A 114491-nucleotide genomic window follows, 5' to 3' on the forward strand; every position below is an offset into this window, starting at 1 on the left:
TTACACGAAGAAGAACTGGCCGGTATCCGTGCTTCTGACGTTCTGCTTGCAAAAGATCAGGATTGCCTGAAGTGGATCGCTAAATACCGCGAGCCAGCCCCAGAAGGTCAGGTTAGTGCACGTGGAGAACGCCGCAACAGGCGCAAACGGGCCTAACGAGTTCCAGCGAACAGTTGGTATTTATTAAAAGGCTCTCTTCATTTTATTTACGAAGGGGGCCTTTTTACTTAAAAACAATTCGCTTTAGTCTCGGTTATAGTTTCCCTATTTCCAACAAAGATCCTAAAGTTAAACACAAAGCCCCACGCGTCATACGCCAACACGGATAAGAACGCTAACAAGGGGCAAAGGAACAAGGAGAGATCCGTGGCAAAGAATGTACATATCGTATTTACCCCTTCTGGTCGACGTGGTGATTTTCCGATCGGAACGCCTGTCTTAACAGCGGCGCGTAGCTTGGGTGTTGATATTGATTCTGTCTGTGGTGGTCGCGGAATTTGTGGACGCTGTCAGGTTCAAGCCGGCGAAGGGGAATTTGCAAAACACAAAATTGTAAGCTCTTGTTCCAACATGACCGGCTTTTCCAGTGTCGAAGAACGCTATGCCAGTAAAAAGGGAATGAAAGAAGGACGCCGCTTATCATGCCAAGCTATGATCGAAGGCGATCTTCTGATTGATGTTCCGGCTGAAAGCCAAGTCCATAAACAAGTCGTACGTAAACGTGCTGATGTTCGTGAAATAGAAATCGATCCCCCCATTCGCCTGCATTATGTCGAAGTTGCAGAACCAGATATGCACCATCCGTCAGGCGACTTGGAACGCTTAGAGGATGCACTTGAAGCGCAATGGGGTCTAAAGGAATTACACTGTGAGCTTCGCACACTACAAACACTACAACCTGCGTTAAGAAAAGGGAAATGGCAGGTAACTGTTGCGGTTGAGAACGAAAAAGCAATCATCGCCGTTTGGCCCGGCTATAAAGAAAATGCATTTGGCATTGCCGTTGATTTGGGGTCAACCACTATTGCGGCTCATCTGTGTGATTTACAAACAGGTAAAGTAACAGCGTCTTCCGGCATCATGAACCCTCAAATTCGTTTCGGGGAAGACCTTATGAGCCGTGTCTCATACGTCATGATGAACCCGGGCGGCGATAGGGAAATGACTGTAGCCGTTCGAGAGGCACTTGATATTATCATCGGTGTAGTTGCAGAAGAAGGTAAAATTGAACGGACCGATATTCTCAGTATGACTTTTGTGGGCAATCCCGTCATGCATCACCTTTTGCTCGGCATTGATCCAACCGAGCTTGGCGGAGCCCCCTTCGCCCTTACATTGAATTCATCCATTAATCTCTATGCCAAGGAACTTGGGTTGAACATCAGCCCGGATGGCCGTGTTTACATTCTTCCCTGTATCGCAGGCCATGTTGGTGCCGATACAGCGGGCGTTATTCTCTCCGAAGGCCCTCACCTTCAGGAAGAGGTTACATTGATCTGCGATGTCGGCACCAATGCCGAGATTGTTCTTGGTAATAAAGACAGGTTGCTTGCTTGTTCTTCACCAACAGGCCCAGCCTTCGAAGGCGCGCAAATTACAAGCGGACAACGGGCAGCTCCCGGTGCCATAGAGCGCATAAGAATTAACCCTGAAACGCTGGAGCCAAGATACAGAGTAATTGGCTGTGATCTCTGGTCGGATGAGGACGGCTTTGCCGAGCAAACAAAATCAACTGGCGTTACCGGTATCTGTGGATCAGGTATTATCGAAGCGATCGGCGAAATGTTCCTCGCAGGGATTATCCAGACGGACGGTATCATTGATGGATCACTGTCTGAAAAATCCCCACGAGTTAAGTCTAACGGCAAAACTTATGACTATGTCATCAGTAAGAACGAACCTTTGATCACAGTAACCCAGACAGATGTTAGGGCCATCCAATTAGCAAAATCAGCCCTTTATGCCGGGGTCAAATTGCTAATGGAGAAACTAGGCGTCGAAAGCATTGACCGCATTCAACTTGCCGGTGCTTTTGGTAGCCACATTGACGTTAAGTACGCCATGGTAATCGGTCTGATACCTGATTGTGATCTTGAACGGGTTAAATCAGCTGGAAATGCAGCAGGAACGGGTGCACGTATTGCCCTGCTCAATAAGGCGGCACGCAAAGAAATCGAAGATGTTGTTCGACGTGTTGAAAAAATTGAAACAGCGGTCGAGCCAAAATTCCAGGAACACTTTGTTAATGCCATGGGGCTGCCCAATACAATTGACGAATTTGTTAATCTAGCAAAAGTGGTTAACCTTCCAGAGAGAAAAGTCGGCACACCTTCGGCTGAGGGATCAGGAGAAGGTGGACGAAGAAGAAGGCGCAGACGCTAAAAGACAAGACTAATACTTCTTGCTGACAAGTAAACCAAAAGAACTGAGTACAATAAAAGGGCGAATTAAATTCGCCCTTTTTGGTATCCATAACCAGACTTTTCAAAAAATGGTAATTAAAAAGAAATATCGCTTTAAAGTTTCCGCCTAAAATGATCGCTCAAACACATTTTAGACACAAGAATTAATAAACATTAACAAATTAACTTTTCATTAACTATTAAATACTGTATACTGAACGTATGAGTTAGAGAATGTCACAGGCAAGGCATCTATGATTTTCGTCTTGAGTTATCTATATCCACGACGAAAGAAGGGAGGCAAAGATATGCCATCAACAGAACAACTTGAAAACCGTCTTGCTGAGGATAACATCACACACCAGACTTTTGGGATAAGCAAACGTGCCTATGGTGGTGTTATTGCCTATCAGCTTGAAAAGCACGGATTTAAAGGCGCTCTAAAGATAATTAAAGAGCAAGTCCAGACGCTACAAACAACACACTAAGATCTGTTCTTAATATTATATTAGCATCGCTAATATTACTGAACTAGGGAAACAAGTTTTTACGCTTTACCGTGTCACGCGTAAAAACAAACTCTGATGTACTCGAAAGATCAGACCGATAAGAATACCCGCCAGCCGTAAAATCTTTCAACCCTTCCACTTTGTCTATTCGCTCCTGAATCATGTATCGGGCCATCATTCCACGCGCACGTTTAGCAGAAAAACTAATTATTTTGGCCACACCATCCTTAATTTCTTTAAAGACAGGGGTAATGACGGTTCCCTCTAAGTTTTTGACCCGAACAGCTTTAAAATATTCATTGGAAGCAACATTAACCAAGACTTTATCATCTTGTTCAGCAAGCTGTTTACTCAGTTCTTTGGTAATTTTATCACCCCAAAAATCATACAGGTCTTCACCATGGGGATTACGAAGTTTTGTTCCCATTTCCAAACGATAGGGCTGCATAAGATCCAAAGGACGAAGTAGTCCGTAAAGCCCCGAAAGAATACGCAGGTGGTTCTGAGCATACTTTAATTCATCATTACTAAGGCTTGCCGCGTCCAGGCCAACATAGGTATCTCCCTTAAAGGTATCTACCGCTACTTTTGCGTTATCCAAGCTAAAAGGAAAAGAAAACTGACGGTAGCGCTGATAATTTAGATCTGCCAGATTTTCACTAATACCCATCAGATTTCTAAGGTCTGCACGGGTTAAATCTTTCGTCACAGAAAGAAGATCTTGTATCTGGTCCTCAAAGACAGGCTGAGAAGTCAAAAAATCTGTCTTAGCTGCACTCTCGTCTAGTTTTTTGGCAGGAGAAACAACAGCTAACATGAGAACCTCGGCATTCAAATAAAAAAGTTGATTTGGTTTTATAACGTAAGAACTAAAGCATCAACAAACAAGAACCATATCCCCCTTTTAGCTATTTTTTTCGGCCTTATTCTGATCACAATTACTCACCAAAAGCTTACAATCAAAAATGCTCATCGCATGATACTCTGCTGGATATGATAGTATACTGGGTATGATAGTATACTGGGCTTGGCAAATACTGGGCTTGGCTTGTTTAATTAATCTACAAACGTTCGACGGATGACCTCATGCAGCGGCTTAAGCTTACATTTGAAAACTCTCAAGGTAATGCTCTTTCAGGAGCTCTTGAATTGCCAGATCAGAAACCACTGGGTTATGCTCTCTTTGCACATTGCTTTTCTTGTGGGAAAGACATTCCTGCAGCCACAAGAATTAGCCGTAGTCTTGTCGAAAAAGGATTTGCCGTGTTCCGGTTTGACTTCACCGGTCTAGGCGGTAGCAACGGTGACTTTGGCAACACTAACTTTTCATCCAACGTTTCAGATTTAATTTCGGCATCTGAATTACTCAAAGAACAATACCAGACCCCAAGCCTTTTAATAGGTCATAGTCTGGGTGGTGCTGCTGTTCTTGCTGCTGCGGGCCATATACCCGAAGCCCAAGCCGTAATCACGATCGGCGCACCAAGTGATCCTGAACATGTAAGTCATCTTTTCTCAGATCAGGTAGAAACGATTGAAAAGAAAGGCGTAGCCCCCGTTAAGCTCGGGGCCAGAACATTTAACATAACCAAGCAGTTCCTGACCGATATCTCTAACCACAATATGAAAGAGCACATCAGTAACCTGGGTAAAGCCCTGTTGGTTTTTCATTCACCCCGCGATACGACTGTCAGCATTGATGAAGCGAGTAAGATTTTTACGGCAGCCAAACATCCCAGAAGCTTTATTTCGCTTGATCAGGCCGATCATCTACTAACCAATGCTGCCGATGCGACCTATGTTGGTCATACAATCGCCGCTTGGGTAGAACGTTATGTATCACCCCCCCCTTCCCATAAAGAAAGCCTGCCGTCACCAGAAAAAGGACACGTCATTATTAAAGAAGAAAACAAAAATTTTTTAAGACACATAAAAACAGACCATCACAACTGGCTCGCAGATGAGCCCCTGGCAATGGGCGGTGGCAATCTGGGACCAGATCCATATGAAATGTTATTGGCAGCACTGGGCACCTGTACTTCTATGACAATTAGAATGTACGCCAACCATAAAAAATGGCCTCTGGAAGATCTCGACGTAGAGCTTTCTCACTCTCGGGAACATTGCCAAGACAGCGCTGAGTGCGAACAATCAGGACAGCAAATAGATCTCATTACCCGTAACATAACGTTAATAGGTGAAGAACTTACAGACGAGCAACGTCAGCGTTTGTTACAAATAGCCGGAAAATGTCCCGTTCATAAGACACTTGAGAATAAGATTGTTGTACAGGATAACCTTACGCACAAAGAGTGAGTTGACTGATTAAACAACGATGTCGCTTGAAAGCTTTCACCCCACATTGTATGCATTTCATATATAAAACATATATGGATTCGTTAAATGGGAATTGTGAAGGTATCCAGCGAAATACACGAAAACATTCGTGTCGCGAGCAAAGCTATGACCAGATCAATCAATGCTCAGGCAGAACATTGGATGAAAGTTGGTATGCTTGCGGAAAGAAACCCGGGGCTTAATTACGGTGAAATTCTGTCACTGCTCCTCAAAGAAGCGGAACAATCCACTCAACCGGAAAATCAGAACACACCTACGCGAAAAGCCCCGAATAGCCGGGTAACGGGAACTGACAAATAATGCAACAACCCGTCATTAAAACCGCAACTGAGATTAATAAAATGCGTGTTTCTGGCGCACTTACGGCCAAAGTCCTAGAAGAAGTCGAAAGCATCATCACACCAGGGATCTCAACGATGGAGATCAATGATTTTTGTGACGATTTCATCCAAAATCAAATCAATGCTACTCTGGGAAGCAAAGGGCAATACGACTATCCTTTTGCCGTTAATACATCCGTTAATCATGTTATATGCCACGGCATACCATCAAAAACTGCAAAGCTGAAAAAAGGCGATATCATCAACGTCGATTTAACCGTTCTTAAAAATGGTTACTACGGTGATAGCAGTAAGATGTTTGCTGTTGGTAAAATCCAGCCTCATGCACAAAAGCTAATTGATATCACGCGAGAATGCTTATATCAGGCGATACGCATTGTTAAACCCGGAAAAACTTTTGGCGATATAGGATTTACAATCCAAACCCTAGCTGAAAAGAACGGTTACTCGGTTGTACAAGAATTTTGTGGCCACGGTATCGGCGCAGAGATGCATGAACCGCCAGAAGTCAGACATTACGGGAATGCAGGTGAAGGTATTGTTCTCAAAGAAGGTATGACCTTTACGATTGAGCCCATGATCAATCAGGGTAAGGCGGCCATACGGCAGCACCCTGATGGTTGGACAGTGTCAACAAAAGATCGACGCTTATCAGCCCAATGCGAACACACAGTACTGGTCACATCAACCGGATGTGAGATCTTGACCTATCGCGATGAAGAGAAAGAGTTTATCCCAAAGACAACGTCATAAATAATGTTGATGGCGATGCCATAAATAACAACTTAATCACCTAACCTCTTCCCCATACTAACGCGAGGTTCAATGCTGTAGCCAAGGCTTTGATATAGCTTAACAGCCCCTTTATTGCCATCGCGTACTTGTAAATTCAATTTCGTACACCCGAGAGAAGCAAGTGCTTTTTCGGCAAGAGCAAGTAACTTACTGGCAATACCTTTTCGTCGATGGCTCGGCGTGACAACAACACTATATATCCAGCCTCGACGGCCGTCATACCCGGCCATAGTCGTACCGACAATCGTATCGCCGTCTGCTGCAACAAAGAGTAAGCCGGGTTGATAGCTTTCTTTACTATCCAAAATATCCGTCGCTTTATTCCAAAGCGACGGATTGGGATCATCTTCTTCCCATAAACGGATTACCCCTGCCCTGTCTTCTGGGCGATAAGACCTGATATCCATAATTTCCTCTTTATTGGACAGCTCAAGCGAATGCTTGCTTTCACAAGTCGCATATTTTGTCAAAGTTGGCGGTTTCCGACTTGCCTAGATCAAAGATATTGGTCTAGGGTTACCATACTTGAAAGAAGATTCTTTTAAGTATGTGCAATTAGGCGCTTGTTCTCAGGGCAGGGTGAAATTCCCGACCGGCGGTAACTTTTGAACGCAATACGCAGAAGAAAGAAGCCCGCGAGCGCCCTTGGCTTTAAGATCTTTCGGGATCGAAAACCAAGGGGTCAGCAGATCTGGTGAAACTCCAGAGCCGACGGTAACAGTCCGGATGGGAGAGGATAGGCAGGAATAAACATGGTGGTAAGCCTGTTTGTTCTGCGTGTGCGGATGAGTTGTGTCGAGCTGTGTATCTCGCAGATATTAATCATTCGCCCTTTCTGAACACGCCCTGATTCTGGTTACGCCGCTTATTAGGAGTGACAACCATGAATCAGATCGCAAATGATCATAATAATAGCCACCAGTCTCTGCTGGCGCAGTTCGGTACGCCGTATGAAAGAGTTGAAAAAGCTCTTACTTTCATGCGTGCTGGTAAAGGTGTCCTTGTCGTTGATGACGAAGATAGAGAAAATGAAGGCGATCTCATTTTCGCTGCTGAGACACTGACGAATGAACAGATGGCAATGCTTATTCGCGAATGTAGCGGTATCGTATGCCTTTGTATGACGGACGAAAAACTTCGTAGTCTTGATTTGCCGCAAATGGTACAGGACAACAACTCGTCAATGGGAACTGGCTTTACGGTTACCATCGAAGCAAAGGTTGGGGTTACCACCGGTGTATCCGCAGCCGACCGTGTTACAACAGTCAAAACCGCAATTGCTGACGACTGTAAACCTGACGATTTGGCCCGTCCTGGTCATGTCTTCCCGTTGCGCGCCATGGCTGGCGGGGTTCTCACACGTCAAGGACATACAGAAGCTACCTGTGACCTATCAGCTATGGCGGGGTGGAAGCCAGCCGGGGTTCTATGTGAAGTGACCAACCCCGATGGCACAATGGCCCGCCTACCTGAAATTATTGAGTTCGGGCAAAAACACAATCTACCTGTTGTCTCTATTGACGATATTATCTTGTATCGCAAGAAAACAGAAACAGCTGCAATGGCTGTGTAAATAACAGTAATTCATGCTTATCACGACAAGGAGGTCTCTTATTTTTAAGGGGCCTCTTTCTTTTCTGGGTTATCTTTATTGAATTACCCCTCTATTGAATTACCCCTTTATTGAATTACAGGGCAAGAATCAGATATTCTGAACGAGCCTTTATCCGTTACCCCATCCCTGTATCAATTTATGGAGGTAACAATGTCAGAGAAACCAACAAACATTCAGTTTATTGCAATACCAACAGAACATGCACGACATCTTCAATCCGGTGGCAAGGATGAAAATGGACACGTGCCAGAGACAATGGTTTCAGATGGCAACGGGTTTCCTTGTCGCCATTGCTTGAAAGGCATAGATAAGAATGAAGAAGTTCTGGTGGTTGCCTATCGTCCCTTTCCTGACAAACAACCTTATGCAGAATCCGGCCCTATTTTCCTACACAAGAAAGCTTGTGCCTCTCAACAGAGCAACGGGAAAATACCAGATAATATAAAATCGCAGGGAATCACTCTTATTCGGGGATACAACAGCGAAAACAGGATTGTTTATGGCACAGGAAAAACCATCAAATCATTAGATATTGAAGAAGAAGCATTGAGGATGTTCGAAGCAGATAATGTTGCCTACATACATGCACGATCAGCGACAAACAATTGTTTTACATGTCGCATTGAACGTGCCTAATTTTCATGTCGATCTGATCATCCTGAAATATTAAAAGCCCTGTGTTAACACAGGGCTTTAGTTTTTGAGCGAACAGACCTTGCTATTGAACGAGCACCCATCCGCCATTGGTTTTCTTAGGTAGCATAGATGCTATATCAGCATCTTTTTCAATTCGGAAATCGGTTGCAGATAGGACGCGGCCATCCCCGGCGCGAAGTAAGCGCAGATTAACAAAAACACTATGTTCGCTGATAGAGTAAGTTCCGGTTAAAACAGCCTGAGCATTTTGACGACCAGCCAAAAATGCAAGATCCCGGGAAAGCATCAACTCACCTTGTCTTGGACGAACGGCCAGCGAGTCCCGCATTTTAACCTCTGAAACACTATAGCCTAATTGTGCAATACGTCCGGAAAGCTGCTCACCAACTGTACGTCCAAATGTTGAACTGGTCTCCAGCGCATCAATATCAACAATCGACGAGACAAGAACAGACGCATTCTGATCCAACACTTGGTTAGATGTCATTACCAAGGTATCAGCAGCCCTATAAACCTCTGGCAACAATTCAACAGTTGTCTTCGGTTTTTCAACGGGTTCGCTATACACATTAAGAGATTGCGGTGAACAACCAGCTAATCCAATTATCAGCGCAGTCGACAGAAAAAAATGTTTCATAATCATAACTCCCTACTGCGTCACAATGGCGATGGTTTGCACAGGTAATTTTTCTTCCGGCCCTGTGAGCGTAGCTCGTGTTGGGCGATCTGCTGGTAAACTTGTCATATACAAAGAAAGCTCTTCCGGACGAATATAAAGGACTTCTGATTTCTGGTGAACCAATTCTGCGCCATGAGAAACTGATGTCGTCAACACCAATTCAGCATCTGTAACGGCGCCATAATCAATTAATCCACGAACGAGTTCCGTTGCAACCAATCCAGCACCAATTGTACTCAAAGATCCCCAAGTCCCGTACTCTCGAATACCAATAGCAGTGGCCAGACCAAAAACAGATTCAGGCGATGCAGGCAAACGATACCCCTTATCATCATAGAAAAAGCTTTGTACTTGATAATTTACGATGATCGCATCTTTGGGAGAGGAAACAACAGGAACGCCTTTTGCCAGAAGTTCATTTTCAAGAATGCGTTTAAATGCGCGACTAAAGGGCATATCAAACGGGCCAGGTTGAACATAGAAAGGTTTAGGCGATGAATAGCTTGACGACGTCTTCTCTTTCCCACCAGACGACGCGGCCTCTATAACAGGCGAAACCCCAAAGTCAGGCATTGCAGATAAATCGGACACAATGCGTGTTGAAGATCTCTGTCCCAGAAGATTCCAGTCATTCCAGGTAAGAACTTTGTATTGGCTGTGGGTCGTTTGAGGCTCTTGATCACGCTTCACCCAAGGCTTTCCACAAGCAGACAAAGTAAAGCTGGCAATAACCAAAAGTATCACGGCTGGCTTCAACATGAAGCATCTCCAATACAGATTCAACACACGGCAATGTTAGACATTCATACTTATGCCTAACACCTGTTTACCGATAAACTCTTTCTGTACCGTTAATTTTCAGATGAAACTTAATTCAATTATGCATCAAATTGAAAGTTCAACGAAAATCAGTTCACGCCGCCCTCTGGCACCCAGCCAGTTTGCCACTGTTCTAGTGGGGATACAGTTGCTTTTTCACCGTTCTTAAAAAAGGAACTATCGACAGACCACATATTGGATACAGCATTATTATTCCCTGCGACTTGTTCTAGCACTGCCGTCGCATGAAGTATATTACCGTTAACCCAGCTTCGTAACATCGGCTCTCTCAATGCATGATATTTCAATAGGCCATCTCTCTCTATCAGAGAGATAAAATTAGAGGCATTCACGGCTTCATCAATGCAATCCAGTTGCTGATCACCAACGTCCCCCATAAAGGTGCCAGCTTTATCTTTATCAGTACCGTTTTGCTGACCTGCAATTGCTTCTATACGTCCGATGGCAACTGTTATCGCCTGCCGTTCTTCGGCAGGTGAAAGTTCTTTCGCTTTAAATAATTTCTGTATCTCAAGCCACTGACCTTCATTCAATGAAACCAGGCCCTTGTGCTGACACCCATGACCGTAACAGTAACCGACTTCATCAACATCATAAGAGGTCGACAGGTGAGACAAAGCTTTCTCTGATGGTTTTGTAACATTGCAACCCGTGATTGCTAGCAACAAGAACATTCCAGAAATCAATAAGCTTTTGGACACAGAAAACTCCATCAAGGTAAAAATATCAGCCGCAGAAATGCCACTAGGCACCATCGATTGCAACAAGATATCGACACAGAAAGGTTGAACGAGATAATTTTATGACGATATTTCCTAAGAGATCCGCAGTTATCCATGTAAAATTCTAGACAGTGCAAGACAGATAAGCTACCAGCTTCATCTTGTAGAGACTGATAACGATATATCAGAGCTATAATTGACAGCTCACCCAAGGAGAAACCAATGAGCCAGCTGCAAATTCCAACAGAAATTCCTGTTCACGACGACAATCGTGATTTGATGAATGCGCTGCTCATGATTGCTCAACGGGCGGGTGAGATCATTATGGAAATTTACAACAGGCCTTCCGGAATTGAGGTAGAGGAAAAGGATGACTCCTCCCCCGTCACCGAAGCCGATAAAGCTGCGGAAGCATTTATTCTCGGTGCATTGAATACTGTAACACCAGATATTCCCGTCGTTTCAGAAGAAGCTGCCTCCGCAGGCGAAACGCCTGAAATTGACAATGGGTTATTTTGGCTGGTTGATCCTGTTGATGGCACAAAAGAATTTATCAACAAAAACGGTGAATTCACCGTTAACATCGGCCTGATCGAAAACGGCATCCCCGTTGCAGGCGTTGTCCATGCTCCTGCAAAAGGATTAACCTGGGTATCTGCGGATATCTGTGTTTTCTTTGAAGAAGGATACGAGCCAGTTGTCGCTCAGGTACGTTCAATTCCTGCCGAAGGAGCCACCGTTGTCGCTAGCCGACGCCATGGTGATAACGACGACTTAAATGCCTTCTTAAAAACCCGTAAAATCCACGAACAAATTAGTGCTGGTTCTTCCCTTAAAATTTGTTTAATCGCAGCTGGCAGAGCAGATCTTTATCCACGTTTTGGTCCCACAATGGAATGGGATACGGCCGCAGCGCATGCTGTTCTTCTTGCTGCCGGAGGACATCTGAGTGATGCAGATGGAGATCCTTTGACCTATGGAAAATTCAATTTCCGAAATCCGTATTTTGTTGCCGAAGGCGAACATCTGGATGCCGGTTTTGATTTATCTGACGAAGACCTTTCCACAGAAGAAACGTAAACAGATTTAATCCGATGGAATCAGTTTCCGAAAACAGATATCCAAATATCTTTAATGCAGACCAAGCAGGGTTAGTGAATGCTTGCAACTTGCTGCGTTCGGGTGAACTGGTCGCATTCCCAACAGAGACTGTTTATGGGCTTGGGGCTGATGCAACAAACCCAAAAGCCTGTGCATCTATATATGAAGCAAAGGGCAGACCAAGCTTCAATCCTTTGATCGTTCATTTCCATGATTTATCAGAGGCCCAAAAACGGGTCGTCTTTAATACAAAGGCGGAAAAGCTTGCCCAAGTCTTCTGGCCGGGTCCTTTAACGCTGGTTTTACCCAGAACAGAAAACTGCGATATTGCTGAACTTTGTTCTGCTGGTTTACCCAGCCTTGCTGTGCGTGTACCAGGCCACTCAATCGCCCATGCTTTACTCAAGCAATCAGGCCTTCCGCTGGCAGCCCCCAGCGCTAATGCATCCGGCAAGATAAGTCCGACAAAATCGGAACATGTCGCCTATTCATTAGGAAACAAAGTATCCTGTATCCTAGATGGCAAAGACACAGCTTGCGCAGTTGGACTTGAATCAACAGTCATTGATTTAACAGGAGACATTCCCGTGCTTCTTCGCCCGGGGAATATTACCAAGGAAGAGATAGAAACTGTTATAGGCTCCATCCAACTTGGCAAATCCTTAATGGAAAGCAAAGCAGAGCAACAAGTTTCATCTGAGACACCAACAACAGAAGATACATGCCAAACACAGAATCCGCTTAAATCCCCCGGCCTTTTGAAAAGCCATTACGCCCCCACACTCCCGTTACGGTTAAACGCTACAGAAGTAGCAGGAGATGAAGCCCTACTCGCCTTTGGCAACAAACCATTGTTAGGTTCATCATGTTGCCTAAACCTAAGTGAAGAAGGCGATTTGTTAGAGGCAGCAGCCAATCTTTTTGCAGCCCTTCATGAACTAGATCAAAATCAAGGAATAAGTGGTATTGCCGTCATGCCAATCCCCGATACGGGTTTGGGCCTTGCAATTAATGATCGACTAAAACGCGCGGCTGCCCCCAAGTAGATACACCCTTTAAATCTATCTAGCCTTTTAAAACCCCGAACTCTTGCAACGCTTTATTCATGAGTGCTGGTTCTGTGAAATGGATAGCTTTGAACCCCAAATCCTTGGCAACCATAATATTATCTTCACGGTCATCAATAAAAACGCACTCTTCCGCTTTTAAAGAAAAATCAGATAACAAACGGTGATAAATCCTTGGGTCCGGTTTTGCCAGTTTAACAGTGCCAGAGACCGTTATGCCTTTGAAATACTGTAAAAAGGGAAAGCGTTTTTGAGCGTAAGGAAATGTCTCTTCCGACCAGTTTGTTAAACCATAAAGCGGCGTCTGTTGGACATGAAGTTTTTCAAGTGTTTCAACCGTTCCTGTGATTTCATCCCCAAGTGTATCGGGCCATCTTGTCAATAACAGGGCGAGCGCATCTTTATATTCCGGAAATTTCCCCTGCAACTCACCAATGACACTGGAAAAGCGTTCCCCGGCATCCAACCTGTGATTTGCCTCAAATGTAAAGACGTTGCGTAAGAAACGCTCCATTTCTTCTATGCTGGAAAATTCTGACTGGTAAAGATAACGCAAATTCCAATCAATAAGCACACCACCAAAATCGAAAACGACATTTTTCATCATGAATCTCTCGAAAAAAATATGTTAGAACAAACGGGTAAAAGAATATTTCTGGCCCCCCAGAGAAAAGAGATTTAGGCTTAAGCAATCCCTTATCAATCAACCTTGCAAGAAATCCTGTCAAAATAATGACCGACAAAAATATTTCTCCGAAGCTTCCAAAAAAATTCCTGTCTGATCTGGAAACAGCTATCGGCGCCAAGGCGATGATTAGCAACCTTGATGACATTGCCCCGTATATGGTTGAACAACGGGGGCGTTTTGTCGGGGAAACATCTTTGGTTGTAACCCCCAAAACAGCAGGGGAAGTATCAGACATAGTCAAACTATGTGCAGAACATAATATCGGAATAGTTCCTCAAGGCGGCCATACCGGGCTTGTAAGTGGCGGCATACCCTTTGTTGGTGATAATGCCATTGTACTTAACACCACCCGCCTGAATAAAATACGGGCTATTGATCCGGTAAATAACACCATGATTGTCGAAGCCGGCTGTATTTTACAGACAATACAAGAATATGCAGCAAAACATGATCGCCTGTTTCCTTTATCCCTAGGTGCAGAAGGCAGCTGTCAGATTGGCGGGAATATTGCGACGAATGCCGGCGGCATTAATGTCATCCGCTACGGGAATACACGACAACTTGTACTGGGCCTAGAAGTCGTTACACCGACAGGTGAAATATGGAATGGCCTTAGGGCCTTGCAAAAGGATAATACAGGCTATGACCTGAAACAGCTCTACATTGGATCAGAAGGCACACTCGGGATTATCACAGCAGCCGTTCTTCAACTGTTTCCAAAACCAAAAGAGCAACAAACTGCTGTTTTAGCTCTTAAAGAACTAGAAGACGCCCTGCGCTTACTTAATCTGGCTCAATCAATGCTCGGTGATGCGTTGACCTCTTTCGAGCTATTGCCACGGATTGGTATAGATTTCTCTCTTAAACATGGTCAAGGTGTTGTTGATCCTATTGCGGGGCGATATGATTGGTACATTCTGATGGAAGCTTCTGTTGCGATCACCCATTCCAACCTACAAGAGCTTTTCGAAAGTTATCTGGAAACAGCCTTTGAAAGAAATTGGGTACAGGATGGTGTCTTGGCACAAAACAAAGCACAGTCCGATAGCTTTTGGTTACTTCGGGAAAACATCACACTCTGCCAAAGACCAGAAGGTGGTTCCATAAAACACGATATTTCCGTACCTGTTTCATCCGTACCAGCCTTTATCAAGACTGCCAATGAAACCGTTCAGAAAATGATCCCCGGCATCAGACCTCACCCCTTTGGACATTTAGGTGACGGCAACATTCACTACAATCTGTCCCAACCTTTGGAAATGGATAAACAGGATTATTTGAATCGCTGGGAAGAAGTAAACAGGGTTGTTCACGACATCGTACATAGCTTTAACGGATCAATTTCAGCTGAACATGGCATAGGTCGCGTTAAACGTGATGAAAACCAGCATTACAAATCACCTGTGGAAATCCAGTTAATGAAAAACATAAAAACAACGTTAGATCCCAAGGGCATTATGAATCCGGGAAAGTTAATATCAGAAAATTAGTACCCAAAAATCAAGTCCGTAGACAAATACCCATAAGTAAAATTTACTCAAAAAAGTGTACTCAGTTATGATTATTAGATCCCATAAAGAGGAAGATGCAGCCGTGATGTTGCAACTGTTCCACGATACAGTCCACAACGTAAATATTCAGGACTATAGTCAAGAACAAATAAATGCGTGGGCACCGGAAAATTTTGACTTCAATCGTTGGCAGGAAAGAACAAAAGGTTATTTTATTTTCGTTGCAGAGGACGATAGCGGCATCGTTGGTTTTGCAGAACTTGAAACCACAGGACACATCGATTGCTTTTATGTCCACTATCAAAAACAGGGTCTTGGTATCGGACACAAACTACTTGAAGAAATAGAGCGCAAAGCCAAAGCTCTCAACCTGAATGAAATCTTCGCCGAAGTCAGCATTACAGCACGACCATTTTTTGAGAGAAAAGGTTTCAGAGTTCTAGAGGAACAAGAAGTTTCTATCAGGGGACAAACCCTTAAAAACTATAAAATGAATAGACTTCTTGTATAACCAATAGCGGGCATCACTCTGCCTAATCATACCTGATTCAACAGATAAAAAAAGCCCCGGACGATTGAGCGTTCCGGGGCTTCTATATAATACGAATGAAACTTATTTCATTGTTGGCATCATAAATTCGGCACCACTACGAATGCCCGTTGGCCAACGAGTTGTGACCGTCTTCAAACGTGTATAGAAACGAATACCTTCGGGGCCGTGCATGGAATGATCACCAAACAGAGATCTTTTCCAGCCGCCAAATGAATGAAATGCCATTGGTACCGGAATTGGCACATTTACACCAACCATACCGATTTGGATTTTGTGCGAAAATTCGCGCGCGGAATCTCCGTCACGGGTAAAGATAGCGGTACCATTTCCGTATTCATGATCGTTGACCAACTTAACAGCTTCATCAAAGGTATCGACACGAACAACGGCCAACACTGGACCAAAGATCTCTTCTTTGTAGATGGTCATATCCGATGTGACGTTATCGAACAAACATCCTCCGATGAAATAACCGTTTTCAAGGCCTTCCGGTTTTTTACCACGACCATCAACAACCAGTTTCGCACCTTCATTCACGCCAGCATCAACAAAGCCAGTGACCTTTGCCAGATGCTCCGCAGAGATCAATGCCCCCATTTCGGCGTCAGCAACCTCGTAATGTGCAATTTTAAGAGCTTCAACTTTAGGTGCCAGCTTCTCAATAAGAGTGTCTGCAGCATCATCACCAACAGCAACAGCAACTGAAATCGCCATACAACGTTCGCCCGCGGAACCGTAAGCAGCCCCCATGAGCGCATCAACAGCTTGATCCATGTCGGCATCCGGCATCACAACCATATGGTTCTTTGCACCACCAAGAGCCTGAACCCGTTTACCATTCGCTGTACCTGTCTTATATACATATTCAGCAATCGGAGTTGATCCAACAAAGCTAATCGCTTTAACACGCTCGTCTTCCAACAGAGTATCAACAGCTTCCTTGTCACCGTTAACAACATTGAGAACACCATCAGGCAAACCAGCCTCTTTCAGAAGCTCTGCAAGTCGCAAGGGGCAAGATGGATCTTTCTCAGAAGGCTTAAGAATAAAGGTGTTACCGCAAGCGATTGCGATAGGGAACATCCACATGGGTACCATTGCCGGAAAGTTGAACGGCGTAATACCCGCACAAACACCAACGGGTTGACGCGCAGAGTGACTATCGACACCAGTGCCAACATTTTCGCTGTGCTCGCCTTTCAGAAGATGTGGAATACCACAGGCAAATTCGACAACCTCGAGACCACGAGTGATTGACCCCACAGCATCGCTAATCACTTTACCATGCTCAGCGCTAACCATGGCCGCTAACTCATCCATGTTCTGTTCAATAAGTTCTTTGAACTTGAACATGACCCGCGCGCGGCGCAAAGGTGGTGTTGCCGCCCACCCCGGCAACGCGGCTTCAGCTACAGCAATCGCGTCCCGAACTTCTTCAGCAGACGCCAGTGCCACTTCACCAGTAACCTGCCCCAAAGCAGGATTATGAATCTTGGCTGATCGACCGCCTTTTCCAGCGATCTTTTGCCCATTAATAAAGTGTCCAATTTTTTGGCTCATTGACCTGCTCCCACATTACTAGTTGCAGCGATTTACACGCTGTAACAAGGTTTTCAATTTCATATTCATCATTTTGAGTTTTAGTATTTTCGCTTGATGACATTCGCAAAAATGACTTCTTTTCTAGGCTAATACTTAAGAGTTAGAGCACTCTTGCTCATATATCCAGTTTCTCTTATTCTCTATATCCAGATAAAAATTCACGCCTTCTTCGTCTATATTTTCTGCGGATAGGTTCCATACCAAATATACTAAGGAAATTTTCAATTTAACAGCCAACACAAAAAATAGAACATATAACTCAAGACCATACATATATGGAATATATATTCCATATCGAGTAATTATCAGGCGCGCTCCCTGAATTCAAGAGAAAGACAAAGGACTCCACATAATGTCAGAAAGCCTTTTCATTCTGGACAAGGAAAGCGATGAATCTCTCCAATTACAGATCAGAAAAAAGTTTGTTTCTGCGATTTTAGGAGGAAGCTTACCAGCTGGAGAACCTGTCCCCTCAAGTCGAAAACTAGCAGGACAACTAGATGTGTCTCGTATCACGGTCACACAGGCTTATAATTCTCTGATCGATGACGGATATCTGACATCCAGAGAACGCAGTGGTATCTATGTCAGCGATCGTCTAACCCTTCCGTTAACCCGAGACCAGCGTCAACAGACAAAGAAATCCCCTTTACCTAGCCCTGTTTTTCAGCAAATGAAACATCGGCCTAGTCACCAACAAAACATTGAAAAACCAGCAAACTGGCGGGATTACCCTTATCCTTTTGTGACAGCTCAGGTTGATAAGTCACTCTTCCCTATTGCCGCGTGGAGAGAGTGCTCTAGACAGGCTTTAAGCCTAAATGCGATGGCCGATTGGACTGAAGACCGCCTAGGAACTGACGATCCCTTTCTCGTTGAACAGATCAGAACGCGGCTACTTCCCACACGTGGCATTCATGCAGGTGAAGAAGAAATCTTGGTAACAGCTGGTGCTCAAAACAGCCTTTATATACTTTGCCGCCTTTTCCTTAACAACAATACCTTGTTTGGTATGGAAAACCCGGGTTATCCGGACCTACGGAACATTATTCAGTGTATCGGTTCACGTATACGGTACCTAAAACTGGACAACCATGGACTAATCCCAGATCAACAAATAGACTCCTGCAATGTCCTCGCCGTCACGCCAAGCCACCAATTTCCAACAACCGTCACCATGCCCCTACAAAGAAGAAAGGAATTGCTTGAACGTGCTGAAACCAACAACACATTAATCATTGAAGATGATTATGAGCCTGAACTGAATTTTGAAAACTCTCCAACCCCTGCCCTAAAATCCCTCGATAATAACGGACGTGTCGTTTATGTGGGCAGTCTTTCCAAATCTTTCTTTCCCGGATTACGACTTGGGTACCTCGTTGCTTCAAAAGAAATTATCCAAGAGGCACGAGCACTTGGCAGGCTTATGCATCGACATACCCCAACCAACAATCAACGGACGATGGCACTGTTCCTTGCTCTTGGGCATCACGATGCTTTGCGCAAAAAGCTAAGAAAAATTTATAAGAACAGATGGCTCGAGATGAGAAAAGGATTGGAAATAATCGGTCTTAATTTTCAAAAATCTTCTGGAGGATCAAGCTTTTGGGTCAACGGTTCCAAAGACCTGGACAGCAAAGAGTTATTGCAAGAAGTTCTAAAGAAAGGTGTTGTTCTGGAACCCGGTGCAATTTACTACTTTGACGCAATTCCACCAAAAAATAATTTCCGTCTTGGATACACAGCAATCGAACATCCATCAATCAAGAACGGCTTAGGGCAGCTTCGTCTTGCATTGAACGGGATAAATAAAACTTAATGAAGTGTCAGCCCAACAGTTGGAACCAAATCAAACTCTTCATCATCAATTAATTCCGGCATAGCCACCATTACATCCTCTTGTTGCGAATCATCAGAATGCATATAAAAAGAAAGCATTCCCTGATCGAGGAAGGGTGTAGGACGATAACAGTGGTCAGTATCTGTTGCTACAATATCAATCTCAGTAAGGGCCTCACCAACATCGTCCAAAAATAAATCCGACATTTTGGACGAAATCGTTTCAATAGATCGAAGAGATTGATTTAAATCACCAGAATCGGGCTGTGCATGGTTTTCAAAGGCAATTGAATTCGCCAACATATCCTGCAAAGCATGTACTCCTTGCTCTGAACCAGCTGGAATACTCAAAAGGCCTCTCTCTGCCTTTACCAGATGTTCTTCCCTGAATGTGTCAGCATAACTTTCGCTCAATTGTGCAACAGCAACCATAATACCCTCCTACAAGCAGGACTATTTTAGAAAATTAAATCTAAAATTTGCGTTAAATATTCATTGACAGAAATTAACCATAAATTGTGATTTGCATTCTTTTGCCCCGTAGCTACAAACTGCTTAAAGTTTTTTTAATCACAATCAGTTATCGATAATTTCAAATCAAATGCTGTAAGGGAGATCTAGACGGTGAATAAATCAGTTGAAGACCGCAGGGTATTTCCAAGGGCAGAAGTGATTTTGGCAGGGCGCGTTGATGGTAACCTGCGGAAAAAAGACTGCGCTGTCATGGATATCTCTTTAACCGGGGCAAAGCTCGAGTTTGATCAGCCTTTAACAGGCGAAACGATCGAAACTCTTCGCTTTTCAAAATCGGCAGCTCTCAATGTTTCTGTTGCTTGGGATCATGGCACAAATGTCGGCGTTAACTTCACCGATGCGCCCCATGACATCGCCAACGTTCTTGAGCCTCTTTTACCCAAAAGCTGCTTTGAGCCTTTTGATAACAAAAAATAAAGCCCTGCTATTTATAAAAACTATAAAAACAAAAAAATCCTGCGAAACGATTTCGCAGGATTTTTTTTAATACATAAATTGTTTCATCAGAAGACTAAACGTCTTCTTCTTCCCCTGGAAGCCCCGGAAGGCCCCGCTCTTTTCTTGGTGTTCTGCCAAAGAAATCGCGATAACATTTAGAAAAGTGGGACGCCGATACAAAACCACACGCCAAAGCCACATCAATAACAGACATATTTGTTTGCAGTAGGAGAAGGCGAGCTTTGTTTAATCTCAGTTCCAAATAATATCGCGCAGGAGAACGCCCAAGATATTTACGGAAGAGCCGCTCTAACTGCCGGGTAGAGAGCCCCGCATCTTTGGCCAACTGAATCCGGGTCAGAGGTTCTTCTAAGTTGTCTTCCATCAGTTTGATAACTGCCAACAGTTTTGGATGCCGCACACCCAATCGAACTGGCATCGACATGCGCTGTTGATCATGTTCATCACGAATACGATCATGCATAAACTGGTTTGCGACTTCCCCTGCCAGCTCATGTCCATATTGGGACGAAATAATATTGAGCATCATATCAAGCGAGGCAGTACCACCAGCACAGGTAAAGCGGTTTCGATCGATTTCGAACAGTTCTGGGGTAACTTCGATTTCGGGAAAATCTTCTAAAAATCCAGCTAAATTTTCCCAATGAATTGTACAGCTGTAATCATCAAGTAACCCAGCTTTTGCCAAAATATGGGCTCCGGTACAAAGAGCTCCAATATCAACGCCTTTTCTCTCAATACGGCGTAACCAGGAATGAATACGCCTATCTTCTATCTTATGCGCATCTTCCCCGCTGCAAATAATTGCCGCATGAAAATTATCCAGCTCATCAAGATTAATATCCGGAGCAATAGGAATACCACAAGAAGACAATACAGGCTGATCATCTACGCTGACCAAATTCCAGCTATAGAGTTTTTTTCCTGCCTCTCTGTTCGCAAGCCTTAACGGCTCTACAGCAGATGTAAAAGCGATAAGAGAGAACTTTGGGACAAGGAAAAAAACGATGCGCTGTGGCAATTCTTGCGGGGCTTTTCTAATCATCTCTAAACTTTCACCTGACACGCATGTTAGCAATATGAAGATACATTTATTAGTAAGTGCGTATAAAGTATCACAAGAATGAAGGATAACATCATTCTCTTGCCCTAACCTTAAAAAGTACACTTATTTTATCTTGAGCTTTTTACTCTTTAAAATGCCAATTATCAGAAAGTTTAAAAGTAAACAAGAACCGAATACTACTTTTATTATCCGCGCATAAGAAAAGGCGACAAACGTCGCCTTTCCTCTACAAATAAGATCTAAGTAGGAGACTTAAGTAAAGGCATCCGGCATAGACTCTTTTTTCTTGGTGATGAATTCATTCAAGGCTTCATCAATCGATACATCAAGATCAGGCGCGACATATTGCTCCAAGGTCTTTTTTACAACGGCATTAGCACGTTGATAGGCATCAAGGGAACCTTCAGATTCCCACTGTTCGAAAGAATTGTTATCCGCAATATTAGAACGGTAGAAAGCAGTCTCAAAGTTTGCCTGAGTATGAGCACAGCCAAGAAAATGGTTACCCGGTCCAACTTCACGAAGGGCGTCCATAGCTTGCCCATTCTCTGTTAGGTCATATCCTTCAAGCATACGCTGCATCATACCCAATTGGTCTGCATCCATCACGAGTTTCTCATAAGATGAAATCAGACCACCTTCGAGCCACCCGGCAGAGTGAAGGGTAAAGTTCACACCAGCAAGCGACGTTGGCAGGATTGTATTTGCTGACTCGTATGCTGCTTGAGCATCAGGAACTTTGGAGCCACAAAGAGATCCACCAGAACGGAATGGCACGCCAAGTCGACGCGCGAGTTGTGCCATTCCATAAAGAACCAATGCAGGTTCTGGTGTTCCGAAAGTCGGCGCGCCAGACTGCATTGAAATCGAACTCGCGAATGATCCCAGAACAACCGGTGCTCCTTTGCGAACCATCTGTGCGAAAGCAATCCCGGCCATCCCTTCAGCAAGGGATTGTGCCATCACACCAGCTGCGGTCACAGGCGCCATAGCACCGGCCAAAATAAATGGCGTGACAATACAAGCCTGCATATGACGGGCATATACCTTCAAGGCACCAAGCATGGTATCATCAAAGGTCATCGGTGAGTTCGCGTTGATCAGACTGATCATTACCGTATTGTTTTCGACGAATTCATCGCCAAAAACCAATTTAGACATCGCAATAGAATCTTCAGCGCGTTCCGGTGCGGTAACTGATCCCATATAGGGTTTGTCTGAATAACGTATATGGGAATACAGCATATCCAGGTGACGTTTGTTCACCGGAATATCAACAGGCTCACAAACCGTACCACCAGAATGGTGAAGCGCAGGCATAGAATATGTCAACTTCACAAAGTTCCGGAAATCTTCAATCGTTGCATAGCGACGACCACCGTCGAGATCACGGACAAAGGGAGGTCCATATACAGGGGCAAAAACGGTATTCTTACCACCAATAATCACAGACCGTTCAGTGTTACGGGCGTGTTGGGTAAACTCACTTGGTGCATGGGAACACCATTGGCGTGCAAGACCGCGCGGGAAACGAACGCGCTCGCCCTGTACATCACAGCCATTGTCTTTAAGAATTTGAAGGGCTTCGGGATCGTCACGGAATTCAATCCCGATTTCTTCCAGAACAGTTTCAGCATTGTGTTCAATTATTTCAAGCGCTTCTGCATTCAGTGTCTCGAAATAAGGAATATTACGTGTAATGTATTTTAGTTGCTCTGCTGAACCACTTGATCTGGCAGCACGTCGAGAAGCAGCACCACCGCCACTACGACCTCGACCGGCGCGACCAGCGCGACCTGATCTTGTTTCTGTATCACTCATTAAATGCCCTCCTGTAGAGACCTCGAATATTCCCTTCTGGCGGATAAGGCTCTGTCTAGATTGCGACCGACAAAAAACCAAATGCGGCAAGGAGGGTTAACAAGCTTATTTCCCTAATAAAAACCGTGAGAACAGATTTAAATTTCTCCTCATTAAATCACACTTTTGAGAAATATTTAAATTGAAGGCCATCTTCTTCAACCGCAACACATACGAGTCGTTTTCAATAAACATGAGATAAAACGACTTTCTTTGTCCCTAAAAGGTCAAAATCTGCTAACGTCGAAAATGTCGTAAAAGATCACTAATGTCGTAAACTGCGAGTGTGGTGACGCAAACCGATAGGACGTTCAGCGGACTGTTCCCCATCATCATAGCAGGATGTAATCGGTGGCTGCTACTGTACAAAAATTACCAAAACTTTTTGTCGTGTCGCAAAAAATACCGAAACATAACATACAACTTTGACCCTGTGCATAAGCACGTTTAGTCGCATTAATTTGGAGTCAGGCGATGAAATCTCACTACAAAGCCGTCGTTATCGGTGGTGGTGCTGTTGGTGTTGGTACACTTTACCACTTGGCAAAAAAAGGTTGGTCAGATGTTGCGCTTTTAGAGCGCCACGATCTGACATCTGGTTCCACTTGGCACGCTGCTGGCCTGCTGCCTCTGTTCAACATGAGCTACTCTGTTGGAAAAATCCACCAGTACTCTGTCGATCTTTATGCCCGCCTAGAAGAAGAAACCGGCCTAAATTCAGGACTTAAACAGGTTTCAAACATTCGTTTGGCCCGTACACAAGACCGCATGGACGAGTACAGATACTACGTTGGTGTGGCTAAAACACTTGGTATCGACGTTAAATGGCTTTCCATTGAAGAACTTAAGGAAATTTGGCCGCTTTGTAACACAGACGGTATTCTTGGTGCGATCCAACACGTAGATGACGGGTATGTACAGCCGGCTGAATTGACACAAGCGCTTGCAAAAGGTGCCCGTAATAACGGCGCCGAAATTCATCAGCACACAACTGTTCTCGGTATGGAACAGCAAGATGATGACAGCTGGATCGTTCAGACTGACAAGGGTGATATCTCTTGTGAGCACGTTATCTCTTGTACTGGTAACTTTGCCCGCAAGACGGGTGAAATGGTTGGTCTCGATATTCCAGTCATCCCGGTTGAGCACCAGTTCATCGTCACTGAACCACACCCGGACATTAAAGCACGTCACGCCGCAGGACTTCCAGAAATGGGGGTTTTGCGTGAATCAGATTCTTCTTGGTACATGCGTGAAGAAGCTGGTGGCCTGTTGCTTGGCCCTTACGAAGTTGGCGCACCTTGCTGTTATGTTGACGGCCCAGCGCCAGACGCAAAATACGAGCTGTTCAACGGTGAACTAGAGCGTCTGATGCCATACATCGAGACTGCTTTTGAACGTGTACCAGCCTTTGCAGAAGTTGGTATCAAAGAAGTTTACAACGGCGCGATTGCCTACACGCCTGATGGATCACCAATTATTGGTCCAGCCTGGGGCCTAAAGAACTTCTGGCTTAACGAAGGTCACTCCTTCGGTATTACAGCAACCGGTGGTGCTGGTTGGCAGCTGGCAGAGTGGATCGTAGACGGCGAGCCAACAATCGATATGTCTGGCGTTGACCCACGTCGTTTTGGCCCTTACGCAGGTCGTGGTTTCTTGAAAGAAAAGAACGAAGAAGCCTACGCAAATGTCTTTACGGTTCACTATCCGGATGAATCTCGCCCGGCAGCCCGTGGTCTAAAGCGCTCCCCTTCTTATGATCGCATGAAAGAACACGGTGCAGTTATGGGCACAATCTTTGGCTGGGAACGTCCAAACTGGTTCGCGCCAGAAGGCTATGGCTTGACCGAAGAAGATCTAAACCAAGACAACACAATCACACGTGAAAACCACGCACCTGCTGACGAAGGAAAACTTCCTGTTGAGAAATGGTCCTTCCGTCGCTCGAACTATTTCGAGCACGTTGGCAACGAATGTAAGAACGTTATGGAAAACGTTGGCCTGCTTGACATGTCAGCCTTCTCTAAGTTCATCGTTAAAGGTCGTGGTGCAGAAGCTTGGTTGAGCAGCCTGGTTGCCAACAAAATTCCGAAAAAGATCGGGCGTATGGCGTTGACACATATGTTGACCCTGCACGGCGGTGTTCGCGCTGAATTCACCATTCTGAAAACAGGTAAGCAGAGCTACTACCTCGTATCTGCTGGTGCTCAGGAACGTCACGACTGGGATTACCTTACGAAGCTAAAACCAACAGACGGTTCAGTTGAACTAGAGAAGATTACAACTCAGCAAGGTGTTTTCATTATTGCCGGACCAAAATCCCGCCTCTTGATGGAAAAACTGTCTGACGCTGATTTCTCTAACAAAGCCTTCCCATGGTTGACCGCACAACAGATCTCTGTTGGCATTGCACCAGTCACTGCTGCACGCGTTAACTTTGTCGGTGAGTACGGTTGGGAACTTCATCACCCAATTGAAATGCAGAACTATCTTTTTGATATTCTCATGGAAGCTGGTGCTGAATTCGGCCTGAAACCATTTGGTATTCGCGCAATGGATTCCATGCGTCTGGAAAAATCCTACCGTTTGATCCCAACAGAAATGTCCATCGAATACGCTGCGCTTGAGACAGGCCTTGATCGTTTTGTGCGCCTCGATAAAGAAGATGATTTCATTGGGAAACAGGCATTGGCTGATTGGAAAGAGCGTGGTTTTGACAACCAGTTCGTTACGATGGAAGTCCATGGTGTGACCGATTGTGATGCCCGTGGATCCGAACCAATTTATCTCAACGATGAAATGGTTGGCCGCGTAACATCTGGTGGATACGGTTTCCGTACTCAGAAATCTATTGCCCTCGCTATGGTACGCCCGGATTTGGCCGAAATTGGCACAGAGCTGGAAGTCTATATCCTTGGAAATCTTTTCAAAGCAACGGTTGTTGAAGAATCACCGTATGATCCAGAAAACAAAATTCTGCGTAACGTCGAATAACATCGACTTACGTTAAAAATAAAAAGCCGCAGAGTTATCCCAACTCTGCGGCTTTTTTATTTTGCACACTATACTAAAGACAATTAACGTCCCGCAGCATACCCTTGCATTGAGCGAGGATTTGCAGCTGCTTTCAACAAACCATTTTCTTTGGTTGCTGCAGCCATGCGTCCCAGTGACCAATCTGGCTCAACCACGACTTTATGACCTCGGCGTTTTAATTCTTCAATGGTTACCGAAGGAAACCGTCCTTCCAGCGAAAGATTGCCAGGATCACATTCACGCGGATAAAACGAGCTAGGAAAATGCGCCGTTTGGAAAGCAGGCGCATCAATAGATTCTTGTAGGTTCAGGCCAAAATGAACATGACGCAGGAAGAAATGGAGCGACCATTGATCCTGTTGATCTCCCCCCGGTGTTCCAAAGGCCATGTATGGCACACCATTTTTCAAGGCAAGTGAAGGTGTTAACGTTGTTCTTGGTAGTTTTCCGGGGGCGATGCAGGCCGGAGAAGTTTCATCAAGCCAGAACATCTGCGCCCGATTTGTCAGACAAAAACCAAGTCCTGGAATGACCGGTGAAGACTGTAACCATCCACCACTTGGTGTCGCTGAAACCATATTTCCCCAACGATCAATAATATCGAGATGACAGGTATCCCCTTTCACACCACCTTTATCATCTGGTGTCGGTTCATCATTAAAACGCGCAACTGTTGGCTCACCAAGATCGGTATTATCTTTGCCTTCGTCTGAGGTCCCCTTAATTCGGACAACAACATTACCGCCCTTACCGGGGACAGTCCCTGGTCTGATTTCCAGAGATGCTTTGTCCGTGATGAGTTTACGGCGTTCATCGTTATAAGCTTCGGACAGCAAGACATCCATCGGCACATCAACAAAATCTGGATCGCCATAGAAAGCTTCCCGATCCGCAAAAGCTAACTTTGCACTTTCCGTGACAAGATGTACAAAATCTGGAGACTTTTCATCCAGACTATCCAAATCGAAACCTTTCAACAACGCCAGTTGTTGCAAGAAAACGGGCCCCTGCCCCCATGCCGCAGTCTTACAAACGGTATAACCATGATAATCGAATGTAAGAGGTTCTTCGTAAGAAGCGGACCACGCAGTGAAATCACTTTTATCCAATAAGGCCTTGTGACGTCGTCCTGTCGTATCCATAACCTCTGCGGTTTCACAGAAATCCAAAATTGCCTGCGCGACAAAACCTTCTGACCAAATTTTTCTGGCAGCCTTGATTTGCTCTTCCCGACTATCCGATACAGCTTCCGCTTCAGAAACAATCCGGTCGTACATATCAGCCAGTTCAGGATTTTTAAAAAGATCACCAGCTTCCGGTACTTTACGGTCTTTCAGGTAAATATCAGCCGAAGAAGTCCATTCGGTCTCAAAGAGGTCCTTAACCCGGTTTATTGTATGCGAGATATTGGGAACCAAAGGATAACCATCACGCGCAAAATTAATCGCATAGGATAGAACGTCCCGCAAAGACATCGTGCCATAATCCAACAGCATCAACATCCATGCATCAAAGGCACCGGGAACTACGGCAGAAAGCATACCCGACCCCGGTACAATAGATAAATCCAAGGCCTGATAAGCTTCCAATGTCGCTTTCTTCGGCGCAGGTCCTTGCCCATTAATAACTTTAACGGGCCCATCTTCCGGAGCCACAATGATCGGCACTTCACCACCAGGACCGTTAAGATGTGGTTCGACAACTTGCAATACAAAACCCGTTGCAACGGCAGCGTCATAGGCGTTTCCACCTCGTTCCAGAATGCCCATACCCGCTGCTGTAGCCAGCCAGTGGGTTGAGGTCACAACACCAAAAGTGCCTGTAATTTCCGGGCGCGTGGTGAAATCGCTCATACTCTACTCTCCTGATCGAATAAGATTCCCCGAATGCGGATATCTAGGAACAACAAGTGACTAGACCCGTAAAAAGGTATCAAAACAACATAACTTGACAGGTAAGATAGATCATGACGATAATTGGTACAACCAATATAACTTGGTAAAACCAAAAAATTATTGAGACCATACGAAAGACAACTTGATCATCGGAGAGTTTCCCAACCAAGCATCAAGGCATCAAAACCCTTCACACTATATGGCATCAAGGTAATAGGTGATGTAAAATTCAGTAAAAATAAATCTAAGCCGAGATACCACTCATTCTCTAACTTAAAAAATTACTTAGTCAGGCTTTACATAGATGGACGCACTCCTTTCCACAGATCTGCTTATTCTAGCAGCTATCCTACTGGCCACAGGCGTTGTTGCCGGGCTGATTGCCGGCCTTTTAGGCGTCGGCGGCGGCATTGTTATTGTCCCCGTACTGTATCATCTTTTCAGTTTAATCGGTGTCGACGAGTCCGTTCGCATGCACACCGCGGTTGGTACATCATTGGCAACTATTCTTGTCACTGGCTTTGCTTCTGCCCGTTCTCATTATGCCAAAGGAGCTGTAGACACAAACCTCTTGAAAAACTGGGGTCCTGCCATTGCGATTGGCGTCTTGATCGGGGTTGTTGTCGGCGGAAATATTGGGTCGGAAGCTTTGATTGCAGTCTTTGCAGTCATAGCGCTAGTCGTCGCTATGAATATGGCTTTCCGTCCTGAAGGTGCACATATTTCAGATCAGCTCCCCCGCTCTCCCTTTAAACAACTAATCGGGGTTTTCATAGGCGGAATATCGGTGTTAATGGGGATCGGCGGCGGAACCTTGTCTGTACCTATTCTCACCCTTTTTAACTACCCTATTCGTAAAGCTGTTGCGACGGCTTCTGCCATCGGTCTTATCATCGCGGTTCCCGGCTTTCTTGGTTATATTTATTACGGTTTGGGACTACCCGGAAGACCAGACTTCTCACTCGGCTATGTAAACCTGATTGGCTTTGCTCTGATTATCCCTACATCAGGGTTCTTTGCCCCAATCGGCGCGAAGATTGCCCATGCGATCCCGCCAAAACTTCTTAGATTGTCTTTTGCCTTTTTCCTCTTTATCACGAGCTTGCGCATGATACATGACTTGCTAACATAAGAACGCTGCCTTAGAAGGCAGTTAAGGGAGAGCAAGTATGACAGAGCAAAGTCAATCCACGACGCTAGAGCAAGAAACTGAAACGAACGATAATTCAGTTTCAACAGCGCGTGCCTATGAAGACGTTATCGCCAAGATCAGAAAGCTGATCAGCGATGAAGACATGGGCCCTGGGGACGCGCTTCCTTCCGAACGACGTCTATCTGACTTGTTTTCTGTCTCACGCCACTCTGTCCGTGAAGCCATTCGTGTCTTACAAGAACAAGGAGTCCTAGCGCCGAAACGTGGAAGTGGCAACTACATCCGATCTTCAACAAGGGAAGAGCTAACCCGCGCTTTGTCCTCTTTGGTTTCCGGCGACGCAAGACGTCTTTTTGAAGTCTTCCAACTACGTGAATTAATCGAGCCGCAGATTACAGCTCTTGCCGCTGAAATGATCCTTCCCGAACAGTTAGCTGAAATGGATCAGCTTCTGAGAACTCAGATGACGACGGAAGATCTAAGTGAACTTCAAAAGATCGACAGGAGCTTTCACGCACTCATCGCCAAGGCAACTGGGAATACGCTCCTATCTGATCTCATGGACAAGATCAGCGCATCTATAGACCCATCCCGTACCGAGGGGCATCAAAGTGAAGAACGTCGTGTTGCTTCCATCACCGGTCACTGCCGGATCTTAGCTGCGCTTCAGGCCCATGAACCCGATGCCGCAGCCGAAGCAATGCGGGACCATATCAACGATATAAAACACGCAGTTACACCCGATACCCCATAAAACTTTATTCAGCAGCGAGTACTGTTGGATAAGGATAAAGCTCGTCCATCGCGACACTACGCCCTGTATCAAGAACGATCCGCGCGTGATAACGCTTCAAGGCCCGTGCATCTGCCGCGCCACAACTATGGGCGATGATTCCCACTTCTTTCCGCATATTTTCGGCATAGCTCGCAACCCGAACTGACTTCGTTTCAGGGTCCAGACCAAATTGTAGTTTTTTATTGTGAGTAGTGATCCCTGTCGGGCATGTATTCTTATTGCATTGCAACGCCTGAATACACCCAAGCGCGAACATAAATCCACGCGCCGAGTTGACAAAATCTGCCCCTGCGCAATAGGCCCACGCCACATCAGACGGGTTAATCATCTTACCACTGGCACAAACTTTAATACGATCACGCAGCCCATGCCTGATCAGGGTATCGACCATATGAGGCAAGCTTTCCCGCAGAGGCACCCCCATGTTATCAATCAAGCTCATCGGGGCTGCTCCAGTTCCCCCATCAGCACTATCAATCGTGATAAAATCAGGGGCGCTTTCAATGCCTCGTTTTTTAATTTCCTCACACAGGTTATCAAAAAAACCATCCGCCCCGACAACCATTTTAAATCCAACAGGTTTCCCCGTTGTATCACGGATATAAGCAAGCATATCCAGAAGTTCGCTCTCGGATTTCACTTCTGGATGACGATTTGGACTGATGGCAGATTGCCCTATAGGAATACCACGGATTTTGGAGATTTCTTCGGTGACCTTTTCCCCGGGTAAAATGCCTCCTTTCCCCGGTTTAGCCCCCTGTGAAAGCTTTAGCTCAAACATTATAACCTGGTCATGCGCCGCAATTTCCCTGAGCTTATCTTCGTCAAAACCACCTTCGGGCTTGCGAACACCAAACTTGGCGGTTCCAATCTGAAATACAATATCTGCCCCCCCTTCCAAGTGATAAGGTGACAAGCCGCCCTCGCCTGTATTCAACCAGATACCAGCCTTCTTGGCCCCTTTTGATAAAGCCCGCACAGCCGGAATAGAAATCGCGCCGTAACTCATCCCTGAAATGTTAAAAATACTATCTGTTTCATATGGTTGCTGACAATAAGGGCCAATGATCACGTTACCGGGTTCAATAGCGTCTTCCGCCTGTGTCGGGAAAGGACAGTTCACAAAGAAAACCGTTCCCGCAGGCCTGAGATCACGGGTAGACCCAAAGGCCACGGTGGAATCAACATTCTTAGCCGCACGATAAACCCAGGATCTTTCAGCACGATTAAAGGGCATTTCTTCGCGGTCCAATGCAAAGAAATACTGGCGAAAGAACTCCCCCAGATGCTCAAAGAAATAGCGAAAACGTGCTATGACAGGATAGTTTCGACGCAGTGTACTCTCTGTCTGTGTTACATCAGTGATGTAGGCATAAATCAACCACAGAAACCCGGCCCCGACAGCCGTTATAAAAAGAAAAGAGAGAAGTTCCAGAAAGGTGACAACAAAATCAGGTATCTGTTCCATTAAAATCTCTCCCCATTATAATTTTCATTACAAAACTATAATAGGAAAACTCTCTTAAAAGCCAGTCACAAGAAAAGTAGACGTTTGTGACAGCATAAATCTTATGCCTCTCCTATCACATACATAGCGAGTTACCCAAAAATAAAAGCGCTGGAAAACCAACGCTTTTATTTTGAGTATTTCTTCTAAATGCCTTTTGAACATAGACGCATTCATATCATGACTAAATATGTAATGCATGTCCCAAGGTTTTAAGGGCGGCCTCTTGAAAGGCCTCGTTTTGTGTTGGGTGGGCGTGGATTGTTCCGGCGATATCTTCCAGACGCGCGCCCATTTCAAGGGCTAGCGCAAAACCTGCCGACATTTCGGAAACACCTGCACCGACGGCCTGAATACCAAGAATCAGATGATTATCTGCCCGGGCAACGATACGGACAAACCCTTCTTCGCGTTCGGCAGACATGGCACGACCATTGGCCTGAAACGGGAAGAGATCCTCTTTAATCTCATGTCCCAACTTCTTGGCCTCTACCGGGGACAGACCCGCTGTTACAATTTCCGGGTCGGTAAAGCAAACCGCAGGAATACAAACTTTATCCCAAACGCGTTTTTCCCCGGCAATGATTTCAGCAACCATTTCTCCTTGCGCCATGGCACGATGGGCAAGCATTGGTTCCCCGGTAACATCACCAATCGCAAAAGTTCCACGCATAGAGGTTTCGCATTTATCGTTGATATGAATGAAAGATCCATCCATACGCAAATCGATCTCTTCCAAACCCCAGCCTTCAGTTACAGGCTTTCGTCCGACCGTAACTAGAATTTTATCTGCCGTAACCTTAACGTCAGTGCCTGCACTGTTCTCAACAAGCAAGGAATTTCCTTTTGTGGAAAGTCCCTTTGCTTTGGCATTGGTCATGACCTTGATACCAAGACTGCTTAAACGCTTGTTTATTGGGCGCACCAAATCTTTGTCATACTGTGGCAAAACAGATTTTGCGGCCTCAACAACCGTAACCTTCGCCCCCAACTTTGCATAGGCAATACCAAGTTCAAGCCCGATATACCCGCCACCAACAACAGCCAACTTTTCTGGCACTTCGGTTAACGACAGGGCCTCCGTTGAAGAAATAACCTTATCCCCGAAAGGTAGAAAAGGCAGCTCCACAGGTTTGGAACCTGTCGCAATCACAACATATTCAGCACGTATAATCTGCAGCCCTGTCGGCGTGGCGACCTCAACTGTTTTACCGTCCCGAAACTTTGCCCAACCTTCAACAGTCTTAACACCATGCTTTTTTAAAAGTCCGGCAACACCAGAATTCAGGCGGCTGACAATGCCATCTTTCCATTCCATTGTCTGTGCAAGATCAATAGAGGGTTTTGTCGTCGAAATTCCGAGCGCGTTTTCACCCGATAAATGAGCGACTTTGTCGAACTCTTCAGCTGCATGGATCAGGGCTTTTGATGGAATACAACCAACATTAAGGCAAGTGCCGCCGGGTTTTCCTACTTCGATAACAACGGTATCTATCCCCAGCTGCCCCGCACGAATGGCACAAATATACCCACCAGGGCCAGCACCGATAACAAGAAGCTTTGTTTTAATTTCCTTCACGGCTTAGCCCTCCATAAAAATCATTGCTGGGGTTTCAAGCAGGGATTTAATCCGTTGCACAAAAACGGCAGCATCCCAGCCATCAATAACCCTGTGGTCAAAGCTGGAAGAAATATTCATCATCTTACGTGGAACAAAATCGTTCCCATCCCACATAGGACGTACAGCCATTTTGTTAACCCCAAGAATGGCGACTTCCGGATGATTAATAACAGGTGTAGTTGCAATAGCTCCCAAAGGCCCAAGCGATGTAATGGTAATGGTCGATCCACTTAACTCTTCGCGTGTTGCGGTCCCTGCTTTGGATGCAGCTGCTAGACGATTGACTTCTGCCGCACAGCCCCAGACATCCCTTGCCTCGGCGTGCTTAATAACTGGCACCACCAGGCCGTTCGGTGTTTGTGCAGCCATGCCAATATGGACACCACCGTATTGATGAACAACACCGGCCTCGTCATCAAAAATTGCGTTGAGGTTAGGTTGTTCAGCGACAGCCTTGACCAATGCCCGCATCAAGAACGGTAAAAGTGTCAGCTTTGGATGATCTTCAGATCTGCTCTTGTTCAATGTCGCACGCAATTCTTCCAACGCCGTCATATCGACTTCTTCGACAATCGTAATATGCGGTATACGCGATTTGGAAATCGACATCTTTTCCGCAATTTTACGACGTAAACCTACGATCTTGACTTCCGAGACCGACGCATTGGGGACAAGCCCCCCTTTTGGATGAATCGCAACACTGCTGCCATCAAAATAAATATCCAGATCTTCGTGGGTAATGCGTCCGGCTGGCCCCGTTCCCGTGACTTGCCGAAGATCAACACCACCGTCCTGTGCACGTTTTCGAATGGCCGGAGATGCAATAGGCTTCTCCCCTTCTGCTCTGGCAGGACCAATAGACTGTTTACGGACTTGAGATGCCGATGGCTTTTCTATCTCCACCTTTGTCTTTGGCGGCTCAACAACAAAAACTTGTTCTTGTTTTGGAGACGCCTTCTTCTCTACTTTTCCCGACTTAGGAGTTTCAGGTTCAGCAGATAGAGGTTTTGACGTGGTATTCTCTGTAGTGTTCCCCTCACCATCAACTTCTAGTTTGATAATCGGAGCGCCAACTGACATTACATCCCCAGGCTCGGCTCCAAGCCAAATAACACGGCCATCCACAGGGGATGGAATTTCGACCGTTGCCTTGTCAGTCATCACAGCGGCAAGGACAGCATCCTCCTGAACCACATCGCCAACTGAGACTTCCCACTCGACGATCTCGGCTTCGGCAACACCTTCGCCAACATCAGGAAGCTTGATTACATATTCACCCATTGATCAGGCCTCCATCACTTGTTTTAACGCACGGCTTACTCTGTCCGGCCCGGGGAAATAAGCCCATTCCTGCGCATGAGGATAAGGTGTGTCCCAGCCTGTCACCCGTTGGATTGGTGCTTCCAGATGATAGAAACAGGTTTCCTGGACACGAGAGAGAAGTTCAGCACCAAAACCAGATGTCAGCGTAGCTTCGTGAACAACAACACAACGTCCCGTCTTTTTAACCGACGCGATGATTGTCTCTTCATCCAGAGGTAACAGACACCGAAGATCAATTATCTCCGCATCAATTCCGGTTTCTTTGGCCGCAGCTTCAGCCACATAAACCATGGTGCCATAAGCAATAATTGTAACATCCTCTCCCTCACGGGTCACTTTGGCTTTGCCCAATGGAACATTATAGTACCCATCCGGCACTTCACCCTTCTCATGTTTTGACCAAGGAGTTACCGGCTGATCATGGTGACCATCAAAAGGTCCGTTATAAAGGCGTTTTGGTTCCAGATAGATAACGGGGTCATCATCCTCTATCGCCGAAATCAGAAGACCTTTGGCATCTGCAGGGTTGGAAGGCACAACAACCTTTAGGCCCGATACTTGGGTAAAGACCGCTTCAGGGCTTTGACTGTGTGTTTGTCCGCCAAAGATACCACCGCCCGTCGGCATTCTGATTGTTATCGGTGCCGTAAAATCACCCGCGGAGCGATAGCGCAACCGCGCAGCTTCCGAGACAATCTGGTCATAAGCCGGATAAACATAGTCAGCAAATTGCACTTCGACACATGGGCGTAAACCGTAAGCAGCCATACCAATTGCCGCACCGACAATCCCGGATTCGTTGATCGGAGCATCAAAGCAGCGGTTCTTACCGTATTTTTCCTGTAACCCATGGGTGCAGCGGAAGACCCCCCCGAAGTAACCAACGTCTTCACCAAAGACAACCACGTCATCATTTTTGCCCATCATGACATCCATTGCATCACGAATGGCTTCAATCATCGTCATTCTGCTCATGAATTAAATCCCCGCTTCCTGACGTTGACGCCGTAAATGCGGCGGCATTTCTTTATATACATCTTCAAACATTTCACGCGCTGAAGGCGATCCCCCGGAATGGAGCGTGCCGTGACTTTCTGCTTCTTTTTGAGCTGACAGTACGGTGTCTTTAATTTCAGCTTGTGTCTGTAATTGGCGCTCTTCCGACCAAACTCCCTTGCTGATCAGATGAAGTTTCAGACGCTCAATCGGATCGCCTAAGGGCCAGGCATCAGACTCTTCTTTGGGACGGTAAGCAGCGGGGTCATCCGAAGTCGAATGCCCACCAGCACGATAGGTCACGTATTCAATCATGGTTGGGCCAAGGTTCAAACGTGCGCGCTCAGCAGCCCACTTCGCAACGGCATAAACAGCGAGATAATCGTTCCCATCAACCCGAAGTGCTGGAATACCAAAACCGTGCCCACGTGCAGCAAAAGTCCCGGATCCGCCCTTCGCAATTCCTTGAAAAGTTGAAATCGCCCACTGATTATTCACCACGTTAAGAATAACAGGTGCTTTGTAGGTGGACGCAAAAACCAACGCTGCGTGGAAATCTGATTCAGCCGTTGATCCATCACCGATCCAGCCCGCAGCGATCTTGGTATCATTTTTAATGGCCGAGGCCATCGCCCAGCCTACAGCCTGAATATACTGCGTGCCCAAGTTACCGGAAATGGAGAAAAATCCGTACTCTTTCTCAGAATACATAATCGGAAGCTGACGACCTTTTAACGGATCTTCTTCGTTAGAGTAGATCTGGTTCATCATCTTGACCATCGGATAGTCCTGTGCCAACAAAAGACCCGCCTGACGGTAAGTCGGGAAATTCATATCCCCTTTTTCCAGCGCACATTGAAAAGCAGTTGAAACAGCTTCTTCACCAAGATGTTGCATGTAAAAGGATGTTTTTCCCTGTCTTTGCGCCATCATCATACGCGCATCAAAGGCCCGAAGCGTCATCATGTGACGCAGACCCTTGATTAATTCATCATCACTCAACAGATCAGCCCAGGGGCCAACAGCATTCCCATCACGATTCAATACGCGGATAATAGAATAGGCAAGATCTCTGATTTCTTCTGGTGAAACATCAACATCAGGACGCCGAACAGAGCCTGCCTTGGGTATCGTGACGTTAGAGAAGTCCGGTTTATCTCCCGGACGAAATTCGGGCTCTGGCACATGAAGATGGAGCCGTTTTTTTTCACTCATCAATTTTCTCCGACAATATATTTTCCAATATATTTTTCTTTCGCATTTGTCGCTCCCTAGGTTCCGCCCTCTTCTGCCAATTACAGCTTATTTTTAAGTAGATTTGAAACTTGGGGCATTATCTCTGTCAGTAATTATGACATATTATCACTGGTGATTATTCCCAAAATCATTATTATATCTGCTTAATTGTGCAATTTATCTCTAAAATTTACAGCACGAGTAGTGATTAATGGAACTTGACGCGATTGATATAAAGATTTTGCGAATCCTTCAAACAGAAGGGCGCATCCGTTCTATCGAACTAGCTGAGCGTGTAGGTTTGTCGCCAACCCCCTGTGCTAGACGCGTAAAAATGCTTGAAGATGAAGGCGTTATCACTGGTTATGCCGCCCGGGTCGACCAAACCAAACTGGGGTATATGATCAACATCTTTGTTTCGGTAGAATTGGAAAAACAGGCTTCGGAGAACTTGAAAAAATTTGAAGAGGAAATAGATAAGTTTGAAGAAGTTGTAGAGTGTTACCTGATGACAGGCAGCCAAGATTTTTTGCTTAAAGTCGTCGCGACCGATCTTATGGCCTTTGAAAAATTTCTGCAGGAAAAGCTGACCCGCATTCCAACAATCCGAGCAGTAAGGTCTCGTTTTGCCCTGCGCAGCATTGTAGAGAGAAACGCGCTGCCCAGCCCTCAACGAGCGTCCTAGAAATGCAAATACCCAACCAAAGTTAAGCACTCTGTACATTGTTGCTCCTGTAGCAATGCCCCAAGAACCTATCGATCACCCGTTATACACAACTACCGTATAAGTTGATCATGAAAGTTATAGTACCATCGCTTGAACAAAAGAGATACGAAAATGGCCACCACAAAATTGTGATGGCCATTTTAATTCTCGCAGATTGTATCTCTTATATTTTTATTCAGCAGCTTCTGGCAAAGCATTACGGTTGCGGATCAACAAATCACCGATACTATTAGCCTTGTGTTCCACCAACGTGTCCGGACCACCCCAAATCGGAACGGCACGGCCAAGTCTGGCCATGATGTCATAGATAATGAACTTAGCGACACCATTCCCACCACGTGTACCCTCATACAGCAATTGCAAGGGATAAGCAGCATTCCCGATAACGGGAATAAACCCAAGTAGTAATGCAAACCATGGGCGACTTGTTCCACGAGCTGTAGAGGCAATAATACGACACGTCGTATAGATGGTGCGGACAATCACACCACCGCTTAAATAACCAATAACCCCGCCCAGAAGTCCTATAACATCAAAAGCCCCCAGACCGAAGACAATCGCTAGGGTCAAAACCTTCACAAATGGTTTCAGCGCCATCAAAACACCGAAATCAGTGATGTAGAGGCTGCTCTCGCTGTTTTCCATTTCATGCTTCAAAACATCGGCTTCACGCTCGGTAAGTTGGCGGCGTTTTTGCCAATCTTCGATACTGCGGCCAACCAGCAATCTACTCAATTGCGTTCTGTAGGACGGCAGGAATATAAATGCTTTAACTTTAGGCAACAAGTTACCAAGTTGTTTGATCAATTTGCTCTCTTTAAAGAACGAACTGATTTTATCAGCAACCTTTTTCAAGCCCTCTTTAGCTTGTCGTCCGTACCAACGTAACGGATGCTTTTTGTAATAATGAGTCTCTTCGTCAGAGATTTTCCCACGGGCAAACCTTGACTGGATGCTACGTTGTAAGCGTGACATAAAGCGCCAATCATCAGGTTTATGAATAAGACCGGATACATCAACACAAAGGGCCTCGTATTCCTGTTCGTTCATCACCTCAAGAAGTGCGTTTTTATTTACAACAATGTAATCACGAAGTTTTGCAACATCCACATCATCATAAAGCGGACGACCATTCACAACAGTGCGCTGTAAGTAATACGTAAAGAGGAGCTTAGGATTTGCAGGGAACAGGGCTGGCACACCGGATTCCAGATCAACCCAGACCCAACGTGTTTCCCCCGTTTCAGTCGTTTCCAACAGAAAATTACTGGTCGCAACCGGATTGCCATAACCTGCCTGCCAGGCAAGTCCATCAAACCCAGCGTCAAGAAGTAATCCCTGTAGAGGTTTCATTACGTTCTCAACCAGATCCTGAATTTCAGTCTCTTTTTGCGAAGAATACGGATGGTGCAATGATGGCGCCCGCCCATCAATAAATTCCATGGTAATTTCATTGGCTCGGAACTCTTCGTTCCATGACACAGAAATAATCTCTGCTATACGAAGTTTACCGGGTAGCCAGAGTTTCATCAGGGCAGAAAGAACACGACGCCGACAGGCAGCTTCAAGGATTGATCCCTGATGCCAAATATAGGGATTGTTCGCGCCAAAGATCACATTGTGAACGAGGCCAGCCAAAGTGGAGCCTACAAATATCTTACGTGCTGTCGCCCGACCATCAGGAAGATGGTCCAGATAGACAGTAGCAGATCGGCCAGCGCCAATCTTTCGATCTTTTAAACTCGACATTTAATTATTTTCCAAGCCTTGTACGGTGCCCGTATTCGCCCCTTCGGTTCACAAAATACCGAAAATAGAAATCAAAGCTGCGGGGAAATTTTTCGCGAGCAGCATATATCTATACTTTTTTTGTGGAAAAAACCAGCCATAGCGAAATAAAAATGTCACTTTTATGCCTCAAACGATTCATGAACGATCTATCTTGTTGTGAAATCAACACTAAGTGCGCACAAAATCCATATAAAGAAATCCTGATATAGCTTGCGTCATGCAAAAAAAGAGCATAGTTTCCCCAATAGATACTAATCTCAATTTTGTGCGGCGAGTTGACCATGGCCAATAAATTTCTAGATCTCTTAAAAACACGCGACTGGCTTCTTGCCGATGGCGCAACAGGTACCAACCTTTTCGAAGTAGGCTTGGAAACCGGCGATGCCCCCGAACTTTGGAACATCGACGAGCCAGAAAAAATTTACAATCTTCAGAAATCTTTTGTTGATGCCGGGTCAGACATTATTCTCACCAATACCTTTGGCGGCACGCGAAACCGTATGAAACTTCACAAAGCAGAAGACCGCGTTGCAGAAATAAACACTGCCGCCGTAAAGATCACCAAGCGCGTTGCCGACGAAGCGGGCCGTCCTGTGGTTGTCGCCGGATCTATGGGCCCCACAGGTGATATCTTTGAACCCGTGGGATCATTGACCCGCGAAGAAGGTATTGCTGCATTTCGTGAACAAGCTATCGCCCTTGCCGAAGCTGGTGCAGATGTTCTTTGGTTGGAAACAATCTCTGCACCGGAAGAACTGGAAGCAGCGGTCACCGCATGTAGTGAAACTGGCTTACCTATTGTGACAACGTTAAGCTTTGACACCAATGGCCGCACGATGATGGGCCTAACCCCCGGTGATTTTGCCGGACGCGTCAAAGAGCTTTCAACAGTACCTGTCGCCTATGGCGCTAACTGTGGTGTCGGAGCATCTGAAATGGTTACCGCACTTCAAAACATGGCAATGTGCGCGAAAGAAGGCGATGTTTTGGTGTCAAAGAGCAACTGTGGTATTCCAGAATATGTTGATGGTGCTATCCGTTACACAGGTACACCAGAATTAATGGCTGACTACGCAAGAATTGCCGTCGATTCAGGCATTAAAATCATCGGCGGGTGCTGTGGAACATCCCCCAATCATGTCAGACACATGCGTGACGCCCTTGATAACCATACACGCGGTCCGAAGCCAAGTCTTGATGAAATCGTCTCACGCCTCGGCGAGATTTCCAACGGCGCACGTGAAATGAACGAAGCCGGACCACTTGGGGCGAAACCAAAAGAGCAAACCGGTGGTGGTCGCCGGCGTCGCGGTCGCGACCCAAAACGTAAAGCTGCAGATGATGGAAAAATGCCAGGTCAGGAATAAACGGACCAAGCATTAACCACAACTTGATAACCGGTTAAACATACGAAAAGGGGCTTCATTTGAGGCCCCTTTTGCTTTATCAGCTTAGTAACTAGCATTCAGTAAGATTTACAGAGCAATTAACTTAATACGCTTTCAAGTTCTTCAATCGACAAGAGAACATGATCCGCCAGGGTTGAAAGCTCTTCACGTCCGGTTGTGCCTGTCAGAACACCCACCTTCAAACCAGCCCCGGCATTCATTCCCATTTCCATATCATGCAAGTTATCGCCAACAACAACAACATTTTCTGGGGCCACGTCCATTGCCTTACAAAAGCCCTGAACCATACCCGCGGTTGGTTTCAGCCCATGCCCAGAATCATAACCAGCAATAAAGTCGAGCTTATCGATACAATCAAACCGTGACAAAGAACGCCTCGCCCCTTGTTCACTATCGCTTGTTGCAACACCAAGTTTAAGCCCTCGCTCTTTCAAGCGGATAAACAAAGCAGATAGATCAGTCACAGCAACCGCGGCAGCTTCTCCCTCGTCCTGAAAAATTTTCTCAACCGTACCAATAAGAACGTCATAATTCGCATCAGGCAAAAACTCACACCATTTCGCAACGATTTCACCATTGCTACTGGCTGCCAGCATAGATCCTGATAAAACACGCCCCAGTTCAGCATCATACCCCGTTGCAGCCAACAACTGTGCAGCAAGCCCCACATCCCCTTTGGCAGCCATTAAAGCCGCTCTTTGGTTAAGGGGCGTCCAGCTTTGTTCGTAATCAAGAAGGGTTCCATCTTTGTCGAACAGGATCGCCTTAATCGTCATTAGATCAAAACCCTTTATTCTGCCGCATCGGCAATTGAGCTCTGACGAAGAATACCTTGATAGATCTCTTCATCGCCAACAACGCCGACAAGCACACCATCTTCTGCAAGTAATACAGGATTGCCTGTTGATTGGCGAAGTTCAATTGCGCGCTTCATCGTTATGTCAGGCGAAGCGGCCACAATATTACAATCGGGAATATCATCTAGCGAATGCTCAGGTCCAAAACTAAAGACAGGCAGCTCTTCTTTATCTTCAAAAGTTACTTTCTGCACAGCTCCCTTACCATCCATAGCCAGCTTAAAAGCGTCGTACTTATCAAGAATAACACGGGCACCATCTTTACGAAGTTCGCTTACAGGCGTCATCAGCGACGCGCAACGCAGAACATTCAGCGGGTTCATATGAGCCACGAATTCAGCAACATATTCATTCGCAGGATTCAAGACGATCTCTTCCGGTTCGCCATATTGAACAATACGACCACCTTCCATAATCGCGATATGCGTACCGATTTTTAATGCTTCATCAAGATCATGGCTCACAAAGACAATCGTCTTTTTCAGGTTTCTCTGTAATTCAAGTAGCTCATCCTGTAAGTGATCCCTAATCAAAGGATCCAAAGCCGAGAAAGGCTCATCCATCAATAGAATATCTGCATCCGTCGCAAATGCTCGCGCAAGTCCCACGCGCTGCTGCATACCCCCAGACAATTCATGCGCGTATTTATCTTTCCACTGATCAAGACTAACCATCTTGAGTTTTTCTTCGACGATAGCCTCACGCTCGGCTTTTGGCATGCCTTTAAGTTCCAGCCCCAAACCAACGTTCTCGGACACCGTCCGCCATGGCAGAAGCGCAAACTGCTGAAAGACCATGGAAACCCGTTCCATGCGCATATGGCGGAGCGTTTTCGCATCGCAGGACGCGACATCAACGAGGTCAACGCCATCACGAACAAGAACTTCACCGCGCGTAACTTTATTCAAGCCATTCACCGCGCGTAACAGTGTTGATTTACCTGAACCGGAAAGCCCCATTAGAACACAGATTTCGCCTTCTTCAATTTTGATGGAACCATCAGCGACCCCCAGAACACACCCAGTTTTCTCAAGAATTTCTTCTCGTGTTTTGCCCGCATCAACCATTGGGATGGCTTCTTGCTGATTGTCACCAAAAACAATATCGACGTTTTTAAATTCTACAGCTGTCATTTTATTGCTCCATCCCTACCTTAAGCGCCATCAACCGGGGCATTACGCTGCTTACACAGACGGTCCAACAAAATCGCAACAATTACAATTGCGAGGCCAGCTTCAATGCCCATATCAAATTGACGTGAATTCAGAGCACGTACAACCGGCTTACCGAGTCCATTTGCGCCAACTAAAGCCCCAATCACCACCATTGAAAGCGAGAGCATAATACACTGCGTTACACCGGCTCTAATAGTTGGTAAAGCATATGGAATTTCAACCTTCCAAAGTAGCTGTTTCTTTGTTGCTCCAAATGCTTCTGCGGCCTCTACTAAAGGCTTTGGAACAGATGATATACCCAAATGTGTTAAACGTACTGGTGCAGCAACGGCAAAAACCACCGTTGCAACAAGTGCAGGTACCACTCCAAGACCAAAGAGCGTCATTGCAGGAATAAGATAAACAAACGTCGGAATTGTTTGGAGAAGATCAAGAACAGGCCTTAAAAGCGAAAAGAGCCATGGACGGTGAGCCGCAGCAATACCTAGCGGAACGCCTGTGATTATGCAGACAATCGTCGCATAAACGACAAGAACCAGAGACTCAACCGTTTCAGTCCAATAGCCAAGATTTACGATAAACAGCAAAGACAGGAACACAAACATGGAAAGTTTCCATGTGCGCTGTAAATACTGTGCAAGTCCAGTGATCATAATGATCACAACAATCGATGGTAAGAAAAGAAGTAAATCCACGGTTCCATCAATCAGGAAAGTGCCGCCATCAGTTATTGCGTCAAAAAAGCCTGCAAAGTTATCGATAAGAAAGTCGAAAAAACTTTCCCCCCATTTCCCGACGGGAATTTTATGATCAACCAACCATTGCTCGATGCCGGACATTGCTAATCCCTCTGCTCCAAAGCGAACCCATAAAACGATTGTTTATGTGTTCTTTTTTATCTGTTTTTTTCGTTACCACCAGATTCCAAGATAAATAGGCTTTAATAATAACCTGTATTTCCATCACTGGTTTTATTTTTATCTAACATACAAGAGGGCCGACAGAATGCCAGCCCTCTGTAAAAATTTCTCATGCGTTAAGACTTAAAGGCCGAGATGACCTTTTACTGCAGCAAGACCGTCACCACCATCAAATGTGGTTACACCTGCAAGCCATGCATCCAATGCACCTGGGTTTGCTTTTAACCATTCAGTTGCAGCAACCGGACCTTCTTTACCATCATCCAGGATAGCACCCATGATTTCATTTTCCATGGCAAGTGTGAAGCCCAGATTACCAAGAAGCTTACCCATGTTCGGGCATTCACTCGCATAGCCTTTTCTAACGTTTGTATGCACATTCGCACCACCAAAGTTAGGCCCAAAAATGTCATCACCACCTGTTAGGTAGGTCAGCTCGAAGTTTGCGTTCATTGGATGAGGAGCCCAACCGAGGAAGACAACGCCTTTATCGCGACGCGTAGAGCGCGCAACCTGAGACAACATGCCAGCTTCGGATGATTCAACAACTTCAAAATCTTTGAGGCCAAAGGTATCTTTGTCGATCATATCCTGGATAAGACGGTTACCATCGTTACCTGGCTCGATACCGTAAATTTTGCCGTCAAGATCGTCTTTGAATTTTGCGATATCCGCAAAATCTTTCAGGCCTTTGTCAGCAAGGTAAGTCGGAACGGCAAGGGTATATTTAGCCCCTTCGAGATTAACACGAACGGTCTCAACAGAACCTTCATCACGATAAGGTGCGATATCAGCTTCCATCGTTGGCATCCAGTTACCAAGGAAAACATCAACGTCACCGTTCTTTAGTCCTGCATAAGTTACAGGAACAGAAAGGATTTGAGTTTCTGGCTTATAGCCAAGGCCTTCCAGAACAACAGATGTTACAGCAGTTGTTGCTGTGATATCAGTCCACCCAACATCGGAAAAAGTAACAGATTGACAGCTAGCTGGGTCAGCAGCATGCGCCCCAGTTGTAAGACCAGCTGCAGCGATGGCCAGTGTACTAGCCGAAATCAAGTGTTTGAGGTTCATTCACTTGTCTCCATTTTTACGCCACAAGAGGACCCTGTGGCTCTAATTTGATTTTAGCAAGATACCCGCAAGTTCATTTTTATTCTAGCAGGATCTTTGCCTGATTAACTCCCTCGTACGCTCGAAACTATCGTCGTAACTTCATTATCAATAATTTATTTTGATTGAACGTTCAATCAAAATAAATTATTGATAGATATAACGCAGTCTTCAAACCAAGAACCAGTGCTATGATTTTTCGAATTAGATCAAAAGCTAAGTTCAAAAAATTGCGTAACAAAAACAAGAAATAAACGTATAGATTTTTTGTTTCAATGCCTCTCCTAGAAGAGCTGAAGCATTAAATAAATAAGGAAACTAAGGCCTTGCCAAAAGTCGGAATGGAAGAGATTCGGAAAACCCAGTTGATCGAAGCAACAATTGCAATGATCCACGAGGAAGGGTTTACCAATGCCAGCATTTCGAAAATAAGCAAACGTGCAGGCCTGTCGTCGGGAATTGTCGCCCATTACTTTGATGATAAATCAGGGCTCTTAACCGCGACACTCCAATATCTAATGCGCAAACTTGGCGAAGAAACAAAAAAACAACTGGAACACGCCAACACACCGATAGAACGCCTGCTTGCCGTCGTGAATTCAAATTTTTCAGATGAACAGTTCAAACCAGGCGTGGTTGATGTCTGGTTGGCCTTCTGGGCTTTGGTTCCAACATCCGGAAAATTGGGACGCCTGCACAAAATCAATGAACGCCGCATGCAGAGCAATTTTCAACACGCATTAAAACCTTTGCTTCCCGAACAGATGGTCGCCAGTACAGCCACAGGCTTAGCCGCCATGGTCGAAGGCCTTTGGATACGCTGTGCCCTGACAGAAGGCGGGGTCACGCCAAAAGAAGCCATAACAATTATGGAAAGTTACATTAGCAGCCAGATATTGGCCCATCAAAAGTAACTTAAACATTAGATTTAAACAATTCAGATACATTTGAACAAGATATTAGAACTTTAGGGATCAAGATAATGGCAAAGCTTCCTACTCAACAGCTTTACATCAACGGTAAGTATACAAACGCCACATCAGGTGAAACATTTGAAACTATTAACCCGGCGACTGGTGACGTTATTTGTGATGTCCAAATTGCTTCAAAAGCAGATGTTAATAAAGCCGTTGAAGCCGCCAAAGCAGGTTTTAAGATCTGGTCCAAGATGAGTGGTACAGAAAGAAGCCGCATTCTTTTAAAAGCCGTTGCCTTGCTCCGCGAACGAAATGACGAGCTTGCCATTCTTGAAGTCATGGACACAGGTAAACCGATGCAGGAAGCAAACTGCGTTGACGTAGAATCAGGTGCTGAGTGCATAGAGTATTTCGCAGGGCTCGCGGCCTCTATTAATGGCGAACATATTCAACTCGCAAACGGTAACTTTGCCTATACGCGCAAAGAGCCGCTCGGGGTCTGTGCTGCCATCGGCGCATGGAACTATCCAATTCAGATTGCTTGCTGGAAATCTGCCCCTGCTCTCGCATGCGGAAATGCGGTGATCTTTAAAGCATCAGAAATTACGCCGCTTACCGCACTAAAACTCGCAGAAATTTATACAGAAGCTGGCCTACCCGATGGTGTTTTCAATGTTGTATCCGGGTTGGGCTCCGTTGGCCAAATGCTCGCTGAACACGAGGGTATCGAAAAGATCTCACTGACCGGTTCAGTCCCTACCGGGAAACGGGTAATGGAATCAGCTTCAAAAACGCTCAAACATGTGACACTCGAACTCGGCGGCAAATCACCTCTCATTGTTTTTGATGATGCAAATCTGGATAACGCTGTATCAGCTGCCATGCTTGCAAACTTTTATACTCAAGGTGAAATTTGTTCCAACGGAACCCGTGTATATGTTCACAAAAATATCAAAGACGCCTTCTTGGAAAAGCTCATTGAGCGCACTTCCAAGATGATTATTGGCGATCCTATGGATCTGGAAACACATGTCGGTTCACTTATCCATAAAGACCACATGGAAAAGGTTCTGAACTACATCGAAATTGGTAAAAACGAAGGGGCAACCCTCGCTTATGGCGGAAACCAAGTCACCGTTGAAGGTTTCGAAAAAGGCTGTTTTATTGAGCCGGCAATCTTCACAGATGTAAAAGCCGACATGCGCATTGCACGCGAAGAAATCTTTGGCGCTGTTATGTCTGTTATTACCTTCGATAGTGAAGATGAAGTCGTAGAAGCCGCCAATGATACACAGTTTGGTCTGGCTGCGGGCGTCTTTACACAGGACATCAATCGTGCCCATCGCGTGATTGAAAACCTGGAAGCCGGAACCTGCTGGATTAACAATTATAATATAACGCCAATCGAAATGCCTTTTGGTGGCTATAAACAATCTGGTATTGGTCGTGAAAATGGTACAACGGCAATCAATCACTTCACCCAACTAAAATCAGTTTATGTTGAGATGGGTGATGTGGATTGTCCTTACTAGGATAAGGACTAAATCATCATGGAATTTGCACTTCACGAACGTCTTCAAGCAGATACGGTAACCATAACAGAACTCTCGCATTGTCGGGTTCTGCTTATGAACGACAGCCAATATCCCTGGTTGATTCTGGTACCGCGTTACAACGACCTTCGTGATTTGCATGACCTGCCAAAAGATCTCTTTTCGGCCGTAATGGAAGAGATCAGGTATACATCAGAAATACTCACAGAAGAATGTAACGCCTTTAAGATCAATGTCGCTGCACTAGGAAATATGGTTCCACAGCTTCACATCCATGTCATTGCACGCTTTGAAAATGACGCAGCCTGGCCAGGCCCGGTCTGGGGTGTAAAAGAACCACAGCCCTATAGGCCAGATGATCTAGAGACAATAAAAGTTAAACTTGGAACCGCAATCGAAAGTGGGCGCAAATTACCTGAGTAAAACGTCCTCCCTGAGCCATGCTCAAGTTGTTTTCCTCAGGCCTCCTGCCTTACCATACCACCAATCGATTGCGGTTTCCTTTTTCGGTCAATCATCTGTCTGTGAAGAATTCCCATCCCATACAGATTATTTAACGAAGCCATGAGCTAACAAATAAAACACACTTATTTCTTAGCCAAACAAGACACCAAATTGTCACCTAGGCTCGTCATTAGGTTTTTATAAGCTTGAGGCCCCTTCGCAAGGCTTGCCCCCAAAGGATCTAGCTCACCGATATTCGTATCAAGATTTTCCGCTAAGACATCAACCACAGCTGGTTTGAACTGTGGCTCCTTAAATATACAAGCTGCCTTTCTTTCCCGAATAACCTCACGTAACTCTGTAATCCTCTTGGCACCTGGCTTTCTTTCAGCATCAATGGTTACTGACCCAACTGCAGAAAGGGAAAATTCTTTTTCAAAATACTGATAGGCATCATGGAAGACCAGATAAGGCTTGTCCTGTACAACAGATAGCTGAACATCCAAATCCTGCTTTAACACCCCAAGATCAGCGGTAACCTTTTTTACATTGGCTTGATAGATGGCCGCATGATCAGGATCAATTTTGGCGAGCTCATCACCAACTCTCTCTACAATTGCCTTAGCATTGTTGATAGAAAGCCAAATGTGCGGATTAAATTGTCCGTGATCATGATCGTGATCTTCTTCATGGGCATGATCACCATGATCTTCTTCATCACGATGTTCATTCGCATGCTCTTCATCATGAGCGTGCTCATCATGGGCATGGTCATCATGATCATGTTCCGCCCCATGCTCTTCTTCGTGATCATGAGCACTATGTTCATGTTCATCATGCTCATCATGCTCATCATGCTCATCATGCTCATCATGCTCATCATCGCCATGGTGATGGTCATGTTCCCACTGTCCAGAGCTACGATTTTCAAGAAGAGTGATACCTTTAATGTCCATCAACTCCAGGACTATTTTTTTTCCTTCTTGCTGGGAAAGAGGCTTCTTCAGAAATGTTTCGAGACCTTCTCCAACCCAAACAACCATGTCAGCATCATTCAACATACGAACTTGGGAAGGACGCATACTATAGCCATGTGGAGAAGCACTCTTATCCATAATAAGTTCAGGCTCACCAACCCCTTCCATTATTGACTGCACAAGGGAATGAACTGGCAGGATCGATACAGCAACTTTGGGTACCTCGCCCGCAGCAGCATTCATACTAAGTCCAGAAATGATAGAACTGGCCAGTAAAGAAACACGGAGAGGATTTAGTAACCCTGATTTTCTAGAGAACATCATAGTGAACCTTATAATTACACCTAAATCGGTGATGAAAAGTAAGATAATGGAGTAAATTTAAATAATGATATGTTATAACATTTACAGCAATGTCAAGACAGGATATCTATAGGGCATGAAAAACTTTGATACTGTTTCTCTCTCTTTTAGTGGCGGATCTCACGATCATAAACACTGCGTAAAAACAGCTTTAAACGATGCGGAAGCGCTATGCTCGGCTCGTGGTGCCCGCTTGACTGATGCTCGTAAACGCGTGTTGGAATTGGTGTGGGAAAGCCACCACCCCGTTGGTGCTTACGATGTACTTTCCAAACTTTCTCAGGAAAGCGGAAAAACAGCCCCACCGACAGTTTATAGAGCTTTGGATTTTCTATTGGAACAAGGCCTTATACATAGAATTGAATCTTTAAACGCCTATGTCGGCTGTTCTCATCCATCAGAAGAACATTCTGGTGTTTTCCTTATTTGCAATAACTGTGGTTGCGCAGCTGAAGTTCACGATTCAACAATTGATCAAGCCATTTTAAAGAAAACAGATAGTCTTGGCTTTAAGACCGATCAGCGAATGCTGGAAGTTCGGGGAACTTGCCCGGATTGTCATTCAACACAGTAAGACAAAGAGCCCTTGGCTAAGAGTTAGCGACACATACCATGGAAGATATCCTTAGCGATAAAACCCCTAATTTCAGTGACCCGAGTTGTGGTTGCGGACATGACCATAACGCACCCGAGCCAAGTGGAGAGCCTCTCATCCAAGCCGAGAACCTGACAATTAATTTTGGTGGGAAAACAGCTATTCACGACGTCAGCTTAACAGTTCACAAGAATGAAATTGTTACTCTGATCGGGCCAAACGGTGCTGGAAAATCAACACTCCTTCGCGCACTACTACAGGCTATAAAACCAACAAAGGGTGAAATTTGGCGTAGACACGGCCTCGTCATTGGCTACGTCCCCCAAAAACTGAATATCGACCCAATTATGCCCATGACTGTCGAACGCTTTTTGTCCATACCGGACAAGCGTCCGCTTTCTGAACGAGAAACAGCCCTCAAAGATGTTGGCGCTCACCACACTCTAAAGCAAGCTGTGCAAAGCTTGTCAGGTGGTGAATTCCAACGTGTTCTTCTTGCCCGCGCAATTCTTAGAAAACCCGACCTTCTGGTTTTGGATGAGCCAGTTCAAGGGGTTGATTTTCAAGGCCAGACCGAACTCTACAAGTTGATTTCCCACCTTAAAGAACAATCAGGTTTTGGCATATTGATGGTCTCTCATGACCTGCACATTGTCATGGCCGAAGCAGATCGAGTTGTCTGCATTAACGGACATGTCTGCTGTTCTGGCGCTCCGACACAAGTCAGCGACAGCCCGGAATATCTCGCGCTATTTGGCGGACAAACAAAACCCGGACTTGCCGTCTACCATCACCTTCATGATCACTCTCATGATACTAGCCATAATCACTCGCATACGACGTCGGACCAAGCATGATATTTGAAGATTTCTTTCTGCGCGCACTTGTTGCTGGAATTGGTGTTGCCTTAATTTCCGGCCCCTTGGGCTGCTTTGTCGTCTGGCGTAGAATGGCCTATTTCGGTGATACACTTGCGCACTCTGCACTACTCGGTGTCGCCCTTGGATTACTGCTGGGTTTTAATCTAACTGTTGGCATTATTGGAACTGCCATCATGATCGCTTTAACAGTTACGCTATTCCAACATCAAAAAAGAATCGCAAGCGATACATTACTGGGGATCATGGCCCATTCAAGCCTTGCGATCAGCCTTGTTGTCCTTGGACTATTACAAGGCTATAGGGTTGATTTGCTTTCCTATCTTTTCGGGGATGTTCTTGCTGTGAATTATGAAGATATTTACTGGATTTATGGTGGAGGTGCTGTTGCCCTGTCTCTCCTTGCCTATATCTGGAAAGACCTCCTTGCCCTCACGCTCCATGAAGAGCTCGCACGGGCAGAAGGCATAAATGTCATGCTTATTCAGACCCTTTTTATGATAACAGTCGCTATCGTTATAGCCATTGCAATGAAGGTGGTTGGCGTTCTTCTCATCACTTCTTTGCTCATTATTCCCGCAGCTGCTGCAAGAAGGTTTGCCAAAACACCAGAACAAATGGCCGTTATTGCATCCTTGATAGGTAGCCTTTCAATTATCATTGGTCTCTTCGGTTCTTTGGAATGGGATACACCATCAGGTCCATCCATTGTTGTCGCCGAAGTTATACTTTTTCTAAGTGGATTAATTTTTGGTGGCTTGCTAATGAGTAAAAGCCGCCGTCTTTCTTAATCGATAAGTTTTGCTAAAAACATCTCATGAGCAGCCCTTTTATTAATTACAGTGCTCTTTAACTTCATTCAGCAACCAATCTCTAAATTTTTTGATCTTTGGCATATTTCTACGAGCTTTAGGATACACAAGCCAATACCCTCGCCCTTCATCATGACAAACATCATCAAACGGTTGAATTAAACTGCCTCTTTTTAGAGAATCTCGGTAAAAATCTGGCGTTAAAATGGCGACCCCTTGCCCTGCCTCCGCCGCCCTTGCTTCTAACATCTGAATCCCCATTCGACTTCGCTTATTACCGCGAAGCCCTTCTGATTGTACCCCCATAGAATCAAACCAGAGTTTCCACCACGGATCAGAGGCATCAACTAATGGCAACTTCAAGAGATCTGAAGGCTTTTTAATACCACCAACTGATTGAGCTAAATCAGGACTTAACATCGGAGAAAACTTAGCTGGTATCAGTAAGTGAGTCTCGGCTCCTTGCCATTGCCCATCACCAGATCGAATGCCCAAATCAAAATCTTCACGCGAAAAATCTACGACGGACATAGAGGTATCCAGGCGAACGGCGAGATCGTCATGTAAAATTTGAAAATTACCTAATCTTTCAGCCAGAAAATTAGTCGCGAAAGTCGTAACGGTTGTTATAGACAAAAGGTTATGGCTTGCATCTTCAGCCATAACAAATGCGGCACGCAACAGTTCAAATGCCTCTGTTACAACTGGCGCAATACGTTCACCCGTCTCAGTCAGACTCACCTGCCGAGGCTTACGTAAAAAAAGTGGTGTACCCACTCTCTCTTCAAGGATCTTCATTTGATAACTAACTGCAGCTTGGGTCATCCCCAGTTCTTTTGATGCACGCGTAAAGCTACCATGACGCGCCGCGGCTTCAAATACACGAAGAGACGAAAGGGGCGGTAATTTTGAAGGCATAATACATAAAATCTCCTTATGTATAGTAATCAGAATTTAGTTGGATATTCAAGTCGACATTACGCACATTGGAAACAAGAGACAAAGAAATCATCAGGAGTAAAAGAAAATGACCATCGCTAATAATCCATGTAATTCACATTATGACGCAACACCAATCAAAAATAAAAATAGCTTATGGATTATCCGTAACCTGCTCAAAAAATTATTTAAATTAAATAAAAAGAAGAAAGTTATATCCCTAAAAGATATGCAGAACCTTCCCGTGCATATAAAAGAAGATATTGGCTTTTGGAACATAAAATCTGCTGAACGACACCGTTTACCGACCGACCACTAATAATAAACCTAGATTGAGCACAGTGAGCCCGACAACACATTGCACTCAACCACCTTATCAATTGCATGGCTAAGAAGTGATCGACTTTCAGGGGCAGTCAAACAGATACGGATATGATTAGTCGGCTGAGGGACGGTCGAAAATACATCCCCAGAAACCACATCAATACCAGCGTCATGAAGCCTGTCAACAACGTCACTCATCTTACCTGAAACCGCGAGCCAAAGATGAGGACATGGTGTTTTCTCCCAATTCACAGATCCCATCTCTTTAAATCGCGATTTCGCAAGGCTCCACCGAACCTCAACTTCGTGCCTTTGCCAGTCAGCCCTGGCAAAGGCACGTCCTTCTAAGATCCACATGTTTGCTAATTCAATCATAAAGGGGCTCATAGCCCAGTTTGTTGCATGAACTTCTGCATCAATTGGCTTGATCAGACGCTGACACCCACTGACAAACCCATATCGTAGACCCGGGGCCACTGACTTGGATAGACTCGAAATCAAAACAGCATGATCTGGCAGAAGGACAGATAGCGGCTTATTACCACTTAAAGGCCCGTACACATCATCCTCAATAACAACGATGTTGTAACGTTTGATGATTCCAACGATATCAGAGCGCCTTTGCTCTGAAGTCGTAAAGCCTGTGGGGTTGTTCAAATTTGGGTTAAGGACAAGAATTTTCGCACCACTTGAAGTTAAGGTCTTTTCCAAACTCTCTAGCTCTATACCATCGTCATCACAGTCAACCCCGACCAACTTAAGTCTTAACTGGCGGGCAACCGCCTTCATCCCGGGAAAGGTATATTTTTCAACAATGACTTTATCTCCGGGCTCACATAGAGCGAGCAGGGATGCCAAGAGTGCCTGCTGTCCCCCGGCACAAGGAACAATATCACTTGGTTTCACTTCATAGCCGCGCCAAGACAACCACTGGCTCGCAGCAAATCTAGTCCGCATAAGTAGATCAGATGAATGATACGAAAAAGCCTCTCTTCCTGCTCCCCTATCAACCGCCTCAAACAGCAACTCTTGCGTGTTCTGATCATCCGGATGTATGGCAGGAATGTTGGTAGATAAATCAAAATTCCTGTTCCCGAATGAATTTTTCCCATAATCCTTAAGGGCAAAAAGCTCTGCTTCTCGGCTTGTTGCAAGAACATAGGTTCCCCGCCCAACTTCCCCACCAATCAAATGTCGTCTTGTCGCTTCCTTATAGGCCTGACTAACCGTACTGACATTTAGCTTCAACTCCCAAGCAAGATCACGATGGGTCGGCAAACGTTCTCCAGGCAATAGTTCACCTTGCTGGATCGCCGTTGAGATAGCCTCAACAATTGCCAAATATTTAGTTTTGATTTTCGGATTTAATTCAGGTTTCCACATACCATCTACTTTATTGTGTGCCATACAATATTAATATTGAACCATACAATCAAGCTGCTACTCTTAAAAAAATACAGCGAGGAATAGTCAATTCTCATCATCAGCAAAATAACCCCACTGCTGACAGAGCATTCAGAAAGAGACGACCATGTTTACAAAGCAACAGCTTGAAAGTGCTGCGCAATATATCTACCGACACATGTCTGCGACCCCGCAATACATCTGGCCGCAGATCAATACCAAAACAGGCTGTACAGTCGTTGTTAAGCATGAAAACCACACACCAATTGGCGCCTTCAAAGCACGTGGTGGACTGACCTTCATAAGTTGGTTACGTGCCAACCATCCCACAACAAAAGGGATCATCACTGCAACACGAGGTAATCACGGACAGGCACAAGCTTTTGCAGCGACAATGGCCGGGATCAAATCTGTTATTGTTGTTCCTCACGGAAATTCATCAGAAAAAAACAATGCCATGCGTGCTTTTGGTGCCGAGCTAATTGAATATGGGACCGACTTCAACGAAGCCCTTGTCGAAGTTGCCCGGTTAGCAAAAGAAAGAGACCTATTTGTCGTCCCTCCTTTTCACGAACAAATAATGTTGGGCGTTGCAACATATGGACTTGAACTCATGACAGCTCATCCAGATTTGGACTACATATATGTTCCGATTGGCTGCGGATCTGGTATTTGCGGCACCATAACCGCTAGAAATGCCTTGAACTTGAACACAAAAATAATTGGTGTCGTTTCTGACAAGTTTCCAGCAGCAAAAAAATCTCTTGAAGGTGGTCAGATCGTAGATACAGAATCAGCTCAATCATTCGCTGACGGTATGGCCGTTCGTGCACCAGTCGCAGATGCCTATAGTATCTATTCGAAAGGCGCAGAACGTATTGTAGAAGTCAGCGACGATGAAATTGCCGAAGCGACCAGAATATATTTCAGCGATACTCATAATACCGCAGAAGGAGCAGGTGCAGCTTCACTAGCAGCAGTATTGAAAGAGAAAACCCAACTCAGAAATCAAAAAGTGGGCGTGGTTCTCACGGGTGGAAATATAGACACAAACCTGTTTAAAGATATCTTAGATAGGAAAACCCCGCTCTGACCCAATTGATCCCTAGCAAACGGGGACTTGTTCACAAAGTCCCCGTCAACAGGGTCTTCTAATTCAGAAAATACAGAATGAGTAGATATATAAGCGGAAAAACGATTCATAAAGGGCGTAAACTGAGTTCGAAGATAATGATAGAGTTCCGCTGTATTAATTTTCTCTATCCGAACAGGTATAATCTTAAATCCATATTATTCTTTATGATAAGAAACCGAAAAATCTATGGATAGAAAAGAGTCTATTTCCCCGTTATCAAAAGCCTGAAAAACTTCTTCTACACTGCTGAATATGCGTCCTCTTCTCTTATTCATATATTTTTCCTGTCAAAAAATACCGCGCACATATCCAATCAGCAACTCAGACACCATATTTTGATTCGCATGCCCCCAAAGAGAATTCGTAATTGAAAATATTGGCGTTTCAGATCGAACAAACGGTTCTTGATATTTATTTTCAACAATTTTCAGACAATAAAGCTCACCGTCGACAGAAGCATTATTAAAAGCAGCAAGAGCTCGTCGCCCAGGTAGCGCCTCTACTACAATATCACAGCCTAATGTTTTATAAATTTTTTTGAGAAATCTCTCCCTCGTATCGGATAAGACGTTCTCACTGATACTTGCCAACATTTTAGGACAGTCGTCACTTATCTCCTCAGCAAAAGTAGCTGAAGAGTAGCTTAGTACTATGAGAATAAATATCCAGCGTATCATAATACTGAATCACCGTAATTAAACGACAAGCACAGCGGTTTGCTGATATTAAGAAAAGGATATTAACTTTCGATTACTCTTTTCCAACCTTTATTTACAAAGGATGACCAACAGTATTTCGTCATTTATCTGATCGTATTACAGCAAGGCTCAAGAAAAAAGGGCTGTAGCAAATGCCACAGCCCAAGTTTAGCTAACCTGACACAAACACCTAAAATGTCAAGCCGCCTTCCAATTCCTCTAATACCTCAATTTGCAGTATTATGGCAACGTATAAGTTGTTTTCTTATAGGAGAAAATAACTTATACAAAACCCCCATCACGATGTAACATACCGCATTAGTGGCTTTACACAGGATCACTTCCATTTTTATCTTTATCCAAGAAAGATAATACCTAGACTTCCAATGCCTCTTTTCTCTCTGGCGACGAATGTCTTAGCCATAACATAATTCTAAGCCTCAATAAGTTTGCTTCAATCAATTACTTGGTACGATTTAAAACTTCTTCTTTTTCAAGATAACAAATCAATTTAACGGCAAAAAAAGTCAATATAGTATCCAAATCCGCCCTAAACGTTACAACTCCACATAGATTTCATTAACAGACTATTATACCAATAAAAAATCACGATTTTTTTCGACACCAGAACTGATACATACCTAAGAAAATATAGGGATTATTTTTTTCAAATTCATGCCAGCATTGTAAAGATCGAACATCATCTTTATTTGGGTAGTCTCTTTTAAACCTTTTTATAATTGAAGGTTCAGGTATTTCAAAACCAAGGAATTCTAGATGCAACTTTTCTAACATTAATTCAATTTCTGTTAAATCAAATCGAATTTCCTGTACATGATACAGTAAATCTCGGCAGGTACTTAAGCTATAAAAATCTATAGATTTACATACCCGTTCCATATCCTTCTGCCCACTTTTAGCCAAAGAAATAATATTTTCCCGGCTTTTTTGAATTGCTTGCAGAGGTGAACAATCTTTTTCTATCGGAATGATACTAGTAATATTTGAAAGATGCTCGCGAGCAAACTTACTATATAGTCCAATATTCATTAAGCCTTTCGGTTTCAACAAATTAACCAAATTCTCCCACCCTGCGTCCGGGCTCTCTAAATGATGAAGAACACCTGAGCTTTCGATAAGATCAAACTTACGATTCAAACAAGACAACTCCATAATATCTGCCTGATAGTAATCGATCCCTTTCACCCCATACTCTTTTGTTTTACGTATTGCATAAGAAAGACTACTCAAGCTCAAATCTATTGCCAATACTTTTGAATTTTCAAATCTATTTTTCGTAGCTAAAGCTTGTTGCCCAGTACCACACCCAGCAATTAAAATGTCAGGTGTATCAGTAAGCTCATTATCAACTACATCAATATCCATACTTACTTGTTTCAAAACATCTTGTATTCGCATCCCCTTATCGCTCAAGCCAACCTTCGTCCATCGAGGATATGGGCTTTCTTCATATTGCTGCCGAACGGCTAAAGAAACACTGTTTTCTACTGGTGTGACAGAAGAAATCTGAGACCTTATTTCCCTCTCCTCTAGAGGTTCCGAAATTTGTTGACAAAGAACATCCGCAATCCATTGATTTTCAACAGATCCAATATATTTTTTTGCCCAAGGGTATAAAAACAAAGGACGATATGCTGATAAAATAACTACTTTTTGTATGGATATTAGGCCATTATGATCAATTATGTCATTAATCTCTAATTCCAACGTATCAAGAAGTTCATTTTCGTGCTCAGTTACACTAAAAATATACTCGTTATGAAAACATTGGATAGCTAATACACTAACAAATGGAATAATCGCCTCAATAACATCACCTTCTGAAATAACTTTTAATAGATCACGCCTAACCCGGGTTAACATATCTTCTATTTGTAAATCACTCATGAGACATTGCTTCATTAAGCTAAGAAATAGAGGTATGCCTGATAGTATTTCAGAAATTTTTACGGCATTAAAATTTTGAATCTTTTCTTCTACAACAGCTATTTGTAAGGCGTCACTAAATGTTTCATCTAACTTCAAAGCACTCAAAATAGGATTAAACAAAACAGTAGGGTTCACAGTTGAGCATTGTAATAATTCACATAAATCATCCAACAAAGAGTCATCAATAGAAGTAAAGCTCATTTGCTTTAAAGGCTTTTCCATCCCCGACCAATACAGGCTGGTCTCTGGAGAAAGCTTAACAGCAACTCTTAAATACATGAGAGATTCAACAAATTTTTCCTGCAAAAGAAATACGTTAGCAAGGTTAAAATATGCTTCAGAATAATTAGGATCAAGAACCAACGCTTTCTCAAAACATTCAATAGCTAAACTATATTGATGAAGTTCTTTATAACAAACCCCAAGATTGGTAGTGGCTGGTAAGGATTTTGGATTTAAGGTAAGAGATTTTTGAAAATATAATATTGCCTGCTCAAAATTCTTTAGTTCATAGTACACTACCCCAAGATTGTAATAACCATCTTCAAAATTTGGGTTTATATTTACAGCAGCTTGATAGTTCTTAATAGCAGCACCAAAATCTCCCAAAGTATTACAGATCTTACCCATAAGGTTTTTAGCCTCGGCATATTCAGGTATGATTAGAAGAGCCATCATGCAGCTATCGACAGCATCACTCATTCGTCCTAGTTCCATTAGCACTAAAGCATGATTATAATGAGCTTCAGCGTAATCTGGAATAATCGTCAAAGCATTCTCTATCAAAGAAAGAGCAACATCGTTTTGCCCCATTTGATGAGCAAGAACACCAAGTAGATTCAACGGGACAGCTTGATCTGGATCTTCAGTGAGAATTCTTTTATAACTATCTTCTGCTTCCGATAAATATCCCGTATTATGAAAGTCAATACCTTGTCGTAATGCATTCTCATGTTCAGCAGAAAGAGGATGTTCAAGCCCCAACCTCCTCGAATTTTCAATTTTTGAAATTAATTTCTCTCGAAGTTTGTCCTGTGTATCCACTTACTTGATATCCTTCACTTCACAATTATTAAGAAATTTGATATTTATTTCAAATAGTAACTTAAATATAAAATGACAATATTTTCATCCTTACATTGCCGCATTGGGAACTCCCCCATGAAAAATCGGCAAAGGCACTCAATACAACCCTGAGATGGCAATCACTACCCCTCTTACACTAATAATATCTATATCTTAATAATAGTGATGCTCAACAACTTAAATTAAACGTAAAAAAAATTACAAATTTATATATATATCTCTTAGCAAACGTATACTCATAAAAAAAGGGAGAGCGAATGCTCTCCCTGTCAGTGAATTCATCAGGCCGTTATAAACCCCTCATTTCTTCTAAAATGAGCCGTAAGTAAACCAACCAAAGACTTACGAGATAAAACTTTCAAAAAAATTCTCTTTGCTACAAAGTCAATTACGATACCTCAAAGCCAAGGCAATGAATAGGTTTTTACGTTTGTATAGCTCTTCATAGCTTCAATAACGCCCTCTTTATACCCAAGTCCGGAATCTTTGATACCGCCAAACGGTGACATTTCAATACGATATCCTGGAACTTCCCAAACGTTTACCGTCCCGGTACGGAGCTCTTTAATGAAGCGCTGAATGTATTTGAAGTTATCCGTACAAACGCCAGATGAAAGACCGAAAGCCGTTGAGTTCGACACCCGGATCGCGTCATCGATATCTTTCACACGAATAATCGGAATAGCAGGCCCAAAAGTCTCTTCACGTACCAACTCACAATCGAATGGAACATGATCAACAACAGTTGGCGAATAAAGTGCGCCTTCGCGGTTATTACCGTAAAGGAGCTTTGCTCCCACATTGACAGCATCATTCACACGGCGTTCAAACATAGACGCAGATTCAGCGTCAATAACACAACCAAGATCTGTTTCCGGATCCATCGGGTCGCCGTATTTGATTTTTTGTGCTTTTTCGAGAACAAGCTTGGAAAATTCGTCCGCAATTTCTTCAACAACAAGAATACGCTTCACAGCTGTACAGCGCTGGCCAGAGTTCTTGGTAGCCCCAGAGACAGCAAGTTCTGCGGCCTTATCAAGGTCGGCATCTTCCATCACAATAAGCGGCGCATTCCCCCCAAGTTCAAGAACTGTACGGCGATATCCTGCATTTTCAGCGATGTATTTGCCAACGGGTACACCACCCGTGAAAGTCACAAGTTCAATATTCTCATTTCTGATGAACTCATTACCAAGATCCTCTGGAAGCCCTGTGATAATAGTCAGCATTTCTTTTGGCAAACCAGCTTCATAAATGATGTCGGCCAAGATCAATGCCGTAAGAGGTGTTTTCTCGGTTGGCTTACAAACAATGCAATTGTTTGTTGCGATTGCTGGCGCAATCTTGTGCGAGATCATATTCAGTGGGTGGTTGAACGGTGTGATCGCAGAAATTGCTTTTAAAGGCTCACGCTCTGTGAAGATTTTACGTGACTTACCATGAGGTGTGATATCGCAAGAGAAAATCTCCCCATCGTCCAGAATACACATCTGACCAGCAAGTGTATAAACATCATAGGCACGACCAACTTCGTATAGTGAATCTTTCTTACAAAGACCCGATTCAGCAGTGATGATGTCTGAAATCTCTTCTTTACGATCGTTCAAAATCTCTGCCACGCGGAAGAGAATTTGTTGACGCTCATAACGTGTCAATTTTGATTCGTAGTTTGCCGCGATTTCAAAAGCTTCTTTTGCATGCGCGGCAGTACCGCGAGGCACAGACCCGATCACTTCATTTGTGTAGGGGTAATGCACATCAATACGGCCTTCGGTATCAACCTTCTTACCAGCGATACGCATTGGTTCGTGACCAACAATCTTTACAGACATTCTTCTATCCTTATTTCCTGCCCTTATTTAAGGCCAATTACTCAGCGTAGTTTACAGAGCAATAGAACGCGTCAAAGTTACGGAGACGCATATCTGATGGAATACCCGACATTGGGCGATTACTGATAAACGGTACTTTCTGTTCAGTGATACCACCGTGTGTCCGCAATGGGCGATCCAGCGCAGAAAGATCATGACGCTCTTCGGAGGTTCCCAAAGCCAAATGACGTTCGGAAATAATGATAATGTCACCCATGCGATCTTCGGGTAGTTCCAACATAGCGCAACCAGCGGGACCAGATATAGCCAACTCGACACCATCAACCTGTGACAAACGCTTAATCGCTTCATCCACACTCTGTCCTTTTGGTAAATAAGCGGTCGCAAAAGATCCCAGCGCACCATGGTGAACAACATATGGATCAGTAATCGGCAGGATAACACGAGCTTCATCTTTGCCGTACCATCCGTCAAATAGATCCTGTAAATACAGAACATTCGGTTTGCCGTCTGCATCATGTTTCGGGTTCATACCGTGATCAGCTGTTAGGGTCAGGACAGCGCCCAACTCATCAAGTTGCGCCCAGTATTTATCCATCATTTCATAGAAAGCCAATGCGCCCTCTTCTTCGGGAGCATATTTGTGTTGAATAAAATCAGTTGTGGAAAGATACATGATCTCTGGACGAACAGTTTCCAATAGTTTGACACCAGCAGCGAAAACAAATTCAGAAAGATCTGCGCTGTAAACGGAAGGAACAGGCATTCCGACAAAATCATTGACGTTTTCAATGCCGTTGTCCGACATATTGGCAAGGTCAGACTTTTCAGCAGAGAAGCAAATCGCATTGCCTTTGCTGTAATCCAGACCGTGCCCGAGAAGCAAACGAAGTTTGTCTTTCGCGGTGACAACAGCAACCTTGGCACCAGCATCCTGATAAGAAGAAAAGATGGTTTTTGCGCGGTAGTAACTTGGCGCGTTCATTAATTCTTCTTCACCAGTTTCCTGATTATAGAAGTAGTTACCACAAATACCGTGATAGCGTGGCGGACAGCCACTGACGATAGAAAGGTTATTTGGGTTCGTGAACGAAGGCACAACAGATTCAGCAATGCGATTTGTATTCACGCCGCTATCTAGTAAGTTTTTCAGCCATGGCATACGCCCGGCCTTCATCGCGACTTCCATATAATCAGGTTCGCTGCCATCAACACAGACGACCACAACCGGGCGGTCAGATCTTTTATACAAACGGCCATTGGCCTGAACGAGTTTACCAGTACTCATAGGGTATCTCCCACTATAACAAATTCCCAATCAAGGAACGAATATCGAATTAGGCAGCAGCCGGCGCGCAATTTTTCACGCCCATTTCATTTAATGTTTCTTCGATGACAACCAATGCATTGCGAATGTCATCATTACCCATGCGCCCAATGCAGCCAACACGGAACGAGTCTGCAACAGTCAACTTACCCGGGTAGATCAAATAGCCACGTTCAGCAAGACGATCATAAAAGCTCTGGAAATCAAACTTAGGATCCGTCGGCTTGTGGAAAGTGACAATAATCGGCGCCTGCAGGTGATCAGGCAACAGAGTTTCAAAGCCCAGAGCACGCATACCATCGACAAGAATTTTGCAGTTGGAAGCATAACGACCTCCGCGCCCCTCGACACCACCTTCAGCTTCGTATTCACGAATAGCCTGTTCAAAGGCAACAATACAATGTGTCGGCGGCGTAAACCGCCATTGGTCCGTTTTTTCCATCTGTACCCACTGATCATAAAGATCCAGAACCAGTGAAGGCGCATTGCCTTTTGTTTTTTCCAAAACAGTTCTACGAACAAGAACGAACCCCATTCCAGGAACGCCTTCAAGGCACTTGTTTGAAGAAGCAGCAACAGCATCATATTTGATTTTTGACGCATCGACAGGAAGTGCCCCAAAAGCAGACATCGAATCAATCAGAAGAGAACGCCCATGCTTTTCAACCACCTCGGAGATACCTGCAATAGGATTGAGAACACCAGACGTTGTTTCACAATGGATAACAGCGACATGAGTTACCGCCTTATCTTCTCCCAAGCGAGTATCAAGATCTGAAATACTTACGGGTTGATCTTCCGGATATTCCATAATCTCATGTGCACGTCCGTAATAGCTACAGATTTTCGCCATACGATGACCATAGGCGCCGTTGACAAGGATTAGCAGTTTACCATCCTGCGGTACCAGCGTCCCCAACATGGCTTCGACAGAAAAAGTTCCGCTGCCCTGCATGGGAACACAAACAAAATCATCTTGCCCATTAATTATGCTTAAGAGACTACTGCGAACACGTCGGTTAATTTCGATAAACTTTTTATCACGAGAACCAAAATCATGAAGCATTGCTTCCTTAGTAGAAACTGACGTAGTCAAGGGACCTGGTGTTAAAAGCCAGGGGTCACCAGACGGGGAAGCAGCAACTGCAGATGTCTTATCAGACATATGGGATCTCCTCATTTGATCCAAGAACAAAAGCGATGGATTAACCTCACATCACCTGATTAACTTCATCTGTTCATCCACCTATTTATAAACTTTTATTTTAAGTGTTATGAACGTCTTGCTCTATATATATCGAATCTCTATCATAAATCAAATCGATACTTTTTATATTACAAATTGGTTTTACCTATGAATTATGCTCAAATCCGCGCATTCCATGCCGTTGCTAGTGAAGGTAGCTTTACCAAGGCTGCAGATGTTCTTAATGTTACACAGCCAACTCTTTCTGGTCAGGTCGCAGCTCTGGAAGAGATTTATGGTGTGAAACTGTTTGAGCGCCGAGGACGCGGTATCGAAATCACCGAAATCGGTCGTCGCCTACATGCTGTAACCCTCCGTCAGTTTGCCGTTGAATTGGAAGCAGAACAGGTCTTGCTTTCGGCCCGCGGCCTTATGTCAGGACAGCTCCGCGTGGCAGCAGATGCCCCCTATCATGTTGTCCCCTTACTTGCTACTTTCAGCCGACTGTACCCCGGGATTAACTTTTCAATGAGCTTTGGTAACTCTCAACAGGTTCTACAGGGGCTTTATGAACGAAAGTCTGATGTTGTGGTTATGCCCAACATTCATGAAGACCGACGCCTTCACGCTGCCCCCTTAAAACGGGAACCACTGATTGTTTTTGTCGACAGAAACCATCCTTGGGCTGCTAGACGCAGTATAAGCATTACCGAACTATCTCATCATCGTATTATTTTGAGAGAAAAGGGTTCTGTCACCCGTAAAATCTTTGAAACAGCCCTTGAGAGTGCCGGGGTTAAATTAACCGATATCCTCGAAATCGGAAGCCGTGAAGCCGTCAGAGAGGCTGTTGCATCAGGCCTCGGGATCGGGGTGGTTTTTGAAAGCGAATTTGGCAACGACACTCGCCTTCATGGGTTAACGGTCAGAGATGTTCAACTCGAAGGTCTTGAATATGTCGCCTGTCTTAAAGACCAAAAAGACTCACCGGTGATACGCGCATTCTTTGATCAAATACAAAGCTCAACAGCAAGCAATCTGGCTTAGGACTTTGGTATGAAAAAAATATATTAACCGCTTTCAGAGCCTGTATGTGGTATAGTTCTACCAAGCTTTTCCTGTTTAGACGTAGAGAGGCCAAGTGATGCTCATCAGAATATCCATTATATTTCTTGCTCTTTTCAGCTTCTTTACCATTAGTTTCAGCGCTAACTCCCAGGATCAACCATCAAATAGCTGCAAATCATTTAGCGGCAATGGCATTAATAATTGGTATCCTTTTGTCTATCGAAAAAACGATGGACAGCTAACCGGTATCGTTGTTGATGGAACACAAGAAGCTCTCAAAAGAATTGGTCTGGAACTTGAGATTGATAACGATAAACCCTGGAAACGTATTCTCTATGACTTGGAACAGGGAAATGTTGATATGGTGCTCGGTGCTCGGTGCTTATTGGAATAAAGAGCGCGCGGCACAATACCATTATTCAGAACAACTCGGGACTGATGAACTCAGAGTATTTGTCAAAGACGGTAAACAATTTTCCCTCAAATCTCCTCAGGACCTTATTGGCCACTCAGGTATGAGATTACTCGGCGGTTCACTCGGTGACGAATTCGACATCTTTGCGAGTAATCATCTAGATTTCATTCAAGTCCCGAAAAGCGATAGCATTGTTATTATGCTCCAAAACAATAGGGCTGATTATGGGATATTGGGATATGTAGAAGGCCTGCAACACATACATGCCCTTGGTCTGGAAAAAACCATTGTTCCCTTGAATATGCCAATCCTATCGAATGCGATGCATGTCATGATAAACAAAAATGCTAATTGTGCTCATCGAGTTGATGATATGAACAAGGCCATTTTAGACATGAGAAATGATGGTACTTTACAAAATATTATTGATGACCATCTCAGCTTAATAAGAAAGTGATCCCCCACCTGAAGCTTCTAACAAACCAACATTATTTCCATTAAGGTACACAAGAAAATCTTTTCTATTGGTGTATTCTAATTTACTCACCGCTTTTGCACATCTATAAGATTTCTAGTTAAATACTAAGATTACTCTTTGCATTGTTTTAAACGCAATAAACGGCAAAGACATTGTCTAATTTTATCGACGTTTTGAAGGTACAGTAAGAATGACAGATGATATTAAAGCAAAGCTTGGTGAATACCGGGATAGTATTGATAATATTGACGCTGCTTTAATCTATATGCTGTCAGAGCGTTTTAAAGTCACAGAAAAAGTCGGGCTGTTCAAAAAAGAGTACGACTTGCCCCCCGCAGATCCGTCAAGAGAGCAAAAACAAATTGAACGCCTGCGTGAACTTGCAAAATCGGCAAAATTAGATCCTGATTTTTCAGAAAAATTTATCAATTTTGTTATCGAAGAAGTTATCCGTAATCACAAAAAAATCCGTAAGGGATAATTCTAAGTCAGATCACGAGCAAACTAGGTCTGCAAAATAGTTACTCATAGTTTTCCTAAATATATCTACCCTCAAGAAGGCCACTCTGCTTGAGGCATTTTGTCGTATTGCCAACCTAGTCTCATCAATAAAGGATAAACACCCTAAAAGAGAGATCCTAGGCGATACCATGCATCCACCAGATAAAGATAGTGATTTCTACGAGGTATACTTAAAAGAAATCAGGACTGAGAAAAATGAAGAAGGGATAGCTCCCGATTTTTCCCGGAAAAATGTTGATACGACCAAAAACAGTCAAAGTGCTTGGGGCCCTTTAGACGCACTTCCAGGTAATCCCATGATGTGGATCTTGATTATCAGTGAACTCATGGTTTTTGGCCTATTACTTGCGGGGTATTGTGTAAAATTTATAGAAAGCCCAGAACTCTTTACCAATTCACAAGCTCAACTCAATCGCTTGATTGGGGGTCTCAACACTTTAATTCTCATTACCAGCGGCTTATTCGCTGCTCTAGCAAACGAGACAAGTAAAGAAAACAAAACATCTTTGACCCGCGTTTTCTTATCCGTGACAGCGGCCCTTGGGTTTCTTTTTCTCGCATTAAAGTTTTACGAGTACAGCGAAAAAAGCGATTTGGGGATTTCAATAGAAACCAACAGCTTTTATACCCTGTTTTATCTCATGACTGGTTTTCATGCCGCACATGTAATCTTTGGCTTATTACTTCTTGGATTGGTCAGTTTTTACAATCGGCACGAAAATATTCAGACTGCTTGCGCCTTTTGGCATATGGTAGATCTTATTTGGCTGATCCTATACCCAATTCTCTATTTGGTGAGGTAACCTATGAGCAATCCCCTCAATAATACCCCCTTTAAAAAGCCTGTCCCCGTATTTCGACTCATCATCACCTGGGCGCTCATGTTTGGATTAACAATAATCAGCATGTTCAGCGGTAATGTATTTGAATCGCACGAGATAGCGGCACCAATTGGTTTTATTCCTGTTGTTATATTAATGTTAACAACTCTATTCAAATGCCGCTTGCTTTTACTTGATTTTCTAGAGCTTCGTCACGTAGCACCACAATGGAAACGTGGCTTCTTTTTTGCAATTCTCATCATCACCGGAATGGTTTTAGCGGCTTATGCTCTGGCATTTGGTATATAGAAACACGCTTTGAACCAAAATTTTTCATCACCATAAACCCCACCCTTATTCTGAGAGGGCTTTAACATAATACCACTGGCGACCTTTTTTACGAAACAGGCTTTTTTCTCTCTGCTCATGGGCAACCCCATCAACAACAGATCTAGCAACAAATACGACCGATCCCTCTTTATCAGTTACCTGCCCACGATCACTTGCTATAATCTCTAGCCCAAGCCATCGGCTATCTTGCGCTCTAAGTAATGTGCCGAGCTCATTAAATGATTTCTGATACTGCGGCCACAAAGTTGCTCTTAGATAACTGACATCCTGTTTAACATAGGCCGAATAGCGAGATCGCATTAACAGTTCAGCAGTTTCTGGACGAACCAACCCCGAATGAAACCGCCAACAACAAACATCATAGGGGTCACCTGCTCCGCAGGGACACAATTCAGTCTCAACCATAAACGATTTGAACCTTCGTAATTTACGCCAACTGGCGACTTAGTTGACTAAGTCCTTGTTCCTGCGCTTCGCTCATTTGGCCGCCCTCAATTGTGGAGATATAGGTAACCATTGTTAAAAGCTGTTTTTTCTCTTCCACGTCTAAAGCTCGCCTTAGCACTCGACTCAATCGCCTGATAGCTTCATCGACATTAGCAGTCTGTTCCATCAACCAACGACTTTGGCCCGTAATTTCAACGGCCTCTTCTTCGGATGTATTGAACACCCGCTTACACTCCTCTTTAATCGCAACCAACTGTTCTCTTGTATAGTCCCCATCCATACGAGCAAAAGCTGCCAAAATTGTCGCCGCAGCAACTCTGTTGTCTTCAACATTTTCAAGCGGATTAGCTTTGGTTTTACGGCCATGATTATAACGTCGTGCCGTCGCTCTGATATCATCTACAGCTTCAACAACATCTCTTGCAGCTTCCGCAGTTGACCGTACACGCCAAATGAAAAAAGCAATTCCGCCCAAAACAGCAACAATACCTAGTAAAATATGCATAGTTTATATCCGAACCCCCATGATCGTAGATTAAACTATTTCGACTAATAATTTGTGATCTTTCTTTTAATATAGGGTTATAGCGCAACACAAGAACGATTAAATCACATTTAACTTAAAACCATGAGATGCACCCCCAACATGCGTTCTATTTATTCGTTACTCGTTCAAAGCGGATTTTATTTATAAGCCCATGAACTACTTCATAGATTGCCAACACATGAAGGACACCCCCCAAGGCCTGTCACCTCTTCTTCATCAATGACAACACGCCCCACTGCAATGCGATTAAGTAACTTGGCGTGTAAATTTTGATGAGAAAAACGATCTGCATAGACTTTACGAAAAGCAGCCATTCCCCGAAAAAGAACTCCACCATCGATAAGAAGTTCAACTTCGACATCATCACTAAAGCAGGAACAGAACAGATCGAGATCGTGACTGTTATAGGCAGCAAGCTGTTTTTCAACGACTTGAACAGCCGAAAGGATCATTACAGATTTCCTTTGTTTCATCAGACAATAAGATAACAAAAGGGGCAGAAGATATCTGCCCCTTTTCTTTTACTAAATACTGCCTATTAAACAACGATAAGCATTAGCGTTGTCGCCAAGCCTGCGTTTTCTTTTCCATATATTTAGACACAACAGCATGAAGAAGGCGCGCCGCCGCGTTCGTATAGAAAATCATCATTCCCATCGCTGCTGCCGGGGCGATATCCCCCGCATCATCCATGTTCAAAACCGCTACCGATGCCAGCTGTGTGTGGTACGAATAGATGAAAACCACCGCAGATACTGTCGTCATTGCATTCACAAAGAGATAGATCGCAATTTCCAAAATAGCTGGCGAGCAAACCGGTACCGTGACCTTCAGGAACATTTTGTAAAAAGGCTGCTGAAGAGATTGCGAAACGGATTCAAACTCTTTATCCATCTGCTTTAATGCTGTCATCGCCGTTAGATGCGCCACAGTATAAAAGTGTGTCACGGTTGAAACGACAAGGATTGCCATTGTACCATAGATAAAGTTGAAAGGATTATCCGGGTTATTAAAGAAGAAAATGTAGGATAAGCCCAACACCATACCCGGCACAGCCATCGGCATCATCGCCAGGAATTGGAACAGTGTTCTTCCTTGTTGGAAACCACGCCCCTTTTCCACCATGTAAGCCCCGGTGAACACAACTGTCGTCCCCACAGCCGCTGTCCAAAGAGCCATCTGGATAGAATTATAATAAGAATCCCATCCGCCACCATCCATCAGATCAAAGTTATAATGCTGAAACCCAAGGGAAAGATTGTAGGGCCAGAACTTCACCAAAGCAGCAAACTGACAGGTTGCCAAAATTGTAACAATTATCAGCACAATAAAGCCAGAATAGCTCATCATAAGTGCGTCAAATTTACTATCTGGTTTTGGCTCGAAAGGAACAGCCCGTGCAGAAAGTTGTGCAACCTGTTTTTTCTGCACCTGACGATCGATAAAGAAAGCAAAAATCGCAGGAATCAAAAGCACCACGGAAACCACAGCACCCATGGAAAAGTTTTGCTGCCCGATAACCTGTTTATAAATATCAACTGCGAGAACGTTATACTGTCCACCAATCACCTTTGGCACACCAAAGTCGGTAATCACCAATGTGAACACAACAAAAGCAGCCGAAATTAAACCGTAACGCGCGCTTGGTAATGTAACAGTCCAGAAAATCTTCCACTTAGGTGCGCGTAAAACAGTTGCCGCTTCATACAAACGTGCGTCAGAGATTGACAGAGCAGTCATTATGATCAGAAGCGCATGGGGAAAGGTAAAGAAAACCTCTGCAATCACGATCCCCAACGGACCATATATCGTCTCCCCAAACAGAAGCCACTTCATATAACCCTGTTTTCCAAACATATAGATAAGCCCAATCCCCGGTAACAAAGATGGAACCAGAATGGGGATCATTGCCATAATCTTGAAAAAACCCTTGAACCGCATACAAGATCGGGTCAAGGCATAGGCATAAATAAAGGCCAGTGTAACAGTTATCACCATCGTGATAATTGAAATCGTTACCGAGTTTTCAATGGAATTAAACAGAGCTGGCGTAGAAAAATACTTAATATAGTTTTCAACGCCAATGAAAATACCATCTTTATTCTCAAACGATTTTGAGAGCATGATGTATAACGGGAAAGCCAGTGCAATCAGCAGATAGGCCCCAATCATCACCATAAAGGCGCGCATGGTCCAGTCATCACGACTGGCCTTTGGTTTTACCACTTTCAATGGCGTAGAATTTGTTACCTCCGCCATATCAATTTACTCCAGGAAATACCGTCAAACGGTCATGGGGAATAGAAACCGTAATAGTGTCGCCTTCTTTAACACCAGTACGTCGCACCATATTGATAGAAAAATCCCCCTTAATATGGGCATCACTATTGGTTTGCTTACTCAACAGGTCGACCCGGAAAAAGGAACCCATAAATTCCATATACTTCACTTCAGCTTCAAAGGCGTTTGGAAGTTTTTTATCGCCCTCTTGAACCAAAAGATTTTCAGGACGGAAGGCCACTGTAATATTACCACGTTCTGTGATTTTTTCTGGGTCGCATTTAAGCTCAACACTACCCATTTTAAGGGTATCACGGCCATTCACCTGACCCGGAACAAAATTCATCGTACCAATAAAATCAGCAACAAAGGCTGACGCCGGATAACGATAAATTTCAAGTGGTGATCCCACCTGCTCAATGACCCCATCATTCATAACAACGATACGGTCTGCCATTGTCAGGGCTTCTTCCTGATCATGTGTGACCATAATCGTCGTAACGCCAAGTGTACGCTGTAATTCTTTGATTTCATGGCGGAGATGGGCACGTACCTTTGCATCCAGCGCAGATAGAGGTTCATCAAGCAATAGCAAACCAGGGTTTGTCGCAATCGCTCGCGCCAATGCAATACGCTGTTGTTGGCCACCAGATAACTGTGCAGGGTACTTGTCAGCTTGTGAGTTAAGACCAACAAGTTCGAGAAGTTCATTAACTCGTTTATCTATGTCAGCCCTAGGCAGCTTTCTGTTTTCCAAACCAAAGGCAATGTTTTTGTGGATCGTCAGATTTGGGAATAAAGCATAGGATTGGAACACAATACCAAAATCACGCTCACTAGGCGGAAGAGATGACACATCTTCTCCCCCTTGTGTCACTGTGCCAAAGGTTTGAATATCCAGACCTGCGATAGCACGTAACAGTGTCGTCTTCCCACAGCCGGATGGCCCCAAGAAACACACGAACTCGCCTTCGTAAATCTCTAACGAAATATCGGATAACGCCGTAAAGTTACCGAACTGTTTTGTTAAATTAGATGCTGTTAAATAGGGCTTTTGCCCATTTCCTGTTTCGACCCGGATATCAGCAGTATTTGCGCTCATTGCCATTCCTCTCAAGCGGCAAAACGGCACAGTTTATCCTGTGCTCTTTTGCAACAGCTTAATTGCATCAGCATCAACAACTCTCGATATTTTGCACAGACTTTGCACATTTCAAAATCTGGCTCAAACATCAAAACAATAGAATTACGTTTGATTACTGACGTTTTATTTAACTGTAAATTATTGTGTAGAACGTTAAGTGAAAATGTATCACCGTTCTAACACTTGTATTTTGATATTCCGCTCTCTGGCTCACCAAAGAGCGGAATATCTAACGTATCTTATGATTTTGGTCTGATTAGTTTTTAGGCTCAGACTTGGAATCATAACGATCTGTCCATTCAGCCAGAATCGCATCACGATTGTTCGCAGACCATTCAAAGTCCATTGCGATCATGCTGTCTGTAATGTTTGCTGGGTAATTTTCAATTGGTTTTGAAATACCTGGCATAGCAACAACAGCGTAACCTTGATTGTAATGCTCCATAGCTGGTTTTGAGACAATGAAGTCCATCAATTTTTTGGCTGCATCAAGCTTCTTGGTGCCCTTAACAATAGCAGCGGCTTCCATTTCCCAACCGACACCCTCTGATGGCATCACGATTTCCAATGGCGCACCTTGGTTTTTAGATTTTGCGGCACGGAAAGCAAAAGAAATCCCGATGGACACTTCACCAGCAGCAGCCTGTTTACAAGGTTTAGAACCAGAGTGTGTATAATGGCTGATGTTTTCGTGGAGGTCATCCATGAACGCCCAACCATCTTCTTCACCAAACATTTGCAACCAGCTAGCAACATCTAGGAAACCTGTACCAGAAGACCCAGGGTTTGGCATTGCAACATGGCCTTTATATTCAGGCTTCGTCAGATCCGCCCAAGATGTTGGCATTGGAAGGTTGTTCGCTTCTGCCTCAACTGTGTTCACACAAACAGCAGCAACCCAAGCGTCCATACCAGCCCAAACTGGGGTATCGGAATTATCACGGAAGCGACTATCCAGTTGATCAACGCCAGCAGGAGCATAAGTTTCAAACATGTCTTCTTTTTTCATAAGAAGAAGACTGGACCCAGCCAAACCCCAGACAACATCAGCTTGCGGGTTGTCTTTTTCAGCCAATAATTTAGCAGTAACAACACCTGTGGAATCGCGTACCCAATTGACCGTAATGTCGGGATGCACTTCGTTAAATGCAGCAGCATAACGCTTCAGATCTTCAGCTTCCACAGCAGTATAAACAGTTAGATCTTCAGCAGATACACTGCCGGTAAGAAAGCCAATAGCGGCCAAAGTTGTGGCTACGCCACCTAGCAGTTTGGTTGAAAATGCTTTTTTCATTACTTTCATGCTCCTCGTTGTGATCGTCAAAGGGCTTTCCCTTCAACATCCCTATTCAGTTTTATGTACTGTGCCGTCTATAGCGGCACTTTGTTACATTTATGCTAAGTCTTTGTTACGCAAAAACTTTAACTTGAACACCCGTCCAAACTTAATTCCTCCAAAAAGGAATCAAGGCCCTTTCAAACTGAGAGTATCCTGCCAAAAGCACTCTCAGTTTACCGGCTACGCCGGATTACGTGTTCGCCTTCGCAGACCTTCTCTCAGAATGAGGCCGTACCCGAAGACGACTTTCATGCAATTCACCACTCGCATCCAAAATCGGATAAGCAACAGATGTCAAATGTGAATTTATTCGCTTTAAATCCCTGATCATGTCGATATGCAAGGCTGAGGATTCAATTGATTCAATGCGTCCTTCTCTCAGCCGATCGAGGTGCTTGTCTCCACCACGTTGTTCCATATCCCTAAACTTCTCTTTACCAGCAATAAGCTGTCTAGCGATATCCACATCACCAGATACAAAAGCCGTCATCGCCAGCTGCATCTGATCCAATGCCATGCGATGTAGCTCGACCAATTCAATCCAACCTTGCTCGGAGAATTCAATCCTTTTCTTAATTTTTGTATTCGCTATCTCAAGCAAATTCTTATCAATGATATCCCCAATGTGTTCTAGATTGGTCGTAAATGAAATCAGTTCGACACAACGTGCACTTGTGTCTTCATCCAACTCACGAACGCTCACCTTGGTAAGGTACAGTTTGATCGCTTCATGAAGTTCATCTACTTGATCATCAGCTTTGCTAACTTCCTGAAGAAGTACCGGATCATTTGTTTCAAAGACGCCAATACTCTTACGTAACATTTCTTCGACAACATCCGCTAAACGAAGCACCTCACGGGTAGCGCATGCCACAGCAACTGTTGGAGTATTGATCACACTCTGATCTAAATATTTAGGTTTAAGGTCATCTTCGGCACCAGCACCTTCAGGCAAAGCGCGCTCCATTAAGCTCGACATCACCCCGACAAGCGGTAAGAAGACAATCGCAAGGCCAATATTAAATATGGTATGGAAATTCGCCACTTGGCGTCCTACACCTGCACCACTCAATTCTGCAACATAAGGCGTGATAATTTCCATCAATGGTAAAAGGATAAGAACACCCGCAAATCGAAAGAGCATATTCCCCATGGGTATACGTCGGGCTTTTGGCGTTTCTGACATTGTTAAGGCCATAGGAACAATACCAGCACCGACATTTGCCCCTAAGACCAGAACCAGAGCCAAATCAGCGGAAACGACCCCAGCGACACTCAACGACATTATCAATAAAACCATTGCCACCGACGAATGCGTGATCCAGGTAATTAAAGCAGCCAAAATAACGGCAAACAACGGGGCTTCGGACAAAGCAGCCAGAATGTTTTGCAACACCACACTATCACGCATTGGCTCAGAAGCACCAACCACCAGCTTCAGTGAAAGCAGCATCAAGCCAAGCCCAATAAACACGCGCCCCAAGTGGCGAAGTGTCATTGTTGGTCTTGTGGTGAAACAAACAAATCCTATTAAAATCAATACTGGTGATAACCAGGAAATATCCAGAGAAAGTACTTGTACGACAAGCGTAGAACCGACATCTGCCCCCAGCATCACTGCCAAAGCAGGCCCAATCGCGATTAATCCTTTTCCTGCAAAAGCAACTGTAAGTAATGCCGTTGCCGTGGAACTTTGCAGGATACCGGCCATACCGATGCCCATACCAAATGAAGAAAGCGTGTTTTTAGTGGCCGATCCTAAAAAACGACGAAGCTGACTGCCATATGCACGCAACACACCCGTGCGCACCATTCTTGTCGCCCACAATAAAAGAGCAACACCACCAGCTATTTTTAACAAAAGGTCAAAACCAGACACGCTTATACTTACCTCATTCAATGATTTTTTGGTTACAGAATACTACCCGCGAATAACGCAGCACCACACCTACCCTGTGGCAGATCATTCCAGAATTAGTATTTGTAGCTTTAAGCTCCTCCTGCAGACAAGGCTAATTTCACAAAAGTGTCACAATATAGAAATATTTTCATAACAATAAAATGTGGTATTAACAACAAAATATCAACAAAAATATATCTATATACACCATTTTTCTAACATTCGCACATTTATAGTTGAACTTAAAACTATATTTACGTCAAAATAAGAGAATTATTTATATAGTGGCGTGACAATCCACATACATCAAATCGATATTTTGTATGATTATTATAGTCCTGCCCTATGGATTGAATTATCATCTAATAGCAATAATAATCGCCCCCCATAAAAGCTACTTCATAAAAAACAGGCCCCTTCTATGAAGAGGCCTGTAAACAATCTTTCAACTCAACTGCATCTCAGAGCATTGGTCCGGGGGATTCCAACGCATGTTCTAACAATCCTTTGGTGACATACTCGAAAGCCTCATCCTTAGAATCCGTAACCAGATAGAGATCAAGATCTTCTTCGCTTATGGTACCGAACTCGCAAAGCGCTTCAAAATTCACCACCTTATTCCAATAATCAGACCCAAAGAGAACTATTGGCATCTTCTTTTTTATTTTTTGGGTTTGGATAAGTGTTAGCAATTCGCAGAATTCATCAAGCGTACCAAAACCGCCTGGCATCACCAGAACCGCTTTGGCCAGATAGATAAACCAAAACTTACGCATAAAGAAGTAATGAAATTCCAGAGCCAACTCTCGGGTAATGTAAGGATTTTCACTTTGCTCAAAAGGCAATGAAATGTTTAAACCTACATTAATCCCCTTGCCTTCCGAGGCTCCTCTGTTAGCTGCCTCCATAATCCCAGGGCCACCACCTGTGCACACAACGAAACGGCGCTCATCATTTGTTAAGGTCTTAGACCACTCTGTAAAACGCCGTGCTAATTCACGCGTCTCTTCGTAGTACCTAGAGACCTTCATCATTTGCTCGGCCTTACGTAAACCATTCCCGGTACGTTTAGCCTCAGCCATCGCAGCCAGAGCCTCTTCCTCTGACTTAATACGGGCAGAACCAAAAAAAACGATCGTGTCTTCTACGTTAAATTTTTCAAATCGATTTTGCGGACCAAAATACTCAGAAAGAATTCTTAATGGCCGAGCATCCCCAGAGTCCATAAAATCATCATCGTGATAAAATTTCGGAATATCATATGTCTTATCGTCCATGTAATACCTTTCAATAACACTCTATAAATATCGCCTCATAAATATATGAGAACAAAGTCATTTTAATAAAAATAACATCACCATTTTATAGATCAGCTTATTAAGCAAAAATTTAAATCACGAATATTTACGAAAAAAAATTTTCTGAAAATTTTCGATAGCAACCTACTGCTGATCTTTTTTCCAAGCCTCGTGTAGCTTGCGTCCAACCTTTCTCAATGCGCTATTAACCTGAACCTGATGACTGTCATTTACAGAGCTATATAATCCACCAGCCCGCCACACTTCTACACGTCCAGAAAGCTCCTGCTGGGTAGCCGGATTGTAATAGCGCGTATTTGCGTACAACGTGACCTCAACGTTACTGACGCAATTGGTCTTTTCAAAAATGACTGTCGTTACCCGAGTATGCAGCCAATAAGACGATGAATTACTCAGACGAATACCGCCTTCGGGAATTCCCCCCAATAAAGCACGCTCAAACGCTTCTCTACTCAACCCACACTGCTTGCTATAATGCCCCAGGGGTGAAATATTTAATTTAATATCCTGCACCCCGGTTAAGGGTCTTGCATTCGCGGACAAAGAGAAACCTGCAATCAACACGCCCAAGAAAAAAACAATTTTACTTACGAACTTTACCATCTCAATCCCCTTCATTATTACACAACAACAAACATAACACACCACAGTGCCTGCAATGATAGTATATTGATGACTATCGATAAAAATGTGACCCTAACAAGGCCAAAGTCTTGTCGGGTCGCTTAGCCCTACGAAAACGTATTTGCATTACCGTTTAGCGAAGTATTTTCTATCAGAAAGACAATTACTTACCTGTCATTAACCATTTATCGCTACCTTAAGGATAGAGACCTTCCATTAAGAAGGTTATCCGTTTAGCAATTTAGATGAGGGTCGTGATTATCACTCGCCCGCTGGAGTATTTATGCCTTACGTATCACGATCACACGATGGAAAAATTACCGGCATCCATCAGGAAGAAACAAGTACAGCGAATGAGTTTCTGGAAACTGACAACCCTGAACTTACGGCCTTCCTGGTACTAATGGGCCAACAACAAGACAGCAAAGAAGGCGAAATACACCAAGAGCTCGTAGCTTCCGACTTCGAAATGATCCGCGTTTTGGAAGATCTGATCACAACTCTAATCGACAAACGTGTACTCATGATGACGGATCTACCGAAAGCCGCCCAACGGAAGCTTTCTCAACGGTACTCGTTAAGAAGCAAGCTTACAGATCTTGGCGGAATCGTAGGACAAAACGACGACATAATGCTTCCCTAATACTTTTCACGCCAGTTTATACCAATATTGAATTACAATGTTTGTGCAACATCCTGTATCTTACCCCTCTTACAAGAGGTATATAACTGGCTTTATTTAGATAAGGGAACATGCCGAAACCCATTCTTCCAGTTAACTTTGCAGACCAAGCCCCAAAAGCAAGGATCGTGCAATACAATAAGAAGCGCTATTCCATCAGGTTAGAGCCTGTTTTCTGGCGCGCGCTCGAAGCCGTTGCCAGTGAGCATGAGCTCAAAGTTGGTAAATTCATTGGTAAACTAGAAACCATTTACGAAGGTCCAAATTTTTCATCGTTTTTAAGAGTGTTCTGCATGGTATCAGCTGAACGTCAATTAGCGTCGGCTGGAGTAGATACTCATAAAGACACCCTCGTATCCGTCATCAATGCAAGCCCCAGCCCAGCAGCGCTTATCGCTCAAGATATGACAATAGTATCCAGCAACAATGCATTTTACAGCTGGCTAGGTGAAGACAAACATGCCTTGGAAGGCACAACCATAAACAAATTATTCCAGTTAAGAACAAAAGGCTTACTGAAGGACAGCTTAAGCGAACTCTTATCCCTTCAGATAAACCATGTAGATGCCAGAATAATAAGAATGATCCCAGGTAAAGTGATAACCGCACAGGCAAGAATGGTCCGTGCCAGCCTATTTAATCACAAGAAACAATATCTCGTTATCTGGATCGCAAGCGCACCAAGAATAGCTGCCCCCAAACAAGCATGACTGCGGACAGCCTTATAAAAATTATGGCGTATAAGATCAGCGAAAGGCACCTTGAAATAAGCCGCACTTACTGGATAAAAATCACATCCCGGTTTGGATTGTAATTTCACCTTCGCTATAGAGGGTCAGCCCGCTGGCAAAGCTATACACATTAAGCCCAGTTACATCGACACCAGAAGCAGTAACATGTGAACTGGCGACACCACATGACACCAAAAGCTCTCCTGCTTCTAAAAATATCTCGTTACATTCACCAGCAAAAAGAACAACGGCACCAGATTCATCAGGCAAAAGATCATCGAGATGAAGGGAAACAATATCCACCTTATCATCGAAAGAGGTCTCAAAAGCAGAATAGAAAAAATCATCAGAAACCAAAGGCCTCTGATTATTTTTCACGGCACCAACAGCCGTAGTATCTTTTACGTTGGCACTCATCTCTACTCGCAAACTCTAAAAAAATAATTTTACATAACGTTTCTGCTATATATAGCATTTATTGTAAATAACAACTCACATTCTCACATACCATTCAAAAAACAAACAATAGCTTTTAATTTGTGGCGTTCTCATAAGGAAAATGATAACGCCACACACAACGATATGAACAACACAAAAAAAGGGCGCCCGATCAGGCGCCCTTTAATTACCAACAATCTCTCAGAAGAGATTATTCGATCAGACCATCAGCCCATGACTTGTGATCAACACGTGCCTGCTCTGGCGCTTGCACACCTAGATTAGTCATCAACTGACCGCTAAGAGCAAGAATCCGGTATGAAGCAAGCTGCTCATTGGTCATTGCAGAGATCAACTGTCCACGAGAAGTGAAGAGTTCATTTTCTGCATCAAGAACGTCAAGCAATGTACGCTGCGCTACATCAAATTGGTCACGATAAGAATCACGTGTTTCCGTGTTGTACTGAACAGAAGAAGCAAGATCAGTTACAGACTGACGATTTGATTCAAGCGCGAACCAAGACTGACGCATTTCACGTTGCGCATCAACAACAGAGCTGTAGCGCTGGTTTTTGCTTTCAGACAAACGAGCCAATGCTTCTTGCCTTGCAGCACGATCAATACCACCGCGGAAAAGGTTCCAACGCAAGCGAAGCATTACTGAATTGTTTTGCTCGTATGAACCCGGCGTAGCATCGAACTCATCGCGATGTTCTGTTGAGGCTTCAAGATTTACTGAAGGGTAGAAAGGAACTTCAGAGAGCTCAACTTCCGCCTCAGCAGTACGAACATCAGCTTCAAAGATACGGATTGTAGGGTTGCTGTTCACAGCCAAATCTACTGCTTCATCCAAACCACCAGGCAGCTCAGATGAAAACGCTTCAGGCGCATCTAGATCTTCGGGGAAGTGACCAACGATACGCGTGTAGTTAGCTTCCGCATCACGCAAATCGTTATAAGTTGTTGTCAGTGTATTTCTTGCACGGGCAGCACGCGCTTCTGATTGAGAAACATCTGCACGGCTACCGCCACCGCCAGCAAGACGTTCTTGCAGGTTAGCAACGATATCAATGTGAATCTGTAGGTTATTTTTAGCCAAATCAAGCAGTTCACGCTGTCTCAAAACTTCAAGATACGCGCCAATTGCATCAAGAGCGAGGAATTCAGCATTTTCTTGAACGCGGTTAGCGGCAGATTCGACTCTAGCTTTCTCACGCTCAACTGTAGCACCAGCTTCAAAACCATCAAAGATACGCTGCTGAAGGGTAATTGAAGCATCAGTAGGATTAATCACATCGTGCTTACCAGTACCACCGCCAGCACGAGATGTTGAATCATCGTTGCTTTCAATTCCTGCACCAGCAGAAAGATCAATCTGCGGGAGGTAAAGGCCACGTGCCTGACGAAGCTCTTCGTCTACAGCCTCACGATTGTGAGCAACAACCCCGATATCCGGGTTCGTTGCAAGAGCTTGTGTAATTGCTTCTTGCAGTGTGACTGCCTGAGCAGAAGACATAGCTGGCACAGCTAACGCACTTGCTAGAAGTACGGATTTAAAGCTAACTGCCAATGTTTTACCCAACTGGCGCATTGGTATTTTTCCCCCGATGCTTCCCCGTGTTCATTGACGAATCACAGGCAAATAAAATGACTAATTCATAACCTACAAATAGAATACTGTGGTTCTTTTACAATCCAGCGGCCTCCAATGTCAAGAATCCAATAGACATCACGGCCATTTAAGCAAGCATGTTGCAAAAAAACCACACCCGAGTTTTCTCCATACGATCCAGCGACAACCAGTTACTTTCGACGACCGAAACAATTTATGGATAAAATCTGTTGTTCGTCGCAGAACCTATACTAAAAACCAAATACCTTCAAGTTTCAATTGTGGTTTTTCATGAATTTTTCACACCTTATTGGCGTTTTCCTTTTGCATCAAATCCCTTAAAAGATGCACTCTCTACACCTCCTTGGCATTTTGAGACCACCAACAAGGAGTTAGGGAGACTATAAACCAGCCAGTAAATATACTTAGATTTGGAGTTATGTAGAATAACTCTAAAGCCTGCGCATAGCTAATAGAACACTAGAGGTTAACTTTTAACCAAGCATACGAGACACAGAATGAACGAATTAATTTTGATCATGAAGATTGCAATCAAAGATTATCTTTGAAAAAGCTCTGCCTTAGCCTTGAGAACAATCGATGGAGATTAAGGCGTAGACTAACAAATCAACAGAAAATCAATATTGATAAATACGACGTAAAAATGTTTGAGAGAATTAAAGTGGTGCCCAGAGGTGGATTTGAACCACCGACACGCGGATTTTCAGTCCGCTGCTCTACCAACTGAGCTATCTGGGCACCGGGGGCTTGCCAAACTCGTTGGCCGCCGATGAAGGGCTTATAGAAAATGATTCAGGCTCTGTCCAGCCCTATTACAAAGAAAATGTAAAAAAAGAGAATTTTCTTATATTTTCAAACGTTTAATTACAATATTTCATCATCATCAACATTGCCTATCGGCCGTTCTTCTGTAGGAATCCGGTAGCCGCCATCAAGCCAGCGATTCAAATCAACATCAGCACAACGTTTTGAGCAAAACGGCTTGTATTTATCAGCCACCTCGCCTCGGCACACTGGACACAACAATTTACTTAGACTTTTCTTTGGCATTATCTTTCACACAAGGTTCTATTCAAACACAACACGATCATCAGCACTCAATTCAGGGTCGACAGACAGACTGATCTTTTTCCCGATTTTTTCTTCAATATACGGCAAAGCATCACAGCCACTCAATGATTGCACTACTTTACGAGAAGCCACAATTGATGATCCAATTTGCCTGTTCCGCATACTTTCTGCCCAAAACCTCCTCATTCCTTCCAGACCGACGATAGCAGGATCCTTTTCGTGCCCCAACCCACCGATACCAACAGGCCTAAGCAGTAAATCCTGCAAGCTCAATCCCGCCCTCTTTCTGGTTAACTCCTGTAAGCCAGTCATATAAAGCGGCAGTAACTTATGCCCAACTCTATCAGCTTTGAGCAGGGACTTAAAAGTTGCCTGCAGTTTTTTCCTATGTTCAGGGGACTTCATGTAAGGAAAGTCGATGACAATACGTCCTGCGATATTTCTGAGCTTCAATTGTCGAGCGATTTCATCTGCGGCCTCAAGATTAAGCTGATAATGAAGCGCTTCAGCCCCACCATTATGCTGCATTGATCCTTTGTTAACATCAATCGCGGTTAACGTCCGACCTTGTTCAATGAGCAAATTTCCTCCAGAAGGAAGCGGGATTTCAGTTTCAAGTAAATGCTCTATCTGTTCCTCGATTCCAACAACGTCGAAAAGATCTGGTCGCTCGGCTGAATGCTTAATACTAATCAGGTCAGATCCCCTCTTACCAAGATAGCATTTGATCTTTTGGGCAATCCCAGCATCAGTTACCTCTATAAACTCAATCGGTTCTTTCTGTTGCAAGATCCATTCGCCAAGCCTATCAAGCGTCTTTAAAACTTGTACTTTTGCAGGAATATTTTCGTGTAACCGAGCTTTTAAGCGCACACCTTTACCGTCAAAAGCCTCTCTTACACCTTCAACACACAGAAACGTTCCCTCACTAAGCGACTGGCCACCAAGCGATTTAGGGATATCTTGAAGAGGTAAAAACCCTGACTGCGACAACCCAATATCAACAAAAGCAGCCCCCACCCCCTTATCTATTCCAACAATACGACCGACATATTGATTTCCAACGACTTGAGGCTTATCAGACCGTATAACAAGGACATCTTCCAGCTTTTCATCCACCAAGCGTGCAGCACGAATTAATCCCGGAAGATAATCTATGTAGATTTCATTTGTCATACAGCTTTAAAAACCATTTCCAACCAACATGTTTACGACTTCTGGTAACGATAGCCCAACAACATTTGTGTACGACCCGCCTATCCAAGGAATAAATACAGCTGCCCCCCCCTGGATAGCGTAACCACCCGCCTTCCCTTTCCAATCTTGGGAATCTATATATGCATCAATTTCGTTCTGGTGAAGACGCTTGAACTTTACAGCCGTTGTCACAACTTTTTTTATTACATCACCATTCGGCAGTACAAGAACATGGCCAGTCAAGACACGGTGACGACGCCCAGAAAGTAAGGACAAACAATCACGCGCATCGTGCTCATCTTCTGCTTTGGGTAAAATACGCCGCCCAACGGAAACCACTGTATCAGCAGCAAGAACAAAAGCACCACCATGCCGTCCAGATATCAGCATAGCTTTTTCCAAAGAAATTCGCTTCGCATAATCAAGAGGAAGCTCTCGATTTTTAGGCGTTTCGTCAATATCTGCAGGATCAATTACATCTGGCTTAACCCCTAATTGTTCCAGCAAATCCCGCCTACGCGGAGACCCTGATGCCAATACAAAGGTAGCTGAAGACTGACGAGAAAATAATTTCATAGACTATACAATTCTAAACTTTAAGACGCAGAACAAGTTCGACCTTATAAACAAGAAACAAGGTGAAGAGTGCTCTTAAATAAACACTGTGGCTAGATAACAAAATTCTTACTTCCAAACAATGACCTTCACCAGCAACCAACATTTAGAAAAAAATCAGCAAAAAAACTTTACTGACCAATGGGAATTGTTAAGCTTTTATGTATAGTATATGGCATTGATTTTCTTTTATTCTGGAGGGGGAGGAAACGACAAGTATGGGCATACGCTTCGCATTCACCCTATGCGTCCTGCTTTCGCTTTGTTTTCCAGCAAAAGCTAAAAAACTTGTTCTTGCCTGCAACGAATGGCCCCCCCTTGTTGATAGCAAAAAAGAAAACCACGGACTTTTTGTTGATATATTAAAAACAGCCGGGCACCGTGTAGGTTACGACATTGAACACCTGATCTTGCCATGGAACAGATTGGTTGCTTTAACAAAAACCGGTGAAATTGATGGCATATCATGTTCGACTTTCAACGCCGACAACCAAGACTGGGTAACCTATACCAATCAAGCGTTTTGGGTTACTGAAGTTGGATTATTTGTTAGAAATGACAGCCAGATAGAACTTACACAGCTAAAAGAACTTAAACAGTACACTTTTGGCGCACTGAAAGGTGGGGCCTATACAAAGGTATTACAGGGGCTAATTGATGATGAAATCAAACTCGTCTTTTACCCCAAAGAGGCAAATGGTATGAAGATGCTAATTGAGAAGCGTTTTGATATTCTCTTTACAGGTAATATTCTGGGTAATTATATCCTGCAAACAAAAAAACTGGATCAAGCTGACAGTATCGTTTATCTGGAAACGCTGTTTTTGGAAGACATTCATCCTGCGATTAGCCATAAAAGGGCCGACGCAGATATAATTACTGACCGCTTAAGTCAAGGTTATAAAATGATAAAAACAGACGGAACACTCGAATCCCTGTTTAAAAAGCACAATCTCTACCCAACTTCTTATAATGTTAAACTAGCAAATTGACATTACAGGTTTGGTTTTAGATCAAGCGTAAATCTTTCCTCTATTTTCTTCTTTAAGAAGTCCCGCACCTGTCGATAAGCTTCCAATCTCGTTTCCCGGCTACCCTCAATAAGCGTTGGATCAAATGTATGCCAGAATTCAACATCACATGCCATGGTACGTGTCATCTCGACTGCAGAGTGTTGAGCTTCAGGAGAAAGGCTGATAATCAAATCGAACGAGCTATCTTCCAGATCCGAAAAATTTTTGGCGCGATGCTTTGAAATATCAATGCCAATTTCATCCATTACTTCAATAACAAAACCATCAATCTCTTGAGAGCGCACGCCAACAGAGTCCACAAAGACCTTATGCCCAAGCAAATGCTTTAAAATACCTTCGGCCATAGGCGATCGTACAGCATTATGCGTGCAGGCAATGAGAACCGCGTCGGGAAGATCGCTCACTCAACGCCCCCTGACATGGTGAAGGGCACAGATCAAGGTAAACAAACGACGGGCAGTATTGAAATCCATCTCAATCTTGCCATCTAACCGCTGTTGCAAGATTTCAGACCCCTCATTATGCAGTCCACGGCGCCCCATATCAATTGCTTCAATTTTCATGGGGCTGGCCATTTTAATGGCCTCAAAGTATGTCAGGCAGACTGAAAAATAATCTTTGATCACCCGGCGTAATGGTGTCAGAGAGAGAATATGCTCACACAAGAACGTATCCCCTTCTCTGTCAATTCTGAACCTTAGGCGGTTTTCAACAATAGCCAAATCCAGAATATAAGGTCCTGCTTCGGAACCGAAAGGCACAAAGTGGTTCTGCTCCAAAATGTCATAAATAGCAATCGCACGCTCTTTTTCGACATCAGGCGAACTGCGTGCCAGAGATGCTTCATCCAAATTGATATGGGAAAGATAGTGACAAGACTTCTGACCATCCTGTTCCATTTTCAGTCCCCCAAACACCTATAGTTCGTATCACACCCCGGCCAATCGTGGTGGTCCCCATACTATGCCAGCGGAATAATAAAAAGGTAAAGCCCCGATCTAGAACGGAATAACCCGATTTGCGCTTTATTCTTTCAGAGCAAATCGGGTTAGAGCTTTTCTTCGTCGAACGAAACCTAACCTTCCAAACGCAAAGATACCGATAAGGCGTGCGCGGTAAGTCCTTCCTCTTTGGCGAGAGTCACCGCTGCTGGGCCAATCGCTTTCAAACTCTGGGCATCACAGGAAATTAAGGATGTACGCTTCATAAAATCAAGCACAGACAGCCCTGATGAAAAGCGGGCTGACCGGGCAGTTGGTAGTACGTGATTAGGTCCCGCCACGTAATCACCGATAACTTCTGCGGTATGACGCCCCAAGAACATAGCCCCTGCATTTCTAATATTAGCAGCCATTACATTTGGTTCATCAACAGCTATCTCAAGATGTTCAGGAGCAATTCTATCTGTCAAGGCAACAGCCTCTTGAAGATCATCAACCAAGATAATTGCCCCATGATCTTGCCAGCTTTTTCCTGCAATCTCACTTCTGGACAGAGCTTGTAGATGAATGTCAACAGCTTGCTTTACAGCTTCGGCAAAGTTGACGTTATCAGTAATTAAAATTGATTGCGCTGCGGTATCGTGCTCAGCTTGTGCCAGAAGATCAGCCGCAATCCAACGGGGATCATTTTGGCCATCAGCAATAATCAGAATCTCTGATGGTCCCGCAATCATGTCGATACCAACCGTACCAAACACCTGTTTTTTTGCAGCGGCAACATAAGCATTACCAGGACCGACAATTATGTCGACAGGATTGATTGTATTCGTGCCATAAGCCAGCGCACCAACCGCTTGCGCACCACCAATGCGATATATCTCATCGACACCAGCAATAGAGGCAGCTGCAAGAACTAATGGATTCAGAATACCATCTGGTGAAGGAACGACCATCACCAATCTATCCACACCAGCAACTTTGGCAGGCAAGGCGTTCATCAATACTGATGACGGGTAACTTGCCAATCCACCGGGAACATAAAGCCCCGCAGCCTGAACCGCAGTCCAGCGATGACCAAGCTGGACACCAACCTCATCCGTATACTGTAAATCTTCTGGTTTCTGCCGTGCGTGATAATCCGTAATCCGTTTTGCAGCCAAATTTAACGCCGCAATAGATTCAGGATCACAGGATGCAACGGCGTCAGCAATCTCAGCCGCAGAAACAGACATTGAATCTGTGTTCAGTTCCAGACGGTCAAAACGTTTAGTGTAATCAAAAAGAGCCTCATCACCCCGATGTTTTACATCAGCTAAAATCTCGGCGACGGTATCGTTTACATCAGAAGAAACTTCACGTTTTGAAGAAAGAAGATCAACAAAACGACTTTCAAAATCGGCAGAACTAGCTTTGAGTTCACTTGGCATTAACCGCCTCCTGAAAGCTGCGGACCCAGTGGTTGATTTCATCAGGTCGGGTTTTAAGGGCCGCACGATTTACAATGAAACGGGACGAGACATCAGAAATCTGTTCAATTTCGGCCAAACCATTTGCCTTTAGCGTAGCACCGGAAGAAACCAGATCAACGATACGTCGACACAAGCCAAGATTAGGTGCCAATTCCATCGCACCATTTAACTTGATGCATTCCGCCTGTACGCCACGGGCTGAAAAATGCTTCTTGGTTATATTCGGATACTTCGTTGCGACACGAATGTGACTCCATTGCGAAGGGTCTTCATTTTCCAATAGCGTCGTAGGCGCGGCCACGGACATGCGACAGTGTCCGATATCCAGATCAACAGGTGCGTATATTTCAGGATAGTCAAATTCCATAATAACATCGCTACCTGCCACCCCGAGATGAGCAGCACCAAAGGCAACAAAAGTTGGAACATCAAAGCTCCGCACCCTGACAAGCTCCAGATACTCAACATTGGTAGCAAAACGTAACTGACGACACTTGTCATCAAAGAATGACTCTTCGGGTACCACCCCTGCACTTTTCATTAAGGGCAGAAGTTCTTTAAGAATACGTCCCTTTGGGACAGCCAGGACCATCGGTTCGATCTTGGGCATAATATTTATCCGTTTTCTTTACTAAGGCCTGAGAAAAAATAAGGTTTGTGAAATTTTTCTACAGGCCTGAAATAATCTTTGTCTTGTTCTCTGTCACGCTTCTTCCGGGGAGCGTGTGCCCTCTGAATGCTGGTCTTGTTCGTGACCAGCATCATCAACACTATGTCGAGGCTGATTTAGTGTTGGCCACGGTTCACTGATATCATCCATATGGCAACGAATTTGTGACACCACCAACCGAATAGCCGCACCACCAGAAAAATGGAGCGTAATATAACCGGGTATCGCTGCAACTGTCAGCAGATTGAGGATCTCGTCTTTGTTTTGAAGGTCCACACCTTTGGTTTGAACAGATTTTACCTTGTCAAAACAAAGCCCAGTATTAACCCTATGAAAAGTTGGCAAATCATCAACGTCTTCAAAGGAAACATCATCCTGTTCCGCTTGTCCTTCGGGTGTATCAGGCGCAGATAAAGCACGCTCACGAAGTTCTTGCGGTAACATTTCCCAGCAAAAGCGATTAACGACCAACACAAATCGTTTCTCTTCGCGCAAATAGGCGACATCACACAGAGGAGCCAGGGAATCCTGAAGCAAGCCCGAGAGTGTACGAATGTCCTCGGCGTCACGCGCTCTGATCTTCAGTCTTTTTCCCTCAGTCATATCTTCAAATTCCCAACTGGTTCCTATTTAAGCACTATTCGCCCTTGATACGTTCGATATCCGCACCACAGGCAGCAAGTTTATCTTCAACACGTTCATAACCTCTATCGAGATGGTAGACACGGTTTAACACAGTTTCACCATCGGCAACCAGTCCTGCCATAATAAGAGAAAAACTTGCTCTTAGATCAGTCGCCATCACTTCGGCCCCGGTCAATTTAGCTTGGCCTCTCACCAAGGCAGAAGAACCGTGCACTGTAATATTAGCGCCCATTCGACATAATTCTGGTACATGCATAAAACGATTTTCAAAAATCGTCTCGGTAATCATCGATGCCCCATCTGCAGTGGACATCAATGCCATTGTCTGTGCCTGCAAATCTGTAGGATAACCCGGATAAGGCTCTGTCATGATATCAGCCCCCATAACCCGCTCTCCTGAACAGCTTGCAATCATACCATTTTCAAGTTCTTCGATACTGACACCGGCATTGGCAAGTTGATCAATCATGGAGCGAAGATGTTCCGGCCTCGCGCCAATTAACTCCAGCTCTCCCCCCGTCATCGCTGCCGCCATGGCATAGGTCCCGGTCTCGATACGATCTGGCACAACAGTATGTGTATAGCCATGCAAACGATCGACACCTTCAATCGTTATTGTATCAGTACCAGCGCCCTGAATTTTAGCGCCCATTCCCATCAGACACTCGGCGAGATCCACAACCTCGGGCTCGCGCGCCGCATTAATCATACGTGTTGTACCTTTGGCCAACACCGCAGCCATCATAATATTTTCTGTCGCACCAACAGATACTTTCGGGAACATGACTTCACCACCGATCAGGCCTTTTGGTGCCTTAGCGTGAACATATCCCTCTTTAAGTTCAATTTCAGCGCCCAGTTGCTCCATACCTTGCAGATGTAAATCAACAGGGCGAGAGCCGATTGCACATCCTCCCGGCAAGGAGACCTCCGCATGACCTTCACGAGCAAGCAAGGGTCCAAGAACAAGAATAGACGCCCGCATTTTTCGAACCAATTCATACGGGGCTTTGGTTGTCGCTATCGTCTTGGCATGCATTTCAAGAATACGCCCGGCACAACCTTCACTTCCGGCAGAGCCGTTCATGTGCAGCTCAACCCCATGTTGAGCCAAAAGGTTTGCAAGGGTTGTAATGTCAGCCAGATGAGGAAGGTTTTTGAGTGTCAGCACTTCATCAGTCAACAAAGAAGCCGTCATCAACGGCAAGGCCGCGTTTTTGGCTCCTGAGATCCAAATTTTGCCTTTAAGTGGATTACCACCGCGAATTTTAATTTTATCCATCGTACTTTACCGTTTCTGCCTGGTTATCAACTGTCAGACAGGACTATCCAAAAGCTTTGTTCAAATCGTGGCGTTGATTTGTTTAAAGGATCTCAATTCCCAAAATAAATCGCCTTACTTCTGTTACAGAACTTAGGGCTAAATAATATTCAAATGCCCCAAGCTATAGTGTTTATCCTCAACGGATAACTTCATTACAATCGAGGCAGGGTAACGCCGCGCTGCTTCATGTATTTACCTGCGCGATCTGCGTAGGAAACATCACAATCGCCCTCGCCCTTCAAGAAGAGAAACTGACAAACCCCTTCGTTGGCATAAATTTTTGCGGGTAAAGGTGTTGTGTTTGAAAACTCCAAAGTCACATGGCCCTCCCACTCTGGCTCTAGCGGCGTCACATTCACGATGATACCGCAACGGGCATAAGTGGATTTACCCAGGCAGATAACCAGAACATCGCGTGGAATACGAAAATATTCAACGGTCCGGGCTAACGCAAAAGAGTTAGGGGGAATAATGCAGACATCATCATCTTTTTCGACAAAACTCTGATCAGAAAACTCTTTTGGATCAACAATGGCATTATGCACATTGGTAAAGATCTTGAACTCTTTGGAAACTCGTGCGTCATACCCATAGGAACTGACGCCGTAAGAGATAACACCCTCACGTCTTTGAGCTTCGACATAAGGCTCAATCATACCATGGTTTTCGGCCTGTTCTCGAATCCAAGTATCCGGCATAATTCCCACGGCATATCCTCCCAATGTTCACCGATTCCATTTTCTTGCACGTCAATGACATACAAGGCCATAAGCCTTCTACTGTCTTCCGCCCCAAAGCTCAAGATTGAAGATAAGAAGAACAACAGATTTGTCGTGATAACTCACCTAAAGATGTATAGGCAAATTCTGAGAGATTACCAGTGCAAGAGGTATGCTTTACATTAATTGCGCCAAACTACTTGCGCTCGCGAAGCTGACCTTTCCTCTTTTTGAGGTTATCTCTCAGTGCCTTTGCTTCACGATCCAGCCGTATTTTTGTCCGCTCTGCCATTTCCTTTTCGGCATTGATGGACTTCTGGCTGCGCTGTTTATTATCAGTAAGGCTTTCGCCTGCCGAACTTTCGGTCTTGTCATCATCTGTCATGGCCGCAGATTGCAAAGTCTCACCGATAAGGTCAAGCCTCAAGCCATCAAAACAGCCCATTATCATCACACCTGCCATTCGTATAACATATAAAGGGATGACAAAATTTTATAAAAAGATAAAAATAAGTCTTGCATTAAAATGCGGGCAGAGGCATATAACGCCCGTCCAAACAAGGCCGTGGTAGCTCAGTGGTAGAGCACGTCATTGGTAATGACGGGGTCGGAAGTTCAATTCTTCCTCACGGCACCATTTTTCAAAAAATATTCTGACAAGCGGTGTGCTCTCGGCTTTCTCTACCCGTCAAGAGAACAGAGCTATTAAATGCATTAGCTTGCTCAGAAACAATAAAATTCTTCCGATGACTGCTATTACCGTCTACTCATCAAAGTTACAGTACCTTGTTAACTGTAACTTTGCTTACCCCTTCATCCTCATATCTTTTCACCTGAAACATAAGATTTCACAACCAAAACCACACTAAACGTGTTTAACAATTGCCGAATACTCTTATTGATGGCATTGTTCTTATCTCGCTCGTAGTGTGTTTCTTGCTGTGTAAAGTTTTGATGACAAAACATGTTATCACATTAGCCCCTATAACCTTGCCTTCGGGTAACGCCAATATCCTTTTGTCGCAAGGGCTTGAGTGGTGGGAAAATTCTGGTGGTATCATCGGTCGGGACCAAGCAACCAAATGCATACTAGAAAATTTGCAGATATCGGTTATCCAGCGGGAAGACCGTATCCCCCCGCTTATCCATGCTGGCAACACATCGGTAACGGCCCAGGTATTCGGGCACAATTGGGCGAAAACCTGCTCAGGATCAACTCTTCCAGATGCTGAGTTTGATCTGGCCGTTACAGAATCGTATATAAAAGTTCTCGAAGAGAATAAACCGGTTGCCCATGAAGTGGTGGCACCACTGGCTCACCCTGTGAAGGGAAATTGTCTGGTTAGTTATCAACGCCTACTTCTACCCTGTCGCTTTAAAAGTGGGGGAAATGTTATTGGGAGTATAACAAGCCTGAAATCATTTTATGTTCAGCAAGATATTCCAAATCATGGCGCCCCATCCAAACCAACCAATCGCTAGGATCGATCTCGCGCGGTTGCTCCACCCAATGAGAACCGATGGGTTCGCAGTGAAAATATCCTTCTTTAAGCGCAAAACCAGACAAACAAAGTCTTTCCCCCATGAAGCCATAAACAAAATCCGGGGCCCATTTAAGTAGAGCAACGGACAGAGCCAAATGAGACATAATGCCCCCAAGGTTCATCCGGGCACAGGACCGATCAACCCATACATCACCATGATAAACAACTCTACCGTTGATACGTTGAGCGCCGGGGCTGGACGTCGCCATCAGTTTTCCACCATGTAAGCGCTTGAGCTGTTGCTGCCACAAAGTGGCTAAATTGATTTCTCCCAATTCAGAAAGACGCATAACCTGTGTGCTGACAGTATTGCCATCCTGATCAAAACCTCTGATCCAAAAACCATCTCGAGGAAGAATATCGAAATACTTGGCACTAAATGGCTCGGAAAGGCGCTTTCTATCTTCTTTCGAGTTACAAATCCTTTCCAGTTCTTGAAAGTCCTCACACATTTCTATCGTAATCCCTTTATCAGATAACGTAGCCTCTATATCCGATATCTTCTTTGTTACAGCCTGTATTATTCTTACTTTTTGCATTCGAACACCCTCACTCCCCAGCAGTTAAGAACAGCATCTCAATCAACAACAGATAATGACTTTCCTAAAGACAGCGAGAATGGCTGCCCAGAATTTGAAAAACACACCATACAGGAAACAAAATTTGGTGGGAGGAAATGACGCCGAAAAGATCACAATTGCGTGGGATCGTATCTTTATCCTGCTATCAGGGATCGAAATGGATTACCTTTACCTACGCAAGAAACTGACCCGTTGAAATTTTATGATAAAGAAAATAATTCCTGCTTTATTACCCATGCTGACTATGGCCATAGCGGCTCCCAACGCTGCGCTTTCTGCAACAGAAAATAGTCTCTGTGGAGAAGTCGGGAATGCCTGTCAAGTAAAGCTCGGCGCGTACAATATTTCTCTACCTAGGGTCTCTCTACCCCGTGTTTCGTTATCCCGTACAAAAAAAGATCACAGAATTCCGGCAGTTATTTTTTACCACGGCGCCGGAAGATCAGGAACTGACACTCTAAAGAATACCACAATGATCAAGGCAATGAACAATCGTGGATATGCCGTCATTGCCCCCAGTGGCCTTAAACGACCAAACTCTCGGTTTGGACCGGGATGGTCTTTTATACCGCAACGAAAGAAAATGCGTGACGAACTCGCCTTCACCCGTGAAATCATTCAGGATGCGACCCACAAATTTAAAATTGATCGTGACAAAATCTTGATGAGTGGCTTTTCTATCGGCGGGTCCCTCGTGTGGTATTTAGCCTGTCAGGACAATCAGATTGCCACTGCCTTCGCACCAGTTGCCGGAGCATTTTGGTCACCAGAACCAACGGCACAAGATTGTAGTGGTCCCATCAAGCTGATGCAGACACATGGCTGGCGTGATAAAACCGTACCTCTTGAAGGCCGGCCAATTGGTGGAGGCACGGTTCAACAAGGTGATGTGTTTCATAGCTTGAAGGTTATCCGGGAAGTCAATCAATGCGAAGGACTTCGCGCAGATGAATTTGATACGAGCTCCACAACATCTGACTCCGCCCTCTTTTGGAAACGTTGGTGGACGCGGTGCAATCCCGAAAGGCTGGACAAAAATGGCCTTGGACTGGTTTGAAAAAGTCACCACACAGCTTGATAAAACGAATTGAGAATATTTTGAGTTTTCCCGTCATAAATATTCACAGGCCCCACACTAACTCAGACTGTGGTCAACACCTTGCCCTTGCAGTTGAACCATACCTGACTCATGGCCTTGTTCTCTATATTGAAGCAAGAGCTTCTGAGAAACATCCAGAGCAACCGAAATCGACCTAATCCAAGGTAATTCTCGAGATAAAACAAGTACCCCTTCTGGACCATATAGTGTCACTTTAAATGACTCTGTCATTATTGTATCCTTTAAATCAACAAAGAACAAAATAAGAACATTTAGTTAAAATTATGTTAAGCACTTCCTAATCGAGATGACATATCTACAGAAAATATATATCACACACCCGACCTCTATACTCCGTAAAGAATGGGCAAAATATTTTTCTATCCTTGAGGAGGCATATCACGCTAAGCTGTTTTATGCGCACTTATTAACACATGTCCCATCAGCGTTAAAACCAACAAGACGTCAGTTGTAACAGAGGCCATAAAAACAGGAAGACAAATGATATTACGCTTATTTCTCGTTATCGTTTTCATAACTGGATTATCGGCCTGCGCACAGACCAGATCTGTCACTACGTTAAATAAGCATGATAAATCCATTGAATTTGTTGAAATGATTTTCACAGATGAGTTTGTCAAAAAATCTGTCTTGGAATCATTTCTTGAATACAAAGCAGAAAATAAAGTCGCGGCAGTGCGTATACCGGATAAAGCACTTGAAGAAATAAATACTCTCATAACAGAAGAAATAATTAAAAACCGTACAAGCCTGATCAACAAAATAGCAACAATTTTCACCGAAGAGTTAACCAACGACGAAATCATAGCACTTCATAGTATTAAAGATATTAAACTATTTCAAAATGCACATGCTAAATTAGCAAAAAACAATGGCACTCTTACTGGGCTCACTCGGCAAGAAATTGATATCTTGTCGAATATTAAAAAACCAGAATCTTTTCTAACGGCAATTCCAAAGTTAGAGAAACTCGAAAACCGAATGAAAGCAACAGGGGAAGAATTTGCAAAAGAAATTCTCCCTAAAATCTTACCTAAGCTACTTATAATTTTCTTAGAAAATGAGCCTCTCATTAGCGCTTTTCATTTTTTATATGGAACAAACACAATCAACCACGCGCCTATTTAAAATCACACAACCGTGTTTAAGTATTGGGTACAGTAAATGCTTTTTGATCAGGAAACCCTCGACAAACTAATAGCACTGCGACGGGAATTACATCGCCACCCCGAAATTTCTGGTCATGAGAAAGAAACCAGTGAACGCATCACGACCTTTATTAAGCAGTATGATCCTGACAAGATTATCAATAACCTGGGTGGCTATGGAATAGCCGCAATTTATAATGGTGAAGAAACAGGGCCTACCGTTCTTATCCGGTGCGAACTTGACGGGCTACCCATAACCGAAACAGGTAATTTACCCTATCAATCAATCCATCAAGGCAAAGGACATTTATGTGGTCACGATGGACATATGACAATGGTTGTGGGTCTCGCCACTTTGTTACACAGAACACGCCCAACGAAAGGCCGCGTCATCCTTTTGTTCCAACCAGCAGAAGAAAACGGCGCAGGAGCCAAAGCAGTCATTAATGATCCCAGTTTTGATAGTATCAAACCAGACTACGCTTTTTCGCTTCACAATTTACCGGGCCTGGTATTACACAAGGTTGGGATAAAAGATGGTTCTTTTAACTGCGCATCCCAAGGCCTTTGGGTTACCCTCGAAGGTAAAACATCACATGCGTCCCACCCTGAAGACGGTATCAGTCCTGCCGCGGCGATGTGTGATTTAGTAACAGCCTTCTCACGACTTCCAACCAACCCTGAATTTACAAATGATTTTGCCCTTGTAACCGTCGTTCATGCCAACCTTGGAGAAGAAGCCTTTGGCATTACACCCGGCTTTGCAAAAATTATGGTCACCTTGCGGAGCGAAACAGACAATATTATGTCCTTATTACAAGAAAAATCAGAAAAACTGATCAGAGATATTGCTCAAAAACACACCTTGAAAGCCTCTTACGGATACGAAGATATATTCGCAGCTTCGACAAATGCACCAGAAGCAACACAGATACTAAAGACCGCTTTTCAGGACGAAAATATTGTCAGTGATGAAATGATTGCCCCCATGCGCTGGTCAGAGGATTTTGGGCAGTTCGGCAATATCAGCAACAGTGCAATGTTCACTTTAGGATCAGGCATAGACCAACCTCAACTCCACAACCCTGATTATGATTTCCCTGACGAACTAATTGAAACAGGAACAAAAATATTCCACCGTGTCGTCAGAAGTGTCCTAGGCCCCAGCAACTAAAAATACTTGTAACTAGTAATTATACCAAACACTCTACCGATACCTTTAAAACCATATCTACTGACGTTTTCTTCAAAAACCAACATAACATTTTCAGGTAACCATTATGCATAGACACTACGGCGTTATTATCAAATGTTTTCTCTCAGCCTTAATATTGGGTATCGTTACACAACTGGCTTTTACCGCAGGGTTTGTTCGGTGGTCAGCCACACAGGGGAATGATTTTAGCGCAAACTATTGGATGATCGTTAAAGACACTTGGCACAATGACGGATTAACCACTTTTTTAATTTGCATGGCATCAAGCCTGATTATCTACTTAATAATCAGAAAGTTCACGGCCCAACAAGAAACGGCCGAGAAAATTATCACATGGCTCATTATCCCGATCACACTAATTTATAGCGTGATTATGTATCCAAATTTTTCCGATTATCTATAATCAACGACGAACTTAGCTACCTACCCACTACCCAAAGCAGGAATATCCCGCTTGAGATCAGGGGCATCATGAATGAAGGTAACCGTTAACTGCCCCTGAATGGCATTATTTTTATTACCTATTTTTTCTAGTTCAGTACTAGGGTTCAGCGTGGCTTCATCCAACTTTGAAAGGAGCTCTTTATAGGCGGGCACGTCATCTATTTCGAAATTAATCGTTGCTGCCTTATTAGAAAGTAAAGTGTGATCACTTACCCACCCACCGCTCTGGCTAATTGCTGTACTCAATTTATGTATCGCGCTGTGCCGATCCATTGATGTGATAATCGAAATACGAACAAAATTCTTCACGATTACCCCCGAATGGCCGCCTTTAGATCTTCTATCAAATCCTCAACATTCTCAATACCAATGGAAAAACGGAGTAGATCATCAGGAACAGGGGTCCCCTCGCCCTCAACCAGTGCCCTATGCTCAACAAGGCTCTCCACACCGCCCAAAGATGTCGCCCTAACAAAGCGCTTCATGCGTCCCATAATTGCTGCGGTAGTATCTTTTCCACCTTCAAATCGGATAGACAGCATTCCACCAAAACCACCCGTCATTTGTTTGGCGGCAACTTCATGATTTGCGTGAGACGAAAGCCCAGGATAGATCACTTCCTTTACACCAGCAAATCCATCAAAATATTGTGCCAACTTCATCGCGTTTTCACATGCACGTTCAACGCGGATGTGCATGGTTCGCATTCCACGAAGTAGAAGCCAACTTTCAAACGGCCCCAAGATCCCGCCTTGTTGAGCGCGGATTTTACACAGACGCTCCCATCGCTGATCTTCTTTCGCAGCAATTACAGCACCAGCAACAACATCGCTATGGCCATTTATATATTTGGTCGCGGAATGAAATACAAAATCCGCACCAAATTCAATTGGCTTTGTGATCAGTGGCGTTGAAACAGTAGAATCAGCAACCAACTGTGCCCCTACGGAATGCGCCAAATCAGCAGCTTTTCTGATATCGACAACTTCCCAAGTTGGGTTGGCCGGGGTTTCTATCCATAAAATTGCAGTCGGCGCGGCCTTCACCACATCAATCATATCCGCTTCGTTCTGCGGATCATAAAAAGCAAGATCGATATTCCAGTCCGCACAAAAAGAGATAAGCCATGCACGAAGGGACCAATACATAACCGTCGGCGCAACTATCCTGTCGCCGGGACGAAGTGTTTGTACAAGCGCCGTTGCCGCTGCCATCCCAGAACCAAACAACTTACAAGAAGATCCTGCCTCTAGCTCACAAAGAATAGCTTCAGCCATTTCAGCATTTACGCTCTGATCACGTGCGTAAATGCGGTTGCTGTTATAAAGCTCCCCTTGTTCGTTACGGGCAAAGGTTGTTGACGGCTGGATTGGCGGGACAACAGAGCCGCTCTCTTTATCCAGATAATGTCCAGCCTGTGCCAAAAGTGTTTCAGCCTTATCCTTAGTACCCATAACATACTCCTTTATTAATTCAGCCAAACAATAGGCGGAACAAAAAGGAATGAAAACTCTTAGTTTCAAATGCTCAGAATAAATTACTAAAAACCAATTACCGATAAAAAATCAACACAATAAAATAATTAGGATATTCATATATAACACGCTTAAGGGCTTCTATAACACGCTTAAGGGCTTCTCATATTTTGCTACCCAATAACTTTCGGGTGTTTTCGTTAATGAATGTAAAAAATTAAGAGCTTCGACAAAGAAACAATCTGAAACACATAAGTTGCAATGAACAGCCCCTTGCTTCTTTTTCAACACAGCAGGACAGATTGTGTTATCTTCGAGCTTATAGAGGATGAATATGTGCGGTTTCCCTATAAAAATCCGGAGGCACGAATGACATTTTCCCGACGTAAATTTATTACCGCGCTGACGACACTTGCGGTATCACACCCCCTAACCCCCTCAATAGCCAGCAATAAGAAATCTGATCACGAATCAGATAAAGACAGAAAAGACCTGACAGAAACGTGGCAAAATCCCGGGTTTATACGACTGGAAACCCTCTCAACTTTAATCCAGATAAATAATATTATTATTCTCACTGCCCTCACAGTTTATTTTCTGAAGATAATAAGTCTCAGATCAATAACGCGAAACAATGAAAACAGGCTTTCTGTTCCCAAGTCTGTGCCTCTATTTGGCAGTTTGTTCGAGAAAACATACGACAGCGATGATTTTTCCCCTCAAAACAAGCTGGGCCTTGCCTACACACACAATAATTCATTGATTTTAGATCTTGTTCCAAACAGGCCGCAAGTAGTGACAGAGATCATGCCAGACTTTGATCTGGAACAGGAAATCACCCGCCTGGATCAACAGGTTTCCCCAATTGGTAAAAACCTTATCCTGAATTTAGGAGCAACAAGTTATTCAAGTGAACGCATCGACCTTCTGAATAGTGATTACAGCTATCGGATAGCATCAAAAGAAGCCAAGGTCGCGACTGAAGAGAACAGTCAACTGCCACTATTAAGTAAAACGCCACTCATCTCACATTTTTTTAAAAATAAAGTCGGTGCAGTATATGGTTCCAGAAATCTGCATATACTCGTCAAACCGTCAATTGTTGAAAACAATTAACTCCATAGCTTGCCGCGATTATGGTCAAGCACGACCTGTTGGCTCTCCATTTGCAAACAGTCGTTTACCCTGTTCATCAATAATCTGCCGTCCTTTACGAACTGTAAATTCAACGGCTTCTTCCCGTGTAGGAAAAGTATCTGCCCTCAGAAAAAAGCGTTCCATTTCGGGATCATCCGGATTCTCATTGAGCTTCTTAATATAGCCACTCAAACGCCATTGGCCACTATCGGCTTTATCTGGCGATGGAACAATCGCATAGCCTTCGTACATAACAGGTTCGTCTTTAGACTTAGCCTCCTCTGTATTTTGTGAAGAAAAACCAAAAAGTTTCGAAAAAAATGACATCCAGCCAAAACCCTACCAAAATACACAATGAATATCCTTACTTCTTATTTTATATTACCCAAAGGATACAAAGGTAAAGTTTTACATCAAAATTAAGAATTTGATTACGGCTTTCTACTTATACTTTTCAATGAAAATTGCCATCGAGAGTAGTTAGCGTGACAAAAACGAGATACGAAGTACTTAGGTATTACCCAGTTACATCACCAGATGAACTCATAGGATTAAACAATAAGGCTCTACTTGAGTGGTGGCTTTCTTTTGCCCCCAATATACCTTTTAAAAGTAATTTTGATATTTTAGACCATATTAATTTGGTATCAGATGTTTTTCTCGTCAAAAGGCTCAACGAAACTGATTATGAATTTAGGGTACATGGAGAAAGCGCCCATAACATTTTTGATGACAACATTGGCAAAACCATAAGTACCAACGGCCCTGAGACGACGGAAAAAGAACGCGAAGATGTTCGACTCGCCAGATATTATACTGAGCTTTTACAACAACCTCATTGCTTTAGGAATGAAGGCAGTCTTCCTTTTTTAAAAAAAGAACATATCCGCTTTGAATCATTAGATTGTCCTTTGTTGGATGAAGACAAAAAACCAATCTATATCATTGGCACAATAACAATTCTTGATGACAAAAATCATTAAAATAAAAGGGAGCAAAAGCTCCCTTTTATTTTCAAACTGCTAGATTATCCAGCAAGCTTCTTTTTAAGTAATTGGTTCACCATACCTGGGTTGGCTTTACCGCCTGTTGCCTTCATCGTCTGACCAACAAACCAACCAATCAGCTTTTCATTACCGCCACGGAAAGCTTCGACCTGATCAGAATTAACTGCCATGATTTCATCAATTGCGGCTTCGATCGGTCCTGTATCCGTGATCTGTTTCAGGCCTTTTTCTTCGACAATGGTATCAGCATCTTTGCTGGTTTCCCACATCACCTCAAAGACTTCCTTGGCGATACGCCCGGAAATTGTATTGTCCTTGATCAAACCGATCAAACCACCAAGCTGTTTAGCTGAAACAGGGCTTTCCTCTAAAGAAAGACCACTTTTGTTCAGCGCGCCAAAGAAATCACCCATCACCCAGTTCGCGGCCAATTTAGGATCGCGACCTTCGGCAACGTCTTCGTAGAACATGGCTTTTTCACGATCAGCGACCAAAATACCGGCATCATATGCAGACAAACCAAAATCGTTGATGAAACGCTCTTTCTTTTCATCTGGAAGCTCCGGGATCGTTGCTTTGATTTCTTCAACCCATGCCGGATCAAGAACTAATGGCAACAGATCGGGATCAGGGAAGTAACGATAATCGTGCGCCTCTTCCTTGCTTCTCATCGAACGTGTCGTGCCGTTACTCGCATCAAATAGGCGTGTTTCCTGAACGATTTCGCCACCTTCTTCCAGGATTTTCACCTGACGTTTGCTTTCGTGTTCAATTGTTTGCTGAACATAGCGAATGGAGTTCACGTTTTTCGTTTCTGTACGTGTGCCCAATTCATCACCAGGTTTACGAACGGATACGTTGACGTCAGCACGCATAGAACCTTCGTCCATGTTGCCATCGCAAGTACCGAGGTAGCGCAGAATCGAACGAAGTTTCCGTAAATAAGCTCCCGCTTCTTCAGGAGAACGAAGGTCTGGCTTGGAAACGATTTCCATCAAAGCCACGCCAGAACGGTTCAGATCAATATACGACTGCGTTGGATGCTGGTCATGAACGGATTTACCAGCGTCCTGTTCCAGATGCATACGTTCAACGCCAACTTCACGAACATCACCACCTTCGAGATCCAGTATGATCGTTCCCTCGCCAACAATTGGTTCTAGGAACTGAGAAATCTGGTACCCCTGTGGTAAATCAGCATAAAAATAATTTTTACGCTCAAACACAGATTTCATATTGATCTGCGCACGGAGGCCAAGACCTGTACGAACGCCTTGTTCAACAACTTCTTTGTTTAAAACGGGCAACATACCTGGCATCGCCGCATCCACCAATGAAACATGATGATTAGGGTCGGCCCCAAATGTTGTTGCTGCGCCAGAGAAAAGTTTGGATTTTGAAATGACCTGAGCATGAACCTCTAGCCCGATAACAACTTCCCACTCGCCTGTATTTCCTTTGATACGATAGCTCATGTTACTTACCTCCCGCCATTAGCTGCGGCAAAGCAGAGAAACCAGCAGCTTCTTCGACAACGCCTGCAACCTTCAAGACAGTTTCTTCATCAAAAGCTTTACCAAGCAATTGCAGTCCAAGTGGCGTCCCCTCAGATGAAAGACCTGTCGGAATAGATATACCCGGAAGTCCGGCCAAGCTGGCAGGAACAGTAAAGACATCGTTCAGATACATCGCAATAGGATCATCCATCTTTTCACCAATACCAAACGCAGGGCTTGGGGCAGTTGGTGTCAGGATTACATCCACGCTTTCATAAGCTTTTTTGAAATCATTCGCGATCAAGGTACGAACACGACGCGCCTTGTTGTAATAAGCATCGTAATAACCAGCAGACAGAACATAGGTTCCGATCAGGATACGACGTTTGACTTCATCGCCGAAGCCTTCACCGCGTGTACGTTCATACATATCATCCAGACTTTCGCCATCGACACGCAGACCGTAACGAACGCCATCATAACGCGCCAGATTTGATGAACATTCCGCAGGTGCGATAATGTAATAGGCAGGCAGCGCATATTTAGTATGCGGAAGACTTATCTCTACAGGCTCGGCGCCCGCAGATTTAAGCCATTCGATCCCCTGTTCCCACGCTTCATCAATTTCCTTTGGTGTGCCGTCCATGCGATATTCTTTTGGAATACCAACTTTCAGTCCACGAATATCACCTGTAAGCGCTTTTTGATAACTCGGCACACCAACGTTAACCGATGTGGAGTCTTTGGCATCGTAACCCGCCATTGCTTCCAGCATGATTGCCGCATCGCGCACAGAACGTGTCATCGGACCCGCCTGATCAAGAGATGAAGCAAAAGCAACAACGCCCCAACGCGAACAACGGCCATATGTTGGCTTTAGACCTACAATACCAGAAAACGCTGCTGGCTGACGAATAGAACCACCAGTATCTGTACCTGTTGCCGCCATCGCTGAACGTGCAGCAACTGATGCAGCAGAACCACCGGATGACCCACCCGGTGTGAGCTGTGCATCGCTATCATTACGCTGCCACGGGTTGATTACATTGCCGTAGTAAGACGTAATGTTTGCAGAGCCCATAGCAAACTGATCAAGGTTGGATTTACCCAACATCACAGCACCAGCATTCCATAGATTGCCTGATACTGTTGACTCATAAGTTGGAACAAAACCCTCGAGAATACGTGATGCAGCCGTTGTCTGTGTCCCTTCAGTACAGAAGAGATCCTTCATCGCGATCGGAATCCCCTCCATCAAGCCAGCATTGCCAGCGGCGCGCTTTTTATCAGAAGCATCAGCCATTTCGAGGGCAATTTCAGGTGTCTCAACGATATAGGCGTTAAGCTCGCGGGTTTCTTCCATAGCGCTGATGTGCGCTTCAGTCAGCTCGCGTGCAGAAAAATCACCCTTTTCCATGCCATCAAGAGCATCGGAAACTGTCAGATTATTAAGGTTACTCATTATTCGACCACCTTAGGAACAGCAAAGAAACCATGGGCAGACTCAGGAGCATTTTTTGTCACCCGGTCAACATAGTACCCGTCATTAACCACATCCTCACGAAGAGGTTGGGTCATCTCGACAACAGATGTCATAGGTTCAACACCCTCTGTGTCCAGTTCAGAGAGTTGTTCAATCCAACCAAGGATTTGGTTCAATTCTCCGGTCAGCTCTTCTTGCTGTTTTTCATCAACCCGGATGCGCGCCAGTCTGGCAATTTTCGCTACCGTATTTTTGTCGACAGACATACTCTGTTCCAATCTTCTATGGATATCGAAAGTATCACGTATTAAATTCGAGCGGAAAATAGCACTCACCCGCCCAAGCTGCAACGCCTACAGAACGCTTTTTATCAAGTAAAACAGCTTTTCTATTATTCAACTGCTGCTGTGGTTGAAAAGGACCAAGAAATAGACAGCATTAAACCACCCAATTAACCGAAAGATATCTGTTTTGTCTTAACCAAATTACCACAGACAAACAAATCTCAGATTGCAAACTCAGAGATCTTATCTTGGCAATTAATCTGAAATCTTGGCCGGAGGCTGACTTGGGCACCTGAGAATAAAAACAGCAACACAAAGCAAACATAAACCGACAAGGCCAAGCCCCCACAATGGAACAACCTCTTTATAAGCAACATAGCCTAAACTGGCACTCATCATTGTAATTGCCAAAGCCTTCGCCTTAACCGGGATCACCCGATAACAATCCCAATCGCGAACCATCGGGCCAAAGAGATGATGTTGATACAACCAGTTATGAAACCGCTCGGAAGAATGAGAAAAAGCCCACAGGGCAACAAGCAGGAATGGTGTCGTTGGCAATAACGGCAAGACTATACCGATTAGGCCAAGCACAACACATATCCACCCCAGACCAATCAAGCATATACGTCGAACACCCGTTTTCTTAAGCTTCGTATTCTCTGCGAAATCAGGTTTCGACATCAATTCTATAAGGCCCTTGAGGTTACTTAAACACTTGAGATTACTCAAGTAAGCGAAATTATTTAAATGGAGAACAGCTACCCTAACAGACTATAATTAAAAGTTCTTTATCGTGATTTAAGGTGCCCTAACCAAGATATCAATTTTTTTAATATCAGCAGACAAGTTATTAATTAAAGACTTAGAGAAAACCCGACAAAGGAGAAACATTAAACAAAATAGGATGCAGCCACAAAATAAGCCCAAAACTCAAGATCGCAAGAAGAGCTCCAAAAAGATCTTTCAGTGTCGGGCGGCAATTTCCACCCTTTATCAGACCAACAAAAGGTATGTTTGATGTTCCGCGGGATATTTCGATCCAGCTTTCCTCCCCCAACAAACGTCTTTTTCGACGATCGACAATGAACATGCCACCAACAGATAAAAGGAGTAAGCCAGCAAAGAATAAAACTTCTGCCAAACTGCCGTTCGCAAAAAGATGCGCCCCTGCCCACAAAGCAAAGCCCCATAATATCGGGTGACGCACAATTCCAACAACGCCCATACGCGTTTTGTCGAACTCCTTGCCCGGACCAATAGAAAGAGGGTTTGGTCGCAAGAACCCCATAACAAAAAACAAGATTGAAAACGGCATAATATGCGCTGTTGCTCTGGCGGCCCAAGGTTCGTACGGCCACAGCTCAACGTAAGGAGCTGCCCACACTTCATGAATAAGCCAGATCAAGACCCCCGTCGAAACAAGGGAATAGAGAATATAATATCCCGCTTTCCCTAATAGATTATTAAGGGATTGCTTCACCCGACGCATCGGTGGAATTGAATGTAGCAACAAAAAAACAAGAAAAGAGCCTATCAGCCCCCCAAATCCACCAAACATATGCTTTCCGTTTTCTGCCAATTAAGGTAAGTACAAGATACTTATGGCAAAGCAATTATCACTTATCTATAGGACACGCTGTCGCGCATCAGACTTCTCTGATTCCAATACATTTGAATTGTCCGTTTTGTACTGGCAAGTCAAGTCAGTTTAGGTAAGTCAAAAATCAAGATAAATAGATCACTGCTTCGGTGTGATATCGAGATCATAAGGCAAACTGAAAATAATAGGCAGAGCAAAGTGCAGGATTTAGATATTTACGACCTCCCCGATCTCGTCGACCGCAATAAACGTTTGCTTGGCTTGGATCCGGGTACAAAAACAATAGGCGTTGCAGTCTCTGATCGTGATTTCAGAGTTGCGTCCCCCGTAAAAACAATCAAACGCACGAAATTTAAAGCCGATGCTCAAGAGCTTAAAGAGATCTGCGCCGACAAAAATATTGGTGGTATTGTAATGGGACTGCCCGTCAACATGGACGGGTCAGAAGGGCCGCGCTGTCAATCTGTCAGGACTCTTGCCGATAATCTTCGAAACATTGCTGGAATAGAAATACCTATCGTTTTTTGGGACGAAAGAATGTCAACGTCGGCTGTGGAGCGATTTTTAATTGGGGAAGCTGATATGACACGGAAAAATCGTGCAAAGGTTATCGATAAAGCTGCTGCAGCCTATATTCTTCAAGGTGCACTGGACGCAATTCAACGAAGAACATCCTCTTAATACCCCCTATAATCCTCAATATAATGAAACTCTGCACGTATTCCTGAAAAAAATCACTTTCATTGCTGCCATGTACAAAATGCATAAAAAGCAATGAAAGTGCACTCAAATGCCAAAACATAACATAATAGAACCACAAATATTTCAAATTTTCGCTGAAAATACTCTTCTGTAAAATTTCCCTCAAATTCAAGCGAACATCACCCAGCACAACCTTGCGTTTAGACCCGTCATTCGTATTTATACGAATGTTTACATTAGCGCATAACCACTATCTTCCCTAACAAGACAGACAAATAAGCTCTGATTTTTTTTGTGCTTTAAAACCTGTAAAGAAGGAAAATAAAATGTTTAGCCTGGAAACCGGCAGCATAATTGTTATACCTATTTTACTCATCAGTTTGTGGGTTGTAACACGAATTTTTCAGAGTGATGAAAAATCGGCTGTAAAGGTCCTGTGGACAATTACAATCTTTATTTTACCTGCCATCGGTTGTGCATTGTGGTATTTTATTGGACCACGCAAAGAAAACTCAACACAAAACAACCTTTATTTCCATAAATGACACTATACATATTCGTAATCATACGAATATCATTTCCGGAAAATAAAACTTACTCTTCCTACAAATGACAACAATGCTTTAAAGAAAGGCATCAAAATGTTTGGCTTCGAATACGGTGGCATCCTAGGACTTATTCTTTTGGTTGCAAATATCTGGGCAATCGTAAAGATCTTCCAAAGTGGTGCAACAACAGGGTCTAAAGTCCTCTGGATTGTGCTCATTATTCTCTTACCTGTAATTGGTCTTATTCTCTGGTTCTTGATGGGCCCCAAATAACCTAATCTCCGAAACACCCAACAGCCAAGGTAGCCTTTTCTTTTTCGAAGGTGTTTCGTCTAGCGACTAAAAAGCGTGCTTGTTGTAAGTGCGCTTTTTTCTTCTCCACATAAAAATACATACCTGCATGCCTATCGGCACGAACTTCGACTTGTTGATTCGAATACAAAACCTACCCGATACTTTACATTCTCAAATGATATGGTTTGAACAAAAGTAAGTGATGGGAACTTTGGCCGTTGCATCTGCTCTCCCCTCTTTTTAAACTTTCCGGCATATTATTTTTGTTTTTTGCCAAACTGGATATAAATCCAGACATAAGTTTTTAAGGATATTCTTATGACCAAGCCTACAGGTCCTCTGTCTGGATTACGTGTTTTCGATCTTTCACGTATTATGGCTGGCCCAAGCTGTACGCAAATGCTTGGGGACATGGGCGCAGATATCATCAAAATAGAACGTCCCGGCCAAGGGGATGATACACGCAAATGGGGCCCACCTTTCCTTAAAGACAAAGAAGGCAACGACACAGACGAAAGCGCTTACTACCTGTCTGCAAACAGGAATAAGCGCTCTGTCAGTTTGGATATTTCCCAAGCTGAGGGACAAAAACTTGCGAAACAGCTTATTGCGAAAAGCGATATTCTGGTTGAGAATTTCAAGGTCGGTGGGCTTGCAAAATATGGCCTTTCCTATGATGACTTAAAAGAAGAATTCCCCAATCTCATATACTGTTCGATCACCGGATTTGGTCAAACAGGCCCCTATGCCCCACAGGCTGGTTATGATTTCCTCATTCAGGGTATGGGGGGCATTATGAGCCTCACGGGCGAACCAGATGGGCTACCGATGAAAGTTGGCGTCGCCATCGTAGATTTGATGTGCGGGATGTACGCCAGCAACGCGATCCTTGCCGCCCTTCATCACAAAAACCAAACAGGCGAAGGGCAATACATCGACGTCTCGCTTTTGGATACACAGATTGCTTGGCTTGCCAATCAGGGCCTTTATTATCTAACGTCCGGCGAACTTCCGCCACGTCTGGGCAACGGTCATCCAAACATTGTTCCCTACAACGTTGTCCCGTCTAGTAATGGTCACTTTATCCTCGCCATCGGAAATGATGGCCAATACAAAAAGTTCTGCCACTTTGCTGAATGCATGAACCTGTTTCATGACGAACGTTTTCACACCAATCAAAACCGCATAAAAAACAGGGACGAGCTTTATCCCCTCATTGGCGAAATCACATCACAACATCTCTCAGAATATTGGATAGAGAACTTGCCCCCTCTTGGTGTTCCCTGTGGCCCGGTCAATGATATGAAAGGTGTTTTTGCACACCCGCAAACACAGGCCAGAGAAATGAAAATTTCCATGCCCCACCCAACAGCAGTACAAGGTTCCGTCGACTTAATCGGTAGCCCAATGAAATTCTCTCAAACACCTGTAGATTACCGCAAAGCCCCACCAAGCATGGGACAAAATACACAAGAAGTTTTGGAAGAGTTGTTAGATCTGGATAGATCGGCTTTGTATGATCTAAAAGAAGATGGCATTATTTAACCTATTACCTCTAATTTTCTTTGATGTTTCTGATAATCATAAACTTCAAAGATATTTAATTCTGGTCAATAAGCTCAAGAATTTGCGCTGCTGTTAACTCCAGCGGCGCGAAAGCATGTTTACCTATACGCCTGAAATATTTATCGCTTTTTTCCATACGGACTGAATTTTCAAAACTATCAGAAGAATTATCTTCTCCCTCAATTACTTCACCTAACTGTGCGGTCGGTTTCAAAGCGAAAGCGGCTGTAAGCCTGGGTTCAGGATTTATACTCGGCGGGATTCGAATACCTTTAAGAGAAACATCCGATGGGATAAAAAACGTTCTCGGTGTTTCATTTAAGAAATTACTGGACGGTGAAAAATCTGCTCTAATGAGACGATAATTTTCGGGAACATATAAAAACTGATCTATAATCTCACTTTTAGTATCTTCACTTATATTGCCATTAGATGCCGTTAAAACACTTACAGCCTCGTCACGATCAATTTTCAAAACTTCACCCGTATTCCTAGCAGGTTCCACATACAACTCTTTATAAGGTTTCTTACCCAAAAGCATGTCAGACGGTGAATAAATCTTCCTGGCATCCAATCGCGACAGTCCTTGAGAGGGCGCATTTTTACTTCTAATAACCGCTAGACTCATTGATTCTTCAATGAGCATCCGATCTGGCTTTCGCCCAAGATAGGCAGACACTTCTTTCTGAAAAACCTCCATCCCGGGCTCATTGTCCGGATACATAGTAAAAATTGGACAAACCTTTCCCTTCCCAACGTCATGGGTAATGACCAACTTGTTCGTTTTGTCGGGACTGTTGGCTATCGCAGACGGGATCATTGACAAAGAAACCACACCTTCAACCTTCACAGAATCAGGTATATTCAAATTCCAAACAACACCGGTATGAGATTGAAGGAATAAGAACACAGGTTTCGTAAATTCCCCAACACTTACATTAATTAAACCAGTTGGAACGCGCGCGTCCGTACCACTATCAATTTGAATCGGGGAAACAGAATCGCTGTACCCAGCCTTAACCCAAACAATAAGGGCATCACTGGAAGGTCGTGCGATACCACACAAGCTAGATTGGCGAGAAGCGCTAAGAAAATGCGGATGTTCTACTTCTGGGATCAGCCCAAGTGAGATACCAATTCCTGCCCAAAACGATGCTGTTACCGATTTACCTGATTTGGAGGGAATATCTTCGACAATCTCAACCTGATTTGTATTTCCAGTAAAACTAAATAAACCGAAGAAAACAGCAAAGCCGAGAAAAAAAACAAAAACAACAAGCTTTAAATCGCTCATATAAACATACCTAATTACTGATAACTTATGCGCAGCCACATCACTACAACACAAGGTTGAATGCAATATTAATTTTCAATCATATTTCATATATTGCACTCCTCCCACTTCGATGACATATTGCGGTTTTAATGACGACATATGCTGAAACGATCGCTGCTGGCCAGACTGGCCACGGGCACCTGCTAGGAATAGAGGGCCTGAGAGCTGATCAGATTTCCAACTTGCTTGACCTAGCCGATGGCTATGTTGACCAGAATCGCGCCGTGAAAAAGACCACTGATTTGTTAGAAGGTCGCACGGTGATTAATCTCTTTTTCGAGAATTCCACCAGAACCCGTACTTCTTTTGAACTGGCTGCCAAACGGTTGGGCGCTGATGTAATCAACATGACCGTTGCCTCGAGCTCTATCAAAAAAGGCGAAACACTGGTTGATACCGCCATGACACTCAATGCAATGCATCCCGATGTCATGGTTGTCCGACATTCAGATTCAGGGGCCGTGAAGCTGTTATCCGAAAAGGTAAATGGCTCGGTCATTAATGCTGGCGATGGAAGTCATGAACACCCGACCCAAGCATTGCTTGATGCCCTGACAATCCGCCGTCGCAAAGGCGATCTTTATGGATTACGTGTTGCAATCTGTGGCGATGTCGCCCATAGCCGTGTCGCCCGGTCAAACATCCATCTGCTGAATACAATGGGCGCAGAAGTTCGCCTGATTGCGCCGCCAACGCTTCTTCCTTCTGCGGTTGACCGTATGGGTGTCGAAACCTTCCATAACATGAAAGAAGGTCTGGAAGGCTGTGATATCGTCATGATGCTCAGGCTACAGCTTGAACGTATGCAGGGATCGTTTGTTCCTTCTGTCCGCGAGTATTTCAGATACTTCGGTTTGGATCAGGAAAAATTAGCTATGGCAAAACCAGATGCCTTGGTTATGCACCCCGGTCCCATGAACCGTGGCGTCGAAATTGACAGTGAACTGGCTGATGATCTGGACCGATCACTGATCAGGACACAGGTAGAAATGGGTGTCGCCGTACGTATGGCCTGTTTACACGCCCTGACACAGGGTACTTTGTCAGACGGAGTGCAATCATGAGCCAGCTCGATAACAAAACGAAACGCGCTTATATAAACGCTCGTCTCATAGATCCAGCAAGTGGCCTTGATACGAAAGGTGCTCTGCTGACCGAAGGTATCCATATCGTCGATTTCGGCCCGGATCTATTCAAAGACGGTGTTCCAGAGGGTATCGAGATAATTGATTGCCAAGGACATCACCTTGCGCCAGGTCTTGTTGATATTCGGGTTCACCTTCGCGAACCCGGCGACGAACACAAAGAAACCATTCTCACGGCAGGCCAAGCCGCCGCCGCAGGTGGTATCACTTCTATCGCTGCATTACCCGATTCCACACCGGTACTAGATGATGTTTCCGGCGTTGAATACGTCGCCCGACGCGCCCGCGAAGCCAAAATGGTTAAAATCTTTCCATACGGCGCCCTAACAAAGCGCCTCGAGGGAAAAGAGCTGACCGAATTCGGTCTGCTTTCAGAGTTTGGCGCCGTCGCCTTTACGGATAGCACCAAAGCAGTAGCAAATGCACAGACCATGCGTCGTGCGCTGAGTTACGCAAAAACATTTAATGCGCTCGTCGTTCAACACCCGGAAGAACCAACCCTTGCCGGTGGTGTTATGAATGGTGGTGAGATCTCTACACGCATGGGACTGTCAGGTATCTCTACCTACGCAGAGATCATTATGGTTGAACGCGACATCCGTCTTGTCGAAATGACAGGCGGCCGCTATCACGCTGCGCACCTTTCCACGGCGGGGGCTGTTGACATAATCCGCCAAGCCAAAGCTCGTGGATTGCCTGTTACCTGCGATACAGCACCCCATTATTTCTGCCTGAACGAAAATTCTGTTCTTGATTACAGAACTTTTGCCAAGGTATCACCGCCCCTTCGTTCCGAAGACGATCGTGAAGCCATCTTCCAAGGCTTAGCGGACGGAACAATCGACGCAATAGCCAGCGACCACAGCCCGCATGATCAGGATTCAAAGCGCCTTCCCTTTGCTCAGGCCGAATTTGGTATCGTCGGGCTGGAAACACTCTTTCCTCTGGCCCTTCAACTCTACCATAAAAAAGCTCTTTCGCTTTTGGATTGCCTCTCGCTTGTGACCAATAAACCTGCTGAAATATTAGGACTACCTGTGGGGAAAATTGCCAAGGGTGCAGCGGCCGATCTTGTACTCTTTAATCCTGATAGTCCTTATTTCATCGACCCCGAAAAATTTAGAAGTAAATCGAAAAACTCTCCTTTCACTGGCTTCCCAGCCCAAGGAAAAGTTTTACGAACGGTGGTTGATGGGCGTACAATCTATGAACGATAAAATTCTTAGATGACATATCTCGCCCGCTAACTCCCGAAAAACAAGGACATTTTTCTATGCCAGACCCCATATCATGGAGCCATGTGGCACCCTTTTATCTGTTAGCATTTGCAGGCAGCTATCTGTTGGGGTCTGTTCCTTTCGGGCTTGTCATTACTCGCCTTTTTGGCTTGGGCGACATACGTCAAATTGGATCAGGAAACATCGGGGCCACGAACGTACTCCGAACGGGCCGCAAAGGTCTGGCCCTCCTCACCCTCATATGTGATAGCGGGAAAGGTGCTGCTGCCGTTTTGATTGCAGCCCTTTGGGGGCCGGATCTGGCTTTGATCGCAGCACTTGGCTCGGTGCTTGGTCATCTTTCCCCTGTTTGGCTCAAATTTAAAGGCGGGAAAGGCGTTGCAACAACACTCGGCGTGGTCATCGCTCTGTCGTGGATGGTGGGTATTGTTGCCTGCCTAACATGGCTACTCACCGCGTTAACCCTACGCATGTCATCGCTGTCGGCGCTTATGGCAATGCTGGCAACACCCATCGCGGTCTGGTTTATTCATCATGATCTTCAAATGGTTGAATTGACAGCGTTACTGGCTATCTTGGTTTGGGTACGACATCACGAAAATATCAAACGTCTGATTAAAGGCGAAGAGCCTAAAATCGGGCAAAAGAAATGATCATTTCAGTATTACCATACGCTTCAACATAGCACTTCAGGGTTGACTCACCCCCCAACAACACCCCAAATAAAGGTATGTTGAACACCATACGCCCCCCTGAAAATCTGGAAGAAAAGCTTGATTGGCTTCAATTAATTCGTTCCAGATCTGTCGGACCGATAACTTTTTACAAGCTGTTAGAACGGTTTGGATCAGCACGTGATGCACTGCAGGCCCTAACGGCAAAGGCTATAAAGAACAATCAAAAGGACCCCGTCTCAAGCAAATCGAGTATTGATCTCGAATTTACAAGAATTCAAAATTTCGGGGCAGAACTTATTGCTTATGGCGAAGATAATTACCCGCCTTTACTTGCACAAATTCCCGATGCCCCTCCTCTCATTCAGGTTCTTGGCAACACAAGATTTCTCAAAAAAAGAACTGTCGCAATTGTTGGCGCCAGAAATGCATCAACAAACGGGATCACACTGGCAAAAGAATTAGCACAAGACTTGGGGAAATTTGGCTTCCTCATTGCATCAGGTCTCGCCAGAGGCATTGATACAGCCGCACATCAAGGCGCCATACAAAACGGAACAATCGCGGCCGTAGCTGGCGGACTGGATGTCATTTATCCACCAGAAAACAAACCGCTCTATGATGCAATTATCGAGAACGGGGCTCTTATCTCTGAAATGCCATTGGGTAGCGAACCGCAAGCCAAACACTTCCCACGCCGCAATCGGCTGGTTTCCGGCCTAAGCCGAGGCGTAGTTGTTATTGAAGCATCCCTGAAGTCTGGATCAATGATCACAGCCAGACTAGCGCAGGAACAGGGCAGAGAAACGATGGCAATTCCAGGTAGCCCCCTTGATCCCAGAAGCAAAGGCGGAAATGCTTTGATCAAACAAGGGGCAACCCTAGTCGAAACAGCTCAAGATATCGTCGAAGCACTCGAGCGTCCTTTTGATCCGCCGATAACAAAATCCGAAAGAAAAAGGGTTGTACCTGAACCATCAGCACCTCTTTTAAATATCGTAACTGAGAAAAAAACACCTCTTAATGCGGTTGATGCTCGACTTTCTGTAAAAGAGTTGTTAGGTCCTAGCCCAGTATATGTAGATGACCTGCTCCGACAGAGCCAGCTATCGCCAACAGAATTGAATGGTATTTTGCTGGAATTTGAATTGGCAGGACAGATTGAATGGCAACCGGGAAACCGTGTTGCCCTGATCGCTTGAAGGATCTCTTAGGGATCTCTTGAAGAAAACTTAAGATATCAGGCGTTATTCCGGATATCAGGATATTAGGTAACAGAACTGATTTCTGTTAGTAACCGAGAATTTTAGACGTAGGTAGTACCCGAAACCATGAACATTGTCGTTGTTGAATCACCGGCGAAAGCCAAAACAATCAACAAATACCTGGGTGAAGATTACCATGTCCTCGCCAGTTACGGGCATGTGCGCGACCTTCCCCCAAAGGATGGTTCAGTCGACCCCGAAGAAGATTTTGCAATGTCATGGCAGGTGGACAGCGGATCTGAAAAACGTCTGAAAGATATCATTACTGCACTCAAAGATGCTGATCAACTGATCCTCGCAACCGACCCCGACAGAGAGGGAGAAGCGATTTCCTGGCATCTAGCTGAAGAACTTGAAAGACGGAAGAAGCTCAAGGGTAAAAAAGTTTCCCGGGTTGTTTTTAACGAAGTCACAAAAACCGCGATCCAACAAGCGTTCTCTGAACCAAGAGAACTGAACATGGAACTGGTTGAGGCTTATCTCGCCCGCCGTGCTCTTGATTATCTGTTCGGTTTCACCCTGTCGCCTGTTCTTTGGCGTAAGCTACCGGGCAGTCGTTCAGCAGGTCGCGTTCAATCTGTTGCCCTTCGTCTGATTTGTGACCGGGAATCCGAGATTGAAATCTTCAAACCACAGGAATATTGGACTGTTGACGCGAAACTTTCTACTGAAGACGGTCAGAAATACGGTGCACGTCTAACTCAACTACGGGGCAAGAAGCTCGATAAATTCGATCTCGCCAATGCCGCTGCCGCGCAAGATGCAGTAGATCTGCTCGAAGATGCCACCAGTTTTACGATCAAAACAGTTGAGAAAAAGCAATCTCGACGGAACCCACAACCACCTTTTACGACTTCTACCCTTCAGCAGGAAGCGTCTCGTAAATTGGGTTTCGGGGCTTCTCGGACAATGCGGATTGCCCAAAAGCTATACGAAGGGATTGATCTTGGCGGTGAAACGGTTGGTCTGATTACCTATATGCGTACAGATGGTGTCAGCCTCTCCGCAGATGCCATTGCTTCCGGTCGTGATCTTATCGCCAAACAATACGGCAAAGATTATCTGCCCGCGAACCCGCGCGTCTATAAAAGTAAAGCAAAGAATGCACAGGAAGCGCACGAAGCGATCCGACCGACAAATTTAGAATTGCTGCCACGTGATGTTGTCGCCCATCTTGATGACGAAGGACGCAAACTCTATGAACTGATCTGGAACAGAACCGTCGCCAGTCAGATGGAAAGCGCCATTCTGGATCAGGTAGCTGTGGACATCGACGTTGCCCAAGGGCAAGCCGTTCTTCGTGCTAACGGGTCTGTCTTAAGGTTTGATGGCTTCTTGAAGCTATACAAAGAAGACAAAGATGACGAAAAAGAGGGTCAAGATGACGATCGTCGCCTGCCAAAACTGACAGAAGGCGATATTGCGAACCGCGAAGAGATTGAAAAAGAACAACACTTCACACAACCTCCACCGCGCTATTCAGAAGCCAGCCTTGTTAAAAAGATGGAAGAGCTGGGCATCGGTCGTCCGTCAACCTACGCCTCTATCATACAAGTTCTACAAGATCGCGATTACGTTGTTCTGGAAA

At 44.4% G+C, this 114491-nt stretch carries 113 protein-coding genes, 2 tRNA genes and 1 riboswitch (1 of these 116 running past the window's edge); of the genes, 52 read left to right on the forward strand and 63 right to left on the reverse strand.

Features of this window, described 5'->3' with window-relative positions; all coding sequences use genetic code 11:
* The first annotated feature begins 366 nt into the window (after nucleotides 1-366).
* Together ACN0QW_RS06015 and ACN0QW_RS06020 are read left to right on the forward strand one after the other, a co-directional pair.
* Nucleotides 367-2382 carry an ASKHA domain-containing protein gene (locus tag ACN0QW_RS06015; protein WP_417429667.1) on the forward strand — a complete coding sequence of 672 codons (2016 nt, stop codon included), beginning with the start codon at nucleotides 367-369 and terminating at the stop codon, nucleotides 2380-2382.
* A 328-nt stretch (nucleotides 2383-2710) separates the two neighbouring features.
* Complete coding sequence (locus ACN0QW_RS06020) at nucleotides 2711-2890, forward strand: hypothetical protein (protein WP_417429669.1); 180 nt, start codon at nucleotides 2711-2713, stop codon at nucleotides 2888-2890.
* Nucleotides 2891-2933: 43 nt separating this feature from the next.
* Here ACN0QW_RS06020 and yaaA read toward each other — a convergent pair whose 3' ends face one another.
* A complete protein-coding gene (yaaA, locus tag ACN0QW_RS06025) occupies nucleotides 2934-3728 on the reverse strand; it encodes a peroxide stress protein YaaA (RefSeq protein WP_417429671.1) in 795 nt (264 codons plus the stop codon).
* Nucleotides 3729-3997: 269 nt separating this feature from the next.
* On the opposite strand from yaaA, the gene ACN0QW_RS06030 reads away from it, so the two are divergent.
* The 3 genes from ACN0QW_RS06030 (at nucleotide 3998) to map (ending at nucleotide 6363) form a co-directional block, all read left to right on the forward strand.
* Entirely contained in the window at nucleotides 3998-5227 is a 1230-nt protein-coding gene (locus tag ACN0QW_RS06030; RefSeq protein ID WP_417429673.1) for an alpha/beta fold hydrolase, read from the forward strand.
* Between the two features lie 87 nt (nucleotides 5228-5314).
* Nucleotides 5315-5569 (forward strand): ParD-like family protein, encoded by a 255-nt coding sequence (locus tag ACN0QW_RS06035; protein ID WP_417429675.1) that lies wholly within the window; start codon nucleotides 5315-5317, stop codon nucleotides 5567-5569.
* Entirely contained in the window at nucleotides 5569-6363 is a 795-nt protein-coding gene (map, locus tag ACN0QW_RS06040) for a type I methionyl aminopeptidase (protein WP_417429677.1), read from the forward strand. Before ACN0QW_RS06035 ends, map begins: the two co-directional genes overlap by 1 nt.
* 32 nt (nucleotides 6364-6395) lie before the next feature.
* On the opposite strand, the gene ACN0QW_RS06045 is transcribed toward map, so the two are convergent.
* Nucleotides 6396-6812, reverse strand: a complete 417-nt coding sequence (locus ACN0QW_RS06045) for a GNAT family acetyltransferase (protein WP_417429679.1) — start codon at nucleotides 6810-6812, stop codon at nucleotides 6396-6398.
* Between the two features lie 154 nt (nucleotides 6813-6966).
* A riboswitch (FMN riboswitch) is annotated at nucleotides 6967-7147 on the forward strand.
* 141 nt (nucleotides 7148-7288) lie between these two features.
* Between ACN0QW_RS06045 and ribB the strand changes: the two genes are divergently transcribed.
* Nucleotides 7289-7978, forward strand: coding sequence for a 3,4-dihydroxy-2-butanone-4-phosphate synthase (ribB, locus tag ACN0QW_RS06050; protein WP_417429681.1), 690 nt, complete (start codon nucleotides 7289-7291; stop codon nucleotides 7976-7978).
* Nucleotides 7979-8170: 192 nt separating this feature from the next.
* Nucleotides 8171-8656 carry a DUF1203 domain-containing protein gene (locus tag ACN0QW_RS06055; RefSeq protein ID WP_417429683.1) on the forward strand — a complete coding sequence of 162 codons (486 nt, stop codon included), beginning with the start codon at nucleotides 8171-8173 and terminating at the stop codon, nucleotides 8654-8656.
* Nucleotides 8657-8738: 82 nt separating this feature from the next.
* On the opposite strand, the gene ACN0QW_RS06060 is transcribed toward ACN0QW_RS06055, so the two are convergent.
* From ACN0QW_RS06060 to ACN0QW_RS06070, 3 genes are all read right to left on the reverse strand, one after another.
* Entirely contained in the window at nucleotides 8739-9314 is a 576-nt protein-coding gene (locus ACN0QW_RS06060) for a FlgO family outer membrane protein (protein WP_417429685.1), read from the reverse strand.
* A 12-nt stretch (nucleotides 9315-9326) separates the two neighbouring features.
* A complete protein-coding gene (locus ACN0QW_RS06065; RefSeq protein WP_417429687.1) occupies nucleotides 9327-10115 on the reverse strand; it encodes a hypothetical protein in 789 nt (262 codons plus the stop codon).
* Nucleotides 10116-10264: 149 nt separating this feature from the next.
* Entirely contained in the window at nucleotides 10265-10897 is a 633-nt protein-coding gene (locus ACN0QW_RS06070) for a hypothetical protein (protein WP_417429689.1), read from the reverse strand.
* Nucleotides 10898-11140: 243 nt separating this feature from the next.
* On the opposite strand from ACN0QW_RS06070, the gene cysQ reads away from it, so the two are divergent.
* Both cysQ and ACN0QW_RS06080 read left to right on the forward strand, forming a co-directional pair.
* The gene (gene cysQ, locus ACN0QW_RS06075) at nucleotides 11141-11998 is read left to right on the forward strand and encodes a 3'(2'),5'-bisphosphate nucleotidase CysQ (RefSeq protein WP_417429691.1); all 858 of its coding nucleotides are present in this window, start codon (nucleotides 11141-11143) and stop codon (nucleotides 11996-11998) included.
* A 14-nt stretch (nucleotides 11999-12012) separates the two neighbouring features.
* On the forward strand, nucleotides 12013-13065 hold the full coding sequence (locus tag ACN0QW_RS06080) for an L-threonylcarbamoyladenylate synthase (RefSeq protein WP_417429693.1): 1053 nt from the start codon (nucleotides 12013-12015) through the stop codon (nucleotides 13063-13065).
* Nucleotides 13066-13084: 19 nt separating this feature from the next.
* On the opposite strand, the gene ACN0QW_RS06085 is transcribed toward ACN0QW_RS06080, so the two are convergent.
* Complete coding sequence (locus tag ACN0QW_RS06085) at nucleotides 13085-13693, reverse strand: HAD family hydrolase (protein ID WP_417429695.1); 609 nt, start codon at nucleotides 13691-13693, stop codon at nucleotides 13085-13087.
* A gap of 125 nt (nucleotides 13694-13818) precedes the next feature.
* Between ACN0QW_RS06085 and ACN0QW_RS06090 the strand changes: the two genes are divergently transcribed.
* Both ACN0QW_RS06090 and ACN0QW_RS06095 read left to right on the forward strand, forming a co-directional pair.
* Nucleotides 13819-15264: an FAD-binding oxidoreductase gene (locus tag ACN0QW_RS06090; protein WP_417429697.1), complete on the forward strand. Its 1446-nt coding sequence runs from the start codon at nucleotides 13819-13821 to the stop codon at nucleotides 15262-15264.
* Nucleotides 15265-15331: 67 nt separating this feature from the next.
* The gene (locus ACN0QW_RS06095; protein ID WP_417429699.1) at nucleotides 15332-15796 is read left to right on the forward strand and encodes a GNAT family N-acetyltransferase; all 465 of its coding nucleotides are present in this window, start codon (nucleotides 15332-15334) and stop codon (nucleotides 15794-15796) included.
* Between the two features lie 102 nt (nucleotides 15797-15898).
* On the opposite strand, the gene ACN0QW_RS06100 is transcribed toward ACN0QW_RS06095, so the two are convergent.
* Nucleotides 15899-17398: a CoA-acylating methylmalonate-semialdehyde dehydrogenase gene (locus ACN0QW_RS06100; RefSeq protein WP_417429701.1), complete on the reverse strand. Its 1500-nt coding sequence runs from the start codon at nucleotides 17396-17398 to the stop codon at nucleotides 15899-15901.
* A 394-nt stretch (nucleotides 17399-17792) separates the two neighbouring features.
* On the opposite strand from ACN0QW_RS06100, the gene ACN0QW_RS06105 reads away from it, so the two are divergent.
* Entirely contained in the window at nucleotides 17793-19259 is a 1467-nt protein-coding gene (locus ACN0QW_RS06105; protein ID WP_417429703.1) for a PLP-dependent aminotransferase family protein, read from the forward strand.
* Here the strand turns inward: ACN0QW_RS06105 and ACN0QW_RS06110 are convergent.
* The gene (locus ACN0QW_RS06110) at nucleotides 19256-19711 is read right to left on the reverse strand and encodes a hypothetical protein (RefSeq protein ID WP_417429705.1); all 456 of its coding nucleotides are present in this window, start codon (nucleotides 19709-19711) and stop codon (nucleotides 19256-19258) included. The genes ACN0QW_RS06105 and ACN0QW_RS06110 overlap by 4 nt on opposite strands.
* A gap of 192 nt (nucleotides 19712-19903) precedes the next feature.
* On the opposite strand from ACN0QW_RS06110, the gene ACN0QW_RS06115 reads away from it, so the two are divergent.
* The gene (locus ACN0QW_RS06115) at nucleotides 19904-20230 is read left to right on the forward strand and encodes a PilZ domain-containing protein (protein ID WP_417429707.1); all 327 of its coding nucleotides are present in this window, start codon (nucleotides 19904-19906) and stop codon (nucleotides 20228-20230) included.
* A gap of 94 nt (nucleotides 20231-20324) precedes the next feature.
* On the opposite strand, the gene ACN0QW_RS06120 is transcribed toward ACN0QW_RS06115, so the two are convergent.
* Both ACN0QW_RS06120 and ACN0QW_RS06125 read right to left on the reverse strand, forming a co-directional pair.
* On the reverse strand, nucleotides 20325-21317 hold the full coding sequence (locus ACN0QW_RS06120; protein WP_417429709.1) for a GlxA family transcriptional regulator: 993 nt from the start codon (nucleotides 21315-21317) through the stop codon (nucleotides 20325-20327).
* Nucleotides 21318-21590: 273 nt separating this feature from the next.
* The gene (locus tag ACN0QW_RS06125) at nucleotides 21591-23159 is read right to left on the reverse strand and encodes a trimethylamine methyltransferase family protein (RefSeq protein WP_417429711.1); all 1569 of its coding nucleotides are present in this window, start codon (nucleotides 23157-23159) and stop codon (nucleotides 21591-21593) included.
* Between the two features lie 513 nt (nucleotides 23160-23672).
* Between ACN0QW_RS06125 and ACN0QW_RS06130 the strand changes: the two genes are divergently transcribed.
* Nucleotides 23673-26192: a GcvT family protein gene (locus tag ACN0QW_RS06130; protein ID WP_417429713.1), complete on the forward strand. Its 2520-nt coding sequence runs from the start codon at nucleotides 23673-23675 to the stop codon at nucleotides 26190-26192.
* A gap of 83 nt (nucleotides 26193-26275) precedes the next feature.
* Here the strand turns inward: ACN0QW_RS06130 and ACN0QW_RS06135 are convergent, their stop codons facing one another.
* A complete protein-coding gene (locus ACN0QW_RS06135) occupies nucleotides 26276-28087 on the reverse strand; it encodes a gamma-glutamyltransferase family protein (RefSeq protein WP_417429715.1) in 1812 nt (603 codons plus the stop codon).
* Nucleotides 28088-28433: 346 nt separating this feature from the next.
* Here ACN0QW_RS06135 and ACN0QW_RS06140 point away from each other — a divergent pair, with 346 nt between their 5' ends.
* Nucleotides 28434-29261 (forward strand): sulfite exporter TauE/SafE family protein, encoded by an 828-nt coding sequence (locus tag ACN0QW_RS06140; RefSeq protein WP_417429717.1) that lies wholly within the window; start codon nucleotides 28434-28436, stop codon nucleotides 29259-29261.
* Between the two features lie 37 nt (nucleotides 29262-29298).
* Complete coding sequence (locus ACN0QW_RS06145; RefSeq protein WP_417429719.1) at nucleotides 29299-30036, forward strand: FadR/GntR family transcriptional regulator; 738 nt, start codon at nucleotides 29299-29301, stop codon at nucleotides 30034-30036.
* A 4-nt stretch (nucleotides 30037-30040) separates the two neighbouring features.
* On the opposite strand, the gene ACN0QW_RS06150 is transcribed toward ACN0QW_RS06145, so the two are convergent.
* From ACN0QW_RS06150 to ACN0QW_RS06170, 5 genes are all read right to left on the reverse strand, one after another.
* Nucleotides 30041-31546, reverse strand: a complete 1506-nt coding sequence (locus tag ACN0QW_RS06150) for an FMN-binding glutamate synthase family protein (protein WP_417429721.1) — start codon at nucleotides 31544-31546, stop codon at nucleotides 30041-30043.
* Between the two features lie 223 nt (nucleotides 31547-31769).
* Nucleotides 31770-33164: a dihydrolipoyl dehydrogenase gene (gene lpdA / locus ACN0QW_RS06155; RefSeq protein WP_417429723.1), complete on the reverse strand. Its 1395-nt coding sequence runs from the start codon at nucleotides 33162-33164 to the stop codon at nucleotides 31770-31772.
* A 3-nt stretch (nucleotides 33165-33167) separates the two neighbouring features.
* Nucleotides 33168-34487 (reverse strand): dihydrolipoamide acetyltransferase family protein, encoded by a 1320-nt coding sequence (locus tag ACN0QW_RS06160; protein ID WP_417429725.1) that lies wholly within the window; start codon nucleotides 34485-34487, stop codon nucleotides 33168-33170.
* 3 nt (nucleotides 34488-34490) lie between these two features.
* Nucleotides 34491-35504, reverse strand: a complete 1014-nt coding sequence (locus ACN0QW_RS06165; RefSeq protein WP_417429727.1) for an alpha-ketoacid dehydrogenase subunit beta — start codon at nucleotides 35502-35504, stop codon at nucleotides 34491-34493.
* 3 nt (nucleotides 35505-35507) lie between these two features.
* The gene (locus ACN0QW_RS06170; protein WP_417429729.1) at nucleotides 35508-36740 is read right to left on the reverse strand and encodes a 3-methyl-2-oxobutanoate dehydrogenase (2-methylpropanoyl-transferring) subunit alpha; all 1233 of its coding nucleotides are present in this window, start codon (nucleotides 36738-36740) and stop codon (nucleotides 35508-35510) included.
* A gap of 232 nt (nucleotides 36741-36972) precedes the next feature.
* Between ACN0QW_RS06170 and ACN0QW_RS06175 the strand changes: the two genes are divergently transcribed.
* On the forward strand, nucleotides 36973-37446 hold the full coding sequence (locus ACN0QW_RS06175; RefSeq protein ID WP_417429731.1) for an Lrp/AsnC family transcriptional regulator: 474 nt from the start codon (nucleotides 36973-36975) through the stop codon (nucleotides 37444-37446).
* Nucleotides 37447-37659: 213 nt separating this feature from the next.
* On the opposite strand, the gene ACN0QW_RS06180 is transcribed toward ACN0QW_RS06175, so the two are convergent.
* A complete protein-coding gene (locus ACN0QW_RS06180) occupies nucleotides 37660-39237 on the reverse strand; it encodes a hypothetical protein (protein ID WP_417429733.1) in 1578 nt (525 codons plus the stop codon).
* A gap of 323 nt (nucleotides 39238-39560) precedes the next feature.
* Here ACN0QW_RS06180 and bmt point away from each other — a divergent pair, with 323 nt between their 5' ends.
* Nucleotides 39561-40646: a betaine--homocysteine S-methyltransferase gene (bmt, locus tag ACN0QW_RS06185; RefSeq protein WP_417429735.1), complete on the forward strand. Its 1086-nt coding sequence runs from the start codon at nucleotides 39561-39563 to the stop codon at nucleotides 40644-40646.
* 119 nt (nucleotides 40647-40765) lie between these two features.
* Here bmt and ACN0QW_RS06190 read toward each other — a convergent pair whose 3' ends face one another.
* The 4 genes from ACN0QW_RS06190 to ACN0QW_RS06205 all read right to left on the reverse strand — a co-directional run bounded on the left by ACN0QW_RS06190 (nucleotide 40766) and on the right by ACN0QW_RS06205 (nucleotide 44714).
* Nucleotides 40766-41464 (reverse strand): HAD family hydrolase, encoded by a 699-nt coding sequence (locus ACN0QW_RS06190; protein ID WP_417429737.1) that lies wholly within the window; start codon nucleotides 41462-41464, stop codon nucleotides 40766-40768.
* 14 nt (nucleotides 41465-41478) lie between these two features.
* Nucleotides 41479-42678, reverse strand: a complete 1200-nt coding sequence (choV, locus tag ACN0QW_RS06195) for a choline ABC transporter ATP-binding protein (protein ID WP_417429739.1) — start codon at nucleotides 42676-42678, stop codon at nucleotides 41479-41481.
* Nucleotides 42679-42698: 20 nt separating this feature from the next.
* Nucleotides 42699-43559, reverse strand: coding sequence for a choline ABC transporter permease subunit (gene choW, locus ACN0QW_RS06200; protein ID WP_299374547.1), 861 nt, complete (start codon nucleotides 43557-43559; stop codon nucleotides 42699-42701).
* 204 nt (nucleotides 43560-43763) lie between these two features.
* Complete coding sequence (locus tag ACN0QW_RS06205) at nucleotides 43764-44714, reverse strand: choline ABC transporter substrate-binding protein (RefSeq protein ID WP_417429742.1); 951 nt, start codon at nucleotides 44712-44714, stop codon at nucleotides 43764-43766.
* A 365-nt stretch (nucleotides 44715-45079) separates the two neighbouring features.
* On the opposite strand from ACN0QW_RS06205, the gene betI reads away from it, so the two are divergent.
* From betI to ACN0QW_RS06220, 3 genes are all read left to right on the forward strand, one after another.
* Nucleotides 45080-45667, forward strand: coding sequence for a transcriptional regulator BetI (gene betI / locus ACN0QW_RS06210; RefSeq protein WP_417429744.1), 588 nt, complete (start codon nucleotides 45080-45082; stop codon nucleotides 45665-45667).
* Between the two features lie 68 nt (nucleotides 45668-45735).
* A complete protein-coding gene (betB, locus tag ACN0QW_RS06215) occupies nucleotides 45736-47202 on the forward strand; it encodes a betaine-aldehyde dehydrogenase (protein WP_417429746.1) in 1467 nt (488 codons plus the stop codon).
* 18 nt (nucleotides 47203-47220) lie between these two features.
* Nucleotides 47221-47646 carry an HIT domain-containing protein gene (locus tag ACN0QW_RS06220; RefSeq protein WP_417429748.1) on the forward strand — a complete coding sequence of 142 codons (426 nt, stop codon included), beginning with the start codon at nucleotides 47221-47223 and terminating at the stop codon, nucleotides 47644-47646.
* Between the two features lie 164 nt (nucleotides 47647-47810).
* On the opposite strand, the gene ACN0QW_RS06225 is transcribed toward ACN0QW_RS06220, so the two are convergent.
* Nucleotides 47811-48887 carry a zinc ABC transporter substrate-binding protein gene (locus ACN0QW_RS06225; RefSeq protein ID WP_417429749.1) on the reverse strand — a complete coding sequence of 359 codons (1077 nt, stop codon included), beginning with the start codon at nucleotides 48885-48887 and terminating at the stop codon, nucleotides 47811-47813.
* Between the two features lie 196 nt (nucleotides 48888-49083).
* Between ACN0QW_RS06225 and ACN0QW_RS06230 the strand changes: the two genes are divergently transcribed.
* From ACN0QW_RS06230 to ACN0QW_RS06240, 3 genes are read left to right on the forward strand one after another with little or no spacing between them, the layout of a single operon-like run.
* The gene (locus ACN0QW_RS06230) at nucleotides 49084-49581 is read left to right on the forward strand and encodes a Fur family transcriptional regulator (RefSeq protein ID WP_299374566.1); all 498 of its coding nucleotides are present in this window, start codon (nucleotides 49084-49086) and stop codon (nucleotides 49579-49581) included.
* Between the two features lie 38 nt (nucleotides 49582-49619).
* Nucleotides 49620-50459 carry an ATP-binding cassette domain-containing protein gene (locus tag ACN0QW_RS06235; RefSeq protein ID WP_417429750.1) on the forward strand — a complete coding sequence of 280 codons (840 nt, stop codon included), beginning with the start codon at nucleotides 49620-49622 and terminating at the stop codon, nucleotides 50457-50459.
* Nucleotides 50456-51271 (forward strand): iron chelate uptake ABC transporter family permease subunit, encoded by an 816-nt coding sequence (locus ACN0QW_RS06240; protein WP_299374572.1) that lies wholly within the window; start codon nucleotides 50456-50458, stop codon nucleotides 51269-51271. The genes ACN0QW_RS06235 and ACN0QW_RS06240 overlap by 4 nt, the downstream gene beginning before the upstream one ends.
* A gap of 42 nt (nucleotides 51272-51313) precedes the next feature.
* Here the strand turns inward: ACN0QW_RS06240 and ACN0QW_RS06245 are convergent, their stop codons facing one another.
* Complete coding sequence (locus ACN0QW_RS06245; protein WP_299374575.1) at nucleotides 51314-52210, reverse strand: LysR substrate-binding domain-containing protein; 897 nt, start codon at nucleotides 52208-52210, stop codon at nucleotides 51314-51316.
* A gap of 109 nt (nucleotides 52211-52319) precedes the next feature.
* Here ACN0QW_RS06245 and ACN0QW_RS06250 point away from each other — a divergent pair, with 109 nt between their 5' ends.
* Nucleotides 52320-52550 carry a hypothetical protein gene (locus ACN0QW_RS06250; RefSeq protein WP_417429753.1) on the forward strand — a complete coding sequence of 77 codons (231 nt, stop codon included), beginning with the start codon at nucleotides 52320-52322 and terminating at the stop codon, nucleotides 52548-52550.
* 8 nt (nucleotides 52551-52558) lie between these two features.
* Here the strand turns inward: ACN0QW_RS06250 and ACN0QW_RS06255 are convergent, their stop codons facing one another.
* Nucleotides 52559-53938, reverse strand: coding sequence for a PLP-dependent aminotransferase family protein (locus ACN0QW_RS06255; protein ID WP_417429755.1), 1380 nt, complete (start codon nucleotides 53936-53938; stop codon nucleotides 52559-52561).
* Between the two features lie 148 nt (nucleotides 53939-54086).
* On the opposite strand from ACN0QW_RS06255, the gene ACN0QW_RS06260 reads away from it, so the two are divergent.
* Entirely contained in the window at nucleotides 54087-55052 is a 966-nt protein-coding gene (locus ACN0QW_RS06260) for a threonine dehydratase (RefSeq protein ID WP_417429757.1), read from the forward strand.
* A gap of 329 nt (nucleotides 55053-55381) precedes the next feature.
* On the opposite strand, the gene ACN0QW_RS06265 is transcribed toward ACN0QW_RS06260, so the two are convergent.
* From ACN0QW_RS06265 to ACN0QW_RS06285, 5 genes are all read right to left on the reverse strand, one after another.
* On the reverse strand, nucleotides 55382-55771 hold the full coding sequence (locus ACN0QW_RS06265) for a hypothetical protein (RefSeq protein ID WP_417429759.1): 390 nt from the start codon (nucleotides 55769-55771) through the stop codon (nucleotides 55382-55384).
* A gap of 627 nt (nucleotides 55772-56398) precedes the next feature.
* Entirely contained in the window at nucleotides 56399-58786 is a 2388-nt protein-coding gene (locus ACN0QW_RS06270; protein WP_417429761.1) for a tetratricopeptide repeat protein, read from the reverse strand.
* 440 nt (nucleotides 58787-59226) lie between these two features.
* A complete protein-coding gene (phnY, locus tag ACN0QW_RS06275) occupies nucleotides 59227-60660 on the reverse strand; it encodes a phosphonoacetaldehyde dehydrogenase (protein ID WP_417429763.1) in 1434 nt (477 codons plus the stop codon).
* Nucleotides 60661-60697: 37 nt separating this feature from the next.
* A complete protein-coding gene (phnA, locus tag ACN0QW_RS06280) occupies nucleotides 60698-61948 on the reverse strand; it encodes a phosphonoacetate hydrolase (protein WP_417429765.1) in 1251 nt (416 codons plus the stop codon).
* Nucleotides 61949-61997: 49 nt separating this feature from the next.
* Nucleotides 61998-63152, reverse strand: a complete 1155-nt coding sequence (locus ACN0QW_RS06285) for a 2-aminoethylphosphonate--pyruvate transaminase (RefSeq protein ID WP_417429767.1) — start codon at nucleotides 63150-63152, stop codon at nucleotides 61998-62000.
* 189 nt (nucleotides 63153-63341) lie between these two features.
* Between ACN0QW_RS06285 and ACN0QW_RS06290 the strand changes: the two genes are divergently transcribed.
* From ACN0QW_RS06290 to ACN0QW_RS06315, 6 genes are all read left to right on the forward strand, one after another.
* Nucleotides 63342-64220, forward strand: a complete 879-nt coding sequence (locus ACN0QW_RS06290; RefSeq protein WP_417429769.1) for a LysR substrate-binding domain-containing protein — start codon at nucleotides 63342-63344, stop codon at nucleotides 64218-64220.
* A 97-nt stretch (nucleotides 64221-64317) separates the two neighbouring features.
* Nucleotides 64318-64635, forward strand: a complete 318-nt coding sequence (locus ACN0QW_RS06295; RefSeq protein WP_417430430.1) for a transporter substrate-binding domain-containing protein — start codon at nucleotides 64318-64320, stop codon at nucleotides 64633-64635.
* A complete protein-coding gene (locus ACN0QW_RS06300) occupies nucleotides 64595-65113 on the forward strand; it encodes a substrate-binding periplasmic protein (RefSeq protein WP_417429771.1) in 519 nt (172 codons plus the stop codon). The genes ACN0QW_RS06295 and ACN0QW_RS06300 overlap by 41 nt, the downstream gene beginning before the upstream one ends.
* A 211-nt stretch (nucleotides 65114-65324) precedes the next feature.
* Nucleotides 65325-65615, forward strand: coding sequence for a chorismate mutase (locus ACN0QW_RS06305; RefSeq protein ID WP_299375623.1), 291 nt, complete (start codon nucleotides 65325-65327; stop codon nucleotides 65613-65615).
* Nucleotides 65616-65784: 169 nt separating this feature from the next.
* Complete coding sequence (locus ACN0QW_RS06310) at nucleotides 65785-66459, forward strand: cytochrome c oxidase subunit 3 family protein (RefSeq protein WP_417429773.1); 675 nt, start codon at nucleotides 65785-65787, stop codon at nucleotides 66457-66459.
* Nucleotides 66460-66462: 3 nt separating this feature from the next.
* A complete protein-coding gene (locus ACN0QW_RS06315; RefSeq protein ID WP_417429775.1) occupies nucleotides 66463-66786 on the forward strand; it encodes a cytochrome C oxidase subunit IV family protein in 324 nt (107 codons plus the stop codon).
* 45 nt (nucleotides 66787-66831) lie between these two features.
* On the opposite strand, the gene ACN0QW_RS06320 is transcribed toward ACN0QW_RS06315, so the two are convergent.
* The 9 genes from ACN0QW_RS06320 to ACN0QW_RS06360 form a co-directional block, all read right to left on the reverse strand.
* A complete protein-coding gene (locus ACN0QW_RS06320; RefSeq protein ID WP_417429777.1) occupies nucleotides 66832-67233 on the reverse strand; it encodes a YchJ family protein in 402 nt (133 codons plus the stop codon).
* 22 nt (nucleotides 67234-67255) lie between these two features.
* On the reverse strand, nucleotides 67256-67780 hold the full coding sequence (locus ACN0QW_RS06325; RefSeq protein WP_299375615.1) for a hypothetical protein: 525 nt from the start codon (nucleotides 67778-67780) through the stop codon (nucleotides 67256-67258).
* A 203-nt stretch (nucleotides 67781-67983) separates the two neighbouring features.
* Nucleotides 67984-68274, reverse strand: a complete 291-nt coding sequence (locus tag ACN0QW_RS06330; RefSeq protein ID WP_417429779.1) for a nuclear transport factor 2 family protein — start codon at nucleotides 68272-68274, stop codon at nucleotides 67984-67986.
* Between the two features lie 103 nt (nucleotides 68275-68377).
* Nucleotides 68378-70081: a putative 2-aminoethylphosphonate ABC transporter permease subunit gene (locus tag ACN0QW_RS06335; RefSeq protein WP_417429781.1), complete on the reverse strand. Its 1704-nt coding sequence runs from the start codon at nucleotides 70079-70081 to the stop codon at nucleotides 68378-68380.
* Between the two features lies 1 nt (nucleotide 70082).
* Entirely contained in the window at nucleotides 70083-71204 is a 1122-nt protein-coding gene (locus tag ACN0QW_RS06340) for a putative 2-aminoethylphosphonate ABC transporter ATP-binding protein (RefSeq protein WP_417429783.1), read from the reverse strand.
* A 298-nt stretch (nucleotides 71205-71502) separates the two neighbouring features.
* The gene (locus ACN0QW_RS06345) at nucleotides 71503-72540 is read right to left on the reverse strand and encodes a putative 2-aminoethylphosphonate ABC transporter substrate-binding protein (protein WP_417429785.1); all 1038 of its coding nucleotides are present in this window, start codon (nucleotides 72538-72540) and stop codon (nucleotides 71503-71505) included.
* Between the two features lie 235 nt (nucleotides 72541-72775).
* Nucleotides 72776-74464, reverse strand: a complete 1689-nt coding sequence (locus ACN0QW_RS06350) for a Na/Pi cotransporter family protein (RefSeq protein ID WP_417429787.1) — start codon at nucleotides 74462-74464, stop codon at nucleotides 72776-72778.
* Nucleotides 74465-74946: 482 nt separating this feature from the next.
* Nucleotides 74947-75762, reverse strand: a complete 816-nt coding sequence (locus ACN0QW_RS06355; protein WP_417429789.1) for an LOG family protein — start codon at nucleotides 75760-75762, stop codon at nucleotides 74947-74949.
* A gap of 165 nt (nucleotides 75763-75927) precedes the next feature.
* Nucleotides 75928-76407: a hypothetical protein gene (locus tag ACN0QW_RS06360; protein ID WP_417429791.1), complete on the reverse strand. Its 480-nt coding sequence runs from the start codon at nucleotides 76405-76407 to the stop codon at nucleotides 75928-75930.
* A gap of 304 nt (nucleotides 76408-76711) precedes the next feature.
* Between ACN0QW_RS06360 and ACN0QW_RS06365 the strand changes: the two genes are divergently transcribed.
* Nucleotides 76712-77071 carry a hypothetical protein gene (locus tag ACN0QW_RS06365; RefSeq protein WP_417429793.1) on the forward strand — a complete coding sequence of 120 codons (360 nt, stop codon included), beginning with the start codon at nucleotides 76712-76714 and terminating at the stop codon, nucleotides 77069-77071.
* A 110-nt stretch (nucleotides 77072-77181) separates the two neighbouring features.
* Nucleotides 77182-77820, forward strand: coding sequence for a ribbon-helix-helix domain-containing protein (locus tag ACN0QW_RS06370; RefSeq protein ID WP_417429795.1), 639 nt, complete (start codon nucleotides 77182-77184; stop codon nucleotides 77818-77820).
* Between the two features lie 81 nt (nucleotides 77821-77901).
* Here the strand turns inward: ACN0QW_RS06370 and ACN0QW_RS06375 are convergent, their stop codons facing one another.
* From ACN0QW_RS06375 to ACN0QW_RS06400, 6 genes are all read right to left on the reverse strand, one after another.
* Entirely contained in the window at nucleotides 77902-78258 is a 357-nt protein-coding gene (locus tag ACN0QW_RS06375) for a hypothetical protein (protein WP_417429797.1), read from the reverse strand.
* A 232-nt stretch (nucleotides 78259-78490) separates the two neighbouring features.
* On the reverse strand, nucleotides 78491-79870 hold the full coding sequence (locus ACN0QW_RS06380) for a TolC family outer membrane protein (RefSeq protein ID WP_417429799.1): 1380 nt from the start codon (nucleotides 79868-79870) through the stop codon (nucleotides 78491-78493).
* A 704-nt stretch (nucleotides 79871-80574) separates the two neighbouring features.
* Nucleotides 80575-80650: transfer RNA gene (locus ACN0QW_RS06385), tRNA-Phe, on the reverse strand.
* 126 nt (nucleotides 80651-80776) lie between these two features.
* Nucleotides 80777-80962: a DNA gyrase inhibitor YacG gene (locus ACN0QW_RS06390; protein ID WP_299371567.1), complete on the reverse strand. Its 186-nt coding sequence runs from the start codon at nucleotides 80960-80962 to the stop codon at nucleotides 80777-80779.
* An 18-nt stretch (nucleotides 80963-80980) separates the two neighbouring features.
* Entirely contained in the window at nucleotides 80981-82159 is a 1179-nt protein-coding gene (locus tag ACN0QW_RS06395; RefSeq protein WP_417429801.1) for a ribonuclease E/G, read from the reverse strand.
* Between the two features lie 6 nt (nucleotides 82160-82165).
* Nucleotides 82166-82756 carry a Maf family protein gene (locus ACN0QW_RS06400; RefSeq protein WP_417429803.1) on the reverse strand — a complete coding sequence of 197 codons (591 nt, stop codon included), beginning with the start codon at nucleotides 82754-82756 and terminating at the stop codon, nucleotides 82166-82168.
* Nucleotides 82757-83013: 257 nt separating this feature from the next.
* On the opposite strand from ACN0QW_RS06400, the gene ACN0QW_RS06405 reads away from it, so the two are divergent.
* Nucleotides 83014-83787, forward strand: a complete 774-nt coding sequence (locus tag ACN0QW_RS06405; protein ID WP_417429805.1) for a substrate-binding periplasmic protein — start codon at nucleotides 83014-83016, stop codon at nucleotides 83785-83787.
* 2 nt (nucleotides 83788-83789) lie between these two features.
* Here ACN0QW_RS06405 and ACN0QW_RS06410 read toward each other — a convergent pair whose 3' ends face one another.
* From ACN0QW_RS06410 to ACN0QW_RS06445, 8 genes are all read right to left on the reverse strand, one after another.
* On the reverse strand, nucleotides 83790-84233 hold the full coding sequence (locus tag ACN0QW_RS06410; RefSeq protein ID WP_417429807.1) for a low molecular weight phosphatase family protein: 444 nt from the start codon (nucleotides 84231-84233) through the stop codon (nucleotides 83790-83792).
* On the reverse strand, nucleotides 84234-84728 hold the full coding sequence (locus ACN0QW_RS06415; protein ID WP_417429809.1) for a UPF0262 family protein: 495 nt from the start codon (nucleotides 84726-84728) through the stop codon (nucleotides 84234-84236). It abuts the gene before it with no gap.
* Nucleotides 84729-84904: 176 nt separating this feature from the next.
* A complete protein-coding gene (gene hisD, locus ACN0QW_RS06420) occupies nucleotides 84905-86197 on the reverse strand; it encodes a histidinol dehydrogenase (protein WP_417429811.1) in 1293 nt (430 codons plus the stop codon).
* The gene (gene hisG, locus ACN0QW_RS06425; RefSeq protein WP_417429813.1) at nucleotides 86187-86849 is read right to left on the reverse strand and encodes an ATP phosphoribosyltransferase; all 663 of its coding nucleotides are present in this window, start codon (nucleotides 86847-86849) and stop codon (nucleotides 86187-86189) included. Before hisG ends, hisD begins: the two co-directional genes overlap by 11 nt.
* A gap of 93 nt (nucleotides 86850-86942) precedes the next feature.
* The gene (locus tag ACN0QW_RS06430) at nucleotides 86943-87512 is read right to left on the reverse strand and encodes a DUF2948 family protein (RefSeq protein ID WP_417429815.1); all 570 of its coding nucleotides are present in this window, start codon (nucleotides 87510-87512) and stop codon (nucleotides 86943-86945) included.
* Between the two features lie 34 nt (nucleotides 87513-87546).
* Nucleotides 87547-88836: a UDP-N-acetylglucosamine 1-carboxyvinyltransferase gene (gene murA, locus ACN0QW_RS06435; protein WP_417429817.1), complete on the reverse strand. Its 1290-nt coding sequence runs from the start codon at nucleotides 88834-88836 to the stop codon at nucleotides 87547-87549.
* A gap of 194 nt (nucleotides 88837-89030) precedes the next feature.
* Nucleotides 89031-89576, reverse strand: a complete 546-nt coding sequence (gene dcd, locus ACN0QW_RS06440) for a dCTP deaminase (RefSeq protein WP_417429819.1) — start codon at nucleotides 89574-89576, stop codon at nucleotides 89031-89033.
* A gap of 217 nt (nucleotides 89577-89793) precedes the next feature.
* Complete coding sequence (locus ACN0QW_RS06445) at nucleotides 89794-90042, reverse strand: hypothetical protein (protein ID WP_417429821.1); 249 nt, start codon at nucleotides 90040-90042, stop codon at nucleotides 89794-89796.
* Nucleotides 90043-90159: 117 nt separating this feature from the next.
* On the opposite strand from ACN0QW_RS06445, the gene ACN0QW_RS06450 reads away from it, so the two are divergent.
* A tRNA-Thr gene (locus ACN0QW_RS06450) sits at nucleotides 90160-90234 on the forward strand.
* A gap of 245 nt (nucleotides 90235-90479) precedes the next feature.
* Nucleotides 90480-91079 (forward strand): hypothetical protein, encoded by a 600-nt coding sequence (locus ACN0QW_RS06455; RefSeq protein ID WP_417429823.1) that lies wholly within the window; start codon nucleotides 90480-90482, stop codon nucleotides 91077-91079.
* Here the strand turns inward: ACN0QW_RS06455 and ACN0QW_RS06460 are convergent.
* On the reverse strand, nucleotides 90991-91680 hold the full coding sequence (locus ACN0QW_RS06460) for a hypothetical protein (RefSeq protein WP_417429825.1): 690 nt from the start codon (nucleotides 91678-91680) through the stop codon (nucleotides 90991-90993). The genes ACN0QW_RS06455 and ACN0QW_RS06460 overlap by 89 nt on opposite strands.
* A 244-nt stretch (nucleotides 91681-91924) precedes the next feature.
* On the opposite strand from ACN0QW_RS06460, the gene ACN0QW_RS06465 reads away from it, so the two are divergent.
* Entirely contained in the window at nucleotides 91925-92779 is an 855-nt protein-coding gene (locus ACN0QW_RS06465; RefSeq protein WP_417429827.1) for an alpha/beta hydrolase family esterase, read from the forward strand.
* 78 nt (nucleotides 92780-92857) lie between these two features.
* On the opposite strand, the gene ACN0QW_RS06470 is transcribed toward ACN0QW_RS06465, so the two are convergent.
* Nucleotides 92858-93052 carry a hypothetical protein gene (locus ACN0QW_RS06470; RefSeq protein ID WP_417429829.1) on the reverse strand — a complete coding sequence of 65 codons (195 nt, stop codon included), beginning with the start codon at nucleotides 93050-93052 and terminating at the stop codon, nucleotides 92858-92860.
* A gap of 270 nt (nucleotides 93053-93322) precedes the next feature.
* Here ACN0QW_RS06470 and ACN0QW_RS06475 point away from each other — a divergent pair, with 270 nt between their 5' ends.
* The 3 genes from ACN0QW_RS06475 (at nucleotide 93323) to ACN0QW_RS06485 (ending at nucleotide 95609) form a co-directional block, all read left to right on the forward strand.
* Nucleotides 93323-93970, forward strand: coding sequence for a hypothetical protein (locus ACN0QW_RS06475; protein WP_417429831.1), 648 nt, complete (start codon nucleotides 93323-93325; stop codon nucleotides 93968-93970).
* A gap of 36 nt (nucleotides 93971-94006) precedes the next feature.
* The gene (locus tag ACN0QW_RS06480; protein WP_417429833.1) at nucleotides 94007-95164 is read left to right on the forward strand and encodes an amidohydrolase; all 1158 of its coding nucleotides are present in this window, start codon (nucleotides 94007-94009) and stop codon (nucleotides 95162-95164) included.
* A gap of 106 nt (nucleotides 95165-95270) precedes the next feature.
* Complete coding sequence (locus ACN0QW_RS06485) at nucleotides 95271-95609, forward strand: hypothetical protein (RefSeq protein WP_417429835.1); 339 nt, start codon at nucleotides 95271-95273, stop codon at nucleotides 95607-95609.
* A 20-nt stretch (nucleotides 95610-95629) separates the two neighbouring features.
* On the opposite strand, the gene ACN0QW_RS06490 is transcribed toward ACN0QW_RS06485, so the two are convergent.
* Nucleotides 95630-95959, reverse strand: coding sequence for a hypothetical protein (locus ACN0QW_RS06490; RefSeq protein WP_299085096.1), 330 nt, complete (start codon nucleotides 95957-95959; stop codon nucleotides 95630-95632).
* Nucleotides 95960-95961: 2 nt separating this feature from the next.
* Nucleotides 95962-97104 carry a trans-sulfuration enzyme family protein gene (locus tag ACN0QW_RS06495; protein ID WP_417429837.1) on the reverse strand — a complete coding sequence of 381 codons (1143 nt, stop codon included), beginning with the start codon at nucleotides 97102-97104 and terminating at the stop codon, nucleotides 95962-95964.
* Nucleotides 97105-97494: 390 nt separating this feature from the next.
* On the opposite strand from ACN0QW_RS06495, the gene ACN0QW_RS06500 reads away from it, so the two are divergent.
* A complete protein-coding gene (locus tag ACN0QW_RS06500; protein WP_417429839.1) occupies nucleotides 97495-98241 on the forward strand; it encodes a hypothetical protein in 747 nt (248 codons plus the stop codon).
* A 24-nt stretch (nucleotides 98242-98265) separates the two neighbouring features.
* Here the strand turns inward: ACN0QW_RS06500 and ACN0QW_RS06505 are convergent, their stop codons facing one another.
* Nucleotides 98266-98589, reverse strand: a complete 324-nt coding sequence (locus ACN0QW_RS06505; protein WP_299085088.1) for an HlyU family transcriptional regulator — start codon at nucleotides 98587-98589, stop codon at nucleotides 98266-98268.
* Between the two features lie 158 nt (nucleotides 98590-98747).
* Here ACN0QW_RS06505 and ACN0QW_RS06510 point away from each other — a divergent pair, with 158 nt between their 5' ends.
* The gene (locus ACN0QW_RS06510) at nucleotides 98748-99245 is read left to right on the forward strand and encodes a hypothetical protein (RefSeq protein ID WP_417429841.1); all 498 of its coding nucleotides are present in this window, start codon (nucleotides 98748-98750) and stop codon (nucleotides 99243-99245) included.
* Between the two features lie 44 nt (nucleotides 99246-99289).
* Here the strand turns inward: ACN0QW_RS06510 and gatB are convergent, their stop codons facing one another.
* From gatB to ACN0QW_RS06535, 5 genes are all read right to left on the reverse strand, one after another.
* Complete coding sequence (gatB, locus tag ACN0QW_RS06515; RefSeq protein WP_417429843.1) at nucleotides 99290-100744, reverse strand: Asp-tRNA(Asn)/Glu-tRNA(Gln) amidotransferase subunit GatB; 1455 nt, start codon at nucleotides 100742-100744, stop codon at nucleotides 99290-99292.
* 1 nt (nucleotide 100745) lies between these two features.
* The gene (gatA, locus tag ACN0QW_RS06520) at nucleotides 100746-102227 is read right to left on the reverse strand and encodes an Asp-tRNA(Asn)/Glu-tRNA(Gln) amidotransferase subunit GatA (RefSeq protein WP_417429845.1); all 1482 of its coding nucleotides are present in this window, start codon (nucleotides 102225-102227) and stop codon (nucleotides 100746-100748) included.
* Nucleotides 102227-102514, reverse strand: a complete 288-nt coding sequence (gene gatC, locus ACN0QW_RS06525) for an Asp-tRNA(Asn)/Glu-tRNA(Gln) amidotransferase subunit GatC (protein WP_299380596.1) — start codon at nucleotides 102512-102514, stop codon at nucleotides 102227-102229. The genes gatA and gatC overlap by 1 nt, the downstream gene beginning before the upstream one ends.
* A gap of 273 nt (nucleotides 102515-102787) precedes the next feature.
* Entirely contained in the window at nucleotides 102788-103216 is a 429-nt protein-coding gene (locus ACN0QW_RS06530) for a YbaN family protein (protein ID WP_417429848.1), read from the reverse strand.
* Nucleotides 103217-103397: 181 nt separating this feature from the next.
* On the reverse strand, nucleotides 103398-104093 hold the full coding sequence (locus ACN0QW_RS06535; RefSeq protein WP_417429850.1) for an NnrU family protein: 696 nt from the start codon (nucleotides 104091-104093) through the stop codon (nucleotides 103398-103400).
* Between the two features lie 240 nt (nucleotides 104094-104333).
* On the opposite strand from ACN0QW_RS06535, the gene ruvX reads away from it, so the two are divergent.
* The 4 genes from ruvX to ACN0QW_RS06555 all read left to right on the forward strand — a co-directional run bounded on the left by ruvX (nucleotide 104334) and on the right by ACN0QW_RS06555 (nucleotide 107224).
* Nucleotides 104334-104816: a Holliday junction resolvase RuvX gene (gene ruvX, locus ACN0QW_RS06540; RefSeq protein ID WP_417429852.1), complete on the forward strand. Its 483-nt coding sequence runs from the start codon at nucleotides 104334-104336 to the stop codon at nucleotides 104814-104816.
* A 347-nt stretch (nucleotides 104817-105163) separates the two neighbouring features.
* Nucleotides 105164-105382 (forward strand): PLD nuclease N-terminal domain-containing protein, encoded by a 219-nt coding sequence (locus ACN0QW_RS06545; RefSeq protein ID WP_417429854.1) that lies wholly within the window; start codon nucleotides 105164-105166, stop codon nucleotides 105380-105382.
* Nucleotides 105383-105478: 96 nt separating this feature from the next.
* A complete protein-coding gene (locus tag ACN0QW_RS06550; protein WP_299380588.1) occupies nucleotides 105479-105658 on the forward strand; it encodes a PLDc N-terminal domain-containing protein in 180 nt (59 codons plus the stop codon).
* A 339-nt stretch (nucleotides 105659-105997) separates the two neighbouring features.
* Complete coding sequence (locus ACN0QW_RS06555; RefSeq protein WP_417429856.1) at nucleotides 105998-107224, forward strand: CaiB/BaiF CoA transferase family protein; 1227 nt, start codon at nucleotides 105998-106000, stop codon at nucleotides 107222-107224.
* A 55-nt stretch (nucleotides 107225-107279) separates the two neighbouring features.
* Here the strand turns inward: ACN0QW_RS06555 and ACN0QW_RS06560 are convergent, their stop codons facing one another.
* A complete protein-coding gene (locus ACN0QW_RS06560) occupies nucleotides 107280-108539 on the reverse strand; it encodes a hypothetical protein (protein ID WP_417429858.1) in 1260 nt (419 codons plus the stop codon).
* Between the two features lie 131 nt (nucleotides 108540-108670).
* On the opposite strand from ACN0QW_RS06560, the gene ACN0QW_RS06565 reads away from it, so the two are divergent.
* From ACN0QW_RS06565 to topA, 5 genes are all read left to right on the forward strand, one after another.
* The gene (locus ACN0QW_RS06565) at nucleotides 108671-109645 is read left to right on the forward strand and encodes an aspartate carbamoyltransferase catalytic subunit (RefSeq protein WP_299380586.1); all 975 of its coding nucleotides are present in this window, start codon (nucleotides 108671-108673) and stop codon (nucleotides 109643-109645) included.
* The gene (pyrC, locus tag ACN0QW_RS06570; RefSeq protein WP_417429860.1) at nucleotides 109642-110943 is read left to right on the forward strand and encodes a dihydroorotase; all 1302 of its coding nucleotides are present in this window, start codon (nucleotides 109642-109644) and stop codon (nucleotides 110941-110943) included. The genes ACN0QW_RS06565 and pyrC overlap by 4 nt, the downstream gene beginning before the upstream one ends.
* Nucleotides 110944-110999: 56 nt before the next feature.
* A complete protein-coding gene (gene plsY / locus ACN0QW_RS06575; RefSeq protein ID WP_417429862.1) occupies nucleotides 111000-111617 on the forward strand; it encodes a glycerol-3-phosphate 1-O-acyltransferase PlsY in 618 nt (205 codons plus the stop codon).
* A 77-nt stretch (nucleotides 111618-111694) separates the two neighbouring features.
* Nucleotides 111695-112840, forward strand: coding sequence for a DNA-processing protein DprA (dprA, locus tag ACN0QW_RS06580; protein WP_417429864.1), 1146 nt, complete (start codon nucleotides 111695-111697; stop codon nucleotides 112838-112840).
* Nucleotides 112841-112969: 129 nt separating this feature from the next.
* Nucleotides 112970-114491, forward strand: partial view of a type I DNA topoisomerase gene (gene topA, locus ACN0QW_RS06585; RefSeq protein WP_417429866.1) — the 5' portion only. Its footprint extends 1148 nt past the window's final position; 1522 of the gene's 2670 nt are visible here — the first part of the coding sequence; its start codon is at nucleotides 112970-112972; its stop codon lies beyond the right edge, outside the window.

It is taken from the genome of Kiloniella sp. (assembly GCF_048259265.1).
In the GTDB taxonomy this organism is placed as follows: domain Bacteria; phylum Pseudomonadota; class Alphaproteobacteria; order Kiloniellales; family Kiloniellaceae; genus Kiloniella.

What these genes read in the sequence shown, in the direction of transcription:
- ACN0QW_RS06375 (WP_417429797.1), bottom strand. Translation starts at nt 78,258, where the DNA reads ATGAGTGCCAACGTAAAAGATACTACGGCTGTTGGTGCCGTGAAAAAT.
- ACN0QW_RS06290 (WP_417429769.1), top strand. Translation starts at nt 63,342, where the DNA reads ATGAATTATGCTCAAATCCGCGCATTCCATGCCGTTGCTAGTGAAGGT.
- ACN0QW_RS06530 (WP_417429848.1), bottom strand. Translation starts at nt 103,216, where the DNA reads ATGTCGAAACCTGATTTCGCAGAGAATACGAAGCTTAAGAAAACGGGT.
- ACN0QW_RS06460 (WP_417429825.1), bottom strand. Translation starts at nt 91,680, where the DNA reads ATGCAAAAAGTAAGAATAATACAGGCTGTAACAAAGAAGATATCGGAT.
- ACN0QW_RS06335 (WP_417429781.1), bottom strand. Translation starts at nt 70,081, where the DNA reads ATGGCGGAGGTAACAAATTCTACGCCATTGAAAGTGGTAAAACCAAAG.
- betB (WP_417429746.1), top strand. Translation starts at nt 45,736, where the DNA reads ATGGCAAAGCTTCCTACTCAACAGCTTTACATCAACGGTAAGTATACA.
- ACN0QW_RS06160 (WP_417429725.1), bottom strand. Translation starts at nt 34,487, where the DNA reads ATGGGTGAATATGTAATCAAGCTTCCTGATGTTGGCGAAGGTGTTGCC.
- gatA (WP_417429845.1), bottom strand. Translation starts at nt 102,227, where the DNA reads ATGAGTAACCTTAATAATCTGACAGTTTCCGATGCTCTTGATGGCATG.
- hisD (WP_417429811.1), bottom strand. Translation starts at nt 86,197, where the DNA reads ATGCCAAGTGAACTCAAAGCTAGTTCTGCCGATTTTGAAAGTCGTTTT.
- ACN0QW_RS06090 (WP_417429697.1), top strand. Translation starts at nt 13,819, where the DNA reads ATGACCGACAAAAATATTTCTCCGAAGCTTCCAAAAAAATTCCTGTCT.
- ACN0QW_RS06240 (WP_299374572.1), top strand. Translation starts at nt 50,456, where the DNA reads ATGATATTTGAAGATTTCTTTCTGCGCGCACTTGTTGCTGGAATTGGT.
- ACN0QW_RS06395 (WP_417429801.1), bottom strand. Translation starts at nt 82,159, where the DNA reads ATGACAAATGAAATCTACATAGATTATCTTCCGGGATTAATTCGTGCT.
- ACN0QW_RS06110 (WP_417429705.1), bottom strand. Translation starts at nt 19,711, where the DNA reads ATGGTTGCTGTTGCACAATTGAGCGAAAGTTATGCTGACACATTCAGG.
- choV (WP_417429739.1), bottom strand. Translation starts at nt 42,678, where the DNA reads ATGACAGCTGTAGAATTTAAAAACGTCGATATTGTTTTTGGTGACAAT.
- ACN0QW_RS06370 (WP_417429795.1), top strand. Translation starts at nt 77,182, where the DNA reads ATGCCGAAACCCATTCTTCCAGTTAACTTTGCAGACCAAGCCCCAAAA.
- ACN0QW_RS06555 (WP_417429856.1), top strand. Translation starts at nt 105,998, where the DNA reads ATGACCAAGCCTACAGGTCCTCTGTCTGGATTACGTGTTTTCGATCTT.
- ACN0QW_RS06295 (WP_417430430.1), top strand. Translation starts at nt 64,318, where the DNA reads ATGCTCATCAGAATATCCATTATATTTCTTGCTCTTTTCAGCTTCTTT.
- ACN0QW_RS06340 (WP_417429783.1), bottom strand. Translation starts at nt 71,204, where the DNA reads ATGAGCGCAAATACTGCTGATATCCGGGTCGAAACAGGAAATGGGCAA.
- gatC (WP_299380596.1), bottom strand. Translation starts at nt 102,514, where the DNA reads ATGTCTGTCGACAAAAATACGGTAGCGAAAATTGCCAGACTGGCGCGC.
- phnY (WP_417429763.1), bottom strand. Translation starts at nt 60,660, where the DNA reads ATGTCTGTAAAGATTGTTGGTCACGAACCAATGCGTATCGCTGGTAAG.
- ACN0QW_RS06060 (WP_417429685.1), bottom strand. Translation starts at nt 9,314, where the DNA reads ATGAAACATTTTTTTCTGTCGACTGCGCTGATAATTGGATTAGCTGGT.
- ACN0QW_RS06220 (WP_417429748.1), top strand. Translation starts at nt 47,221, where the DNA reads ATGGAATTTGCACTTCACGAACGTCTTCAAGCAGATACGGTAACCATA.
- ACN0QW_RS06020 (WP_417429669.1), top strand. Translation starts at nt 2,711, where the DNA reads ATGCCATCAACAGAACAACTTGAAAACCGTCTTGCTGAGGATAACATC.
- bmt (WP_417429735.1), top strand. Translation starts at nt 39,561, where the DNA reads ATGGCCAATAAATTTCTAGATCTCTTAAAAACACGCGACTGGCTTCTT.
- ACN0QW_RS06300 (WP_417429771.1), top strand. Translation starts at nt 64,595, where the DNA reads ATGTTGATATGGTGCTCGGTGCTCGGTGCTTATTGGAATAAAGAGCGC.
- pyrC (WP_417429860.1), top strand. Translation starts at nt 109,642, where the DNA reads ATGAGCCAGCTCGATAACAAAACGAAACGCGCTTATATAAACGCTCGT.
- ACN0QW_RS06365 (WP_417429793.1), top strand. Translation starts at nt 76,712, where the DNA reads ATGCCTTACGTATCACGATCACACGATGGAAAAATTACCGGCATCCAT.
- ACN0QW_RS06330 (WP_417429779.1), bottom strand. Translation starts at nt 68,274, where the DNA reads ATGATCCTTTCGGCTGTTCAAGTCGTTGAAAAACAGCTTGCTGCCTAT.
- ACN0QW_RS06310 (WP_417429773.1), top strand. Translation starts at nt 65,785, where the DNA reads ATGCATCCACCAGATAAAGATAGTGATTTCTACGAGGTATACTTAAAA.
- ACN0QW_RS06550 (WP_299380588.1), top strand. Translation starts at nt 105,479, where the DNA reads ATGTTTGGCTTCGAATACGGTGGCATCCTAGGACTTATTCTTTTGGTT.
- hisG (WP_417429813.1), bottom strand. Translation starts at nt 86,849, where the DNA reads ATGCCCAAGATCGAACCGATGGTCCTGGCTGTCCCAAAGGGACGTATT.
- ACN0QW_RS06235 (WP_417429750.1), top strand. Translation starts at nt 49,620, where the DNA reads ATGGAAGATATCCTTAGCGATAAAACCCCTAATTTCAGTGACCCGAGT.
- ACN0QW_RS06500 (WP_417429839.1), top strand. Translation starts at nt 97,495, where the DNA reads ATGACATTTTCCCGACGTAAATTTATTACCGCGCTGACGACACTTGCG.
- phnA (WP_417429765.1), bottom strand. Translation starts at nt 61,948, where the DNA reads ATGAGTACTGGTAAACTCGTTCAGGCCAATGGCCGTTTGTATAAAAGA.
- ACN0QW_RS06305 (WP_299375623.1), top strand. Translation starts at nt 65,325, where the DNA reads ATGACAGATGATATTAAAGCAAAGCTTGGTGAATACCGGGATAGTATT.
- gatB (WP_417429843.1), bottom strand. Translation starts at nt 100,744, where the DNA reads ATGAGCTATCGTATCAAAGGAAATACAGGCGAGTGGGAAGTTGTTATC.
- ACN0QW_RS06130 (WP_417429713.1), top strand. Translation starts at nt 23,673, where the DNA reads ATGAAATCTCACTACAAAGCCGTCGTTATCGGTGGTGGTGCTGTTGGT.
- choW (WP_299374547.1), bottom strand. Translation starts at nt 43,559, where the DNA reads ATGTCCGGCATCGAGCAATGGTTGGTTGATCATAAAATTCCCGTCGGG.
- ACN0QW_RS06535 (WP_417429850.1), bottom strand. Translation starts at nt 104,093, where the DNA reads ATGTTTGGTGGATTTGGGGGGCTGATAGGCTCTTTTCTTGTTTTTTTG.
- dcd (WP_417429819.1), bottom strand. Translation starts at nt 89,576, where the DNA reads ATGCCGGATACTTGGATTCGAGAACAGGCCGAAAACCATGGTATGATT.
- ACN0QW_RS06560 (WP_417429858.1), bottom strand. Translation starts at nt 108,539, where the DNA reads ATGAGCGATTTAAAGCTTGTTGTTTTTGTTTTTTTTCTCGGCTTTGCT.
- ACN0QW_RS06035 (WP_417429675.1), top strand. Translation starts at nt 5,315, where the DNA reads ATGGGAATTGTGAAGGTATCCAGCGAAATACACGAAAACATTCGTGTC.
- ACN0QW_RS06465 (WP_417429827.1), top strand. Translation starts at nt 91,925, where the DNA reads ATGATAAAGAAAATAATTCCTGCTTTATTACCCATGCTGACTATGGCC.
- ACN0QW_RS06345 (WP_417429785.1), bottom strand. Translation starts at nt 72,540, where the DNA reads ATGAAAAAAGCATTTTCAACCAAACTGCTAGGTGGCGTAGCCACAACT.
- ACN0QW_RS06180 (WP_417429733.1), bottom strand. Translation starts at nt 39,237, where the DNA reads ATGTCGAGTTTAAAAGATCGAAAGATTGGCGCTGGCCGATCTGCTACT.
- ACN0QW_RS06260 (WP_417429757.1), top strand. Translation starts at nt 54,087, where the DNA reads ATGTTTACAAAGCAACAGCTTGAAAGTGCTGCGCAATATATCTACCGA.
- ACN0QW_RS06545 (WP_417429854.1), top strand. Translation starts at nt 105,164, where the DNA reads ATGTTTAGCCTGGAAACCGGCAGCATAATTGTTATACCTATTTTACTC.
- ACN0QW_RS06225 (WP_417429749.1), bottom strand. Translation starts at nt 48,887, where the DNA reads ATGAATGCTGCTGCGGGCGAGGTACCCAAAGTTGCTGTATCGATCCTG.
- ACN0QW_RS06285 (WP_417429767.1), bottom strand. Translation starts at nt 63,152, where the DNA reads ATGTCTGATAAGACATCTGCAGTTGCTGCTTCCCCGTCTGGTGACCCC.
- ACN0QW_RS06360 (WP_417429791.1), bottom strand. Translation starts at nt 76,407, where the DNA reads ATGGTAAAGTTCGTAAGTAAAATTGTTTTTTTCTTGGGCGTGTTGATT.
- murA (WP_417429817.1), bottom strand. Translation starts at nt 88,836, where the DNA reads ATGGATAAAATTAAAATTCGCGGTGGTAATCCACTTAAAGGCAAAATT.
- ACN0QW_RS06355 (WP_417429789.1), bottom strand. Translation starts at nt 75,762, where the DNA reads ATGGACGATAAGACATATGATATTCCGAAATTTTATCACGATGATGAT.
- ACN0QW_RS06255 (WP_417429755.1), bottom strand. Translation starts at nt 53,938, where the DNA reads ATGTGGAAACCTGAATTAAATCCGAAAATCAAAACTAAATATTTGGCA.
- ACN0QW_RS06250 (WP_417429753.1), top strand. Translation starts at nt 52,320, where the DNA reads ATGACCATCGCTAATAATCCATGTAATTCACATTATGACGCAACACCA.
- ACN0QW_RS06495 (WP_417429837.1), bottom strand. Translation starts at nt 97,104, where the DNA reads ATGGGTACTAAGGATAAGGCTGAAACACTTTTGGCACAGGCTGGACAT.
- ACN0QW_RS06140 (WP_417429717.1), top strand. Translation starts at nt 28,434, where the DNA reads ATGGACGCACTCCTTTCCACAGATCTGCTTATTCTAGCAGCTATCCTA.
- ACN0QW_RS06565 (WP_299380586.1), top strand. Translation starts at nt 108,671, where the DNA reads ATGACGACATATGCTGAAACGATCGCTGCTGGCCAGACTGGCCACGGG.
- ACN0QW_RS06265 (WP_417429759.1), bottom strand. Translation starts at nt 55,771, where the DNA reads ATGATACGCTGGATATTTATTCTCATAGTACTAAGCTACTCTTCAGCT.
- ACN0QW_RS06150 (WP_417429721.1), bottom strand. Translation starts at nt 31,546, where the DNA reads ATGGAACAGATACCTGATTTTGTTGTCACCTTTCTGGAACTTCTCTCT.
- ACN0QW_RS06175 (WP_417429731.1), top strand. Translation starts at nt 36,973, where the DNA reads ATGGAACTTGACGCGATTGATATAAAGATTTTGCGAATCCTTCAAACA.
- yaaA (WP_417429671.1), bottom strand. Translation starts at nt 3,728, where the DNA reads ATGTTAGCTGTTGTTTCTCCTGCCAAAAAACTAGACGAGAGTGCAGCT.
- ACN0QW_RS06505 (WP_299085088.1), bottom strand. Translation starts at nt 98,589, where the DNA reads ATGTCATTTTTTTCGAAACTTTTTGGTTTTTCTTCACAAAATACAGAG.
- map (WP_417429677.1), top strand. Translation starts at nt 5,569, where the DNA reads ATGCAACAACCCGTCATTAAAACCGCAACTGAGATTAATAAAATGCGT.
- ACN0QW_RS06095 (WP_417429699.1), top strand. Translation starts at nt 15,332, where the DNA reads ATGATTATTAGATCCCATAAAGAGGAAGATGCAGCCGTGATGTTGCAA.
- ACN0QW_RS06055 (WP_417429683.1), top strand. Translation starts at nt 8,171, where the DNA reads ATGTCAGAGAAACCAACAAACATTCAGTTTATTGCAATACCAACAGAA.
- ACN0QW_RS06445 (WP_417429821.1), bottom strand. Translation starts at nt 90,042, where the DNA reads ATGGGCTGTTTTGATGGCTTGAGGCTTGACCTTATCGGTGAGACTTTG.
- ACN0QW_RS06245 (WP_299374575.1), bottom strand. Translation starts at nt 52,210, where the DNA reads ATGCCTTCAAAATTACCGCCCCTTTCGTCTCTTCGTGTATTTGAAGCC.
- ACN0QW_RS06105 (WP_417429703.1), top strand. Translation starts at nt 17,793, where the DNA reads ATGTCAGAAAGCCTTTTCATTCTGGACAAGGAAAGCGATGAATCTCTC.
- ACN0QW_RS06065 (WP_417429687.1), bottom strand. Translation starts at nt 10,115, where the DNA reads ATGTTGAAGCCAGCCGTGATACTTTTGGTTATTGCCAGCTTTACTTTG.
- ACN0QW_RS06400 (WP_417429803.1), bottom strand. Translation starts at nt 82,756, where the DNA reads ATGAAATTATTTTCTCGTCAGTCTTCAGCTACCTTTGTATTGGCATCA.
- ACN0QW_RS06325 (WP_299375615.1), bottom strand. Translation starts at nt 67,780, where the DNA reads ATGCATATTTTACTAGGTATTGTTGCTGTTTTGGGCGGAATTGCTTTT.
- ACN0QW_RS06415 (WP_417429809.1), bottom strand. Translation starts at nt 84,728, where the DNA reads ATGGAACAGGATGGTCAGAAGTCTTGTCACTATCTTTCCCATATCAAT.
- ACN0QW_RS06380 (WP_417429799.1), bottom strand. Translation starts at nt 79,870, where the DNA reads ATGCGCCAGTTGGGTAAAACATTGGCAGTTAGCTTTAAATCCGTACTT.
- ACN0QW_RS06085 (WP_417429695.1), bottom strand. Translation starts at nt 13,693, where the DNA reads ATGATGAAAAATGTCGTTTTCGATTTTGGTGGTGTGCTTATTGATTGG.
- ACN0QW_RS06390 (WP_299371567.1), bottom strand. Translation starts at nt 80,962, where the DNA reads ATGCCAAAGAAAAGTCTAAGTAAATTGTTGTGTCCAGTGTGCCGAGGC.
- ACN0QW_RS06145 (WP_417429719.1), top strand. Translation starts at nt 29,299, where the DNA reads ATGACAGAGCAAAGTCAATCCACGACGCTAGAGCAAGAAACTGAAACG.
- cysQ (WP_417429691.1), top strand. Translation starts at nt 11,141, where the DNA reads ATGAGCCAGCTGCAAATTCCAACAGAAATTCCTGTTCACGACGACAAT.
- ACN0QW_RS06120 (WP_417429709.1), bottom strand. Translation starts at nt 21,317, where the DNA reads ATGATTAGAAAAGCCCCGCAAGAATTGCCACAGCGCATCGTTTTTTTC.
- ribB (WP_417429681.1), top strand. Translation starts at nt 7,289, where the DNA reads ATGAATCAGATCGCAAATGATCATAATAATAGCCACCAGTCTCTGCTG.
- ACN0QW_RS06080 (WP_417429693.1), top strand. Translation starts at nt 12,013, where the DNA reads ATGGAATCAGTTTCCGAAAACAGATATCCAAATATCTTTAATGCAGAC.
- ACN0QW_RS06485 (WP_417429835.1), top strand. Translation starts at nt 95,271, where the DNA reads ATGCATAGACACTACGGCGTTATTATCAAATGTTTTCTCTCAGCCTTA.
- plsY (WP_417429862.1), top strand. Translation starts at nt 111,000, where the DNA reads ATGCCAGACCCCATATCATGGAGCCATGTGGCACCCTTTTATCTGTTA.
- ACN0QW_RS06045 (WP_417429679.1), bottom strand. Translation starts at nt 6,812, where the DNA reads ATGGATATCAGGTCTTATCGCCCAGAAGACAGGGCAGGGGTAATCCGT.
- ACN0QW_RS06430 (WP_417429815.1), bottom strand. Translation starts at nt 87,512, where the DNA reads ATGACTGAGGGAAAAAGACTGAAGATCAGAGCGCGTGACGCCGAGGAC.
- ACN0QW_RS06230 (WP_299374566.1), top strand. Translation starts at nt 49,084, where the DNA reads ATGAAAAACTTTGATACTGTTTCTCTCTCTTTTAGTGGCGGATCTCAC.
- ACN0QW_RS06480 (WP_417429833.1), top strand. Translation starts at nt 94,007, where the DNA reads ATGCTTTTTGATCAGGAAACCCTCGACAAACTAATAGCACTGCGACGG.
- ACN0QW_RS06405 (WP_417429805.1), top strand. Translation starts at nt 83,014, where the DNA reads ATGGGCATACGCTTCGCATTCACCCTATGCGTCCTGCTTTCGCTTTGT.
- ACN0QW_RS06470 (WP_417429829.1), bottom strand. Translation starts at nt 93,052, where the DNA reads ATGACAGAGTCATTTAAAGTGACACTATATGGTCCAGAAGGGGTACTT.
- ACN0QW_RS06030 (WP_417429673.1), top strand. Translation starts at nt 3,998, where the DNA reads ATGCAGCGGCTTAAGCTTACATTTGAAAACTCTCAAGGTAATGCTCTT.
- ACN0QW_RS06125 (WP_417429711.1), bottom strand. Translation starts at nt 23,159, where the DNA reads ATGAGTGATACAGAAACAAGATCAGGTCGCGCTGGTCGCGCCGGTCGA.
- ACN0QW_RS06135 (WP_417429715.1), bottom strand. Translation starts at nt 28,087, where the DNA reads ATGAGCGATTTCACCACGCGCCCGGAAATTACAGGCACTTTTGGTGTT.
- ACN0QW_RS06475 (WP_417429831.1), top strand. Translation starts at nt 93,323, where the DNA reads ATGATATTACGCTTATTTCTCGTTATCGTTTTCATAACTGGATTATCG.
- ACN0QW_RS06100 (WP_417429701.1), bottom strand. Translation starts at nt 17,398, where the DNA reads ATGAGCCAAAAAATTGGACACTTTATTAATGGGCAAAAGATCGCTGGA.
- dprA (WP_417429864.1), top strand. Translation starts at nt 111,695, where the DNA reads ATGTTGAACACCATACGCCCCCCTGAAAATCTGGAAGAAAAGCTTGAT.
- ACN0QW_RS06320 (WP_417429777.1), bottom strand. Translation starts at nt 67,233, where the DNA reads ATGGTTGAGACTGAATTGTGTCCCTGCGGAGCAGGTGACCCCTATGAT.
- ACN0QW_RS06170 (WP_417429729.1), bottom strand. Translation starts at nt 36,740, where the DNA reads ATGAGTGAAAAAAAACGGCTCCATCTTCATGTGCCAGAGCCCGAATTT.
- ACN0QW_RS06315 (WP_417429775.1), top strand. Translation starts at nt 66,463, where the DNA reads ATGAGCAATCCCCTCAATAATACCCCCTTTAAAAAGCCTGTCCCCGTA.
- ACN0QW_RS06190 (WP_417429737.1), bottom strand. Translation starts at nt 41,464, where the DNA reads ATGACGATTAAGGCGATCCTGTTCGACAAAGATGGAACCCTTCTTGAT.
- ACN0QW_RS06165 (WP_417429727.1), bottom strand. Translation starts at nt 35,504, where the DNA reads ATGAGCAGAATGACGATGATTGAAGCCATTCGTGATGCAATGGATGTC.
- ACN0QW_RS06205 (WP_417429742.1), bottom strand. Translation starts at nt 44,714, where the DNA reads ATGAACCTCAAACACTTGATTTCGGCTAGTACACTGGCCATCGCTGCA.